This is a genomic window from Pedobacter lusitanus, from assembly GCF_040026395.1.
GTDB classification, from domain to species: domain Bacteria; phylum Bacteroidota; class Bacteroidia; order Sphingobacteriales; family Sphingobacteriaceae; genus Pedobacter; species Pedobacter lusitanus.
Genome location: NZ_CP157278.1, coordinates 4,094,671 through 4,210,013, shown reverse-complemented (window position 1 = coordinate 4,210,013; position 115,343 = coordinate 4,094,671). Strand labels below are relative to the sequence as shown.

General features: G+C 39.8%; 85 protein-coding genes, 6 tRNA genes, 2 pseudogenes and 1 riboswitch (1 of these 94 running past the window's edge). Of the genes and pseudogenes, 42 read left to right on the top strand and 51 right to left on the bottom strand.

Going from position 1 to position 115,343, the window contains the following annotated elements:
* Positions 1 to 36: 36 nt before the first annotated feature.
* The 4 genes from odhB to PL_RS18015 all read right to left on the bottom strand — a co-directional run bounded on the left by odhB (position 37) and on the right by PL_RS18015 (position 6,334).
* Positions 37 to 1,266, bottom strand: a complete 1,230-nt coding sequence (odhB, locus tag PL_RS18030) for a 2-oxoglutarate dehydrogenase complex dihydrolipoyllysine-residue succinyltransferase (RefSeq protein WP_041882795.1) — start codon at positions 1,264 to 1,266, stop codon at positions 37 to 39.
* Positions 1,267 to 1,286: 20 nt separating this feature from the next.
* A complete protein-coding gene (locus tag PL_RS18025; protein ID WP_041882794.1) occupies positions 1,287 to 4,082 on the bottom strand; it encodes a 2-oxoglutarate dehydrogenase E1 component in 2,796 nt (931 codons plus the stop codon).
* A gap of 54 nt (positions 4,083 to 4,136) precedes the next feature.
* Positions 4,137 to 5,015 (bottom strand): MerR family transcriptional regulator, encoded by an 879-nt coding sequence (locus PL_RS18020; protein ID WP_041882793.1) that lies wholly within the window; start codon positions 5,013 to 5,015, stop codon positions 4,137 to 4,139.
* Positions 5,016 to 5,086: 71 nt separating this feature from the next.
* The gene (locus tag PL_RS18015; protein ID WP_041882792.1) at positions 5,087 to 6,334 is read right to left on the bottom strand and encodes a DASH family cryptochrome; all 1,248 of its coding nucleotides are present in this window, start codon (positions 6,332 to 6,334) and stop codon (positions 5,087 to 5,089) included.
* Positions 6,335 to 6,497: 163 nt separating this feature from the next.
* On the opposite strand from PL_RS18015, the gene PL_RS18010 reads away from it, so the two are divergent.
* Together PL_RS18010 and PL_RS18005 are read left to right on the top strand one after the other, a co-directional pair.
* Entirely contained in the window at positions 6,498 to 7,406 is a 909-nt protein-coding gene (locus tag PL_RS18010; RefSeq protein ID WP_041882791.1) for a TIGR01777 family oxidoreductase, read from the top strand.
* Positions 7,403 to 8,707 carry a cryptochrome/photolyase family protein gene (locus tag PL_RS18005; RefSeq protein ID WP_041882790.1) on the top strand — a complete coding sequence of 435 codons (1,305 nt, stop codon included), beginning with the start codon at positions 7,403 to 7,405 and terminating at the stop codon, positions 8,705 to 8,707. Before PL_RS18010 ends, PL_RS18005 begins: the two co-directional genes overlap by 4 nt.
* 58 nt (positions 8,708 to 8,765) lie before the next feature.
* Here the strand turns inward: PL_RS18005 and PL_RS18000 are convergent, their stop codons facing one another.
* The 8 genes from PL_RS18000 to PL_RS17965 form a co-directional block, all read right to left on the bottom strand.
* Complete coding sequence (locus tag PL_RS18000) at positions 8,766 to 9,680, bottom strand: FKBP-type peptidyl-prolyl cis-trans isomerase (protein ID WP_052496341.1); 915 nt, start codon at positions 9,678 to 9,680, stop codon at positions 8,766 to 8,768.
* Positions 9,681 to 9,682: 2 nt separating this feature from the next.
* A complete protein-coding gene (locus PL_RS17995) occupies positions 9,683 to 10,237 on the bottom strand; it encodes an FKBP-type peptidyl-prolyl cis-trans isomerase (protein ID WP_052496340.1) in 555 nt (184 codons plus the stop codon).
* A gap of 120 nt (positions 10,238 to 10,357) precedes the next feature.
* Positions 10,358 to 12,148 (bottom strand): acyl-CoA dehydrogenase family protein, encoded by a 1,791-nt coding sequence (locus tag PL_RS17990; protein ID WP_041882789.1) that lies wholly within the window; start codon positions 12,146 to 12,148, stop codon positions 10,358 to 10,360.
* An 80-nt stretch (positions 12,149 to 12,228) separates the two neighbouring features.
* Positions 12,229 to 13,407, bottom strand: a complete 1,179-nt coding sequence (locus tag PL_RS17985; RefSeq protein WP_041882787.1) for an acetyl-CoA C-acyltransferase — start codon at positions 13,405 to 13,407, stop codon at positions 12,229 to 12,231.
* Positions 13,408 to 13,489: 82 nt separating this feature from the next.
* Entirely contained in the window at positions 13,490 to 15,895 is a 2,406-nt protein-coding gene (locus tag PL_RS17980) for a 3-hydroxyacyl-CoA dehydrogenase/enoyl-CoA hydratase family protein (protein ID WP_200890748.1), read from the bottom strand.
* Complete coding sequence (locus tag PL_RS17975; RefSeq protein WP_041882783.1) at positions 15,876 to 16,334, bottom strand: MarR family winged helix-turn-helix transcriptional regulator; 459 nt, start codon at positions 16,332 to 16,334, stop codon at positions 15,876 to 15,878. Before PL_RS17975 ends, PL_RS17980 begins: the two co-directional genes overlap by 20 nt.
* Positions 16,335 to 16,541: 207 nt before the next feature.
* Positions 16,542 to 17,873 carry an OmpA family protein gene (locus PL_RS17970; protein ID WP_041882782.1) on the bottom strand — a complete coding sequence of 444 codons (1,332 nt, stop codon included), beginning with the start codon at positions 17,871 to 17,873 and terminating at the stop codon, positions 16,542 to 16,544.
* A 257-nt stretch (positions 17,874 to 18,130) separates the two neighbouring features.
* Positions 18,131 to 19,912: an AMP-dependent synthetase/ligase gene (locus tag PL_RS17965; protein ID WP_041882834.1), complete on the bottom strand. Its 1,782-nt coding sequence runs from the start codon at positions 19,910 to 19,912 to the stop codon at positions 18,131 to 18,133.
* A 444-nt stretch (positions 19,913 to 20,356) separates the two neighbouring features.
* Between PL_RS17965 and PL_RS17960 the strand changes: the two genes are divergently transcribed.
* Positions 20,357 to 20,836 carry a hypothetical protein gene (locus PL_RS17960; protein ID WP_041882781.1) on the top strand — a complete coding sequence of 160 codons (480 nt, stop codon included), beginning with the start codon at positions 20,357 to 20,359 and terminating at the stop codon, positions 20,834 to 20,836.
* A gap of 80 nt (positions 20,837 to 20,916) precedes the next feature.
* On the opposite strand, the gene PL_RS17955 is transcribed toward PL_RS17960, so the two are convergent.
* Complete coding sequence (locus tag PL_RS17955) at positions 20,917 to 22,707, bottom strand: M61 family metallopeptidase (RefSeq protein WP_041880496.1); 1,791 nt, start codon at positions 22,705 to 22,707, stop codon at positions 20,917 to 20,919.
* Between the two features lie 200 nt (positions 22,708 to 22,907).
* Between PL_RS17955 and PL_RS17950 the strand changes: the two genes are divergently transcribed.
* From PL_RS17950 to PL_RS17935, 4 genes are read left to right on the top strand one after another with little or no spacing between them, the layout of a single operon-like run.
* Entirely contained in the window at positions 22,908 to 23,996 is a 1,089-nt protein-coding gene (locus tag PL_RS17950; protein ID WP_041880494.1) for an efflux RND transporter periplasmic adaptor subunit, read from the top strand.
* Between the two features lie 13 nt (positions 23,997 to 24,009).
* Positions 24,010 to 27,123: an efflux RND transporter permease subunit gene (locus PL_RS17945; RefSeq protein ID WP_348620036.1), complete on the top strand. Its 3,114-nt coding sequence runs from the start codon at positions 24,010 to 24,012 to the stop codon at positions 27,121 to 27,123.
* Positions 27,124 to 27,137: 14 nt separating this feature from the next.
* The gene (locus PL_RS17940; protein ID WP_082035874.1) at positions 27,138 to 28,451 is read left to right on the top strand and encodes a TolC family protein; all 1,314 of its coding nucleotides are present in this window, start codon (positions 27,138 to 27,140) and stop codon (positions 28,449 to 28,451) included.
* Between the two features lie 17 nt (positions 28,452 to 28,468).
* Positions 28,469 to 29,320 (top strand): N-acetylglucosamine kinase, encoded by an 852-nt coding sequence (locus tag PL_RS17935; RefSeq protein ID WP_041880492.1) that lies wholly within the window; start codon positions 28,469 to 28,471, stop codon positions 29,318 to 29,320.
* On the opposite strand, the gene PL_RS17930 is transcribed toward PL_RS17935, so the two are convergent.
* Together PL_RS17930 and PL_RS17925 are read right to left on the bottom strand one after the other, a co-directional pair.
* On the bottom strand, positions 29,317 to 29,730 hold the full coding sequence (locus PL_RS17930; protein ID WP_041880489.1) for a GNAT family N-acetyltransferase: 414 nt from the start codon (positions 29,728 to 29,730) through the stop codon (positions 29,317 to 29,319). The genes PL_RS17935 and PL_RS17930 overlap by 4 nt on opposite strands.
* Positions 29,731 to 29,739: 9 nt before the next feature.
* Positions 29,740 to 30,210: a hypothetical protein gene (locus PL_RS17925; protein ID WP_041880487.1), complete on the bottom strand. Its 471-nt coding sequence runs from the start codon at positions 30,208 to 30,210 to the stop codon at positions 29,740 to 29,742.
* 65 nt (positions 30,211 to 30,275) lie between these two features.
* Here PL_RS17925 and PL_RS17920 point away from each other — a divergent pair, with 65 nt between their 5' ends.
* A complete protein-coding gene (locus PL_RS17920) occupies positions 30,276 to 32,348 on the top strand; it encodes a S8 family serine peptidase (protein WP_082035872.1) in 2,073 nt (690 codons plus the stop codon).
* A gap of 12 nt (positions 32,349 to 32,360) precedes the next feature.
* On the opposite strand, the gene PL_RS17915 is transcribed toward PL_RS17920, so the two are convergent.
* From PL_RS17915 to PL_RS17905, 3 genes are all read right to left on the bottom strand, one after another.
* Positions 32,361 to 32,864, bottom strand: coding sequence for a GAF domain-containing protein (locus PL_RS17915; RefSeq protein WP_041880486.1), 504 nt, complete (start codon positions 32,862 to 32,864; stop codon positions 32,361 to 32,363).
* Between the two features lie 127 nt (positions 32,865 to 32,991).
* Complete coding sequence (locus tag PL_RS17910; protein ID WP_041880483.1) at positions 32,992 to 34,152, bottom strand: iron-containing alcohol dehydrogenase; 1,161 nt, start codon at positions 34,150 to 34,152, stop codon at positions 32,992 to 32,994.
* 9 nt (positions 34,153 to 34,161) lie between these two features.
* Positions 34,162 to 34,350, bottom strand: a complete 189-nt coding sequence (locus PL_RS17905; RefSeq protein WP_041880481.1) for a hypothetical protein — start codon at positions 34,348 to 34,350, stop codon at positions 34,162 to 34,164.
* A gap of 88 nt (positions 34,351 to 34,438) precedes the next feature.
* Between PL_RS17905 and PL_RS17900 the strand changes: the two genes are divergently transcribed.
* Positions 34,439 to 34,807, top strand: coding sequence for a response regulator (locus PL_RS17900; RefSeq protein ID WP_160292085.1), 369 nt, complete (start codon positions 34,439 to 34,441; stop codon positions 34,805 to 34,807).
* Positions 34,808 to 34,833: 26 nt separating this feature from the next.
* Here PL_RS17900 and PL_RS17895 read toward each other — a convergent pair whose 3' ends face one another.
* Genes PL_RS17895 through PL_RS17885 form a run of 3 tightly spaced genes read right to left on the bottom strand, consistent with a single transcriptional unit; the run spans position 34,834 to position 48,842 of the window.
* The gene (locus tag PL_RS17895) at positions 34,834 to 36,837 is read right to left on the bottom strand and encodes an OmpA family protein (protein WP_041880479.1); all 2,004 of its coding nucleotides are present in this window, start codon (positions 36,835 to 36,837) and stop codon (positions 34,834 to 34,836) included.
* Between the two features lie 9 nt (positions 36,838 to 36,846).
* Positions 36,847 to 37,842, bottom strand: coding sequence for a PorP/SprF family type IX secretion system membrane protein (locus PL_RS17890; protein ID WP_041880477.1), 996 nt, complete (start codon positions 37,840 to 37,842; stop codon positions 36,847 to 36,849).
* A gap of 29 nt (positions 37,843 to 37,871) precedes the next feature.
* Entirely contained in the window at positions 37,872 to 48,842 is a 10,971-nt protein-coding gene (locus PL_RS17885; RefSeq protein ID WP_041880475.1) for a putative Ig domain-containing protein, read from the bottom strand.
* Positions 48,843 to 49,176: 334 nt separating this feature from the next.
* Between PL_RS17885 and PL_RS17880 the strand changes: the two genes are divergently transcribed.
* Complete coding sequence (locus PL_RS17880) at positions 49,177 to 51,687, top strand: hypothetical protein (protein ID WP_041880473.1); 2,511 nt, start codon at positions 49,177 to 49,179, stop codon at positions 51,685 to 51,687.
* Between the two features lie 67 nt (positions 51,688 to 51,754).
* Here the strand turns inward: PL_RS17880 and PL_RS17875 are convergent, their stop codons facing one another.
* The 5 genes from PL_RS17875 to PL_RS17855 all read right to left on the bottom strand — a co-directional run bounded on the left by PL_RS17875 (position 51,755) and on the right by PL_RS17855 (position 56,457).
* Positions 51,755 to 53,362 (bottom strand): S8 family peptidase, encoded by a 1,608-nt coding sequence (locus PL_RS17875; RefSeq protein WP_041880471.1) that lies wholly within the window; start codon positions 53,360 to 53,362, stop codon positions 51,755 to 51,757.
* Between the two features lie 184 nt (positions 53,363 to 53,546).
* A complete protein-coding gene (cobA, locus tag PL_RS17870; protein WP_041880470.1) occupies positions 53,547 to 54,341 on the bottom strand; it encodes a uroporphyrinogen-III C-methyltransferase in 795 nt (264 codons plus the stop codon).
* A gap of 87 nt (positions 54,342 to 54,428) precedes the next feature.
* A complete protein-coding gene (locus PL_RS17865) occupies positions 54,429 to 54,866 on the bottom strand; it encodes an RrF2 family transcriptional regulator (protein ID WP_041880468.1) in 438 nt (145 codons plus the stop codon).
* A 50-nt stretch (positions 54,867 to 54,916) separates the two neighbouring features.
* Positions 54,917 to 56,143, bottom strand: a complete 1,227-nt coding sequence (locus tag PL_RS17860; protein WP_041880503.1) for a sterol desaturase family protein — start codon at positions 56,141 to 56,143, stop codon at positions 54,917 to 54,919.
* 68 nt (positions 56,144 to 56,211) lie between these two features.
* Positions 56,212 to 56,457, bottom strand: a complete 246-nt coding sequence (locus PL_RS17855; RefSeq protein WP_041880467.1) for a hypothetical protein — start codon at positions 56,455 to 56,457, stop codon at positions 56,212 to 56,214.
* A gap of 233 nt (positions 56,458 to 56,690) precedes the next feature.
* On the opposite strand from PL_RS17855, the gene PL_RS17850 reads away from it, so the two are divergent.
* Both PL_RS17850 and PL_RS17845 read left to right on the top strand, forming a co-directional pair.
* Complete coding sequence (locus PL_RS17850; RefSeq protein WP_041880465.1) at positions 56,691 to 57,128, top strand: hypothetical protein; 438 nt, start codon at positions 56,691 to 56,693, stop codon at positions 57,126 to 57,128.
* Between the two features lie 91 nt (positions 57,129 to 57,219).
* On the top strand, positions 57,220 to 58,548 hold the full coding sequence (locus PL_RS17845; RefSeq protein ID WP_041880463.1) for a sigma-54-dependent transcriptional regulator: 1,329 nt from the start codon (positions 57,220 to 57,222) through the stop codon (positions 58,546 to 58,548).
* Between the two features lies 1 nt (position 58,549).
* Here PL_RS17845 and PL_RS17840 read toward each other — a convergent pair whose 3' ends face one another.
* The 6 genes from PL_RS17840 to PL_RS17815 all read right to left on the bottom strand — a co-directional run bounded on the left by PL_RS17840 (position 58,550) and on the right by PL_RS17815 (position 64,147).
* Complete coding sequence (locus PL_RS17840) at positions 58,550 to 61,063, bottom strand: hybrid sensor histidine kinase/response regulator (RefSeq protein ID WP_041880461.1); 2,514 nt, start codon at positions 61,061 to 61,063, stop codon at positions 58,550 to 58,552.
* 51 nt (positions 61,064 to 61,114) lie between these two features.
* Positions 61,115 to 61,714: an alpha-ketoglutarate-dependent dioxygenase AlkB family protein gene (locus PL_RS17835; protein WP_041880459.1), complete on the bottom strand. Its 600-nt coding sequence runs from the start codon at positions 61,712 to 61,714 to the stop codon at positions 61,115 to 61,117.
* Entirely contained in the window at positions 61,684 to 61,938 is a 255-nt protein-coding gene (locus PL_RS17830; protein ID WP_041880502.1) for an Ada metal-binding domain-containing protein, read from the bottom strand. The genes PL_RS17835 and PL_RS17830 overlap by 31 nt, the downstream gene beginning before the upstream one ends.
* Before the next feature lie 5 nt (positions 61,939 to 61,943).
* Positions 61,944 to 62,657 carry a 2OG-Fe(II) oxygenase gene (locus PL_RS17825; protein WP_041880457.1) on the bottom strand — a complete coding sequence of 238 codons (714 nt, stop codon included), beginning with the start codon at positions 62,655 to 62,657 and terminating at the stop codon, positions 61,944 to 61,946.
* A gap of 3 nt (positions 62,658 to 62,660) precedes the next feature.
* On the bottom strand, positions 62,661 to 63,509 hold the full coding sequence (locus PL_RS17820; RefSeq protein WP_348620030.1) for a bifunctional helix-turn-helix domain-containing protein/methylated-DNA--[protein]-cysteine S-methyltransferase: 849 nt from the start codon (positions 63,507 to 63,509) through the stop codon (positions 62,661 to 62,663).
* A gap of 80 nt (positions 63,510 to 63,589) precedes the next feature.
* Positions 63,590 to 64,147 carry a hypothetical protein gene (locus PL_RS17815; protein ID WP_041880456.1) on the bottom strand — a complete coding sequence of 186 codons (558 nt, stop codon included), beginning with the start codon at positions 64,145 to 64,147 and terminating at the stop codon, positions 63,590 to 63,592.
* 95 nt (positions 64,148 to 64,242) lie between these two features.
* Between PL_RS17815 and PL_RS17810 the strand changes: the two genes are divergently transcribed.
* The gene (locus PL_RS17810; RefSeq protein WP_348620028.1) at positions 64,243 to 64,593 is read left to right on the top strand and encodes a TfoX/Sxy family protein; all 351 of its coding nucleotides are present in this window, start codon (positions 64,243 to 64,245) and stop codon (positions 64,591 to 64,593) included.
* A gap of 3 nt (positions 64,594 to 64,596) precedes the next feature.
* Here the strand turns inward: PL_RS17810 and PL_RS17805 are convergent, their stop codons facing one another.
* Positions 64,597 to 65,121, bottom strand: coding sequence for a DinB family protein (locus tag PL_RS17805; RefSeq protein WP_235324487.1), 525 nt, complete (start codon positions 65,119 to 65,121; stop codon positions 64,597 to 64,599).
* Between the two features lie 154 nt (positions 65,122 to 65,275).
* Here PL_RS17805 and PL_RS17800 point away from each other — a divergent pair, with 154 nt between their 5' ends.
* The 6 genes from PL_RS17800 (at position 65,276) to PL_RS17775 (ending at position 70,610) form a co-directional block, all read left to right on the top strand.
* Positions 65,276 to 65,728 (top strand): DoxX family protein, encoded by a 453-nt coding sequence (locus PL_RS17800; protein WP_041880455.1) that lies wholly within the window; start codon positions 65,276 to 65,278, stop codon positions 65,726 to 65,728.
* Between the two features lie 282 nt (positions 65,729 to 66,010).
* The gene (locus PL_RS17795) at positions 66,011 to 66,217 is read left to right on the top strand and encodes a hypothetical protein (RefSeq protein ID WP_041880453.1); all 207 of its coding nucleotides are present in this window, start codon (positions 66,011 to 66,013) and stop codon (positions 66,215 to 66,217) included.
* Between the two features lie 77 nt (positions 66,218 to 66,294).
* Positions 66,295 to 67,467, top strand: coding sequence for an HlyD family secretion protein (locus PL_RS17790; RefSeq protein ID WP_348620024.1), 1,173 nt, complete (start codon positions 66,295 to 66,297; stop codon positions 67,465 to 67,467).
* On the top strand, positions 67,464 to 69,617 hold the full coding sequence (locus PL_RS17785) for a peptidase domain-containing ABC transporter (RefSeq protein ID WP_041880449.1): 2,154 nt from the start codon (positions 67,464 to 67,466) through the stop codon (positions 69,615 to 69,617). The genes PL_RS17790 and PL_RS17785 overlap by 4 nt, the downstream gene beginning before the upstream one ends.
* A 459-nt stretch (positions 69,618 to 70,076) precedes the next feature.
* The gene (locus PL_RS17780) at positions 70,077 to 70,238 is read left to right on the top strand and encodes a hypothetical protein (protein ID WP_235324484.1); all 162 of its coding nucleotides are present in this window, start codon (positions 70,077 to 70,079) and stop codon (positions 70,236 to 70,238) included.
* A gap of 186 nt (positions 70,239 to 70,424) precedes the next feature.
* Positions 70,425 to 70,610: a hypothetical protein gene (locus tag PL_RS17775; protein ID WP_082035873.1), complete on the top strand. Its 186-nt coding sequence runs from the start codon at positions 70,425 to 70,427 to the stop codon at positions 70,608 to 70,610.
* A gap of 50 nt (positions 70,611 to 70,660) precedes the next feature.
* Here PL_RS17775 and PL_RS17770 read toward each other — a convergent pair whose 3' ends face one another.
* The gene (locus PL_RS17770) at positions 70,661 to 71,497 is read right to left on the bottom strand and encodes an AraC family transcriptional regulator (protein ID WP_041880444.1); all 837 of its coding nucleotides are present in this window, start codon (positions 71,495 to 71,497) and stop codon (positions 70,661 to 70,663) included.
* 92 nt (positions 71,498 to 71,589) lie between these two features.
* Here PL_RS17770 and PL_RS17765 point away from each other — a divergent pair, with 92 nt between their 5' ends.
* The 3 genes from PL_RS17765 (at position 71,590) to PL_RS17755 (ending at position 75,554) form a co-directional block, all read left to right on the top strand.
* Positions 71,590 to 72,525: an NADP-dependent oxidoreductase gene (locus tag PL_RS17765; RefSeq protein WP_041880443.1), complete on the top strand. Its 936-nt coding sequence runs from the start codon at positions 71,590 to 71,592 to the stop codon at positions 72,523 to 72,525.
* A gap of 277 nt (positions 72,526 to 72,802) precedes the next feature.
* Positions 72,803 to 73,237: a DUF417 family protein gene (locus tag PL_RS17760; RefSeq protein ID WP_041886490.1), complete on the top strand. Its 435-nt coding sequence runs from the start codon at positions 72,803 to 72,805 to the stop codon at positions 73,235 to 73,237.
* 112 nt (positions 73,238 to 73,349) lie between these two features.
* Positions 73,350 to 75,554 (top strand): alpha-galactosidase, encoded by a 2,205-nt coding sequence (locus tag PL_RS17755; protein ID WP_041886489.1) that lies wholly within the window; start codon positions 73,350 to 73,352, stop codon positions 75,552 to 75,554.
* 7 nt (positions 75,555 to 75,561) lie between these two features.
* Here the strand turns inward: PL_RS17755 and PL_RS17750 are convergent, their stop codons facing one another.
* Entirely contained in the window at positions 75,562 to 76,842 is a 1,281-nt protein-coding gene (locus PL_RS17750; RefSeq protein ID WP_041886486.1) for an acetyl-CoA C-acetyltransferase, read from the bottom strand.
* Positions 76,843 to 76,872: 30 nt separating this feature from the next.
* On the bottom strand, positions 76,873 to 77,928 hold the full coding sequence (locus tag PL_RS17745; protein WP_041886485.1) for an alpha-L-fucosidase: 1,056 nt from the start codon (positions 77,926 to 77,928) through the stop codon (positions 76,873 to 76,875).
* A gap of 561 nt (positions 77,929 to 78,489) precedes the next feature.
* Here PL_RS17745 and PL_RS17740 point away from each other — a divergent pair.
* On the top strand, positions 78,490 to 80,004 hold the full coding sequence (locus PL_RS17740) for a hypothetical protein (protein WP_041886484.1): 1,515 nt from the start codon (positions 78,490 to 78,492) through the stop codon (positions 80,002 to 80,004).
* 99 nt (positions 80,005 to 80,103) lie between these two features.
* On the opposite strand, the gene PL_RS17735 is transcribed toward PL_RS17740, so the two are convergent.
* The 3 genes from PL_RS17735 to PL_RS17725 all read right to left on the bottom strand — a co-directional run bounded on the left by PL_RS17735 (position 80,104) and on the right by PL_RS17725 (position 82,933).
* Positions 80,104 to 81,078, bottom strand: coding sequence for a hypothetical protein (locus PL_RS17735; RefSeq protein WP_041886482.1), 975 nt, complete (start codon positions 81,076 to 81,078; stop codon positions 80,104 to 80,106).
* Positions 81,079 to 81,255: 177 nt separating this feature from the next.
* Entirely contained in the window at positions 81,256 to 82,359 is a 1,104-nt protein-coding gene (locus PL_RS17730) for an AAA family ATPase (protein ID WP_041886478.1), read from the bottom strand.
* Positions 82,346 to 82,933 (bottom strand): RNA ligase family protein, encoded by a 588-nt coding sequence (locus tag PL_RS17725; protein ID WP_235324685.1) that lies wholly within the window; start codon positions 82,931 to 82,933, stop codon positions 82,346 to 82,348. The genes PL_RS17730 and PL_RS17725 overlap by 14 nt, the downstream gene beginning before the upstream one ends.
* A gap of 574 nt (positions 82,934 to 83,507) precedes the next feature.
* Between PL_RS17725 and PL_RS17720 the strand changes: the two genes are divergently transcribed.
* The 9 genes and pseudogenes from PL_RS17720 (at position 83,508) to PL_RS17680 (ending at position 97,027) form a co-directional block, all read left to right on the top strand.
* Positions 83,508 to 84,302, top strand: coding sequence for a Fic family protein (locus tag PL_RS17720; protein WP_235324682.1), 795 nt, complete (start codon positions 83,508 to 83,510; stop codon positions 84,300 to 84,302).
* 782 nt (positions 84,303 to 85,084) lie between these two features.
* Complete coding sequence (locus PL_RS17715; protein WP_052496596.1) at positions 85,085 to 85,891, top strand: type IV toxin-antitoxin system AbiEi family antitoxin domain-containing protein; 807 nt, start codon at positions 85,085 to 85,087, stop codon at positions 85,889 to 85,891.
* Positions 85,888 to 86,670 (top strand): annotated as a pseudogene (locus PL_RS17710) (nucleotidyl transferase AbiEii/AbiGii toxin family protein). Before PL_RS17715 ends, PL_RS17710 begins: the two are co-directional and overlap by 4 nt.
* A 71-nt stretch (positions 86,671 to 86,741) precedes the next feature.
* Positions 86,742 to 89,201 (top strand): type I restriction-modification system subunit M, encoded by a 2,460-nt coding sequence (locus PL_RS17705; RefSeq protein ID WP_348620014.1) that lies wholly within the window; start codon positions 86,742 to 86,744, stop codon positions 89,199 to 89,201.
* Positions 89,195 to 90,403, top strand: coding sequence for a restriction endonuclease subunit S (locus tag PL_RS17700; protein WP_041886476.1), 1,209 nt, complete (start codon positions 89,195 to 89,197; stop codon positions 90,401 to 90,403). The genes PL_RS17705 and PL_RS17700 overlap by 7 nt, the downstream gene beginning before the upstream one ends.
* 17 nt (positions 90,404 to 90,420) lie before the next feature.
* Positions 90,421 to 92,376: a DUF262 domain-containing protein gene (locus PL_RS17695; protein ID WP_041886473.1), complete on the top strand. Its 1,956-nt coding sequence runs from the start codon at positions 90,421 to 90,423 to the stop codon at positions 92,374 to 92,376.
* Positions 92,377 to 92,790: a hypothetical protein gene (locus PL_RS17690; protein ID WP_041886471.1), complete on the top strand. Its 414-nt coding sequence runs from the start codon at positions 92,377 to 92,379 to the stop codon at positions 92,788 to 92,790. It abuts the gene before it with no gap.
* Positions 92,787 to 96,311 (top strand): type I restriction endonuclease subunit R, encoded by a 3,525-nt coding sequence (locus PL_RS17685; protein WP_348620012.1) that lies wholly within the window; start codon positions 92,787 to 92,789, stop codon positions 96,309 to 96,311. The genes PL_RS17690 and PL_RS17685 overlap by 4 nt, the downstream gene beginning before the upstream one ends.
* Positions 96,311 to 97,027 (top strand): M48 family metallopeptidase, encoded by a 717-nt coding sequence (locus PL_RS17680; protein ID WP_348620010.1) that lies wholly within the window; start codon positions 96,311 to 96,313, stop codon positions 97,025 to 97,027. The genes PL_RS17685 and PL_RS17680 overlap by 1 nt, the downstream gene beginning before the upstream one ends.
* A gap of 304 nt (positions 97,028 to 97,331) precedes the next feature.
* On the opposite strand, the pseudogene PL_RS17675 reads toward PL_RS17680, so the two are convergent.
* Positions 97,332 to 97,571: pseudogene (locus tag PL_RS17675) on the bottom strand (tyrosine-type recombinase/integrase); the annotation flags it as partial.
* 63 nt (positions 97,572 to 97,634) lie between these two features.
* On the opposite strand from PL_RS17675, the gene PL_RS17670 reads away from it, so the two are divergent.
* Together PL_RS17670 and PL_RS17665 are read left to right on the top strand one after the other, a co-directional pair.
* A complete protein-coding gene (locus tag PL_RS17670; RefSeq protein WP_041886469.1) occupies positions 97,635 to 97,901 on the top strand; it encodes a transposase in 267 nt (88 codons plus the stop codon).
* Positions 97,902 to 97,921: 20 nt separating this feature from the next.
* Positions 97,922 to 98,752 (top strand): IS3 family transposase, encoded by an 831-nt coding sequence (locus tag PL_RS17665; protein WP_348620008.1) that lies wholly within the window; start codon positions 97,922 to 97,924, stop codon positions 98,750 to 98,752.
* A gap of 38 nt (positions 98,753 to 98,790) precedes the next feature.
* Here the strand turns inward: PL_RS17665 and PL_RS17660 are convergent, their stop codons facing one another.
* The 7 genes from PL_RS17660 to PL_RS17630 all read right to left on the bottom strand — a co-directional run bounded on the left by PL_RS17660 (position 98,791) and on the right by PL_RS17630 (position 100,705).
* Entirely contained in the window at positions 98,791 to 99,798 is a 1,008-nt protein-coding gene (locus tag PL_RS17660; protein WP_052496669.1) for a site-specific integrase, read from the bottom strand.
* 264 nt (positions 99,799 to 100,062) lie between these two features.
* Positions 100,063 to 100,134 (bottom strand) — tRNA-Glu (locus tag PL_RS17655).
* Positions 100,135 to 100,169: 35 nt separating this feature from the next.
* Positions 100,170 to 100,246, bottom strand: a tRNA-Met gene (locus tag PL_RS17650).
* Positions 100,247 to 100,289: 43 nt separating this feature from the next.
* Positions 100,290 to 100,361, bottom strand: a tRNA-Glu gene (locus PL_RS17645).
* Between the two features lie 35 nt (positions 100,362 to 100,396).
* Positions 100,397 to 100,473 (bottom strand) — tRNA-Met (locus PL_RS17640).
* Positions 100,474 to 100,519: 46 nt separating this feature from the next.
* Positions 100,520 to 100,591: transfer RNA gene (locus PL_RS17635), tRNA-Glu, on the bottom strand.
* 37 nt (positions 100,592 to 100,628) lie between these two features.
* Positions 100,629 to 100,705, bottom strand: a tRNA-Met gene (locus tag PL_RS17630).
* A 110-nt stretch (positions 100,706 to 100,815) separates the two neighbouring features.
* Here PL_RS17630 and era point away from each other — a divergent pair.
* Positions 100,816 to 101,694 (top strand): GTPase Era, encoded by an 879-nt coding sequence (era, locus tag PL_RS17625; RefSeq protein WP_041879870.1) that lies wholly within the window; start codon positions 100,816 to 100,818, stop codon positions 101,692 to 101,694.
* 46 nt (positions 101,695 to 101,740) lie between these two features.
* On the top strand, positions 101,741 to 103,042 hold the full coding sequence (der, locus tag PL_RS17620; protein WP_041879769.1) for a ribosome biogenesis GTPase Der: 1,302 nt from the start codon (positions 101,741 to 101,743) through the stop codon (positions 103,040 to 103,042).
* Positions 103,043 to 103,102: 60 nt separating this feature from the next.
* On the opposite strand, the gene PL_RS17615 is transcribed toward der, so the two are convergent.
* Positions 103,103 to 104,710, bottom strand: a complete 1,608-nt coding sequence (locus PL_RS17615; RefSeq protein WP_041879773.1) for a S41 family peptidase — start codon at positions 104,708 to 104,710, stop codon at positions 103,103 to 103,105.
* A gap of 192 nt (positions 104,711 to 104,902) precedes the next feature.
* On the opposite strand from PL_RS17615, the gene murQ reads away from it, so the two are divergent.
* The 6 genes from murQ to PL_RS17585 all read left to right on the top strand — a co-directional run bounded on the left by murQ (position 104,903) and on the right by PL_RS17585 (position 112,677).
* Positions 104,903 to 105,709 (top strand): N-acetylmuramic acid 6-phosphate etherase, encoded by an 807-nt coding sequence (murQ, locus tag PL_RS17610; protein WP_041879873.1) that lies wholly within the window; start codon positions 104,903 to 104,905, stop codon positions 105,707 to 105,709.
* Positions 105,710 to 105,716: 7 nt separating this feature from the next.
* A complete protein-coding gene (locus PL_RS17605; protein ID WP_041879776.1) occupies positions 105,717 to 106,286 on the top strand; it encodes a hypothetical protein in 570 nt (189 codons plus the stop codon).
* A 50-nt stretch (positions 106,287 to 106,336) separates the two neighbouring features.
* A complete protein-coding gene (locus tag PL_RS17600) occupies positions 106,337 to 107,086 on the top strand; it encodes a Bax inhibitor-1/YccA family protein (protein ID WP_041879779.1) in 750 nt (249 codons plus the stop codon).
* Between the two features lie 229 nt (positions 107,087 to 107,315).
* Positions 107,316 to 107,425: riboswitch (SAM riboswitch) on the top strand.
* 108 nt (positions 107,426 to 107,533) lie between these two features.
* Positions 107,534 to 111,193, top strand: a complete 3,660-nt coding sequence (gene metH / locus PL_RS17595; RefSeq protein ID WP_041879782.1) for a methionine synthase — start codon at positions 107,534 to 107,536, stop codon at positions 111,191 to 111,193.
* 18 nt (positions 111,194 to 111,211) lie between these two features.
* Positions 111,212 to 112,165 (top strand): methylenetetrahydrofolate reductase [NAD(P)H], encoded by a 954-nt coding sequence (gene metF, locus PL_RS17590; RefSeq protein WP_041879784.1) that lies wholly within the window; start codon positions 111,212 to 111,214, stop codon positions 112,163 to 112,165.
* A gap of 74 nt (positions 112,166 to 112,239) precedes the next feature.
* The gene (locus tag PL_RS17585; protein WP_041879788.1) at positions 112,240 to 112,677 is read left to right on the top strand and encodes an META domain-containing protein; all 438 of its coding nucleotides are present in this window, start codon (positions 112,240 to 112,242) and stop codon (positions 112,675 to 112,677) included.
* A gap of 40 nt (positions 112,678 to 112,717) precedes the next feature.
* Here PL_RS17585 and thrC read toward each other — a convergent pair whose 3' ends face one another.
* The 3 genes in view from thrC to thrA are tightly spaced (at most 11 nt apart) and all read right to left on the bottom strand, a layout consistent with a single transcriptional unit that may run on beyond the window.
* The gene (gene thrC / locus PL_RS17580) at positions 112,718 to 114,034 is read right to left on the bottom strand and encodes a threonine synthase (protein WP_041879791.1); all 1,317 of its coding nucleotides are present in this window, start codon (positions 114,032 to 114,034) and stop codon (positions 112,718 to 112,720) included.
* Between the two features lie 11 nt (positions 114,035 to 114,045).
* Positions 114,046 to 114,981: a homoserine kinase gene (locus PL_RS17575; protein WP_041879793.1), complete on the bottom strand. Its 936-nt coding sequence runs from the start codon at positions 114,979 to 114,981 to the stop codon at positions 114,046 to 114,048.
* Positions 114,978 to 115,343, bottom strand: partial view of a bifunctional aspartate kinase/homoserine dehydrogenase I gene (gene thrA, locus PL_RS17570; RefSeq protein WP_041879796.1) — the 3' end only. The gene runs 2,082 nt beyond the window's last position; only the last 366 of its 2,448 coding nucleotides appear in the window; its start codon lies beyond the right edge, outside the window — the gene reads right to left on this strand; the stop codon is at positions 114,978 to 114,980. Before thrA ends, PL_RS17575 begins: the two co-directional genes overlap by 4 nt.

Here is a 115,343-nt window from a genome sequence, read left to right as displayed (position 1 = left end):
ATGAAATAGCAGGTTTTTAATATTTAAACGATCAGTCTATACGCCTAATAACAAACGTGCAGGATCTTCCAGCAATTGTTTTACTCTTACCAGGAAGCCAACTGACTCTCTTCCATCAATGATTCTGTGATCATAAGATAAAGCAAGATACATCATCGGACGAACAACAACTTCACCCTTTTCTGCAATCGGACGCTCAATGATGTTGTGCATTCCAAGAATAGCAGACTGAGGTGCATTGATAATCGGAGTAGACATCATTGAACCAAATACACCACCATTAGTGATTGTAAATGTTCCACCAGTCATTTCTTCGATAGTCAATTTGCTGTCACGTGCTTTGGTAGCCAGCTCAATTACAGATTTTTCAATCTGTGCCAGTGACATACTTTCTGCATTTCTGATAATCGGAACTACCAGTCCTTTAGGAGCAGAAACTGCGATAGAAATATCTACAAAATCATTATAAACAACTGATTCACCATCAATACGTGCATTTACAGCAGGGAAATCTTTCATTGCCTCACAAACAGCTTTTGAAAAGAAGCTCATGAAACCTAATCCAACACCATATTTTTCTTTAAACTGGTCTTTGTATTTTCCACGTAAATCCATGATCGGTTTCATGTTCACTTCATTAAAAGTAGTTAACATGGCCGTTTCATTTTTCACTGCAACCAAACGTTTAGCTACAGTTTTACGCAATGGAGACATTTTCTCTTTGCGCTCATTTCTTGATCCCGCAACCGGTGCAGCTACAGCTGCAGCTTTTTCAGGAGCTTTAGCCGCTGGTGCTGCTGCTTTTTCTGCTTTAATAGCATCTTCTTTAGTGATTCTGCCATCAACACCCGAGCCTTTAACAGCACTGGCATCAACACCTTTTTCTGCAAGAATTTTACCTGCTGCCGGCGAAGGAGTGCCCGTTGCATAACTCTCGCCATTTCTTTCTGCTACCGGAGCAGCTGACTGAGCGTTATTAACAACCGCTTTTTCTTCTGCAGCTGGTGCTGCTGCTTTCGCAGGAGCAGCTCCACTGGTTTCGATCGTACATACTACAGCACCAATAGCCAGAGTATCGCCTTCAGCCGCCACTGTTTTCAAAGTTCCGGCTTGCTCAGCAGTTAATTCAAAAGTTGCCTTATCAGACTCTAATTCGGCGATTACTTCATCCATTTCTACGGCATCACCATCATTCTTCACCCAACGGGATAAAACAACTTCGGTAATTGATTCGCCTACTGGCGGAACTTTTATTTCTAGACTCATAATTGATGTATTATATTTTTCTAATCTACGTTATATGCTTTACTCACTGATTTCTTAGCAATTTTCTGGTCAACCTCAGTTACAGGAGCTGCAAAAGATCTGGCCAGGATATTCGCCTGTTCATCTGCATGCTGTTTTGCATAACCGGTCGCAGTACTGCTGCTCTCTTTTCTTGAGATTAACTCAATATCACTGAATATTGTTTTTCTTGTTTTGCGTAATAAATAAGGCCATGCTCCCATGTTCTCTGGTTCTTCCTGAACCCAGATAGCTTCTTTCGCATTTTTATAGCCTTTATAAACCGTTTCCATTTGTTGTAATGGTGTAGGGTATAACTGCTCAACACGAACAATTGCCACATTTTTAACCTGATCTTTCTGTTGTTTCTCTAATAATTCGTAGTAAATTTTACCACTGCAGAACAATACTCTGTCTACTTCATTAGGTTTAACATTTGCATCATTGATTACTTCCTGGAATTTACCTTCAGTAAACTCTTCCAGTTTAGATACACATGAAGGATGACGCAATAAGCTTTTAGGTGTAAAAACAATCAGCGGCTTTCTGAAATCGCGTTTAAACTGACGGCGAATTGCATGGAAGAAGTTAGCTGGTGTAGTACAGTTGGTTACCTGCATGTTATAATCAGCACATAACTCCATAAAACGCTCAATTCTTGCAGAAGAGTGCTCCGGGCCCTGTCCTTCATAACCATGAGGTAATAACATCACCAGTCCGTTTTCACGCTGCCATTTGGTTTCCGCACTTGCGATATACTGATCCACAACAATCTGCGCACCATTAAAGAAATCACCAAATTGTGCTTCCCAGATAGTCAGTGCATTAGGATTTGCCATAGCATAACCATACTCAAAACCCAGCACCCCATATTCAGATAAATGCGAATTGTAGATATCAAATGGAGCCTGCTGATCAGAAAGGTTACTTAGCGGGATATATTCTTCTTCAGAATCTTCTAAAGTTAAAACAGCATGACGGTGTGAGAACGTACCACGTTCAACATCCTGTCCGCTTAAACGGACTCTTTTACCTTCTGTAAGTAAAGTAGCATAAGCTAACTGCTCACCCATTGCCCAGTCAAAAATATGAGTAGAGGTTGCCATTTTATTACGTTCAGCAAAAAGTTTTTCAATTTTTTTGAAGAACTTTTTGTCTTTTGGTAAAGTGCTTATTCTTTTTGCAATTTCTAATAAAGTAGTCTTTTTAACAGAAGTATCCGGAGAAGTAACAAAATCTTCAGCACTTGCAATTCTCATGTCTGACCATGCACCTGCAAATTTCACTCCCTGATAAGTAGAAGTTACTTCTTTAGCTTCATTTAATCTCTCCTGTAAGATACCACGGAATTCAACTTCCAGTTCTTTTGCCAGGCTTGCTTCCATTTTACCTTCACCAATCAGTTGTTTGATATAGATATCTCTTGGATTAGCATGCTGCTCGATACTTTTGTATAATAAAGGCTGCGTAAATTTAGGTTCATCCGACTCGTTATGTCCAAATCTGCGGTAACACAGAATATCGATGAACACATCATTTTTATATCTCTGACGGTATTCCATGGCCAGGTTTATAGCATAAACCAGCGCCTCTGCATCATCTCCATTTACATGGAAAACAGGTGAAAGCGTAACTTTAGCGATATCAGTACAGTAAGTACTTGTACGTCCGTCTTTATAGTTTGTAGTAAAACCAATCTGGTTATTAATCACCAGGTGAATAGTACCACCTGTTTTATATCCATCCAGACCAGCCATCTGAATAACCTCATAAACGATTCCCTGTCCGGCAACAGAAGCATCACCGTGGATCAGGATTGGTGCAATACGCGAATTATCACCATCGTATTTAAAATCAATCTTAGAACGGGTCATTCCTTCAACCACACCATTAACTGTCTCCAGGTGAGATGGGTTAGGACATAAACTCAGGTGAACATTTTTACCATCATTTGTAGTCACATCAGTAGAATAACCAAGGTGGTATTTTACATCACCTCCAAATGGAGAGTCAGCACTATAACCTTTACCTTCAAATTCGGCAAAAATATCTTTGTAGGTTTTTTGCATGATATTGGCAAGAACATTTAAACGCCCTCTGTGTGCCATACCAATTACAAATTCTTCGATACCCATAGCTGAACCTTTTTCGATCACTGAATCCAGTGCCGGAATCAGCGCCTCTGCTCCTTCTAATGAAAATCTCTTCTGACCCAGAAATTTAGTTCCCAAAAAGTTCTCAAAGCTTACAGCTTCGTTTAATTTTTTAAGAATTCTTCTTTTCTCCTCAATTGAAAAATTAGGCGTGTTCTGCACACTTTCCATTTTATTCTCAATCCAGCTTAAAACCTCAGGTGTGCGCACGAATTTATATTCGGCACCAATAGACCTGCAGTAGGTCTTTTTCAGGAAGTTTACAATATCACTAAGTTTTGCCGCACCGATCCCAAGTTCTACACCTGAATTAAAAACAGTGTCCAGATCGGTCTGATTTAAACCGAAGTTTTCGATATCCAGCGTTGGTAAATGGTGACGTCTTTCTCTAACCGGGTTTGTTTGTGTAAACAAGTGACCCCTCTGGCGATAGCCATTGATCAGATTTAAGACATTCACTTCTTTTAAAAAATGTTCGGGAGTTGCTTCACTGGCTGTGCCGGCATCTGCTCCTCTTCCAAAATCAAACCCTTCAAAAAACTTCTGCCAGCCGAATTCAACCGCATTAGGATCTTCTTTATAAGCTTGATAAATAGAATCGATGTATTCGGCGTTTGCGCCGTTGAGATAAGATAAATTATCCATTGTCTAAGAATTGGTATAAGTATGGCAAAATTAGGATTTTACCTTTAAAAACAGCTATAAATCATCAAGAAATTCTACGATTTCACAAACCTTTTTCAATGGTGTCAGCCGATCGTCAAGAAGTATGTCAAATTCAGAGATTAAACTACCCGCAACCAGCAAAGGCACATCCATATGGTCCAGTACTTTAGTTAATATTTTATTGATATCTTTTCCCAGATTCAGGGAAGTCAATACAATAAAAGCATAATCAGGCTGATAATGTAAAATCACTTTTTTAAGATCGCTATATGGAATTTCCTGTCCAAGATACAACGTATCCATGCCGCATCGTTTTAGCAGATAACGTGCAAAAAGCAGACCAGTCTCATGCATCTCGGCTTCCGGGAGGAAAAGCAGAAACCTTTTCGGATCTTTTCTGTCGGGTTTGGGTACCCGGTCAATCTCCACAATCATTCTGTCTCTGATCAGATTTGAAGCAAAATGTTCCTGCGAAGGATCAATCGCCCCTGTCTGCCATAACATCCCGACTTTCTTCATAAACGGAAAAAGGACCAGATCCATTGTCTTGATCAGCCCCATTTCTTCGATACAGCCCGACAAAATCTCTGCAAATGCGATTTCATCGTATTTCAACGTTGCATCAGAAAGGCGAAGTACCTGTACAGTATCATTTTTGAAATCAGATTGCAACTGTATCACCAGATCATTAATCTGTGTTTTGCTCATCCTGGCAATCCGGCTTATTTTATATCCTTTTTCATTAAGGGTAACAATATTCAGCAGATGCTTTAAATCCTCCTCCTCATAATACCTGATGTTGGTAGGAGTTCTTTTTGGAGGAACCAGGTTATATCTGGCCTCCCATGCCCTGATCGTATGTGCTTTAATACCTATTAGGCCTTCTATGTCACTGATGGAGAATCTTTTCACGTAAAGTGAGAACAATTGTTAAACAAAAAAAGTTTTAAATATTTTTTTTGTTCAGGTATTCCTCCTTCTGATCAGAGATTCTGCACTTCAATATCCAGTATTTTGATCTGTTTATCCAGATCAAATGCATTTTTCGAGCGTGGATCTTTTCCGCCTCCGGCCACATAGGCCCAGTTTCCCCAGTTACTTGCAGGTGAATAATCAATCAGCTTCTGTTCAAAATATTCCGCGCCGTCTACCCAGTTTAATTTTAAAATATAGATCAGATAAGTAGCCACCAGCAGACGTCCCGCATGGGTAACAAAACCCGTATTATTAAGTTCGGTCATATGCTGATCCACAATCGGATTTCCTGTTTTCCCATCTTTCCAGTGTTGTAAATCCAGCAGGTATTCTTCCGTTTTAGGAACTTCTGTAAACTCTACGATATCCCTGAAGTAATTAACGCTATGTTTTTTAAACATGAACCGGAAGAAATCTCTCCACAGCAAACCTAATATCAGCTGCGTAAAATGACTGTTTGATCCGAATTTCTGTTCTGCTTCTTTTACCGCCCAGTATACTTTTCTTGGAGACAAAGAGCCTACAGCCAGCCATGGAGAAAGTTTGGAAGAAAAGCTATGCTGAGCAGCGTGTGCTTTACTGCTGCGATTATAAATCTCAGATCCGGCAGCAAATAATTCCTGCAAATGTTTTATGCCCTCTTCTTCTCCGCCCATCGGGACAGATGAAAAAGCACCTGAACACACCGGTAATTCGCCCCACTGCTCTGCCTCCACGAAATTAATCTGTTCAGGAGCAGGAAAACAATCTTTCACTATTGCATCTCTTTCTGTCTTTTTCTTAAACTGAGAAAAAACATCAGGAATATCCTTGATTGGAAATGGTAAGTCTTCTTTATTATAAAGCGTGTGCCCAATAAAATGTTTCAGATTGATTCTCAGTTTCCATAACAGGTCTTCTACATTAGAAGAAACAGTGGTTTCCTCAGTTGCTACTTCTCTGTGATGGTAAACTTCTGCAATCTCATATTGTTCTGCCAGTGCAGGAATATGATCCTCGGGTGTTCCGGAGATAATTAAAAGATTACCGCCCAGTTTTTTCAGTGATTCGCGCAGGGCGATTACACTTTCTGCTAAAAACTGAAATCTGTTATGTCTTTCTTTAGTATCTTCATCAGCTTCATATTCAAAGTGACGCGGATCAAAAAAGTAAACGGGCAGGATACTATCGGACTTACTGATTGCTTCTACTAACATTTCGTTGTCATGTAAGCGCAAATCATTTCTAAACCAGACGAGTATTTTCCGAGATTCCATTTATTTAGACTAAAGTTTTGTTGTAATCTCCAAAAATATACCATTTTTATCCTAACATCTAATACACAAGGTAATATTTACATAAGCGCAACAAAAGTTTAGCTTAAAATCGCATTTAAAGTCATATTTAAAAACAAAAACCATTCTCTACAGTTAACCCTAAATGAATCAGCATATTTTACTCACAGGCGCAACCGGCATGCTCGGCAGGGATTTAATCAAAACGCTTTTAAAAAGAGGTGATAAAATCTCCGTATTATCCAGAAGGCCGCAGCAGATTGACCAGGTTAAAGTCTTTTTATGGGATGTTTATAAGCAGGAAATTGATCCTGATTGTCTTGAAGGAGTAGATAGTATTATCCATCTTGCCGGAGAAAATATAGCTAAAGAAAAATGGTCTGACCAGCGTAAAAAGGAGATTATTGACAGCAGGGTTTTATCCACACAGCTTTTGTACAAAACCATAACCGAAAACAGCAATCAGGTTAAACATTTTATTTCAGCTGCTGCCGTAGGTTATTATGGTAGCCGTGGCGATGAAATACTGACCGAAGAAAGTAACCCGGGTAATAATTTCCTTGCAGATTGCTGTGTAAAATGGGAAAACGCCATAGATCAGGGCCGGGAACTGGGCTTAAGGATAGTAAAAATCAGAACCGGGGTGGTACTTGCAAAAGATGAAGGAGCGCTTGAAGCTATGGCCAAACCAATCCGTTTCTTTGCCGGTGCTCCTTTAGGTAAAGGCAAACAATGGATACCCTGGATCCATTATCAGGATATGACCCGAATCTATATTCATACCCTTGACAATGAAGCATTAACTGGCGCCTATAATGCCAGTGCACCATTTCCGGTCACCAATAAAGAGATGACCAAAGCTATTGCAAAACAGTTACATCGCCCGGTATGGCCATTTAGTGTCCCCGAAAAAGTACTGCAGCTGATTTTGGGAGAAATGAGTTCACTGGTAATGAACAGCACACACACCACCGCCCAAAAAATATTATCCAGTGGTTTTCTGTTCAGATACACGCATCTCGAAGAAGCTTTAGCCGATATTTACAGCGCATGAGGACAGAAATAAACATTTGCTGGTTAAGAAGAGATTTAAGGTTACAGGATCATGCCGCATTGTACCATGCATTAAAGACTGGAAAACCAGTTTTACTGTTGTTCATATTTGACCGTAACATCCTGGATGATTTAAATGATTCCAGCGATGCCAGGGTGAGTTTTATCTTTAACAGCTTAAAAGCCCTTGAAAAGGAACTACAGCAAAAAGGATCTTCAATTCTTATCCGGTATGGCACTCCTGAACAGGTCTGGCCTGAGCTTCTTAAAGCCTATCAGATAAAATCCGTTTATACCAACCATGATTATGAACCATATGGGATTGAACGTGATCAGGCATTGGCCGAATATCTTGGTTCGGAGTCTGTCTCGCTGCTAACCTATAAAGATCAGGTGATCTTTGAGAAAAACGAGATCGTTAAAACCGATGGAAAACCATATACAGTTTTCACCCCATATTTCCGTCAATGGAGAATGAAGCTGAATGACTTTTATCTTAAATCTTATCCGGTAGAGAAATATTATGGAAATTTTTATCAGACCAGTCCATTTACTTTTCCTGATTTGGCAGAACTGGGTTTTAAAGCATCCGCACTACATTTTCCGGCCGCCGATTTTGAAGATAAACTAGCTGCTTATGAAGAGCGAAGGGATTTTCCGGCAGATGATGCCACCACCCATCTGGGCATTCATTTAAGATTTGGAACTGTCAGTATCAGAGCTGCTGCTGCAAAAGCACTGGAGCATGGCGCAGAAAAATGGTTATCAGAACTGGCCTGGAGAGATTTCTATATGATGATCCTGTTTCATTTTCCGCACATCACAACAAAATCATTTAAACCCGCATACGATAACATCCGCTGGTTAAATAAAGAGGATGACTTTGAAGCCTGGAAGAATGGTAAAACCGGTTATCCTATTGTTGATGCGGGAATGAACCAGCTGAATCAAACAGGATATATGCATAACAGGGTCAGGATGATTGCCGGGAGTTTTCTAACCAAACATCTGTTAATTGACTGGCGCTGGGGTGAAGCTTATTTTGCAGAAAAACTGCTTGATTATGAACTGGCAAGCAATGTAGGCGGCTGGCAATGGGCATGCGGCTGTGGAAATGATGCAGCTCCCTATTTCAGGGTATTTAACCCCGAACTGCAGGCCAGGAAATTTGATCCGGAAAATAAGTATATCTATCAATGGGCACCTGAGTATAAAGAAGGAAAACCTGTTCAGCCTATTGTTGAACATGCTTTTGCCAGAGAAAGAATTCTGAAAGTGTTTAAAGAGGCATTGCGGGAATAAAAAAGGGGTCTTCTAAATGAATTTAGAAGACCCCTTTTTTGTCTGAATACTATGATTCTTAATTGTTAACTACATTAACAATCTCAATGTCAAAATCAAGTGTAGCATTCGCAGGAACTGAACCAAATCCAGCCAAACCATAGGCCTGATCTGAAGGGATAAGCAAACGTATTTTGCCACCTTTGGTTAATTTACCAGGAATTACATTTTTCCAGCCCTGAATCAGTGTGCTTAATGTGGTTACATATGTACCCGCAACATTGGAGTCAAACACAGTCCCATCCAGATATCTGCCGGTATAGTTGATAGTCAGGGTAGAATTCAAAGTAATTGCATCCGTACCAGTTCCCGGAGCTGAGATACTAAAATAAGTCCTGGTACGATCCTTAGTCATCGTCAAGCTATTCTTTTTAATAAATTCATTGATCAAACGGTCATCAAGCACAGCTTGTGATTTTTCCGGAAAAGTAGTAATATTCAGATCAATGTTTTCATTTGAAGCGATGTTGGCAATTCCATTTTTACCATAAGCCAGATAAGAAGGAAGCAAAATTCTCGCAGAACCTCCTGGCTTAAGCTGTAATACAACATCACGTATTGCCGGAACTGATATTGCTCCATAAACAGTGTTACTGGCAACCAGACCGTTCATATAACCACCAAGTGTAGCACGGTTTGCCTGCAATGGCGATGCCCAGTAAAGTGTACCATTTTCCAGCCCTTTCACAGAAACGTTATATAAAACCGTATCACTTGTTACATAATTTGCAGTACCAGTTCCCTGGGTCAGAATCTGATAAAAATAACCCGACTTTAACGGATCTTCAGTAACAGTCAGTTTATTTGCTGTTATATAATCCTGTATTTTTTTACCGTCTACAACCTGTATAGATTCGTAATCCTTTTTACATGAACTAAAAAGAACAGTTAGGCCGATCAAGGCAAAAGTAAATTGTGAAAACTTTTTAAGCATTACTAATTTTGAGTTTGTGGGGTTTTTATTTTAAATTTTCCTACTCTGAAAAATTGAATATTGAAATCCAATATTGAATTTGCCGGTAGAAAAACAGGCATATTATTATTTCCTGGCATTGCACTGACTACTCTGTTCTGATAAGCCATTGTTGAAGGGACAATCAATCTGATCTTTCCTCCGGGATTAACCAAAGGAATTCCCTTTCTCCAGCCTTCAATCGTAGTACCAAAAATAATTTTGGATGCTATGGTATCTATCAGGTTCTGTGTGGAATCATATAGTACAGTATTATCCAGCAATAACCGGCCAACATAATGAATCACTACAGTATCCAGAGAATCAATTTTCAGGGTACCATCCTGCCCCTTGATAATCTGGTAATATAATCCATCCTTCGTGTTTTTTGCCGGAATATTATTTTTCGCTATAAAGCCTTTAATCAAATTATCATCTATTGCTGCCTGGGTAGCTCTGTCATACGCAGGGTCTGTTTTACAGGCTGCCAGAGAGCAAGCCCCTGCAATAAACAATAATATAACTTTGCTTTTTAACATATTGCACAAAAATAGTCTTTTATTAGGGATGGAACAATATTTAACCAATTTTAACAAATACCACAAAAAAAGGCCGGATCATCATACACGACCCGGCCTTTTATCTGATAACTATATCTTTTAAAAACAATATTTATTTTCAGCAATCAGCTGCTGAGCAACTTTCTGACGAACATCCTTCACATTAAATGCTTCCATTTTAGTAAATCTTTTCAGTCCTACCAGCATCATACGCTGCTCATCACCTTCTGCAAAAGCCCATAAAGCTTCTTTTCCAGCTTTCTGTAAAGCATCAACAGCCTCTACAAAATAAATACGCATCATATTTAACTGTCCTTCACAAGCTTCAGCGCCTCTTAAACTAACCAGTTTTTCAGTTCTCAGCATCACCGATTCAGCTACATAAACGTAACTGGCCATATCAGCGATATTCATCAGAATTTCCTGTTCTTTAGAAAGACTTAACATTAATTTCTGAACCGCTGCACCAGCCACCATTAAAGTTGCTTTTTTCAGGTTCTTAATGATTTTCTTCTCTGCTGCGAAAAGTGTATCATCTTCTTCACCAAAATCAGGAATAGACATCAGCTCGGCAGCTACAGCTGTAGCCGGAGTCATCAGATCCAATTCACCTTTCATAGCTCTTTTCAACATCATATCAACAGTTAATAACCTGTTGATTTCGTTTGTACCTTCAAAAATCCTGTTGATCCTTGCATCACGGTAAGCTCTGTCCATTGGTGCATCAGCCGAGAAGCCCATTCCACCATAGATCTGAACACCTTCGTCCACCACATAATCCAATGCTTCAGAACCCCATACTTTCAGTATCGCGCATTCCACAGCAAACTGCTCTGTAGATTTTAATTTCGCCTTACTTTTATCCATGCCACCTGCTACCAGAGCATCGTATGCATCATCAATATTCTGACCCGCACGATAGTTAGCAGATTCTACCGCATAAACTTTTGTTGCCATTTCGGCCAGTTTATAGCGGATAGCACCATATTTTGATATCGGACGTTCAAACTGAATACGCTCATTAGAATAGTTAACCGCAGTATTGATCACAGCTTTTGAAGCACCAACTGCCGCAGCTGCCAGTTTAATCCTGCCGATGTTTAAGATATTTACAGCAATCTTAAATCCGTTTTCACGCTCAGAAAGCATGTTTTCCACAGGAACTTCACAATCGTTGAAAAACACCTGACGGGTCGAAGAACCTTTGATTCCCATTTTATGTTCTTCAGGGTTCATGGTAACACCACCAAATGCACGCTCCACAATAAATGCAGTCAGATTTTTATCATCATCGATCTTTGCAAATACGATGAAGATATCTGCGAAACCACCATTGGTGATCCACATTTTCTGCCCGTTAATCACATAATGTTTACCGTCTGCAGATAACTTTGCTTTGGTTTTTCCCGAATTAGCATCAGATCCTGAGTTAGGCTCTGTTAAGCAATAAGCTGCTTTCCATTCACCTGATCCCAGTTTAGGTATATATTTAGCTTTCTGCTCTTCATTTCCATAATACAGGATAGGTAAAGTACCGATACCTGTATGTGCAGAAATAGCTACTGCAAATGAATGTCCTGCGCCAATTACATCAGCAACGAGCATAGAAGTATTAAAGTTCTTACCAAAACCACCATACTCTTCAGGGATGGAAACTCCAAGAAGTCCCAGTTCACCTGCTTTGGTAACCAGCGAAGGCATCAAACCTTCTTCCAGTTTATCAATACGGTCCAGGTTAGGATACACTTCTGCAGTTAAAAAGTCTCTGCAGGTTTGTGCTATCATTTGCTGTTCTTCATCAAATTCTTCAGGAATAAATACATCCTGGTATGTGGTTTCCTTTATCAAAAACTCGCCACCTTTTACTTTTGTTTTGTCTGTAGTTTCCATATTTTTTGTAGCTGATCCCTACCGGGAATTCCCGGAGATTTCATTTTTAAATTTTATAATCAAGTGCTGTTAACTCAGCACTAAAGAAGTTCAAAAACACCGGCAGCCCCTTGTCCGCTACCCACACACATCGTTACCATTCCGTATTTACCGTTTCTGCGTTTCAGCTCATTGAACAATTGTACAGAGAGTTTTGCCCCGGTACATCCCAGCGGATGACCTAAAGCAATAGCGCCACCGTTAACATTCACGATATCCTGATTAATTCCCAGAGCTCTTACCACTGCCAGAGACTGAGAAGCAAAAGCTTCATTCAGTTCAATCAGATCCATTTGTTCCAGTGTCAGACCAGCTTTCTTTAATGCCAGTGGAATTGCCTCAATCGGGCCGACACCCATAATTCTTGGCGGTACACCTACCACACCATAACTTACCAGGCGGGCAATCGGCTCTACCCCTAATTCTTTCAGTTTACTTTCAGATACCACCAGAACAAAGGCAGCACCATCAGACGTCTGAGAAGAGTTTCCTGCAGTAACACTTCCGTCAGCTGCAAAAACGGGTTTAAGTTTAGCTAGTTTATCCAGCGTAGTATCTGCACGCGGACCTTCATCAGTATCCACCACATAACTTCTGGTCTTCTTTTTCATCTGACCATCCAGATAATTTTCAGTAACCGTGATCGGTGCTACTCCTGCTTTTAAATGACCATTTTTAATCGCTTCCACTGCTTTCATATTAGATCTGAAAGCAAACTCATCCTGATCTTCCCTGCTCACCTTATATTCACTGGCTACCGCTTCGGCAGTAAGCCCCATCCCCCAGTACCAGTCCGGGTTCTTTTTAGCTACTTCAAAATTAGGTACTACTTTCCATCCGCCAAAAGGCATTCCTGACATCACCTCTACCCCACCGGCGATAATACAGTCTGCCATTCCGCTTTTAATTTTTGCTACCGCAGTAGCAATAGTATCCAGCCCGGATGCGCAATACCTGTTTACAGTAACACCTGGAACTTTCACCGTATCCAAGCCCATCAGGGAGATCATACGGCCTATATTTAATCCCTGCTCTGCCTCTGGTGTTGCATTCCCAACAATCACATCATCTATTTGTTCTTTATCCAGATTAGGTACCGAGGCCACCAACTGTTTGATTACTTCAGCAGCCAGATCATCGGCCCTGGTAAAACGAAATACGCCACGTGGTGCTTTGCCCACTGCTGTACGTAAACCTGCTATGATATATGCTTCTTGCATTTTTTAATCTAGTTAAGAAAAGTCCTGCCGAAAAAATTCTTTGGTTCTTTCCTGTTAAACATTATATTTTTAAATCCTCTGGTTAGTTACGAAGTGGTTTACCCTTAGTGACAATACTCTGAATCCTCTCCAATGTTTTTCGTTCACCGCAAAGCGATAAGAAAGCTTCTCTCTCTAAATCCAGCAGATATTGTTCAGTTACCTCTGTAGGAGAAGATAAATCTCCGCCACACATCACATAACCCAATTTTTCTGAGATTTTTTTATCATGTTCAGAAATATAATGACCGGAATACATTGTATTTGCTCCTGCATAAACAATTCCCAGTCCCTGTTTACCCAATACCCGGATATCAGTTCTTCTGACAGGTTGTGTATAACCAGCATCTGCCAGCTCAATTGCTTTAGCTTTTGCATCAGCAATCAGCCTGCTTCTGTTCATTGAAACCGAGAATTTATCTTTTTGTAAATAACCTAATTCAAATGCTTCCAGTGCAGAAGTTGAAACCTTTGCCATTCCTATAGTCAGGAAACGATCCTTTAATACATTCTGAACAATCTGATCATCTTTGTATTCATCAGAAGCACGCAAAGCAAATTCTTTTGTTCCGCCACCACCAGGAATCACACCGACACCAAATTCTACCAGCCCCATATAGGTCTCTGCATTCAGCTGTACATGATCTGCATGTAAACTGAATTCACAGCCACCACCCAGTGTCAGGTTATGAGGAGCCACAACAACCGGAATAGAAGAGTATCTGATTCGCATAGACGTATTCTGGAAAGCTCTGATAGCCATATTCAATTCATCCCACTCCTGCTCTACAGCCATCATGAAAATCATACCTACATTGGCACCTGCCGAGAAGTTAGCCCCGTCATTACCGATAACTACCCCTCTGTAATCTTTTTCTGCCAGGTCTATTGCTTTATTGATAGCCTGAAGGGTATCGCCCCCTATCGTATTCATTTTTGAATGGAACTCTACATTCAGAATTCCGTCACCTAAATCCAGAATGGAAGCACCGGAGTTTTTCCATATCGTTTTAGTCGTCCGTATATTATCCAGGACAATGAACGAATCAGCCCCAGGTAATGCTTTATAACTTTTAGAAGGGATATCGTAATATTTTTTAACACCGTCTTCTACTTTGTAAAAAGAAGTATGACCAGCAGCCAGCATTTCATGAACCCAGGCAGCAGCCTCATGTCCATATTTTTTCATGCCTTCAAGCGACTCAGTAACACCTACAGCATCCCAGACTTCAAACGGACCTAAGTCCCATCCAAATCCGGCACGTAAAGCGTCATCTATTCTGTACAACTCGTCTGCAATTTCCGGAATTCTGTCAGATACATATTCAAACAGACCAAAGAAAGAATGTCTGAATACTTCTCCAGCCTTATCTTTACCGGCAGCAAAAACTTTCATTCTGTCTCTGACATTTTCAATAGGTTTTGTCAGGTCCAGTGTTGCAGATTTAACTTTTTGCTGCGTGCGATACTCCATTGTTTTCAGATCAAGCGCTAAAATTTCTGTTTTACCGTCAGCAGTTTTTGTCTTTTTATAAAAACCCTGTTTCGTTTTATCGCCCAGCCATTTATTCTCTTCCATTTTGACTACATAGTCAGGAAGCTTAAACAGCTCGTGTGCTTTATCATCAGGACAGTTATCATACAATCCTTTTGATACTTTGATCATCGTATCTAAACCTACCACATCAGAAGTACGGAAAGTAGCAGATTTTGGTCTGCCTAAAGCAGGACCGGTAAATTTATCTACCTCTTCAACTGTCAGATCCAATTTGTCTACCAGATGCAGTAAAGCCATCATAGAATATACACCTACCCTGTTAGCGATGAACGCCGGAGTATCCTTACATAAAACCGTTGTTTTACCCAGAAACTTATCTCCGTAATGCATTAAGAAATCTACCAGTTCAGGTTTGGTATCAGGAGTTGGAATGATTTCCAGTAAACGCAGATAACGCGGCGGATTAAAAAAGTGCGTTCCGCAGAAATTTGCTTTGAAATCCTCACTTCTGCCTTCAGTCATCAGGTGAATAGGAATACCTGAAGTATTTGAAGTAACCAAAGTACCTGCCTTGCGGAATTGCTCCACCTGCTCAAATACCTTTTTCTTAATATCAAGATTTTCAACTACAACCTCAATAATCCAGTCTACACCGGCAATTTTTGCCATGTCGGCATCAAAATTACCTGTTGTAATTTTGTTGACTACTTTTTTGGTATAAACCGGAGAAGGATTAGTCTTAATGGCATTCTGCAAAGCTGCATTGACAATACGGTTCTGAACCGCCGGATTATCCAGCGTCAACCCTTTTGCTGTTTCCTCAGGGCTGAGTTCTTTCGGTGCGATGTCTAACAACAATACTTCTACACCAATATTCGCAAAGTGACAAGCAATGCGTGAGCCCATGATACCGGAGCCTAATACCGCTACTTTATTTATCTTTTTGTTCATCATTTCCTGTAGTTACTGTATATGCTAAAGTGAGTTTATTTAATTTCTGTAAGCTTTGTACCAGGCTGGCTTTTTCTGAGACAGCCAAATGATCATTCAGGTATTCATTGAAAGAACGGACAACACTTTTTGCCACCTGCCGCTTCTCTCTGCCGAAGTCAGTCAGAAAGACTTTTACGGATCTTTTATCGCCGGAAGAAGCCTCCCTGTATATTAACCCTGATTCTTCCATATTGTTTAGCATTCTCGACAAACTGGTGGCCTTAACCCCGAGCAATCCCGCAAGCTGTGAGACTGCTGTACCATCTTTATCAATATTAATCAGCACATAACCAATAGCTTGTGTGATTCCAAAGCCTGATGCGATCTGATTATAGGTGTTGGACATGTTCTGCCAAACCACTTTCAATAAATAATCTATTGTTTCCTGTTGTTTCATTAATTACTATGCTTGCATAACAAAGCTAAAGAATAAAAATCAAGTATCCAAGAAACCATTATGATTTTTCAGATCCCCTAAAGAAATGAATATCAAAACCATGATAGCCTCATATCCGCTAAAAAACAATTACATACTGATAAAAAAAAGAGCACAAAAAAAGCCGCCAGGTTTGACCCTGGCGGCTTCCGAAATATTGGTTTCAGACTAGTATAAAGTAAATTCTACTCTTCTGTTTTTCTGACGACCAGCTGCATTTTTGTTAGATGCAATTGGTTGGTTTTGACCGTAACCAGTAGCTTCGATACGAGATGCATTAGCACCTTGAGAAACTAAATAAGCTTTAACTGATTCAGCTCTGTCTTTAGATAATTTCATGTTAGAAGCAGCTCTACCAGTATTATCTGTGTGACCAGCTAATTTAAGGCTAAAGTTTTTAGTTACTAATAAGTTAGCAACACGGTTCAATGAAGTATAAGATTTAGCTCTGATAGTAGATTTACCTAAATCAAATTCAAGATCTTTAATCGCTTGTTTAACAACTTTACGATCAGCATCAGTGATAATTACTTTTTCAGTTACAACAGGAGTTGGAGCAACTAATGGACATCCAGCACCATCAACAACAGTTCCTGATGGAGTGTTAGGACATTTATCCAATTTATCAGCAACACCGTCACCGTCAGTATCTTTTAAAAGATCGCTCATTTCAGTTCTTAATTTAGCGTTTTCAGATTTTTGAGCATCTAAATCGCTTCTTAAAGAGTTAGCAATGTTTTTAGCCTGAACAGCTTCGTCATAAGTAGCAGCAACCGGATTGTGGAAAGCTAATTGTTTTCCTTTTCCTAATGCAAACTCTAAACCAGCGTGAGCGTAAGAGAATTTGTCATTGTTGTTCTGACGGTAAGTACCATCAACGTTATCACCATCAACAAAGTAGATAGACCATCCTAAGTTAAAGTTAACTTTTTCAGAAACTTTAAATCTAGCACCTAATCCTACAGGGATAACTAATTCTTTAACATTTTTTGGATATTCAGAAGTTACACCACCAACAGTAACTTTTGGTTTGTAACCAGCTAAACCAGCACCACCTGTTACAAATAACTGTAATGCATCTTGTTTTCTGAACATATCAATGTTGAACATGTTTACTTCAGCACTTAAAGTAGCTGCATAGTTCAATTCTGTTTCAAAAGCAGTAGTTCCGCCTACAATAGCAGGACCTTTACCATCATTGAATGATTTAGAGTTATCACCTTTCAGTTTACCTCTGATTCCGTCTAATTTCAAAGAGAAATATGGAGTGAATTGTTTTTTGATGTAAAGACCATATCCTAAACTAGAACTGTTCTTAGAGAAATCGTTTTTTCCACCTAGCGGAGAAGTTGGAGTTAAAACACCAGCGTTAACACCGATAGACCAAGTACTGAACTGTTGTGCAGCATTAGTTGCTGGTTGCTCCTGCGCCTGTGCAGCACCACCAATGAAAAGGGCAGCTAAAGCTACCGGCAGACTTTTAAATAATTTTTGTTTCATAATATGAGTTTAATAAAAAAAAATAGTTCTGGTATTTTTTTTTGATACTTAAGCAATATCTATACCAAATTAGTTTACAAGGCCCTGAGCACTTTAGAGACAGGTTTTTCTTCATAAACTGTATGTTTAATGAAGCAAAATCTGCCGTTTTAAGTGAACAGAAAGCCCAATAATGGCGCCAAGGTATGGATTATAAAGAAACCAGACAAATAATTTTCAACCTTAAAGATCATATATTACTATTTATCTACAATTATTTAATTTTTTTCTGGTTTATAGTCTTCTGCATCTTTATACATTTTCTCTATCAGATCTTTATTTTTCTCCAGAATAATTTTTCTTTTTAAACTTAACTTAGGAGTGAATTCACCTCCTTCTATACTCCATGTTTTAGTTAATAACACAAACCGTTTAACCTGCTCCCACTTTCCAAACTCCTTAGAACCGTTTGCAATCTCCTGATTATATTTTTCAAGCACCTGAGGATGCTGAACCATTTCTTCATTGGTCGTATAATTAATCCCTTTTTTAGCACACCAGGATTTCAATGCTTCAAAATTCGGAACGATCAGTGCTGATGGAAATTTGCGATTTTCGCCAAGTACCATAATATGATCAATCAGTACAGATTCTTTATATTTATTTTCCAGCATCTGCGGTGCAACATATTTACCGCCTGCAGTTTTGAAAATTTCTTTTTTACGATCGGTAATCTTCAGGAACCTTCCGTTCACCAGTTCACCAATGTCCTCTGTATGAAACCAGCCGTCCTTATCGATAGCCTCAGCAGTCAGGTCTTCTCTCTTATAATAGCCTTTCATTACATTATGACCCCTGGTAAGTACTTCTCCATCTTCCGCAATCTTAACCTCTACTCCATCTATAACAGGTCCGACAGTACCGAACATTGCATTTTCAAAATGATTAACAGTAATTACCGGCGAAGTCTCTGTTAACCCGTATCCTTCAAAAACAGGCATTCCGGCAGCCCAGAAAATACGTGCCAGACGTGGATTCAGTGCAGCACCTCCGGAAACAATAACTACGATATTTCCACCCAGTGCTTCCTGCCATTTCTTAAAGACCAGTTTTCTTGCAATACCCAGTTTCAGTTTATAAAACCAGCCACTGTTCATATCGAATTGTTCGGCAAGGGCCACAGACCAGAAGAAAATACCTCTTTTAATTCCGGTAAGCGCTTTCCCTTTTTCCATAATCTTATCATACACTTTTTCCAGCAGTCTCGGCACTGTAGAAAAAGCATTAGGTTTGACAGACTGAATATCGGCAACAATGGTGTCCATACTTTCCGCATAGTATACAGAAACTCCCATATACAGATACAAGTACACAATCATTCGCTCAAAAATATGAGATAAAGGCAAAAAGCTGAGTCCCTTTTCCAGCCCCGGTGGCACAACTACCGCAGAGTTGATAAAGTTCTGGACAAGATTACTGTGTTTAAGCATTACGCCTTTCGGAGTTCCGGTGGTACCAGAAGTATAAATCAGGGTCAGTACATCATCCGCAGTTACTGCTGCACGATAAGTCTCCAGATCTATACCTTCACTTTTCTCTCCTGATTCAACCAGCTTTGTCCAGTTATCTGCCCCGGCAACTTCATTAAAAGTGTAAATTTTCAGTTCCGGATTAACTTCTGCACAAATCGGTTTTACCTTCTGAAACAAAGTCTCATCTTCAACAAAAAACACACTTACTCCGGCATTTTCTAAAATAAACTTAATATCATGTTCAGCCAGCGTAGGATACAAAGGCACGTGATAACCACCAAACTGGTTTACGGCAAAGTCCGCGATATTCCATTCGGGTCTGTTATGAGACATGACGGCTATCCTGTCGCCCTTTACCAAACCCAGCTGAAGCAGTCCTTTGCTCAGGTTGTCAGCAGTATCAGAAAATTGCCGGGTGCTATATTTTTTCCATACTCCATTAACCTTTCCACTAATAAATTCGTCTTTTGGAAATTTCTCTAAATTGTATTTCAGTAAATCAAATACTCTTGTTACAGTTACAGGCATAATCTTGATTTTGTCTTTTAAATGTTTTGTACAGATGAACCTGGTCAGGTTCAAAGAACGAAATTAGTTCCGGATTACTTTGTTATTCCCAAATCTAACAAATTAATTATTGTAATAAAACCAATTTTAATTTTGGTCTGTTTTATTCACACAGTTAACGGAAACGCGGAAATCCATCATCTACTTTTTCATTTTATCCCGAATAACATTGAATAATGAGGACTACGTCAGACCTCTGTATCTATCCAGCTCACCTCTGCCGCAGGTCCACAGCGAGTCCACGTATTTCCACAAAAAGGTGGACTCAACGTGGACTCACTGTGGACTCATGGTGGACTCATACCATTGTCTGCCCTATCTTTTTAGCATTAAATTTCATTCAGATGACACAGCGGCATAATAATTGCTCAGGTCATTTTCACATTTAAACTTTATACAAATCATATGAAAAAAGTATTTACAATACTTTGCCTTACTGTAATCGCAACATTTGCGATCCAATCTTCTTCAAAAGCTCAGAGCTACAAAAATGCCATTGGTGGTCGTTTTGGTGCTGCAAACGGAGTAACTTTTAAAACATCTCTGGGTGAAAACAAAATGCTTGACCTTATTGCCAACTTCAGGTCTAACAATAATTACAACTATTTCCGTGTAACTGCCTTATATGAAGTTTATAAACCTATCAGTGGTGCACGCGGACTGAACTGGTATTATGGTGGTGGTGGTAGTATTGGTACTGTAAAATACAAACCATACAACTCAAGCGATCTTTATCTTTCTCTGGATGGTGTTCTAGGTCTGGACTATAAATTTGCTGATGCACCTATCAACCTTTCCCTTGACTGGAAACCAGCTATACAGTTAGCTCCTGATACTGATTTTGATGCTTCAGGTGTAGGCTTGTCTCTGCGTTTCACTTTCTAGAAACCGGATTCCGGACTGAAATCAAAAAAGGCCCTGAAGATTAATCTTCAGGGCCTTTTTTGATGCTTGTACTTATAATTTTATATTCCTGTCCATGCTTTAAGCACAGCCTTCTCTACTGCTGTTCCTGCCGGATCTACGGAGGAAACAAGTTCAACATTCGGGCTGGCCTTCAGCTTAACGCTGATCTCTTTATCCAGACCATCTCTTCTGATTTGAAAACGAACTGCATCACCAATTTTCTTTTGCTGCATTACAGGCATTTTCTCTACAGCAGGCTGCGCATAAGCACCTTCCACACCTATCAGTTCATCGTCAACGTTTAGTCCGTCAACCCAGGCAGCCGAATTACGGGAAACTGCAGAGATCAGTAAATGACCTTCAGTTACTTTTGTCGCAATCCCCAGGTAAGCTTCTTTCTGTCCCTCGTCTTTAACCTTTATTCCGGCATAGCCTAAATACTTTTCATATTCTACCGGCTCAGTACCATTCACATATTTCGCCCAGAAACCAGTAAAACTGATCCCGCTGATTTTCTCTACCATAGTCTTGAATTCAGCATCAGTATAGCCCCGGCCTTTAATCTTGCACTGCTCATACATTGCCTTCATTACCTGATCAAGACTTGATTTACCCTGAGTTGCATGGGCAATTTCAAGATCCATCAGCATGCCTACAATTTCTCCTTTACTGTAATAAGAAATACTGCTGTTTTTGGAGTTTTCATCAGGACGGTAATATTTGATCCAGGCATCAAAGCTTGACATCGCAGCCGACTGCACATAACCACCTCTGGTGTTTATCACATCAGACATTGATTTGGTTAAGGTTTCTATAAACTCTTCTTTACTGATCAGCCCGGCGCGCAGCATTAATTTATTCTCATAGTATGCTGTAAATCCTTCAGCAATCCATAAATCAGTGGTATAGTTCTCGTTTTCATAATCAAACGGACCTAAAGCTACCGGGCGCAATCTTTTTACATTCCATAAATGATGATATTCATGTGCTACCAGACCCAAAAATCCTTTATATCCTTTTTCTGTCGCATAGGCATCTCTTGAGGCACCCAGTACGGTAGAGTTCAGATGCTCCAGTCCACCGCCACCTCTTTGAAAATTATGGACAATAAAAGTATAGTGTTTGTTCGGGTTCTCTCCATAAATCGCTGTCGCCTGTTCTATAACCTTAGCCATATCTGTTTTCAGACGCTCTGCATTATAGTTTCCGCCACCATACATGGCTACTTCATGTTTAACACCCGCAGCAGTGAATTCAAATACATCCTGATTACCTACCTCTATCGGGCTATCAAACAAAATATCATAATTTTTTGCTGTATAGGTAAATTGACGGCCAGCCACAGGCTCCAGTCCGGTAGACACTTTATACCAGCCTTCAAAAGGGATCACCTTAACTGTACTTGGCAAAGCAAGCTGATTGTCAGGATACATAAAAATCCCGGTTGGAGATAAAAACGCATGACTGGCATCTATAAAAGAAGTACGTACCGATACTTCAAAGGCATATACACTGTAATTGATATCAACGGAATTTGAACTACCGGTATAAACTCTCCAGGTATTTTTCTTTAATTTTTCTGTTTTAAGTGTTTTTTTGCCGGATGTTGCCGTAAAACCTTCTACATTTCTGGAAAACTCCCTGATCAGATAAGATCCTGGTGCCCATACAGGCATTTTAACATCAATATATTCTTTTTTCAGTCCGTCGACATGCATTTTAACATCAGCATAGTGCGCTTGTGGTTCTTTAAAACTGACCTCGTAATTAACTGCGGTCTGTGCTTGAGCGGCCAGGGCGGGTGCCAGAAAAATCAATAACCCTAATCCAATTTGTTTTGTTAGTTTCATATAGTTTTTTATTGGCGATGAAACCTGCAGAAAACTTATGCAGGTTTCATCGCCATATCTGATTCTTTTGACGCAAATTTAAAATATATAGCCTTTGTTATGGGTTTAAATAAGAAATTAGCTGTAACATACTTAATACAAGTATGGCCAGCGCACATATTTAAATATTTTTGTATAATCAGTCGCTCCAAAACCCCATTATGAAACTCAAATACGTTATTTACTCCCTTATTTTTGCTGGGATAGTTTACCTCATTTATCACAGGATATCCGTCAACAAAAAACTGGAGAACTCCGGAATGGGCCCAGGTGCAAAAGGTTCCGGATCTGCCAAAGGTGGCAAATCACAAAATATGCTGGTCAACGGTGTAGTGATACAGGCAACTTCTTTCGCCAATAAACTGGATATTACCGGAACTATAGAAGCCAATGAATCAGTTGCGCTGCAAAGTGAGGTTTCGGGCTTAATTACCGGAATCTACTTTAAAGAAGGAAGTAATGTAACTAAGGGAAGTCTGCTGGTCAAAATTAACGATCGTGACATTCAGGCACAACTACAGGAAGCACTGACTAAACAAAACCTGTCCGCAACGAATGAAAACCGGGCAAAACAGCTGCTGCAAAAAGGCGCCATCAGTCAGGAAGAATATGATACTGCACTGGCCGACTTAAAGTCCCTGAAAGCACAGGCACAATTAATCAGGGCACAACTGGCTAAAACTTCCATTATTGCACCCTTCAGTGGAAAAATAGGTCTGCGTTCAATTTCTGCGGGTGAATATATTACGCCTACAAAAATCATAGCCAACCTGCTCAGTACTGATCCGGTAAAAGTAAGTTTCTCGGTACCTGAAAAATACATGTCCCAGATTAAAGTGAATTCGACTATCACCTTTCGCACCGATGGTTCGGCACAAATTTATACAGGAAAGGTTTTTGCCCTGGAACCCGGCATCAACTCGCAGACCAGAACCCTGCAGGTAAAAGCACTGGCACCAAATAAAAACAATGAATTACGTCCCGGCTCTTTTGCTAAAGTTTCGCTTACCCTGGATAAGATTGATAATGCTATACTTATCCCCAACCAGGCTATTATCCCGGTATTAAGAGGTAAAACAGTATTTATCAGCCAGAATGGTAAAGCAAAACAGGTAGATGTACAATCCGGCACGCGTACTGATGAGAATATACTGATCACCTCCGGACTAAAAATCGGTGATACTGTTTTAACAACAGGAGCCCTTTCCTTAAAAGATGATGCCCCCGTCAAAGTAACAGTAGTCAAATAAAAATCCTACCGAAATGAGTATATCCACCACGAGTATAAAAAGACCCGTTCTGGCAATTGTAATGAACCTGATGATCCTGCTTTTCGGTGTTATCGGGTACAATTTTCTGGGTGTAAGGGAGTTTCCCAATATTGACCCAACGGTAGTTTCAGTGCGTACCTCCTATCCTGGTGCAAACTCAGATATTATTGAATCCCAGATTACCGAACCACTGGAAAAATCCATCAACGGGATAGACGGTATCAGAAACATGTCTTCTTCCAGTAACCAGGGAAGCAGTACGATTACCATAGAATTCAACCTGGGTAAAAATATTGAGGAAGCTGCCAATGATGTTCGGGATAAAGTATCACAGGCGGCCCGTAACTTACCTAAAGATATTGACGGAAATCCTGTAGTGAGCAAGGCAGATGCCAATTCGGATGCGATCATCACCATGACGATCCAGAGTGATCAGAGAAATCAGCTGGAATTGAGTGACTATGCAGAAAATGTAATTGCCGAACGTATACAAACCATACCGGGCGTCAGCAGTGTGCAGATTCAGGGACAGAAAAAATATGCCATGAGGCTTCGGATTGATCCGAATAAACTGGCTGCTTTAGGGCTGACTTCGCAGGATATTGTCACTGCGCTTGACAATGAGAATGTAGAACTGCCTTCCGGTAAAATCACTGGTGCCAGTACTGAACTGACTGTCAAAACGCTGGGTAAATTAACCAATGAAAAACAGTTCAATGATCTGATCATTAAAAATGACGGCAACAATGTTATTCAGCTGAAGGATGTAGGTTATGCAGAACTTGGCCCTGAAAATGAAGAAACTATTTTAAGGGAGTCCGGCAAACCCATGGTTGCTGTAGCTCTGATTCCGCAGCCAGGAGCAAATTACCTGGACATTTCAACAGAATTTGAGAAGAGATTTGCCAGACTGAAGAATGATATTCCCAAAGATATCAAGCTGAATGTTTCCCTGGATAATACCAGGTTTATCAAGAATTCAGTCACAGAGGTTGCGGAAACCATTATTCTTTCCCTGGTACTGGTTATCCTGATCATTTACCTGTTTTTCAGGGATTGGGCAATTGCCATCAGACCATTAATTGATATACCGGTATCGCTGGTTTTCACTTTCTTTATCATGTACATTTTTGGCTTCTCGATCAATGTATTGAGTTTACTGGCTATTGTACTGGCTACAGGACTTGTTGTAGATGACGGGATTGTCGTGACCGAAAATATTTTCAAAAAAGTAGAGGAAGGATATTCTCCTTTCGAGGCTGCGATTAAAGGTTCCAACGAGATCTTCTTTGCCGTTATTTCCATTTCAGTTACGCTTGCTGCTGTGTTTCTTCCGGTTGTATTTCTCCAGGGATTTGTGGGCAGACTATTCCGGGAATTCGGGATTGTAATTGGTGCAGCCGTGCTGATATCGGCTTTTGTATCCCTGACACTGACACCGATGTTAAATGCCTATCTGATGAAAAAGACAGGCCATAAAAAGTCAAGGTTTTATGAATGGTCTGAGCCCTACTTTGTTAAATTGAATGATAATTATGCCGAAAACCTGAATAAATTTCTGAACAAAAGATGGCTTGCAGTTCCAATTATAATCGCCTGTATCGGCCTGATCATGTTGTTCTGGAAAATTCTGCCTAAAGAAACTGCTCCTTATGATGACAGAAGTGCGATCAATATGAGTATCACTACTCCCGAGGGCTCATCTTACGATTATACGGATAAGTTCATTATGAAGATCGCCAAAATGGTTGAAGACTCTATTCCGGAAAAGAACGTAAATATTACTATTACCTCTCCGAGTTTCGGTGGAAGTGGTGCTGTAAACAGTGGTTTTGTCAGAATGGGACTTACAGATCCCGGACTGCGCGGTCGTTCTCAGGAAGAAATCGCTAACCAGCTGACCCGGATTACCCGAAAATATACTGAGGGAAAAGTACTGGTAACCCAGCAACCGACAATCTCGGTAGGTCGTCGTGGAGGTTTGCCAATCAGCTATATCATCCAGGCGCAGAATTTTGATAAACTGAGAGAAAAGGTTCCTCAGTTTATGGATGAAGTAAGTAAAGACCCGACATTCACCGTTTCTGATGTCAACCTGAAATTCAACAAGCCGGAAATCAACCTGACGATAGACAGGGATAAAGCCAGGAACCTGGGTGTATCAGTTTCGGCCATTGCCCAGACTTTACAGCTTGGGCTCAGTGGGCAGCGTTTTTCTTATTTCTTTATGAATGGAAAACAGTACCAGGTAATTGGTCAGTTTGACCGCGGAAACCGAAAAGATCCTTTGGATCTGAGTTCTGTATATGTACGTAATGATAAGGGTGAGCTTATCCAGATTGACAATCTGGTAACTGCAAAAGAAGAAAGCAGCCCTCCGCAGCTGTACAGAAATAATCGTTTTACGGCAGCCACGGTTTCTGCAGGTCTGGCTCCGGGGAAAAGTATAGGGGATGGAATTGCAGCCATGGATAAAATCAGGGATAAAGTTTTAGATGAAACCTTTTCCACTGACCTTAGTGGTGAATCACGTGATTTCCAGGAAAGTTCTTCCAATACGATGTTTGCTTTCGGACTGGCCTTATTGCTGGTATACCTGATTCTGTCAGCGCAGTTTGAAAGTTTCAAAGATCCGGTTATCATTATCATGACTGTACCTATGGCGGTAGCGGGAGCCTTTCTTTCTTTATGGTTGTTTGGACAGAGCTGGAATATATTCAGCCAGATCGGTACAATTATGCTGATCGGACTGGTTACAAAAAATGGTATTCTGATTGTGGAATTTGCCAATCAGCTTAAAGAAAGCGGTAAAAGTGTACACGATGCAATCAGAGAGGCTTCAGTTTCCCGTTTAAGACCGATTTTAATGACCAGTCTGGCTATTGCAATCGGGGCCTTACCTATTGCCATGGCATTGGGTGCAGCGGCAAAAAGCCGTATGGGTATGGGGGTTGTCATTGTGGGTGGAACTACATTTTCACTGGTGCTTACCCTGTTTGTTATTCCATCAATCTATTCTTACTGGTCTAAAGAGCACAAAACAAATACAGATTTACAAGAGTCATTAAAAGCAGCACTGGCTGAAGAAAAAAATCCTTCGGCTTAAAATATTATATACAAATGAATAAGTTTCTCTTTTATTTCCTGGCCTTCCTGATCAGCTGCTGCACACAAAGTGTCATCGCACAGGACACCCTTAGCCTGGAGGAAGCGATAAGTACGGCATTAAAGAACAATTATGATATCAGATTGGTCAATAATGAAGTGCAGATTGCTAAAAATAACCTCAATGCAGGAAATGCAGGTATGCTGCCAGGCCTTGCAGGTACATTCAGCAATGGAGGCAGCAGACAAAATACGGTACAGAGCCCGGCAACCGGACCGGAGAAAAAAGCATCGGGTGTACGCAGTACCAATCTGAATTACGGAGTGGCTCTGGACTGGACTATTTTTGACGGATTCCAGATGTTCGCCAATTATGACAAACTAAAGGAATTACAAAAACAAGGTGAGGTAAATGCTAAACTAACTATTCTGAATACCATCTCTGATGTCGTCTCTGCTTACTATGCAATAGTCAGACAACAGCAACTGGTGCTGGCCACAGACAGTGCGCTGAAAATTTCCAGATTAAGGGTGACTATTGCTGACAACAAATTAAAAATAGGACGTGGTTCCAAACTGGATGTACTGACTGCAAAGGTAGATTACAACACGGACACGACTTTATTTTTGCAGCAGAAAAACATATTAAACACGTCCCGGATTACACTGAACCAGTTAATGGCAGGAGACCTGAACAGGGTATTCGCCGTCAATGAAAAACTGAATATTGAAAATAACCTGAAACTGGCCGATCTGGAACTGTCAACTGAACGCCTGAATCCTTCGCTGCAAAATGCTTTCATCAATAAAAAGATTGCTGCATTAAACCTGAAACAGATTAAAGGACAACGTTATCCTACGGTAGCCGTAAATAGTGGTTATGAATTTTCAAGGAGTACAAGTCCTACGGGTTTCAACCAGAAATTCAGAGCCAACGGGCTCACTTACGGACTTACGGCAAGTCTGAATATTTTCAATGGCTTTTTACAAAGACAAAATGAGCGCAATGCAAAAGTACAGCTCAACTCTTCGGAGCTCAATCTGGACAAGACCAAACAAGATGTCAGTGCATTGCTGAATACCACTTACCAGAATTATCTGACCAATCTGGATCTGTTAAGAGTTGAAACGGGTAATGTGGACCTGGCTAAACAGAATCTTGATATTACTTTTGAAAAATACCGTCTTGGCAGTATCAGTCCGCTGGAATTGCGCGAGGCACAAAGAAATTCTATAAATGCCATTATTCGCTTCCTGGATGCACAATTTCAGGCTAAACTAACAGAAATTAATTTAAAAGAGATTAGTGGTACTTTAAATGTTCAATAAGATGATTACTTTCGTTTATGATATTAGTAGCAGATAGCGGGTCTTCAAAGACAGACTGGCTTGGATATAAAGATGGTAAAACAATCAGTTTTAGCACGCAGGGCATCAACCCTTATTTTTTAAATGCGCAGGATATATTCAAAATATTCTCCAAAATGAAAATGACTGAAGAGTTTGCCGCGGATGTCAGGGAAATTTATTTTTATGGATCAGGTTGTTCTACTCCTGATAAACATGAGGTAATTTCCAATGGCTTATCCCTGTATTTCACCAAAGCTTTTATCAGTGTGGAGAATGACTTAATCGGTTGTGCATATGCTACCTGCGGTGATCAGAAAGGTTTGATCTGCATTCTTGGTACAGGCTCTAATGTTTCTTATTTTGACGGCGTTTCTACTTATGACAGCAATTATGGTTTAGGCTATATCCTGGGAGACGAAGGTTCGGGTACTACTTTTGGAAAAAAGATTGTCACTTCTTATCTGTATAAACAGATGCCTGAAGATTTACGTCTGCTTTTTGCCCGGGAGTTTAATACCGACAGGGAAACTATCATTACCAATGTTTATCAAAAACCATTTCCTAATACTTACCTGGCTGGTTTCAGCAAGTTTATGTATCCGAACAGGGAACATCCTTTTATCAACCAGTTACTGATTGATGGTTTCCAGGAGTTCATTGACGTGAATATTAAAAGCTTCAAGGATTACAAAGTGCTGGATTGCCATTTTGTAGGGTCAGTTGCCTATTATTATCAGGATATACTGAAACAGGTCTGCGAATTGAACGGACTGAAACTGGGAAGAATTATGCAGAAACCAATTGAGGGGATCTATAATTATATTCTGAAAAAAGAAGGGATTCTCTAAGGGATTATTGTTTTTTGCATTGTGATATAACCGAGGCCTTCTTTAATGAATTTCCGGTCTGTTTCAATCATTCCAAATCTTTTATAAAATGCAGCCTTATCTGAGCGGGCATTACACCAGATCGTGGTAACGTTATAACGCAGGGCTGCAGCCATCAGATGGTTCAGCAGTTTGGTTCCATAACCTCTTCCCTGCGCAGCATTAGCTGTTGCGAACTTTCTGAACTGGGCCTGCTGACCGTTAATAAAAAGGGAGACTACCGACATCAGCTGATCATCTTCGAAAAGACCAAAATGTGTTCCGTCTTCATCCTCTGCTAATTTCACATAGTCAATAGTCTGGTCAGGCCACATCACATGGTGCCGCAAATCCCAGGTCTGCGAAGCATTGATTTCTCTGATCGTAACCATAAAACCGGATTAGAAAGCGGCTTTATGATTAACAACAATATCAGATACCGTTACTTTACCAGGAAAAACCTCTACAGGATTTAACTCTCCTTTCCCATTAGATAAGCTGGCGAAAAACTGACCATCTTCTTCAAGGGTAAATACCGAGTATTTTCCCGGAGATAGTTTACATTGAAAGAAACCTCTGGCATCGGTTTTAACCTTGGCCACCAATGGCTGATGAATGGCTTTATACAATGGTCCATCTCCTTCTGCCTGTGCAGCTGTAGTGACTGCATAGATATAAACCGTCCGCCTGCCATCTTTACCTTTACGGCTATCCGGCTTTTGATCAGGCCCCGGCATAAAATTCCCTTCCTGTACTGTTACCTTTCCTTTGATCCCCTCAGAGATAGGCTTAGGCTGTCCCGGAGTTCTGGAAGCACACGAAAAAGCAAATAAAGTGACTACTGAACAAAAAATAGCTAAATAAAATTTCATCTGTATAAGTATTAAAGTTAAATTTGGTTACTCCAAAAGGCAATTCATGCAATTCTTTGTGCATTATGATTAATTCTCTCAATTTACGAAAGTGTGGCCTATTATCCATACTCTTCTGCACAAGTATAGCATTTTCTTCTGTGTATGCACAGGAAACTATCAGGCAAAATACGACCAATGCAACCTTCTTAAAAAGTAATAGTATAGCTCTTGCTAACAGTGCTCAAAGACAAAGAGTCAGTGCTTTTTCAATGGCAGCGAGAAAAGGCTGGGTTATTTCCAGAAAAGACCGGTCGGGAACAGTTATGAGACTGCAGAGACTCGATGATTCAGGCTTGCCGGTATACTATGCAACGACCAACAATATTATTGCAGCAGCCACGACAAGAACCAATAAATTATATAATGGCGGCGGTCTGGGTTTATCACTCAGTGGCAGTACCATTCCGGCTGGAAAAATAGCCATATGGGATGGAGACGGGGTTTTAACCACGCATACAGAATTTGCCGGAGGAAGGGTTGAAATCAAAGATCAGACTATTACCACATCAGAACATTCCACTCACGTAGCAGGAACAATGATTGCTGCTGGTGTAAATCCTGTGGCCAGAGGGATGGCTTTTGCCCTGCCAAAACTTTATTCTTTTGATTTCGATAATGATACGCCCGAAATGTCTGAAAATGCAGCGGGATTATTAATTTCCAATCACTCTTATGGGGTGGTAGCCGGATGGTCACTCAATACGGATGTCAATCCTCAGCGCTGGGAATTCTATGCTTCTCCGGGGGCAACAGAAGATTATAAATTTGGCTATTACGATTCGCAGTCTGCCGATTGGGACAAAATCTGTTACAATGCACCTTACTATCTTCCGGTAAAATCAGCCGGGAATAACAGATCTTCCAACGGGCCTCCTGTTGGCGGAGCTTATTATAGATTTAATGCAGATAAAGTAATGGCTGATGCCGGTAAACGTCCGGCAGGTCTGAGCAATAACGATCAGTATGATAATATTGCGACTTACGGAACTGCCAAAAATATTCTGACAGTGGGCGCTATAAACCCACTGGGAGACGGCCCCTACACACCGGATCGTATTCAGATCGCTACATTCAGTAGCTGGGGACCAACCGACGATGGCAGGATTAAACCCGATTTAGTAGCAGATGGCGTAAGAGTAACTTCTACCAGTAATGCCGGTGATGACCGGTATGCAACACTTTCAGGAACCTCCATGGCCACCCCTAATGTCAGCGGATCTTTAATCCTGCTGCAGGAGCTTTACAGCCGCCAGAATAATGCTAATTATATGCGCTCTGCAACTTTAAAAGCCCTGGCGATTGGTACCGCAGCCGAGGCAGGATCTGCGCCGGGGCCCGATTATACTTATGGATGGGGAGTATTAAATACGGAAGCTGCTGCGCAGGCCATACTTGATAATCACCTGAAAAGCAAAATCACAGAAAATATACTCACCCAGGGAGAACAGCAATATATAGAGGTGAAAGCCAAAGGCGGGGTACCCCTGACCGGTACTATTTGCTGGACTGATCCCGAAGCAACTGCAATCAGCACGCTGGATGCATTAAATAATACGACTCCGAGGTTAATGAATGACCTTGATTTAAGAGCTGTACAGGAATCAACAACGTTTTTCCCATGGGTCCTTAATCCGGCCAATCCCTCAGCTCCTGCGCTCAAAGGAGACAATACCAGGGATAATGTTGAGCAGGCCAGAATTGATGATCCTGTGGCAGGAAAAGTGTACAGATTCAATATATCTCATAAAGGGACACTTAAACGGGGCGCACAGGCCTACTCCATTCTCCTGACCGGAATAGACGGAGATGCAAATTTCGAGTCCAATAAAGTTAATGAAGGTAATTTGAATATGGTGGTGTATCCTGTTCCGGCAAGAAATGAGATCAATATTAATTTTAACGTTAATGAAAAGAACAATGTCAGCATCGACGTCATTAATATATCCGGGCAGAAACTTTATACAGAGCGTAAGAATGATTTCACTGGTGTGTATTATACGCAGATAGATTTATCCCGTTATGCCAGTGGTTTATATTTTATGGTGGTCAAAATAGGACAGAATTCCTACACGAAAAAGTTCGTATGTACAAAATAACAGGATTATGGTTTAAGCTCTTTTCTCTATCTCAATCTGAATGAGCTGGGCAATCCACTCGAGCTTTTTCCTGTCCTGCGGAGTAAAAGTTCTGATTTTTTTATCGACTATACAGACTGCCCCGATATTAAAACCTTCGGCGGTAGTGATGGGTACGGCTGCATAAAACCGAAGTCCGAATTCGCCTACAACTAATGGATTTGACATCAGACATGGTTCTGCAAGGGCATCCTCAAACACGGTTACTTCACCTTTCAGAATAGCCAGTGAGCACAAACTTGTCCCTCTCTCTACTTCAGTTCCCCAATCTCCCTGCTGGTCTGCTTTAGTCCAGACGTGATCCTTATCTACAAAATTGATCATGGCAAGAGGAACCTTTAACATAGTCGCTGCAACAGCGGCCAGCTGATCAAAAATAGGCTCTGATTTGGTATATAGAATTTTATACTTTTTTAAGTTCTCTAGACGCTCCTCTTCATTCTGCGGAATTATATTCCTTCCAAAAGTATTCTCCAATTTGTTATTTATTATTTGTACCCGCTAACCTATACAATTACCATACCCTTTTAAAATTTTTACTCAAAAAAATCCAACACCAAACAGGAGTGAATTGTATTCCTGTTTGGTGTTGGACCGCTTCAGATTAATAGCTTAACTGAACAATTTTTCTCACGTCATCGGGCTTAATTGTTTTATGTTCACCTAAACCTAACCATCCTCTTTCTATAAACCGTGCTTCAATTTGTTCTGCAGTACCCTGATAATCATCAGTATACTTAGAAAGCTTTGTATCAATTCCTAAAGAATGGAAGAAAGATTCAGTGCGGATAATAGCCTGTTCTGCTTTTTGTTCAGGTGTTCCTTCCTTAATTCCCCAGATACGTTCCGCATATTGGGCAAGCTTTTCCTTTTTGGTTTCAAAGTTATACCGGTAATGCACTGGTACTATAATAGCCAGTGTACGGGCATGATCAATACCAAAATTTGCTGTCAGTTCATGACCAATTGCGTGAACAGACCAGTCAGTAGGTACTCCTTTCTGAATAAGCCCGTTTAAGGCCATGGTGCAGCACCACATAAAGTTTGCGGCGGCTTCATAATCTGCAGGATCTTTCTGTATCCGGGGCGCAATTTCGACCAGTGTCTGCATAATACTTTCCGCAAATCTATCTTGTAAAAATGCCTGTGCAGGATAAGTCATATATTGCTCCAGCACATGTGTAAATGCATCAGTAATCCCATTAGCGAGCTGACGCTGTGGTACGGATTTCACGACAAGCGGATCAAGTATTGAAAATTCAGGAAATAACCCGGGCCCGCCCATACCCAGTTTTTCCTGGGTTGCTGCACGTGTAATCACTGCACCGGAGTTCATTTCCGAACCAGTAGCAGGTAAAGTTAATACAGTTCCAAAAGGCATCCCTTTATCAGTTCTGATCTTATTTTTCAATATATCCCATGGTTCTTCGCCCTGATATAGTGCAGCCGCTGAAAGAAATTTGGTACCATCTATAACTGATCCGCCGCCAACTGCGAGCAGGTAAGTTATATGATTGGATTTTATAACATTCAGTGCCCGTAATAATACTTCATATTCCGGATTGGCAGGAATACCGCCAAATACTGTCACATCAAATCCCGTAAGGGCAGACATCACCTGATCATAAATGCCATTCGACTTTATACTCCCGCCACCATAAAGTAATAAAACTCTGGCATCTGCAGGGATTTCCTGTGCGATTTTCGCTATCTGACCTTTCCCGAAAATTATTTTTACCGGGTTCTTAAATTCAAAATTCAACATATGCTTATTTTAACGTTCTACCTCTTCAAAGCGTATAAACTGCCATTTTGCCTTAGCATCTTTTTCAAAAAAGACTTTATAATTGTTATTTGGAGGTAAGGTAAAATGAAAGGACAATGTTGTCTCCTGACCATTTTTTGGTATAAAACTGGGAAGTAAGGTATTAGCGATTGCTTCAATTTGTTCTTTCGGTTGCATGTGTCTCTGATTAGTAACAAAACAAAAGTATCAATTCTTTCTGCCAATCATGGCACCCTGTTTGTTCAGCATGTTTTTTTTAAATACTATGAATAGAATACTTGTTGTTGAAGATGATCCCGATTTACTGGAAATCGTTCAGACAATTCTGGAAGAAAATAATTATAAGGTTTTCCCGCTAATGACAGGGAGACCCATATTTAAGATCATAGATGAGTTTAATCCTGATCTTATACTGCTGGATGTAAAACTCGATGGTATGGATGGCAGAGCAATTTTCAAAGAGATCCGCACAAGACCGGATACTGCACATTTACCGGTTATCCTCACTTCGGGTGGCTTTTCTGAAGACTATATGCGGAGAGAGAATTTAGCTGCTGATGCTTACCTGGAAAAGCCATTTGAGATGACGGCTATGCTAAAGCAACTGGAGATGTTATTATTAAAGCCTGCTTAAGCTGAGCGCTTAAGCAGGCTTTATATTTATTTTTTGGTGACTTTAAATTCTGTTCTTCTGTTCAGCTGACGACCCTGCGGGTTATCTTTTCCGTTAGGGAGCTGATTTGGTGCTATAGGTTTACTGAATCCATAGCCTTTACTGGTCATTCTGCTTGCAGAGATTCCTTTGCCAACCAGATAGTCAACACATGATTTTGCTCTTCTGTCTGATAATTTGTAGTTATATGGGGCTGTACCTATATTATCGGTATGGGCACTAAGCTCAATTTCCATCGTCTCATTATCAACCAGAATTTTATACAGTTTGTCCAGAATAACTTCTGATACCGGATTAAGCTGATAACTGTTAAAGTCATACAGAATATTTTCCAGTACAATAGGCTTGTTAATGATAAACGGTTCAAGACATAATTTTGGATTCAGGAGTGTATCCAGTTTAGCCAGTTCATCGTAGTTATAAGTCAGCACCTTTTTGAAATAATTCTCTTTCTCAGCACTTAATCTGAGCTGACGATTAGAGTTGATTCTGAATCTGTACTTTCCATCTTCACCTGTTGTCACCTTCATTTCCTGTGTGGAATCACTCAGTACAATTAAAGCTCCTTCCAATGGCAGATTAGTTTTACAGTCCAGTAATGTTCCTTCAATGCTCATGAAATCTTTTTTAACATGGAAGATCTCCAGACAACATACAGACTCTCTGTCAGAACTGATATAACCTTCGCTGTCTTCACTATCGGATGGGGTAAAATAAACATCATCTTTAGAAGAGTTGAATGGGTATCCAACATTTCTGGGTTCGGTCCAGGTACCAAAATCACCTGTACTTTCATAAAAATCCAGTCCGCCCATACCTACTCTGCCATCACTGCTGAAGAGTAGTTTTTTAGTCTGATCATTATAATACGGAGCTTCATCATTTTCTTTGGAATTGATCACATTGCCCATGTTTGAGGCTTCACTTAAAGTTCCGTCACTCCGAAGTTTACAGTACCAGAGATCCAGTTTCCCCAATCCTCCTGGTCTGTCTGAAGAGAAAATCAGATATTTACCGTCTTTGGTTACAAATGGCTGCATAGAATTGAAGCCTTCAATATTGACTTCAGTACCCAGCAGTTTTGGTGCAGACCAGACATCTCCGTTCCCTCTGGAAACATTGACCTGGTATATCTTTTTATTCCCCGAACCATTCCATATGGTCATATACATGACTCTGCCGTTCGGGCTAAATGCCGGTGCGGCAAATTCTTTACCTTTTTCTGGTGTACCTACTTTTTTAACTGTTGTAGATGTTCTCTGCGGATTTCCAGAAGCTGAATAAATTGCGTTCACAAAAGGGTTTTCTGACTTAACCACCTTGGTCTTCATTTTACTGTCCCGCACAGTTTGCGTTTTATTGCCTACAACAACTGGTCTTGAAGAAGTAAAGTAAAAGTTATTATTCAATAATAGTGGTGCATAGTTAGAACCCTGGTCATTAATCTGATTAAGTAGTTTGCTAAATTTGTATAAACGCGGATAACGCATTTCATACAAGGCAAAATTACAGGAGGCAATTTCTAATTTTGCTTTCTCTGTATATTCATCAGTGGTTTTATACTTCGAAATGAATTCTTTAAAAGAGATAATTGCATCATTAAATTTCTGATTTGAACGCTGACTTTCTCCGTAATAGAATAGGCTTAATGCGTATTTGGGATCAGTGAAATTTCTGGAAACAGCATACCAGGCTTCTGCACCTCTGTAGTCCTTATACAAACGAAGTGAATTAGCGAGCTGATAAACACAGTATTCGTATTCTGCACGTTTAGGACTTTCCTTTTTCATTTTAACTTCAAAGGCATAGGGCACGACAAATCCGGTAGTATCAGTTGATATATTCAATGCTTTTTTATAGTATTCAGCAGCTGCATAATAGTCCTTGTTCTGGAAATATACATCAGCAACTCTTTTATTATTTGTTATGTACTGCGCCTGTGCTCCTGTACTCAGTAAACAGATCAAAAGCAATAGTCTGAGAGGTTTCATAAATTATAGTTATAATCGTGGACAAAAGAAGTTAGGACCTGAAATGCCCTTGCGGCTGGTGAAGGATATGGACAATTCAAGTCCACCCTTACTGCCCGTTGCGCGGTTAAGTCCGGAAGTATTAAAGTCATAACTTACCCCGAAGGTCATATTCTTCAAATGCAGTCCAAAGAAGGCTATTGCAGCATCGTCAAAACGATAATTTGAACCAAACATCAGATCTGCTTCAGGATTGACATAAAACTGTCCATAAGCTCCTATTGACGTTTCGTGTGCATTTCCCTGTTTCATATAAAGTCCGTTGGGCGTAATGTCCAGAACCTCGTTTACTTTAACACGGGCACCACCATGTGCAGTAAAGCGGATTGGTATTCTGACATCATTCCCCAGAAAACGATCAATCGGTCTTGTCAGGTGATTTGCAGCCACCCCACCAAATACGTTAACACGTTTATCTCCGCTTCCATCGAAATACATAACCCCTGCGTTTACATCCGGAACAAGTGTATTGCTGGAAGTAAAATTCTCATTGAAAGGCAGATTCGGATCGTATCCGCTTCCGGGGTTAAACTGGTTACCCAGTGTTACTTTAGAAGGATCAAAACTTTTGTTCAGTATACCTGCCTGCAAACCAAAGTTGATCATATTCAACCCTGCTCTGCCGAAACGAATCCTGTACGCTGCCGATGCAAGTGCATTCAGATAATTATAACTGATATCACCGGCATTCTGGTTCAGGATCATCCCTCCAAAAGCAAGGTTTTTAGTAGGCGCCATATCAAATGAGGCGCCTGCTGTAAGATATGAGTGGGAGACTGATCCCCATTGTTGTTTGGCATTTACTGATACTCTGTAATCTCCATCGATTACACCCGTTAAACCAGGGTTAAGCCACAGTGGATTGGCATAGTATTGTGAAAAATGAGGATCGATTTGCGCACTAACCCTCGAAGCTCCCGTAATGCACAACAAGCCCAAGACGATGATTTTTGATAGTTTCTTCATGTTATTTATATTTCAGGTTAATGTGTCTCTTATCTTAATATGCTAATTGTTCCTTTTCTCTTAACTGTAGAGCCGTCTGTCATTACCAGTTCCACGTAGTAGACATAAACACCATTTGGCTGTATCTGTCCTCTGTATGAGCCATCCCATCCTACCTGCTGCTGCAGAGATTCGAAGATGAATTGTCCCCACTGGTTATAGATCTGCATTTTCACTTTTGCAATTCCACTTCCAAATACATAGAAGACGTCATTTTTACCATCTCCATTTGGCGTAAACGTATTCGGGATAAAGACATCATTAGGGATTAGTCCGTCTGTTGCTGTACCCGTAACACTACCTGCAGCACTGGTCTGACAGGTTGAGCTTCCTTTAGCTCTAACCATCAGCTTAACTGTTGTATTTGCCTGCAGACCTGAGATCAGGTGCGTAGTACCTGCAGCTCCTGAACTTGGGTTACCCCATGTCGTTCCGCCATCTGTTGATATTTCATAAGCTGTTGCTCCTGTAACATCATTCCAGCCGAATGTAATACTGCTCAGCGTGCTTGATTTCACAGTGACTACTGGTGTGGCAAGTGAAGCTGCTACAGTTACATTTACCGGAATTCTACCACTTGTAGCTGTTCCGGAAATGGCTTCTACATAGAAGATCGTTGTCGCGGTTAAGGTTGGAGTCTGGAAGGCCGGACCTGTGAACAGAATCGCTCCGCCTGTCGCCGTACCGTACCAGTTATAAGTAACTCCTGCAAGTACATTGGTTACAGTTAAGGTAACCGGACTGCCTCCGCAGCTCAATGCATCTCCTACAGCTGATGCCGGTACGGTAACTACAATGGTGTAAGTATTGGTAGCTGTTAGTCCGTTGCCATCAGTTACAGTAACTGTCACTGTGAAGGTTCCTCCCAATGTCGGCGTTCCTGAGATTGTTCTGGTTGCCGGATCAAAAGTTAATCCCGGAGGCAGGTTTGTAGCTACATAGGTAAATGGCGCTGTTCCTCCAATTACTGCCGGCAATGTCTGAGGTACGTATACGGTACCTACCTGTCCGTTTGGTAAAGTCGCAGCTGGCAATGTCATTTGACTACCACTGCCTACTGCAAGTGTAAAGGTCGCTGTTGCATTACAGCCTTTGCTGTCAGTGGCAATCACAGAGAAGGTATAGTTTCCAACTGCTGCCGGTGTTCCTGTAAGCTGTCCTGCCGGAGATAAGGTTAAACCTGCTGGGATTGTACTTCCTGAGGCCACACTGTAAGTATATCCAGGTGTTCCGCCTGTTGCAGAACCAATCTGTGCAGAATACGTAGTCGTGGTAGAAGCACCCGCTAATGTAGCTCCGTTGAAGACCAGAGCCGGATTTACGGTCAGGGCAACAACTTTAGCAGTAGCTGATGAACTTTCACAGGTATTAGGTCCCTGTACAGTTACATAATAAGTAGTATTTGCTGTAAGTACCGGAGTATTAAATACTGCGCCGGTAAATGCCAGGCTTGTAAGTGCTGCATCAGTATACCATTTGAATACAGGACTTACTACTGTAGCACTGTTGGCTGTTAAGGTAGCAGATGATCCTCCGCACACTACCGAAGGTATACCGGAAACGCTTACATCTGCAGAAGTAGCTGGTGTTCCAATATTGACACGAACTGCTACTCTGCTGCTGGTTGTTCCTGCAAATCCTTCAACATAATAGGTTGTGCCTGCAGTAATCGCAGGGGTCTGGAAGCTGGTTCCTGTAAAGATTGGTGCTCCGCCTGTGGCATTTGCATACCAGTTATAGGTAACTCCTGTTATTGGATTTGAAACTGTTAAGGTCACACGTGATCCACCACAGCTTGATCCGTCAGCAACTACCGGAGCTGGTACGGTAACCGTAATCGGATAGTTACCTGTAGCGGTTGTACCATTTGCATCGGTTACGGTAACTACGACGGTAAAGGTTCCGCCCTGAGTTGGCACTCCTGAAATTTCCCTGGTTGCAGGATTAAAGGTCAGTCCCGGAGGCACACCCGCCGCGGTATAGGTATAAGGTGCTGTTCCGCCAACTACTGCTGGTAAAGTTTGTACCGGATAGGTAGTACCTACCTGTCCGTCAGGTAAAGTAGCTGGTGGCAGTGACATCACTGCTGATGTACCAATATTTAAAGTAAACTGGGCTGTAGCGCTGCAACCTTTACTATCTGCAGCGGTTACTGAGAAAGTATAGTTACCTGCTGCTGTTGGCGTTCCGCTAATCAGCCCTGAAGCTGATAGTGATAATCCTGCTGGCAGAGTGCTTCCTGCAGCCAGTGTATAAGTATAAGGAGCTGTTCCGCCTGTAGCTGAATTAAGCTGTACACTGTAAGGGCTGATTGTAGACCCGTTAGTTAACGCTCCTCCTGCAAAATTCACCTGAGGGTTTACGTTCAGTGCAACCACTTTTGCTGTAGCAGAAGAACTTTCGCAGGTACCTGGTCCTTGTACGGTTACGTAATAAGTAATATTTGCTGTAAGTACTGGTGTGGTAAAGACTGCACCTGTATAAACGCGGTTTGTTAAAGCAGCATCTGTGTACCAGTTAAATGTAGGGTTAGTTATTGTTGTACTGTTTGCAGTAAGCGTAGCTGTTGATCCTCCGCATACTACAGCTGGTATACCTGTTACACTTACATCTGCAGCAGAAGCCGGAGATTTTAAGCTGACATTTACAGCAACTCTGGTACTTGTCGTTCCTGCAAGTCCTTCCACATAATAAACTGTATTTGCTGTTATTGCCGGTGTCTGGAATACTGTTCCGGTAAACACTGGTGTTCCTCCGGATGCTGCAGTATACCAGTTATAGGTTACTCCTGTTACCGGATTAGACACTGTTAGTGTAGCACTGGTTCCACCGCAGTTTGAGCCATCTGCGACAACAGGTGCCGGCACAATCACTTTAAGCTGATAGTTAGCTGATGCAGTATTATTATTTGCATCAGTTACTGTCATGGCAACTGTAAAGGTACCACCTATTGTCGGTGTTCCGGAAATGTTCCTTGTTGCAGGATCAAAAGTCAGACCTGCTGGTAAACCTGTTGCTGCATAAGTATAAGGTGCAGTTCCGCCAATCGCAGCCGGCAGCGTTTGTACCGGGTACATTGTACCTACCTGCCCATCCGGCAGCGTCGCTGCTGGCAATGATAATACTGAGGTAGTACCAATATTTAAGGTGAACATTCCTATTGCAGTACATCCTTTACTGTCTGTAGCATTAATTGAGAAGGTATAATTTCCTGCTGCTGTTGGCGTTCCGCTAATCAGACCTGCAGAAGATAATGATAAGCCTGCAGGCAGAGTACTACCCAGAGCCACTGTATAAGTGTAAGGTGCAGTTCCACCAGTAGCAGGGTTAATCTGCACGCTATATGGATTAATAGTTGATCCTGCACTTAATGCAGTTCCTGTAAAATTCAATTGAGGATTTACAGTCAGGACAACCACGCTTGCAGTACCTTTTACATTAGGACATTTATTAAGGCCGCTTACAGTTACATAGTAAGTAGTTGTTGCTGTTAATACTGGTGTATTAAATTTATCACCTGTGAACACAGCATTGGTTAACGCGGCATCTGTATACCAGGTAAATACCGGATTGATCACAGTCAGACTACTTGCAGTCAGACTTGTACCTGATCCGGCACAAACAACTACTGGTATACCATTTATACTAATATCTGAAGCATCTGCCGGTGGATTAATAGTCAGTGTAACAACCTTCGCATCAGCTGCCGGATTAGGACATTTGTCACTTCCCTGAACTGTCACGTAGTAAAGTGTAGTAACTGTTGACCCAGGAGTAGTAAATACAGGACCGTTATTGACAACAAGTGTTAATGCTGCATCCTTGTACCAGGTAAATACCGGGTTGCTTACTGTAGTTGTACTGGCTGTCAAAGTAACCGGTGTTCCGCCACAAAGACTTGCCGGGATACCACTCACTGTAATATCAGCTGATGATGCAGGCGGATTTACAGTTAAAGTAACCACTTTAGCTGTTCCAGCTGTATTCTGACATCTGTTATCTGCTTTTACCGTTACATAATAACTGGTAGTAGCAGTCACTGAGGCTATATTAAAAGTTGGGCCGGTAAACACTGCATTGGTCAGCGCTGCATCAGTATACCAGGTAAACACCGGGTTAGTCAGCGTGCTGTTTGCAGTTAATACTGCACTTGTTCCTGCGCAGAAAGGATTTCCTGCACCAGAAACTGTAATATCACCTGCAGTTGCAGGAGGATTAATTGTAATTGATATTTTAGTTCTTGCCTGTGTACTTACACAAGAGTTACCATTTACAGCCTCCACATAATAGTCTGTAGTGCCTACAGCTAAATTAGCCGGAGTGGTAAGGCTATTTGTATTTGAGGCCAGCAGGTTACCGCCGGTAAGTGCATCGTACCAGTTATAGCTGACACCTGCAACCGGATTCACGCTTAACGTAACCGGAGTATTCAGACAGGTGCTTGCCGGATTTCCAGTAGCTGGTACCGCAGCCGGAGCAGAGCCATTAACTGTTACAACAACCTGTGTTTTAACCGGGCTGGCACAACCATTACGGTTTGCTGTTACCAGATAAGTATAAGTTCCGGCTACTAAATTAGCAGGAGTTGAGAATGTAGGTGTGTTGGTAGCTATGATCGTATTTGGATCTGCCGCATTATACCAGTTATAAGTAAGTCCGGCAGCCGGATTGCTGACAGCAAGCGTAGCTGAAGTTCCTTCACATGCTGAAACATTTGCAGAGGCTACTGCTGGAGAAGCTATGATACGCTGAGCGTAATTCAGGTTGATAGAATTAAGCAGACTTAACAGGCCTGTAGAAAGTTTTAGTTCTACGGCATCAAACGTCTTGGTCGGTGTAAACTGAACCATTGCATCCTTATTACCGGTTAACAGATTTAAGTTAATAGCCGGATCTGTCAGCAATTTGGTATCTCCGTTGCTTACACCATTATTATAAGTAGTCACACTGATATTGTTTGCAACACCAAGTGTAAGTAATGCACCAGTTTGAGTCAGACTTAGTTTAACCTGATCTCCGAGTACTGAAACTCCTGTGAATCCTACAGTCTGACTAACATTTGCATTCAGTAATCCAATCGGAATAAATAGTGAAGAGCTTGTGCTGATATCATCATCAATTGCAAAACCAGGGTTAGCTACACTTGGTAATATACCTATGCCTCCAGCTGTATGTGTTTCTGTAACTGCGCCTTCGCAAGGAACAGATCCTGGATTTGAAGGGAAGTTATTTACAGTTACAACTACTGATGCGGTACCCGAAACACAGGTTCCCAATGCACCTTCTGCAGTTACATAGAAAGTAGTCGTTGCATTTAACGGACTGGTAAGGAATGTTCCGTTTGCACCGTTAGTTAGAGTAGATAGTTCAGGTGTACCCGGAACGGTAGCCGGATCGGCACCATACCAGTGATAGGTTAAACCTGTAGTTGATGAGTTGGCAACAAGAGATGCTTTTTCACCTTTGTTAACTGTTACAGCTGGTGGAGTAAGCACTGGTGGAGTAAGTGAACCAACAACAATCGCAACTGTTGCCTGTGCAGAAACAACCCCACATGCATTTACTGCTTCAACTGCATAAGTTACATTAGCAGTAACAACATCGTTTAATGTCGGCCCTGTCTGACCAGGAACCAGTACGCCTGCTTTGTACCATTTGTAAGTTACTCCAGCCTGAGGGCTTTGTACTTTTAAGGCAACAGCAGAACCAACACAGGTATTCTCTGTTGGAGAAAGTAACTGTGGTACTAAAGGAGCTGGTGTCACAGTAACGTTGATCTGTGTTCTTGAACTTCCGCATCCTCCTCTTGAAGCTTCCACAAAGAATTTAGTATCAGCAGTAATTGCTGGTGTGGTAAAGGCAGGTCCGTCATTACCTAAGTAAACTCCGTTAGCGTCGTACCATTTATAAATTATACCTGGCAATGGAGCAGGTACAGATAAAGATGCAGTAGCATTCAAACATGCTGTTACATTAGCAGAAGCAACTACAGGAGCTGTAGCAGTCCTTTTTGCATAGTTGAAGTTTATGGCAGTTAATGCGCCCAAAAGACCTGAGTTCAATTTAACTTCTACTCCATCAAACTGAGCTGCCGGAATAAAAGTAAGCAGAGCCTGAGAACCGCCACCTAATAGTTTAAGATCAATCAGTGGATTGTTAACAGCGATGCCGTCATTATTGCTCACTGTACCTTTATAGGTAGTGACAGTTACACTTGGTAAAAGCGAAAGTGATAACAGCTGACCTGGTGAAGTTAACAGGACACGAACGGTGTCACCTACATTTGATAAACCAGCAAAATTAGCTTGCTGAAATACATTTGAACCTACTCCTACTGGTATAGACAATGTCGATGCTGTCAGCTGATCTCCATCGATAGCCAGTGCCGGATTATCCACTCTGGCTAATATAGAAATCAATCCGCCTACACCATGTGTTTCACTGACTGGTCCTTCGCAACCCACCGGTATTGGTGTTCCTGCAGGATTAACAGTAATCGTTTGTGAAACTCTCACAGATGAAGCACAACCTGTAACTGTAGAAACTGCATCAAGATAATAAGTTGTAGTGGCAGTAAGTGGTGGCGTTACATAATTAGCTCCGGTAAATACAGGTGTAACTGCATTTTGTGAAGTATACCAGTTAAAAGTAACATTGGTTTCAGTTGATGTACCTGTAAGGGTAACACTCTGTCCCTGGTTAACTGTTGTAGCAGAAGCTGTGATTTGTGGTGTAACCGGACGTGCATTAACAACTATGTTTGCTGCCGTACGGGTAGCTGACACACAGCTGCCGTTTGATGCTTCTAAATAATAAGTTGTGTTAACAGTAATTGCTGGGGTAGTAAAAACTGTACCGGTAAATACTGGAGTACCACCGGTAGCTGCAGTATACCAGTTGTAGGTAATTCCTGCTATCGGACTATCAACAGATAATGTCGCAGGTGAACCTGAACAAACTGGAGCTACTGTTGCCAGTGCTGGTGTAGCCAGTGCCGTTGTCACTGTTACAGTAACAGGAACACGTGTTGGGTTCGCACAACCATTTTTACTTACCTGCAGGTAATAAATTGTAGTGGCTGTAAGTGCCGGAGTAGTAAAAGTATTATTGGTAGATAAAATAGTTCCGCCTGTTGCAGCGCTATACCACGCAATTGTAGTCCCGGCAACCGGTGTTACTTTTAATGTAGCAGTTGATCCGGAACAGATAGTCTGATTTCCTGCATCAAAAACAGGATTCGGGGCGACAACATTTGCACCATAGATATTAACATTGGTTAAGGCAGTAAGTAAAGCATTCACTTTAACTTCTACTCTATCATATACACCACCTGCTGCAACAGTGGCAGTAAACCTGTTTCCTCCTAATAACCTCAGATTAATCAGTGATCCGCTTAACGGATAGCTGCTAACTACTGTAGTGCCATTCATCACACTCACTGTTATACCACCAAGAGCAGTTAAATCCAGTAAACCATTAGGTGTTTCCAGATCAACACTGATACTATCAGTTGCCACTCCGGAATTTTGGAAGATTAAACGCTGATACCCGGTAGTTCCAATACCTACTGGCAGAGAAATACGTGTAAAGTTAGTCAGATCGGCATCTGTAGAATTACCCGGGTTAATAATTTGACAGGCTACACATAACAGTCCGCCGGTAATACCGCTTTCCTGTTTTGTTGCTGCATAACAGTTAGGATTAACTGCCCCGTTAATTACAGTAACCACAACCGGAACTCTGGTTGGGCTTGAACAGCCCGAACTATTAGTTGTTCCGGCATAATAAGTTGCATTGGCATTCAGTACTGGTGTAGTAAAGCTTCCGCCTGATGCTAATTCTATTCCACCAGCTGCTGCTGCATACCATTTGATTGTTGAACCAGAAGCCGCAGTAGCCTGAAGCGTTGCAGTTTGTCCTGCACTGATGGTTACATTATTAATCACTACTGTCGGCAGATCTGGTGTAGCATTCACAGTAACTGTTACTGGAATACGTGCACTGACTGCTGTTCCCGAAACCGCTTCTACATAATAAGTAGTGTTTACGGTTAAGGCCGGTGTTGTAAAAGTTGTACCGGATCCCAGAAGTGTATTTCCTGTAGAAGTATAAAAATTATAAGTCACATTAGCCTGACTGTTATCAACTGTCAGTGTTGCTGTATTACCGCTACAAATTGTAACTCCCGCAACTGAAGGAGCATCAACAGTAATGTTAAGGGCGTAATCCGTACTTGTACTGTTACCTGCGTTATCAGTAACTTTCATAGTCACTGTATAATTACCACCGGATGTCGGAGTCCCTGAAATTACTCTGGTTGCAGGATTAAAGCTTAATCCCGCTGGCAGACCAGTAGCTGTATAAGTATATGGAGCAGTACCACCGGTTACTGCAGGTAAAGCTGGTGAAGTATATGATGTCCCTACTTTTCCATTAGCCAGAGTGGCTGCCGGTAAAGTAAGCGCACCTGCTACCTTAATAGTATAAGGTACAGTGATGGTTCCATTTCCACTGTCAGTTACTTTCACTGAAAGTGTGAACGTACCGGATTGTGTAGGTGTTCCTGAAATCGTTCTGGCTATAGGATCAAATGTCAGTCCCGGAGGCAGATTACTTGCAACATAAGTATAAGGGCCTGTACCACCAGTTGCTGCCGGAAGTGTTTGAGTTGGATAAACTACATTCACAGCTCCGTCAGGCAGGGTAACATTACCCATGGCCAAAGCATCCTTAACCACAATGGTATAGTTTAATGAAGTAGTATTTCCTTCATTATCACTTACCGTAACAGGGAAAGTAAATGTTCCTGTTTGTGTTGGTGTACCTGTGATTGCCCTGGTAACAGGATCAAAACTTAATCCCGGAGGCAGGTTGGTTGCAGAATAAGTATTAACCCCGCTTCCTCCTGTTGCCGCTGGAATAATCTGTGTTGGATATGGAACTCCTGTAGTACCATCTGATAAAGCAGAAGCAGTTAATACCAGTGGACTTCTGACAATAATAGTGAAGTTGGTCGTTACTGTGTTTCCATCTGCATCAGTAATGGTTACCGGGAAAGTATAAGTTCCGGCCGTAGTAGGCGTCCCCGTCAGCAATCCGGTTGTCGGATTGAGCGTGACCCCGGGAGGCAGATTGGTTGCTGAATAAGTATATGGCGTACTGCCACCAGTAGGTGCCGGCAGTTGCGTAGAAGGATAAACCTTATTAACTGTACCATTTGGCAAAGTTGCAGTTGGCAGAGTTAAGGTTGCTGTGATAGTTAAAGTATGAACCGCAGTGGTTGTACAACCCGAAGCATCTGTAGCGACCACGCTAAATGTTCCTGCAGCAGAAGTCGCTGTAGGTGTACCACTGATCAGACCGGCAGAGCTCAGCGTTAAACCAGCCGGCAAAGTACTTCCTGCAGCTAATGCATAAGTATAGGGCGGTGTTCCGCTAGTCGCTGCATTCAGTTGTTTACTGTATACTTTACCCACAGAGCCATTGCTCAATGGTGTAGCAGTAAACAGTAAGGTTGGTTTAACTGTAACCACCACACTATCCATATCAGATTCTGCAATACAACCTGTTTGCTGGGCAGCTACATAATATGTATAAACACCAGCAGTCAGTCCGGCTTCAGAAAGCGTATTATTGGTCACACCGGTTACAGCTGTCTTAGTACCATTAGCCCCTATCTTTTTATAAAAATTATAAGTATAGGTTGCATTAGGATTTTGTGGAGTTAAAGTCAATGTACTGCCGCCGCATAAAATCTGCGCATTACCAGTCACACCGGTAAATAATGGTTTAGGCACAGTTCGCTGTCCCTCGTTAATATTAAGACCTCCGGCAAGAATATTTCCTCCGATGGCCAGACCATTATCCAGTGAAACTTTGATCCGGTCAAATGGTGCACCAGGAGTAAAAAATACAGGAAAAGGTCTGTTATTGGAAAATAAACCAAGCAGATCAAGATTAATCAGATTACTTAGTGATAAAGGAGTTCCGATTGCAGTACTTCCGTTGAATGCCTGTACGGTAATTGTTTTCAAAACATTCACACTTAGTAAAGAACCTCCTTGTGATAAAACAACTTTAGCGACATCAGTAGATGAAGACAATCCGTTAAGATAAATAGTCTGCGAAACAGATGAGCCTAAAGTTACCAGTCCTGCCTGTAACTGTGAAAATGTAGTTAAGTTACCATCAATTGCATTCTGTGGATTTGTAACTAAACTGGTCAGCGAAACGTTCAGACCTGTTGCAGCAACACTCGTAAATATTGCTGATCCACAATTATCAGCACTATAATTAAATGCCGGATAAATATTCATATTCATCGAACCACCGAGGCTGATTGAAAGTGCATTATTTCTAACTCTTAATCGTACCCTTAATGAATTATAGGTAACTGACGGAGTAATTGCAAAATAAGTTTTCCCTGCTGCATCAGTCACAACAGTAGCAGAAACATTTGCTGTAGGTATTAAAGTACCATCATTCGAAGCAGTTGCGCCGGTATAAGCGTCAATCTGTACTATTCTTTTAGAGAATAATCCGGTCAGGTCGCCCAAAAGGCCAACAAGATCAAGATTTACCCCTCCGCTGGTCGGTTGATCAAAACGAATATATGTTGTCTTTCCTGCAACAAGAGGCGCACCATACTTAAGCTGTATATACGCTTCTCCCTCATAGCCAAGTAATCCGAGCACACTGACATTGTTGGCATTCAGCGTTGCCGGAGCTCCTGGCGGATTTAAAATTGCATTATTAGGATTATCAATCGATGCTGCATTACCAGGATTGGCATTCGGGACATCCGATCCAATATTATAGCTGGCAATACCCGTTGAAGGAGTTACCAGTGCGTAATTTTTTGTTTGCGCATACGATCGTGTATTAAATAGCGTTATAGCTAGAATACTAACGAGAAGACAGAGAAATTTTTTTAACATTCGGGGAGTAGACGTACATTTCATACCGGCAGTTTTAGAGGTTAACTTTAATACTTACGACAATTTTAAGTAAAGGGAGCTTCTAAACTTGCGTTCAAATCATTCATTTAAGTCACAGTAAATGAATGAGCCATTCCGTTCATTTTGTTCAATTTTTATTTTCTAAATCAGTTTTTTTTTGCCATGCGCTTTTAAACGCACTCTAAAAGCATTTATCCGTTTTCAGCAGAATTTCTGGCTTTTTTTATTTAAAACCTTTCTGTTCATTTATCACGTATATGTGTATATTCGGTTACTATTGGTGTCTAGCTAGCTTTTTTACCTAAAATCGAATAATACAATAGAAAAAAACGGATCTATGGAATACAGTCACCGGCTGAACGAACTTAAAAGCTTGATTCTCTTAAAATGTGGTATTCGATTCATTACACCTGCTGATTGTAAGAGAATATCAATTGAGATTAGTAAGCATCTTAACAAGAACGTTAGTGAAACAACTATTAAAAGATTATTTGGTTTCGCTGTTGTTAAACATAAATTTTCTACGTTTACCCTTACTACTCTTGCTGAATATGTTGACATTGCAACGATTGATGTAAATGATTTACCACAACCAATTGGTCATACAGATGAATGGAAGCTTCTTAAGGATAAAGCTGATAAGATAACTCAGTTCACATTAAAAACGATAAGGAACAGATCCGGCATTCCTTATGATATTACTATCAGCAGAAAATTTGCAGAGTATGATTTTGATGAATTCTATGCTGGAGATTATATTTTCACCAGTATAATCTCACAACCCGGTTATGGAAAAACAATTCTGCTCAGTCATCTGGCTGAGGATTTGTTTTATAAGCAGGATGCCGCTTATAAAGACTCTACTATCTTGTTTGTTCAGGCTTATAACTTCTTCAATAAGGAGCATGCTGATCTTAACATGGAAGACCAGCTAAAACTTCAATTGCAGATAGACCCCCAGGAGAATACGCTTGAATACATTAATAATATACAGGCAGCACATGGTGGTAAATTCATCATTATGCTGGATGGATTTGCAGAACTCATCCTGAAAAAAGAAGATAAGAACCGGCTGTTTGATAATATCATCAACCTGATTTGTTCATTGGAGGATTTCAAGAACATCAAGCTGATCATGAGTCTGCGTTCAACCGCGTGGATGAGATTTTATGAACGCATCCGTCACTCTTCTTTTTTAAAATCAAAATGGTTCCCGGGGAATTATTTTAATCTTCATGAGTTATCTAATGTGCCTCCGCTTACTGAGAAAGAAGTGGATGTTATCATTTCCAAAATCAATTATCTGGATAACAAAGAAATTAATCCGAGACTAAAGGCTCAGCTAAAATTCCCACTTCACATACAGCTATATTATCAGTTAAAAGAAGAGGATCCTGATTTTAACTATTATACGAATATTACTTTTTATGAGCTTGTTTCCCGTTTCATCCAGGAAAAAATTTACCGCTCAAATTATTATACCGAAAAAATACTCTTTCTGAAAAAGATAATTCAGCTTACGGAGTATGGAAAACAGAACAATGCAGTAGAAAAAGACAGCCTTCTTTCAGAACTTTCCGCTTTTAGAAATGCGTATATGGAACTGCTGGCAGATGGTATTTTAATGGAAGAGAAACGTACAGAGAATGCGCATCCAAAAGAATATGTGCGTTTCTTACATCCGCATATGTTTGAGTATTTTCTATTCGTTGAAATACTGGAGAAATTCCATCTTCAGGTGAATATGGATTTCTTCACTTATATCAATACTGAATACGAGTCCAATCAGGTACGTTTTCAATTACTCCAGTGGACTACCCGATTCCTGATCAAAACCGGGAACTTCCATGAACTGAAATCAGTTTTCAAACTTAATCTCAATAGTTTTGAAACCAATTATCTGATTCTGTTTATGGCAGAAGAGATTAAATACAGATCGAAATTCAATCCTGACATCATCAGGGTACTGGATGAGAACCAGTTTCATGAGATTATTATTTCAAAACTGATCAATTTCGACTTTATAGATTCCTGTTATAAAGAGGCTGTTGCTGCCCTGATTGATATCGCGAATAACGATGATCATTTACTCGTCTATAATTCGATATTAGGCGTCCTTGAGGTTATCAAACTGGATAAGGCAGCTATCAAGGCCAGAATAAAAAATATAAGCACGCTGAATGCCACAGAATGGATGGTTAATCCGGTTGAAGCACTGGAGATAATTTATGCCAGGATCAATGCAGAACAGCCTGCGGAAAAGAACCTGCTGGGCAATATTGAAAGTCTGAAAAATGGGGGTAATCCATTTGGAATTAAACCCGAGCATCATATGGATCCCAGGCAAGGCATTTCCTACCTCCTGATTCTGTACGTCAATATATTTACTGGTGATGCTGCTTCGGGGCATGAAGTAATTTCCAATATCGTTAAACTTCACCCAAGAGAATTTGCAAAGAGAACGACCTTCACTATTTATATTCTTGCCGTATATGGGATGTACAGTTCCAGAAGTATTCCAGGAAAAAAGACAGATCAGATAGAAAGTATTATAGTTTATCTGTCAAACAGAAACTGTACAAACTTCGCCAAGTATCAGGAGGTTATTCTTCTGATGTTCCAGGCGCAGCAATATTACAACAGAAAAGAATATGAGATTGCAATACATCATACCAAAGAGTGCCTGTTATTATTCAGAAGAAATAATGTGTTGCTTAATGCCATGTTTATGTTCAACCTGCTCATCAACATTTATACAGATCTGAAAGAATATGATCTGGTCAATGAATATAAATATGAAAAACTCTGTTTACTGGATGAACACCAGGTTTCAAGACAGCTTTTTTAAATAAACAAAAAACGGGGCGGCCTCAGATAGAGACAGCCCCGTTTTTTATTCAGATCTGATAAGTTTCTTATTTATAATCAGCAGCTAGTTTTAATGCATTATAAGCATTAACAATTCCGCCGGTAACACAAAGATCTGCGAAAGGTACAGATTTCGGTGCTTCACCATCTCCTGCTTCCACATCAACATTGTGATCAACTTTTACAACTGATTTCAGAATGATATCTTTAACCTGCACAGCAGTTAATTTCGGATAATATTCTCTGATCAGTGCAGCAACACCAGCAACTACCGGAGCGGCCATACTTGTTCCGTTATAAGCTTCATATTTAGATCCCGGTACTGTAGAATAGATTTTAACACCTGGCGCAAACACATCCACTGTTGTTTTACCATAGTTAGAAAAATCTGCTTTCAAAGTTTTATCGTTCACTGATCCCGAAGCACCTACTACAATATAAGAGCTGGCTTCTCCGCCATCTTCATATCTGCGGTTTGGAAAGCTCTTCTCCACATCCAGATTCTTATTATCATTTCCAGCTGCCTGAATTAAAAGGACATCTTTTGAAATCGCATATTTAACGGCTTCATCAACGGCCTTTTTATCCCATGAATAAGCTTTACCAAAACTCATATTCAATACCTTTGCACCATTGGCCACAGCATAACGAATAGCATTGGCAACATCCTTATCACGCTCATCACCATCAGGCACACTTCTAACACCCATAATCTGAACATTATCAGCTACACCTTTAATACCAATAGTATTGGTACGGTCAGCAGCAATAATTCCAGATACGTGTGTTCCATGACTTGCATCAGGACCTGTTACATCATTATTTCCATAATTTCTTTGTTTGCTGTCTGCATAATTATCTCCTACAAACTCAGCTCTGGGGTCGAAATCCAGATTTAGATTATAAGCCAGCTGATCCTGATAATGTTCCAGACCTTTAACGATCTGCGCTTTATAAAAAGCATCAAATGTTGAATTCTGTAATTGAGAAACCATAATGTTTTTCAAACGGCCTTCCATATCCGACGCAGGAGTATAGTTTTGAAAATCCGCTAAGGTTGGGTTTTCCTTACCCATTTTTTTTACCAGCGCATCCAATACTTCTTTTAATCCGCTAATGTTGGCAACGGCATTTTTTGCTTCATTGGTTTGTTTATCAAAATCTGCCTGTTCTTTCTGATATTCTTCAAAAGCAGGTAAATCAGCAGGTTTAACTGTTTCGGCAGTTACGCCTGTAAATCTCGCTTTATCTCTGCGTAATACACGGGTAAGTTCCAATGCTTCATGGCTTACCGATCCTTTTGCCGAACCGATGAAATTCCATCCGTTTACATCATCGATGTATCCATTTTTATCATCATCTTTTCCATTCCCTGCTACTTCTTTTTTGTTTACCCAGATAACTCTTAAAAGATCCTCGTGTTTGACATCAACTCCACCATCCAGTACACCAACAATAACAGGAGTAGACTTTTTACCTTTCAGTAACTCAGTATATGCTTTCTCTGTACTAACTCCAAAGACAGAGTCCGTTTTAAAATCCAGATTGTGCCAGTTATCTTTCTGAGTTTGCGCAAATGAGCTGAAACCCAAACCCGTTATAAACACGGCACTGAATATTCCCCGCAATACAACTTTATTTTTCAATGTATTCATATGTGTTGATTAAATTAAACTCTTAACGTTAATAATGATAAATAGTTATCCGGAAACCCGGTTTAGTATAGATTTTAAACTGCCTCTGAATTCAAAGGTAATAGTTTACCTATGATTACAAATGAAAAAGCCAGGTATTTCTCCTGGCTTTTTATTATAAACTAATATGATTTAAATTATACTATTAATACTCTTCCGACAAAATATGATAGAAATCCCGGATACGGGCAAATGCAGGATGTAAGGAAACGACATCTCCAAAAACCAGCAGTGCCGGTGAAGATACTTTATTGTCTTCAACCAGTTCGGCGATTGTCTCTACCACTCCTACTATAGTTTTCTCATCAGGAGCAGATCCATTTTCAATTACCGCAACCGGTAATCTTTCTTTACCCTCGGCGATAAAGATAGCAGCGATCTCTCTGATCCGCTCTATTCCCATTAACACAACAACGGTAGCTTTCGATCTGGCTGCTCCCTGTAAATCTGAAGAAATTTCTCCTTTAGAGTTTACTCCGGAAAGAACCCAGAAACTTTCACTCATATTCCCGTAAATCATAGGGATTTTCTGCAGGCCGGGAACACCGGTCGCACTTGAAATACCAGGTACAATTTCAGTCTTTATACTATATGATTCGGCAAAATTGACTTCTTCAAAGCCTTTGGCAAATACAAAAGGATCACCGCTTTTAAGTCTGACTACATGACCGTAATTCAGTGCATAATCAATCATTAATTTATTGACCGCATCCTGCGAAAACGATTCTCCGTCAAACTGACCTCCCACAAAAATCTTTATGGCGTGTTCAGGGGCGTGATTAAGCAATGCACCATTGACTAAAGCGTCATATAAAACGACATCAGCAGTATTGAGTGCCTTAACACCTTTTAAACTTATTAAATCAGGATCTCCGGGGCCGGCTCCAACTAATGTAATACGAGGTTCCTGAATATTGTTTTTTATTTTATTTAAAATCATAACCGGCTATTTTAAAGGTTTATATATCTGCTGATGAACAAATATAATAAAGTCTATTCAAATAGTCGTCTTTATTTTATAATAATTTTAAAAAAGTAATTCACCACTGTTTTCACGGGCAATCACATCAGCAACAGAAGTCTTGGAAAGCACTTCTAAAGTCGCATCCCTGACGTCAATAAATGTTTTTCTGATCCCGCAGGTTTTCTCATCATGACACTCATCACATTTACGGTAGAACTTCAGACTTGCACAAGGAACCATAGCAATAGGCCCGTCTGTTATCCTCAGAATATCCACGAGATAAATATCCGCAGCATTCTTGTTCAGACTATAGCCACCACCTGCCCCTTTTTTACTGTACAGATAACCTGCATTACGCAAATCTAATAAGATCTGTTCCAGAAATTTCCTGGGTATCATCTCCTGTTCTGCCAATCTTACGATCTGCATTGGAGGATTCTCAACGTTCTTGCCTAAAGCCACCAGTGCTTTAATGGCATATTTTGTTTTCTTAGACAACATATTAAATACAAAGCTAAGAAAAGATTTAGGTATTGATAAATGTGACAGATTTAATATAAAGTTTCGTCCCGCAGCACATAACGATAATATAACTTGCTGATCTGAAAAAAGCGCTCCATCATGATCATAGCCACTGCAGGCAAAACAATCCATTCAAAAATAGCTGCTTTCCAGAAAATATAACTTAACAGGATAACCAATCTGATACACTCCAGTTCATAAATATACCGGCGTTGCTCTATCAATGCACCGCAGTTAATCAGTGTTAAAAGTATAATCACAGTCATAAACAATTTATCAGCAATTCCTAGAACGGGGAACCAGGCGGTAAATCCGGTCAGCATTAAAATAGAGAAAATCACCTGTCCATTCAGGTAATTTCTGAACTTAAACTGGTGATTATCCTTCCTCGCTGGCATCAGGAACTTCTTTTCCAGTGCAGGGCGGATATCCTGATCCAGTAAAGCCGGACTTCCAAAAATAATACGGCATTTCTGTTTAATCCCTTTTACCCGGCGGCAGGCTTCAGCTAATTCCAGATAATAATGAAAATGCTGCCATAAAAAACTATAACTCTTTAAAGGATGAGTCAATCCATAGTTGGGTTTCTCTTCTTCCACCTGAAAAGTACCAAAAAGTTTATCCCAGAAAGTAAATACATCACCATAATTCTTATCCAGATACTTTTCATCACTGGCATGATGGATACCATGTAAGGATGGTGTAATCAGAATATGCTCCAGCCAGCCCAGTTTCCCAACCAGCTGCGTATGCGTAAAAAACGAATAAGCACCATGAACCAGTAATATGGTAAATACCATAACCGGATGAAAGCCAATTAACGGCAGTACAGCATAAAAAACATTACGTATTATAGCCTGGAGTGTGGTAATTCTGGCCGATACAGTGAGATTAAACTCCTCGCTCTGATGATGGACAATATGTGCTGCCCATAAAAAATTGATCTCATGACCTAAACGGTGATACCAGTACCATAACAGGTCTGTCGCCAGCATCAGAATAATCCAGATCCACCAGGTATTTGGAATACGCAGGAGTGCATAATTGGTGTATATCCAGTCAAAAACCTGATAAAAAGCTGTAGTAACAAATAAGTTAATTAATCGCTCTGCTATTCCTATACTGACATTAGCTACCGAGCTTTCATGCTTAAAATAATCTTCTTTCTTTTTCCTTTTAGCCAGTTTATATTCTAAAAGCAAAAAGATAAAGAATACAGGTATAATGAAAGCAAGGTAGTTTATGGGTAACTTCATATCAGACATTTTTGAATTAATCTTTCAAAAATACCTATTTTAAATAAAGACTACTAATTTAATAGTCTTTATTTAATAAAGTCTTCAAAGAAGTTATCTGGTGCCTGTTCAAGGATAGAACCATCATTTTTAATAGTTGCCAGCAGTGCTACCAGTTTCTTTTCCAGCCGTTCATATTCAGCCCGGTGCTGTTCAGCTTTGTCGGCAGAGAAGTCATCGTCATCAACTGATGATGAAATCTTAGCCTGTAAATAAAGATTATAGGTTTCGGCAGTCTTATTTGCCAGCGTATTCAGCATTTCTTTATAAGTCATAGCTCTATTGTTTGATTTTCACAGCAGATAACGTTTGCCAGAGAGAATTGTTCTGATAAAATTGCTGTGTTATAGGGGCAGACTGTGGAGAAAGTCATCACCGATTTTTTTACTTAAAAACCATAAACAACTATTAACAAGAGAATTAGCTATTTTCTGGCACGCTGGCACCATTTTGAAACATAGCTAAACAGAATTAGTTAATTAGAATCTTAAAATTTAAATAAACAATTATGAGAAATTTCATTTTATCAGCAGCAGTATTAGCAATCGCAGGAGTATCAACAGTTAAAGCAAATGAAATTAAAAGCCCAATTGCAATTCAACAGGACAGTGCAGCATATACAGTAGCCTTAGACAGTGCAGTAAATACAGTTAAACAGGATAGTGCAGCTTACACTGTTGCATTAGATAGTAACACTAACACTTTAAAACAAGATAGTGCTGCTAATGTAAAAAAACAAGACGAAGGAAAAGTGCCGGTGAAACTGGAAGAATTACCAGAGCCAGTAAAAGCAACTTTAAAAGCAGATGCTTATAAAGAATGGACAGCAACTGCAGCCTTTTTAATTACCAATGCAGATAAATCAACTTACTATCAGGTTGACGTTAAAAAAGACGACAAAGTAGCCTTCTTAAAAGTTGGTGCTGATGGTGTTGTACAACAATAATCAATACACACAATAAAATATAATAATATAAAAGCCGGAAGTTCTCCGGCTTTTGTATTTTTGCTTATATATCAAAGCGAAGCGGATACCTATGGCGAAAATACTTATTATTGAAGATGATCTAACTTTCTCACAGTTGTTAGAAGGCTTTCTTAAAAAGCACGGTCACGAACCTTATATAGTTCATGATGTCAAGAGTACTTTCAAAATCATTGCACAACATAATTTCGAACTATTTTTAATTGATTACCGTCTTCCTGACGGTACTGGCCTGGATGTTCTTGCCCATCTGCGTGAGCAGGGATTAAACTATCCAGTAGTCATCATGACCAGTTTTAATGATGTACGTACAGCAGTAAAATCCATTCAGCTTGGCGCAATAGATTATATAACCAAACCCGTTAACCCGGATGAACTGCTGATGATTATCAGAGGTTCCCTGGAAAAAAAAGAAGAACATAATCAAACTGACTCAGTTGAACACCAGGATTTCATCAAAGGAAAAAGCACTACTGCAGACAAATTATATGCCCATATAGATCTGGTTGCCCCAACAGATATGTCAGTAATTATACAGGGAGAAAGCGGAACCGGTAAAGAATATGCTGCCCGGACCCTGCATACCCAGAGTAAGCGAAATACCAAACCTTTTGTTGCCATTGACTGCGGGGCTCTTTCCAAGGACCTGGCGGCCAGCGAATTGTTTGGTCATGCTAAAGGAGCCTTTACTGGCGCTGTCAATGACAAAAAAGGACAGTTTGAAGCAGCTGAAGGCGGGACATTATTTCTCGATGAAGTAGGAAACCTGAGTTACGAAGTACAGGTAAAACTCTTAAGAGCATTACAGGAAAGAATTATTCAGCCTTTGGGCAGTACGAAAAAGATTCCTGTCAATGTGCGTATTATCACAGCTACCAATGACGATTTGCTGACCAGCATTCAGAATGGCGAATTCCGCGAAGATCTCTATCACCGTTTAAATGAGTTTAAAATACTTTTACCCGCTTTAAGAGAACGCGGTAAAGATCTTGAACTGTTTATTGATCATTTCATTAAACTTTCCAATGCTGAACTTGACAGAAACGTACAAAAACTTTCAGCTCCTGTCAGGGAGTTACTTTTGCAATATGACTGGCCGGGTAATTTAAGAGAATTAAAAAATGTGATTAAAAGAATGGTCCTGCTTACCCCTACCGATACAGCAGGAATAGAATCCTTACCTGATGAAATGATACTGGCCATTAAGCAAACACCTAAACCTGGAGGATCAGATCTTAAAGCCATTAATGAGAGTAATGAAAAAAGCCTTATTCTGGAAACGCTGATTAAGGTAAAATACAATAAATCAAAAGCAGCAAAACTCCTCAATATTGACAGAAAAACGCTTTACAGTAAAATGGAGCGTTATGAGATTGAATAGATCAGGCTATCTTCTGATCTACAAGCTGCATCAGTAAACCCAGTTTTTTGATTAAAACACCCAGTTCTTTCTGCTGATCTTTATCGATCTCCTGTGTTTCGGAGAGATCGATTTCCATTGTTCTGAATTCAGCTGCCAGTTGTCCTGAACCCATCTGTGCAGTTCTGCCAGCTATCCGGTGAACAATTAATCTGGCCAGAGGCTGATCCTTTGCAATTATACTATTTTGCAGTTCGGCCATATCAGACTCACAGTCATCTTTAAATCTGTTCAGAATTTTCAATAATAACTCCTGATCGCCAAAGGTCATCTTTTCTACTACTGTGGTATCCAGTCCGACACCCGAAAAATCTTCCGCCTCATGATCTTCCTGTTCATCACCAGACTGATCTGTGCTGAAAACAGCCAGTAAATCACTTTCTCTGAAAGGTTTCATAATCAACCCGTCAAAGCCCTGCTGAAGCACTGATTCCAGCTCTTCAGGAAGAACCTGCGCAGTCATGGCATATATTTTAACATCAGCAGGAATTTTGGCCTTCATCAGTCTGCAAAGCTCTGCCCCCGAGATTTCCGGCATCCGCATATCCATCAGGATGTATTTCACTTCGGGGTCCCAGTCTGCAGCCAGCAAATCCGCAGGCGAATTAAAACATAAATGATTAATCTGCTTTTTAGTGAAGATAATCTGGCATAAATCAAGTATCAGCTGATCATCATCAACTACCCATACCTTATCCTTAACATATTTTTGTTGCTTAAGTTGGGGAACATAACTTTCTTCCGCTGCCTCAGCAGCAATTTTAAAGGTCAGGTATACCGTAAAAATACTGCCTTCAGCAGGTTTACTTTTCACATAAATACGTCCGTCCTGATTCTCAACCAGCGATTTGATAATAGTCAGCCCCAATCCTGCACCTGCCTTATTAATAACTTCCTTATCCGGTGAGTCAATCTGTTCAAATTCATTAAAAATCCTGTTGCTTTCTTCTTCTGTCAAACCAATCCCCGTGTCTTTTACCATGAAAGTAAAATGCAGATTATCTGATTGCCGCTTATAAAAAACCCTTAACAGCACTTCACCACTCTGTGTAAATTTAACCGCATTACTCAGCAGATTATATAGAATCTGTTTCAGGCGGAAAGCATCCCCTTCTACAAAATCAACCCCATGCAGCTCAATATCCGTAAGCATTTTAAGATTTTTCTGCTCTGCCTGAGGTTTCATGATCGTAATTACCTCTTCTAAAAGCTCCCGTGTATTAAATGGCTTTTGCTGAAAAGTAAATTTTCCGGATATAATCCGGTTATAATCCAGAATCTCATTTACAATCTGGAGTAAATGTTCAGAAGAATGATAAATCGCATCAATATCTTTGGGTTTAGGATGTTCCTGATCCCTGATAATCTCAGCATAGCCGATGATAGATTGCAAAGGTGTTCTGATCTCATGGCTCATATTGGACAGAAATCGCTGTTTGGCCATCCCATGATATTCAGCCTCATCTCTTGCCTCTTCCAGTTCCTTTCTGTAAAGATTACTTTTGGTAATATCTGTCAGAATCAGATACAGCAGCACCACAGTTAACAGGAAAAAGCCAATCATAATAAAGCTTATTCTTGTTATTCCGGTATTAACCACTGCTTTTGCTTCAACCCCATTCTGCTCAATCTGTGTCACCACTTCACTTTCCACTTTTCTCAGAATATCAAGCATCTGGCGGATAAGCACTTCATTGGCATTAGCCAGCGTAGCTTCCCTGTTTAGAAAACGCGCACTTTTGAGTTGCTGTTCCTTTGCAATAGTCCGCAATGATTTTTCCAGTCCTTTGGCAATAATGGTCTCCCCTGCCAGCGCAATGGTGTCCCTTTTTACCTTTTCTTCATTGGTAACCTGATAAGACTTGTCCTCTTCTTCCTTTTTTTTACTGAATAAGCGACTGAAAAATCCTTTCCGCTGTTTGGACTCATCTACAGGAAATATGGTTACCGTAGAAGTTTTCTTCTCTGTGGTAACGATCGTACTATCCTGTTGCTGAGGCCCTTTATTAACCATTTCATTCAGTTTCTGAACTTCCTGGGTAAATGACTTATTATTAACCAGTCCCTCCCTGACTTTAAGATAATTGACAAACTGTTTGTCTCTTTGTACCAGCAGCTTTTCTATTGACTTTATTCTGCTCAGCTGAACAGAATCCGAAGCATACATATCCCCCAGAGAATCAAGCATTAGCCTGAGTTGTCCGGATTGCTTAAAGAAATTGCTGTAATTACCAGGTGAATTCAGCGCCAGATTCCTTTGCTGCTGATCCAGGCTGGCAACCTTTCTGGAAACCATATTCACCAGACGCAGTTTGGCATTGGGGGTTGAAATGGTGTCTACCGTATCCAGCATTTCATCAAATGCAATTTTACTTACTCCCCAGGCTAAAAAAAGCGCAAAAAAGGCAAGTACGAAACCCGTTATAATTTTGCCTTTCGCATCACTCAAAAAACTTTTCCTGGAAACATCTGTCATTCGCTGGTTTTAATAATATCCTGCAAAGATAACAATGATCAAAAGAATTTGTTATACGATCGTTCTGAAAGTCAGGTTTATTCTCGGTCTGGTGACTTTGGCAGTCTTTGGCAAACGATGTAACCAATGGGTTTGCGTAGCCCCTTTCATAACCAGCAGGCTGCCATTTTCAAGCACTAATGATAAGGACTGTTTAGCAGTCTTATGTTTAAAAGCAAATTTGCGTTCAGCACCAAAACTCAGAGAAGCAATCGTAGTATTTTTGCCGAGCGATTTTTCATCATCACTGTGCCAGGCCATACCTTCATCCCCGTCATGGTACAAATTAAGCAGACAGGAATTAAACCTGGTTCCGCTGAGCTCTTCTACCAGTTGTTTGAGTACAAGCAGATCCGCTGTCCATAAAAGTGCCTGTTTGGTTACATTGGAATAAGTATAGGCATATTCAGCATCCCCATACCAGGCAACTTTCCTCTTGGTAATGATATGTTTGCCAAAGATAACAGCCTCATCATTCTTCCAGCTAATATCTTCACTTAAACGCTGCAGGTAATAGTTGAGCCTGTCAGCAGCAATGATCTTCCCGTAATAGAGAACCTCTCCATCATAGGGTAATAAATTCAACGGTTCTCCTCTACTGAATAAATCCATTCTTTATATAAATTTCTCTGACAATTTGCACAAGGGCGGAAGCCATTTTCCAGCGCTTCTTTTTCATCAGCAAAAAAGACTCTGTTTACTCTGTTCATCCTTTTTCCGCTTTTGCAATTAAGCCGTCCATAGATTTTCAGTTTTTTATTCCCGCCCAGCGTGATCATACCCTTTTTAATCAGCGCTCTCACCTGCTCATCGCTGATTGCTGCATGTTTAATCATCGCAATTAAGTTAATGCATCATGAAATATAACACCTACCGCATAACGCTCTCCCTGATGTACCTCACTGACTCCATGTTTCATTTTCATCTGGTAGTATCCTTTACTCCCTTTTGACGGTCTGAAGTTCGTAGTAAACAGCAACATAGAACCTTTACGCGGTTTTAGCACAATAGCCTTTGACTGTGCCCGGGGATTTTGCTGGGTCAATACAAATTCACCCCCCTCATAATCCCTGCCAGGTTCATTTAAAAACAACACCAGCTGAATAGGAAAGTAAAGATCTCCATAAAGATCCTGATGCAAGGTGTTAAATCCGCCCTGACCATATTTCAAAATAAGAACCGTAGCTTTTGTTTGCTGCTGTTCAGCACAAAGCGATAAAAATTCTTCATGCACCAGAGGATATTGTTTTCCGATCTGCAGCACTCTCATCCAGGTATTGGCTATAGGTGCAAGATGGCTGTATACTGCTGTTCTGATAGTCTGAATCAATGCTGGCAGCGGATAATTGAAATATTTATACTCTCCGATACCAAAACGGTATCTCTCCATAACCACTGTTTTACGATAACTATCCGGATGCTGATAACCACTGATCAGTTCTGCACAGTCCTTTTCAGTCAGCATATTTTCAATAATTGCGTAACCCCGCTCGTGCATATCCTCTGTTACCCTTTGCCAGTCGGCAGAACTGATTTTTTCTTCTATTGTATTCATATCCTATGCCTCGTTATCTGTCATTGCCGCTTCCCACCCAATTATAGCCGTTTTACGGGTAGTTCCCCAGTGGTAACCACCCAATAGTCCAGTTGACTGAATAATACGGTGACAGGGGATTAAAAAGGCAACCGGATTTGCACCTATTGCAGTCCCTACAGCTCTTGAAGCAGCTGGCCTGCCTATGCTTTTGGCAATAGTACCATAAGTGGTCAGTTGGCCCGCCGGAATTTTCAATAAAGTCTCCCATACTTTCAGCTGAAAATCAGTTCCCTTTAAATGCAGTTTAATCTCACCGATCTTATCCCAGTCATGCGTAAAAATATAAAGTGCACGTTGCTGGGTCACATCGGCGATCTGCTGATAAGCTGCATTGGGAAATTTAGCTTTCAATAGCTCCAGTTCTACAGCTGCCTGGTCAGCAAAAGCGATATGACAAATTCCTTTGGTTGTTGAGGCAACAAGGATATTGCCGAAAGGAGTCTCGGCGAAGCTGTAATTAATGACCAGGTTCTCTCCCCCGTTTTTGTATTCGCCCGGCGTCATTCCTTCTATATTAACAAACAAATCATGTAATCTGCCTGTTCCGGAAAGCCCCGTTTCAAAAGCTGTTTCAAAAAGTGTCGCCTGATTTTCTTTCAGCATTTTTTTAGCATGCTCAACAGTCAGATACTGCAGAAATTTTTTAGGACTTACTCCCGCCCATTCAGTGAATAACCGCTGAAAATGAAAAGGACTCAGATTTATTTTTTCAGCTATTTCTTCCAGCCCTGGCTGTGTTTTGAAATTGCCGTTGATATAACCGATTGCTTCTGCAATGCGGCTAAAATTAGTTTCTTCCTGTGCTTTCATCACTCCAATAATTTATTTGACTACACAAAAATAGAGACGACCAGAAACTTTACCTACCCGAAACTTGCTCAGTTTTAAAATTACTTACTACCACCGGTAAGCTCTTCAAATTCTTTCATATAAAGTTCATAAGCAGCAATATAGGTCAGATCATGATGAACAGGATCTGAAATAAACTGTTTAAAATCATCAATATCATTTTGTGTAAATCCTATTTGCACAAAAAAGGGTTTAGCCAAGTCAAATTCTGCCGGATTCACCCGGGTATTCCCCAGATTTTTATATAAGTGCAGAGATGCCAGAAATAAGCGGTAATGCGGTGTAGATTTAAATTCCTGCATGAAATTAATCATCGTGCGGTAAGTTGCCGGTTTTCCATCTTCCATTGCCGTATGCAGAATTGTCCAGAGTACAGATCGCTTCAGCATAATCGTATCTATGGTTCCATATCCGCCGCAATGTTTTAAGATCTCCACATCTCTCAAAAATAAGGAATCAGTTTGTACAGCCTGATGTTTTGCAAAATAAGGCTCCTGATCAAGCACCTGATTACAATCAATCTTAGTTTGCCCGGAAACGGTACTTTTTACACCAGCAAACCAAAAAATCAATAGTGTAAAAAAAATATATTTCTTCATAAAAAACAGCCTGTAAAATGCTGACAAGTTAGTGAATTCCTGACATCTGCATCGTTAGTTTGATTATATTTATATCATAATTTCAATTAAATGCTATGGCTTATAATGAATTATTGGTTAACCGTGTCCGGGAATATTTAGCTGATCTGCCCGGCGTCGAGGAGAAAAAAATGTTTCAGGGAGTATGTTTTATGGTCGATGAAAAAATGTGCATTTGCATAGGCAAACAAGATCTTTTATGCCGTATCGGAGCACAGCAGGCCGAACTGGAACTCGAGAAAGATAACTGCCGGCAAATGATTAATCATGGCAGGGTGATGAAGGATTTTGTCTATATCGAAGAAGAAAAAGTAAATACACCAAAAGCACTTGAATACTGGATTGGGCTTTCCCTGCAATATAACAAAGAAGCCAAATCCAGTAAAAAGAAGAAAAAACAAGAATAAAATCTAGTCTCTGTTCCAGAATGCAGGTGGTTCAATCCCCAGAGCACGCAAATAAACATAACCCTGCGCCCGGTGATGGATTTCATTATCGATCCAGTAAAGAATAATATCGGTACTGTATCCTTCATACTCACCAAATGCTTTGACGACTTCATGAAAACGTTCATGAGGAATCTGCAGCCAGAGTGCATTGAGTTCTGCTGTGACCTGATCCCATAAAAGCAGTAATTCTGCTTTGGTTTTTGCTGCCGAATTTCCTGCCCGGTAATCCAGTTCGGCAGTCGGTGTCCAGTTTCCGGTCACTATACCGCGGATACCTATGCCCGAAAGTCCCAGTATTTCTTTTACCATATCAGCAAAAGGGCGCATTCCGCCAATAGAATAATTAAACAACTGATCTTCCGGAAATGCTTCAATGAGTCTTCTGGTTACCCGGCGGTGGCCCTGCCAGTGATTAAGTAAAGCATCCTGAGTGATAATTCCGTTGGTGATCACGTTGGTGTCCTGTAGCATTACAATCTTTTCCATTTCTGTTTTTTTTAATGATTACAGCACAAAGGAACTCATGGCGGCTGACAGCCTTATGTCAGCAGGAAAAATTAATATTATTTATTGGCATGAACATGATTTATGAGGAATAGGCTATAAATTAAGCAGACAATAATCTAAGAAAATCAACACCATGAAACCACTCCTAGTTTTACTTCTCACATTTGCTGCTGCATTATTGATTATCCGGCTGCTAACTGGTTATAATGACCCCGCCCTGTCCGGAAAAATTGCACTCTCCGTCATGCTTATTTTTACCGGTTCAGCTCACTTTTTCTTTACAGACGGCATGACCATGATGGTTCCGGATTTTATTCCCCGCAAAAAAGAACTTGTTTATCTGACCGGTATAATTGAAATCCTTGCCGCAGCAGGTCTGCTGATTCCCTCTCTAAGTATCCTGACAGCCTGGTTACTGATTCTGTTTTTCGTCTTGCTTTTACCAGCCAATATCAATGCCGCCCGGAAACAGATAAACTATCAGAAAGGTACTGCAAATGGAAGTGGTCTGAAGTATCTCTGGTTCAGAGTTCCTTTGCAGATTTTCTTTATCCTGTGGACTTACTGCTGGGCCATTTCCTGCTAAATATTATCCGTTATGAAATAAAGCACAACGAAGTCATCATCTCAGAATAATGAATGAATTGAACAACAGTTCATTCATAGCCCCTTTCAATTCCAAAAAGGCCATTTATTAGTCCAAAAACCCACTCTGGTTCATAAGAATTAAGTTCAGCCCACTTTTCATTATTTATCCCCGCAATGTTTTTAACTTCTTATTATTTATTTTCGGTTCAGCGTTTGACCAAAGAGGCGTATCCCGAAAAGCCTTCAATGAGTAGGGACCTATTTGTAACTATCTATAACGATGAAAAAATTAGAGTTAAAAGACCTGGGTGTTCAGGAAATGAACACAACAGAAATGCTAAACACAGAGGGCGGCAGTTTAGTTGGCGGTTTAGTAGATTTTCTTAATGGATTATTTGGAGGGATAAACACCTTATTAACCAATGTTGTTAACACACTGAATAAGGTATTATCACCACTGATTAACATAGGCATAGGTCCTCTTTAAAAAATTAGAATTTAACATTCTTATGAATAACCGTTATGCCAGAATTTAGCATAACGGTTATTTTATATCCTGCCAACATGTCTCTATCTACTTACTCAAGTGAAACAATATCAAGTAATTCCATAGTTTACCGATCAAAAATCGGTAAGCAGAGTCAGCTTATATATATCATTACCGTATTGGCAATCCTGGTAACATTCGCAGCGTTACCTTTTATCAAAACCCCGATCAGTGTAAAAAGCTCAGGACTCTTACAGTCTTCCATGGAGAAAACTGAATTAACAATTCCGGTTAACGGACGGATTATTCAGCTTGACCTGAAAGACAATAAAAAACTGAAACAGGGAGATATTCTATTGGTTATTGACGCTTCTGCGCCAAAAAAACAAGATGCTCTGGTACAAACCCGGCAAGGTCAGATCAGCGAATTTTTGCAGGATCTTAACAAATTACTGGTATATATTCAATGGAACGGCTATAACTATCCTCATCCTAAAACCGGTCAGTATACGGCCGCGTGGCAGGAATTTGCACAGGAATCAGAAGGAGCAAGAATTGCAAAAGAACAGACAGAAGCTACTTTTAACAGATACAGTAAGCTGTACCAGAGTAAAGTGGTTACTGAATCTGAATACGAGAAGTATAAATTTGAGAAAGAACAGGCAGCATCAGCCTACATGATGGTGAGCACCAAGTATAAAACCAGGTGGCAGACAGAAGCCAACCAGTTCCGGAATGAACTGCGTCAGCTTTCCAGCCAGCAGGTAGATTTAAATGAACAGAAAAAACAATATACCTTAAGAGCTCCCATCAGCGGATCAATACAGAATCTCGCCGGTATCCAGAAAGGAGCTTATGTATTTGCTAATCAGAAAATCGGAGAAATATCTCCAGATACAAATATTACAGCATTTTGCTATATCAAACCAGCAGACATAGGACTGATCAGAAAAGGCCAGGAAGTTCGCTTCCAGGTAGACGCCTTTAATTATAACCAGTGGGGATTAGCTACAGGTAAAGTACTCGATATATCAGATGATATTATCATTATAAACAATAATCAGCCGGTATTTAAGGTCAGATGTAACCTGACTCAAAATTACCTGGTACTGAAAAATGGCTATAAAGGGTATTTAAAAAAAGGTATGAATTTCACTGCACGTTTTACCGTAACTGAACGTAGTCTGTATCAGTTGCTGTATGATAAAGTGGATGACTGGGTAAATCCTAATGTAAGCGATAAAGTATGAGCACCAAAGTAAAACAAAGAGATATTACGGATTGTGGTGCAGCTTGTTTAGCGTCCATTGCTTCTCATTATAAACTGGATCTTTCCGTTGCCCGTATCAGGCAGCTTGCCGGTACAGATAAAAAAGGTACAACCGTTTTAGGGATGGTTGAAGCCGGCAGAAAACTGGGATTTGAAGCCGCGGGTGTAAAAGGCACATTTGACAGCTTATTTAAAATCCCAAAACCTGCTGTAGCCCACCTGATTATTGATAATATTTTGCAGCATTATGTGGTTATTTATAAGGTAACCAGCAAATTCATTGAAGTGATGGACCCCGCAGACGGGCATATGCACAAAAAAACTCATGATGAATTTAAAAAGGAATGGACAGGTGCACTGGTCTTGCTGCTTCCTGCCGACGAGTTTCAGACAGGTAACGAAAAAATATCCGTACAAACCCGTTTCTGGAGTTTGATCAGACCACACAAAGGTATTCTTGTTCAGGCATTACTAGGCGCTATAGTCTATACAGTATTAGGACTTTCCACTTCCGTTTTTGTACAGAAACTGATAGATTTTGTACTGGTTGACGGTAACCGGAATCTGCTTAATTTAATGAGTACAGCTATGATTATAATTCTGGCTGTTCAGTTATTCATAGGAACTGCGAAAACTATATTTACACTGAAAACCGGGCAAATGATAGATAGCCAGTTAATTTTAGGCTATTACAAACACCTGTTAAAATTACCACAGCAGTTTTTTGATACCATGCGTGTGGGTGAAATTATATCAAGAATCAATGATGCTGTAAAGATCAGGGCCTTTCTAAACGACGTCAGTATTAACTTTCTGGTTAATATCTTCATCGTATTTTTCTCCTTTATCATGATGTTTACCTATTACTGGAAACTTGCATTAATCATGCTCACAGTGATTCCGTTATATTCACTCATCTATTTTATCACCAATAAGCTGAATAAAAAAGCTCAGAGAAAGCTGATGGAAGATTCTGCAGAACTGGAATCCCAGCTGGTAGAAAGTCTGAATTCGGTAGGTACGATCAAACGTTTTGGGCTGGAATCCCACGCCAATGAAAAAACAGAAGTCCGTTTTATCAATCTTTTACAGACTGGCTATAAATCTAATATAAACTCTGTTTTCTCTGGTACATCATCAGAACTAATATCCAGATTACTAACAATTGTACTGCTTTGGGTAGGTGCAGGATATGTGCTGGACGGTAATATCACCCCTGGTGAACTGCTTTCATTCTATACGCTGATTGGTTATTTCACCGGTCCCGTGACTTCTCTGATCGGAATGAATAAAACCGTACAGGATGCGGTTATTGCAGCAGACAGGTTATTTGAAATTATGGATCTGGAACGTGAAAATGATGAGAATCAGATTGATCTTACGCCAGATAAAATAGGAGATATACATTTTGAAAACGTTTCTTTCCGTTATGGAACCAGGATTAACGTTTTTGAAGACTTAAACCTGACCATTCCCAAAGGAAAATTTACCGCTATTGTTGGCGAAAGCGGTTCAGGCAAATCGACCTTAATGTCCATTCTGCAGAACATCTATCCTATTCAGGAGGGCAATGTGCGTATTGGCAGTTATGACTTAAAATATATCCGGAATGCTTCGCTCCGGCAGGCAGTAGCGGTTGTGCCTCAGAAAATCGACTTATTTGCCGGTAACGTTATAGAAAATATTGCCGTAGGCGATTACGAACCGGATATGCAGAAAATCATTGAGATCTCCACACAGCTCGGGATCATTGATTTCATAGAAACCCTGCCAAGAGGGTTTCAAACTTATCTGGGTGAAAACGGCACTACCCTTTCAGGCGGACAAAGACAGCGTATTGCTATTGCAAGAGCCCTGTACCGTGACCCGGAAATTCTTATTCTGGATGAAGCCACCTCTTCACTCGATTCAGCTTCAGAACAATATGTTCAGAAAATGATCGATCTTTTAAAAGCAAATCAAAAAACGGTAATCGTTATTGCGCACCGGTTAAGTACTTTAAATAACGCTGACAAAATTATTGTGCTGGACAAAGGAGTCGTTGTTGAACAGGGTACCCATCATGAACTGATATACAGTCCTGACTCCACTTATGCCAATTTATGGAAACTTCAGTTACCGCAGATGTAATATGATTTTCCACTCAGCTTCTCTCTTCTCCTGACAGGGATAAAATATCCCTGCTTCAGAGAAAAACAATCCCTGTACGAATCAGTAAATCAGCACATTCCTTTCAGAATATGTAAATATTCATCCGTTGAATTAACTGTTCACCTGTTCATTCGGGCACTGCATTAAATGAACGAATTGAATAACCCCTGACTAATGACAGTCACATCACCCAAAAAGCCCGTTTTTCTATATAAAAACCAAGTATTCAGACCACTACGAAACAAAAACACACTAAACCGTCACTTTTTGCGTTTCATCGCTTTATCTAAATATCGTTACTTTCGTTATAGTGTTTGGCCAACCTAGGCGTTTCCTGAAAAGCCTTTAACGAGTAAGGAATTTATTTTATAATAATCCCCCATTATGAAAAATTTAGAATTAAAAAACCTTGGTGTTCAAGAGTTGAACGCAAATGAAATGTCAACAATCGAAGGCGGTGGTTTAATTGGTAACATTTTTGGCGTAATTGGCGCTGTTGCTACTACTGTAGGTGGAGTTGTTAATACCGTAGGTACAGTTGTAGGTAATACTGTTAAATTCGGTCTTACTCAGCTTTTCACTATTCTGGGCTCACTTTAGTATTAAAGATAAATAATTACCCGTTATTCTGTAACCCCGGAATAACGGTAATTCTGCCTGTTTAAAGCAACCTGATACCCAATTAAACAAACCCCATTAGAAAATATCATGTGCTCAGAACCCAAACCGAAAGGAATAAATGATTAGCATATGATGGATTCGTCACAATTAAAAACAATTATTCCGATGAAAAATCTAGAATTAAAAAATCTTGGTGTTCAGGAAATGAACACAACAGAAATGTCAAAAATTGAAGGAGGAGGTGTAATCGGTGATTTATTTAAAGAACTTACAGGGATAGCTACTAACCTTGTGAAAAACACGATTTCATTTATAGGAACTCAGTTAGGCATTATTTTCGGCTCTTTGTAAAATCCAATAAATAAATTAACGCCGCCGTTATGCTGATTTCAGCATAACGGTCATTTAAAAGTTTTCCTGTATTGTCCCGGGCTAAGTCCCTTTTGCTTTCTGAAGAACTTATTCAGATGGCTTTCATCAGTAAAGCCCAGTTCATCAGCAATCTCATTGATACGCATATCACTATGCTGTAATCTGTTCATGATAAATTTAGTCCTGTAATTCATCGTATACTGCTGCATGGTCTCATTCATATGCTTTTTGAAATAGCGTCCCAGATACGTCTCAGAAATACCAAAATGTTTACTCACCATTTCTGTCCTTATTTTATCGGGATGGTAAATATTATTCTGGATATACTCCAGAATTCCCAGTGCCTTTTCTTCTGTACATTCATTCACCTGCTCCGGCAGATATTTGGCAATATTCCTGGCTACCACCACAATCAGCGTATTAACCAGTTGCTGTACCAGTTCCTTATTATATAAATCCCGGTTTACATATTCACGGATTACCGCTTCTACCATAGGACGTACCAGTCTTTTATCAGACTGATTTTTCAGAATACAGCCCGGCTGATGATTCGCATTTTGCAGAATAAATTCCAGGCGCTGCAAATCAGCACTGCTGATCCCTTTTGAACGGATATAAATATCATTAAAACGCAGAAAGAAGAATTGTGAAGCAGTGGCCATATTCAGCGAATGGCAATCATCAGGTGTGATCAGAAACATATGATCCGGATGATAGTCAAACCTATGCTGATTAATACACTGTTCGCCCGTACCGGACAACACATAAATTAACTCAAAAAAGCTATTTGTATGTGGCCAGATAGCCCCCTTTTCCAGCGTTTCAAAGCTAACGGAGTATGGTTCATAAAGATTTTCTTTCTTCATGCGGCAAATATACCGAAATAAGGAAAATTTATACCGTAAAATCACCAGAAAATAAGTACAATTTTGCGTTACAAATTTAAAAAGAGAAAAAAATGAACGCAATAATTCTAACAGAGGCCGGCGATGTAAATAAACTGGCATACACCACACTACCTGTCCCTGAGATTACTGAAGATGAAGTACTTATACAAGTTAAAGCTATCAGTATTAATCCCGTAGACACAAAAGTCAGAAAAGGAAATGGATTATATCCTAAATTAGCAGAACAGCCACCAATTATCCTGGGCTGGGATGTTTCGGGTGTAGTTACAGCATCCAAATCGTCAAAGTTTAAAACCGGGGATGAAGTTTTTGGAATGGTCAATTTCCCGGGTCATGGAAAAGCTTATGCCGAATATGTGGCAGCACCCGCTTCTCACCTTGCTTTAAAACCAAAAAACATTTCTCATGAGGAAGCTGCAGCAGCCACTCTTGCAGCATTAACTGCATGGCAGGCACTGGTTAGCCATGCAAAAATCAAAGCTGCAGATAAAGTGCTGATCCATGCTGCTGCAGGTGGCGTAGGTCATTTTGCCGTACAGATAGCCAGACATATCGGATCTTATGTGATCGGAACATCATCCGCAAAGAATAAAGACTTTATAATGGAGTTAGGTGCAGATGAGCACATTGATTATACCAGCCAGCCCCTCCACGAGGCTACAGGCGCTATTGACTTTGTACTGGACGCCATTGGTGGCGACAACATAGATCGCTCATTAGAGGTCATTAAAACGGGCGGTACAATCATTAGTATTCCTTCAGGTTTCAGAGAAGAAGTGACAGCCAAGGCGACGGCAAAAGGCATCAATGGTTATTTCATTATGGTAGAGTCTAACGGAACAGATCTGCAGCAAATAGCTGATTTACTCGAAAAAGGAATTATCAAAGCACATGTATCTGAAACCTATCCGTTTGAACGAATGAAAGAAGCACATTCAGCCATAGAATCCGGAAGAACTGTTGGAAAAATAGTAGTTACTATTTAACTGGCTATTGGAGAGGTAACAGTTTCAGGGTTATAACGGGTGACTCAGAGATGCAGGTTGGTATAGGGTTGGTATACCCCAGGGGTATACCAACCCTATACCAACTCCGAACACAAACATTCCTTAAACACCTCTCCTTTAACTCTTCCCATACCTGCTCTATTTTATATTCTTAACAGCGATGGTCATCTGAGACCCTTTGACCATCATTATTAATATTTCCTTTATTTTTTTTAAATCCATTGTAAGGTTTGAGCCCACCTCACGACAAAGGGGTATGAAAACAAATAAATCAGGATACGCAACAGGCGTAATCGCAACTATCATTGTGTTAATATGGATTGGCCTATTAAAATTTACCCCATCAGAAGCAAAAGCTATTAAACCTCTGGTAGAGAACAGCTGGTTAATGAGCTGGCTTTACAAAATTGTCTCTGTACAGGCGGCTTCTATAATGATAGGCATCTTTGAAATTGTCACTGCTGTATTGCTGATCTTTTCTTTCCGAAGTGCAAAAGCCGGAAAAATTGCAGGCCTGCTAACCATAATTATATTCTCTTCTACTCTGAGTTTTTTAATCAGTACCCCGGGGATATGGAAACTGATGGATGGTGTTCCGGTAACAGATTTTTTCATTGTAAAAGACCTGGCATTTTTAGCAGTCGGAATTGCAGTATTCAATGAATCACAACCTGAAAAAAAAATAATTTAATACACATTCAATCAAATAGATATAGCTAAATCATTTTTATTTCCCCCGAAAAATAAAGCGTATTTTTTTCTTAATTTATCTCTCTATATTAGTCAGATAACCACATTTAAACATGAGAAAAATATTAGCAATTTTATTGTTATTTCAGACCAGTTACCTTTTTGCACAAGATAAAATAACCACACTGCCAGTATGGAAAAAAACAGAAGAACCAGTTAAAAAACAAGACTGGCTCATCAACAGTTCCGAAAAAAAAGCACAATTATACCGCAGCGCAAACAATAAAGACATTATTTTCTCTAACGGACTGGTAAAAAGGTCTTTCCGTTTGCAGCCAAATCTGGCCTGCATTGATTTCAGCAATCTAAGTAACGATCAGCAGTTAATCAGAGCGGTTAGTCCGGAAGCCAATTTAACCATTGATGGTCAGATATACGCTATTGGCGGATTACGCGGTCAAAAACAAAAAGCATATCTGCTGAGCAGCTGGCTGGATGAATTAACTGCCGGCAATACTGACTTCCGGTATAAATCCTGGAAGATCAGTCCTGTTGAGCCTCATGTTAACTGGAAGCCCGCTGTAAACGAATGGGCTTCCAATAAAAAACAACCTGCGGGGAAAATGCTCACCTTCTCTTTTGAATCGGCTTTGCCGGCACTGAAAGGTATCAGGGTGAATATAAATTATGAATTATATGATGGCATTCCGCTGATGTGTAAATGGCTGAGCGTCGAAAATAAAAGCAGGGGAACCATTAAACTAAACAAAGTTATCAATGAGGTTATAGCAGCACATGAAGAAGAGTCCACAGTAGACGGAAATCCACTTGAGATGAAAAGACCTCACGGAATTTATATAGAGAGTAATTATGCCTTCAATAACTCTATGAATGCCCGTTTGTCGGATCAAACCACACACTGGAATACAGATTCAACATATACCTCACAGGTTAATTACGGTTATAAAACGCCCTGTCTGCTGGAAGTTTACCCTCCGATTGGTCCGGGTATTGAACTGAAACCGGGAGCTGAATTTAAGTCTATCAGGACAAATGAACTGCTGCTTGATAGTTATGACAGAGACAGAAATGGTCTGGCACAGCGCATGATGTACCGTAAGATTGCGCCATGGTCAACAGAAAACCCAATCTTTATGCATCTGGTCTCTGTTAAATCTGAAGTGGTTAAAAAAGCTATTGATCAGTGTGCAGAGACCGGATATGAGGCTATTATCCTGAGTTTTGGAAGTGGCCTGGATATGGAAGATCTGTCTGCTGAAAATATAGCCGGGATTAAAAAACTGGTTGACTATGCCCACAGTAAAGGTATTCTGATGGGTGGATATTCGTTATTTTCCAGCAGACGCATCAATGATGATGAAGATGTCATTGATCCTAAAACCGGAAAAGCAGATGTACATGCACAATTTTCTTCTGCACCCTGCCTGGGCTCAAACTGGGGTCTGGCTTATCTGGGTAAAATCAAACAATTTATCAAAAAAACCGGGATGGATATATTTGAGAATGACGGCCCTTATCCGGGTGATCTCTGCGCTTCAACCAAACATCCCGGTCATCAGGGTTTAGATGATTCTCAATGGGCACAAATGGAGCTGCAGAAAGGATTATATCGCTGGTGTAATGAGAACGGCGTTTATGTCAATGCGCCAGACTGGTATTTTCTGGATGGAACTAATAAAATAGCTCTGGGATACAGAGAAGTGAACTTTAGTCTGCCAAGAGAACAACAGGTTATCTTAAACCGCCAGAATATTTATGACGGCACCTGGGAAAAAACACCTTCCATGAGCTGGGGTTTTGTTCCTTTAACCCAATATCATGGAGGAGGAGCAGCAGCCACTTTAGAACCGCTGACAGATCACAGAGATTCCTATGAACAACTCATGATGCAATATTACGGTGCTGGTATACAGGCCTGTTACCGTGGCCCCAGACTATATGATACAGAAGAAACAAAAGCACTGGTGATCCGGGTAGTCAACTGGTATAAAAAGTATCGAACTATTCTGAACTCAGACATCATACATCTGCGCAGACCTGACGGCAGGGATTGGGATGGCATTCTGCATGTTAATCCGGATAATAAAGAAAAAGGCCTCGCCATGTTGTTCAATCCTTCAGCTGAGGCCGTGACACAAAAAATTACCCTGCCTCTTTATTATACAGGTCTTACTGTTCAGGCTGATATAAGAGAAAAAGAAGGAAAAAGCAAGTCATATAAACTGGACAACAACCATAATGTCATTTATGAAGTAACCATACCGGCCAACAGTTATACCTGGCTGGTTATCGAATAACTGACGTTTATCTTTCTAAAATTACTGTAGCACCCATACCGCCCGCTGCACATACAGAAAGAAAACCTCTGCCACTACCTTTTTCGGCTAATAATTTAGCCAGTGTGGCCAGGACACGTCCGCCGGTAGCAGCAAATGGGTGCCCGGTGGCGATGCTGCTTCCGTTTACATTTAATTTATTTGCATCAATTTTGCCGAAAGCTTCACTGAATCCGAATTCTCGGATTAATTCAGGACTTTCCCATATTTTAAGAATAGCCAGTACCTGTGCAGCAAAAGCTTCATGGATTTCATAAAAATCAAAATCCTGTAAAGTCAGCTCTGCTTTTTTCAGCATATCAGCCGCTGCGTAAACCGGCGCTAACAACAGGTTTTGCTTTTGCTTCAGATATTCAATACCAGTAACTTCTGCAAAAGTGATATAAGCCAGAACCGGCAATCCACGCTCGGCAGCCCATTCTTCGCTGGCCAGCAAAAGACAGGATGCCCCATCAGTAAGGGGAGAGGAATTACCTGCGGTAAGCGATCCATCCTGTTTATCAAAGGCAGGTTTTAATTTTGCCAGTTTTTCCAGGCTGGTATCTCTGCGCATATTGTTATCCAGGGCTAAACCCAGATAAGGACTTAGCATATCATCAAAAAAGCCACGGTCGTAGGCCAGAGCTAGTTTTTGATGGCTTTTTAAAGCAAACAGATCCTGCTCTTCTCTTGAAATATGATAGTATTTAGCAGTCAGTTCCGTATGTTCCCCCATAGATAAGCCTGTACCGGGTTCCATATTCATTGGCGCAACCGGAGTAAAATCCTTAAATCTGATTTTAGAAAACTCGGTTAATCTTTGTCCGAATGTTTTTGCCCGGCGCGCTGCCAGCAGTATTTTACGCAGTTTTTCTCCTAATACCAGCGGCGCATCACTGGCAGAATCAACCCCGCCGGCTATACCCGCATCAATCTGACCCAGCGCAATTTTATTGGCAATGTAAATTGCCGTTTCTATACCTGTATTACATGCCTGCTGAAGATCACATGCCGGCGTTCGCTGATCAAGCGAAGAATCCATCACACATTCCCTGGTTAAATTCAGCTGGGTACTGTGTTTAATCACGGCACCACCGGCGACCTCTCCTATCAGCTGCCCCTGTAAATGATACCTTTCGATCAAACCATTCAGTGCAGCAGTAAACATATCCTTGTTACTCGCCTGAGTATAAAAAGTATTGTGACGTGCAAATGGAATGCGATTGTATCCCACTATCGCGACTTTCCTTGATTGATGATTTCCCAGCATATCCTGATTTCGGGTTATTGAATAATAAATTTACTGATTATCATTCTGCAATCGTTTTTTTATTGCTGTTAATATTTCAATATCCTTTTGTCTGATCTTACCATCTCTGCCCGGCGGAGTATTCAGAATCAGGATATTATCCTGGGCGGTTGCTCTTTTATAATCTGCAACCAGTTGAGTAATTGATTTGAACACGGTATCTTTTGTATTATAAAACCATTTCTCACTGATACATACAGTAGACTCCCAGGGCATGTAATATTGTTTCCCTTCATGAGTAAATATTTTAGGGTCAGGACTGGCCGGCAAATAAGGGTCTCCGAGTCTGAAATCACCCGGGAAATAACGTATCGGATAACCTTCTTTCTGCTGCTCTGGTAAAACCAGATGCTGATCAGAATTTCCCGGAGCACCAATTGACCAGTTAATACCGATCTGACACTGCGGTTCTCTAACCTTAATTGCCTGATAAATATCCTGAACCGGCCATCTGGAATTCTGCTTTTCCCATCCGCCGTCAAACCAGAACTCAACTATTCTGGTCTTATTCTGCTGAGCAATATCAATCAGCTCATTAAGCTGTCCCAGCATAAATTTATTATAAGCCTGGTCTGAAGCTGCATTTTTAGTGTCCGGATTCTGATGTCTGTCCCATAATGAATAGTAGATCCCCAAACCAATATTATACTTGTTACATGCTTTTGCAACGGCTTCTATAACATTGGTCTTGTTTCCGGAGTTAGCCACATCATACTCCGTATATTTGCTATCCCATAAACAAAAGCCATCGTGATGCTTGGTGACCAGTATCACATACTTCATCCCTGCATCTTTCGCTGTTTTAACCCATTGTTCTGCATCAATAGCTGTCGGTTGATAGGAAGATGCCGGTAAACTGCCATCAGACCATTCTACATCGTTAAATGTATTAATGCTGAAGTGTATGAACATGCCGTATTTGCGTTTTATCTGTTCCAGCTGATATTTACCAGGTTTTAAAGATGCAACTGGCATCAGGGCCTGTTCCTGTGCAGATAACGTGCCCGATAAAATACTGGCAAGAATGATCAATACTATTTTTTTCATAGGTATATAATTGTTTTTTAATGGAGATGAAGCTATCATGTACTACCTGGTTTCTGTTCATTCCGGTTTATACACCGCTGCACATGATGGTTTCATTGGTCTGATTTTGTGTGTTATACGTGGTAGAAAGATGCCTTAAAAATTTCTTAAAACAAAGCGACATTTTAAATTGCAGGAAAAGAGCTGATCATGATCTTCAAAAAGATCTTTTATGATCTCCCGGAAGATCGAAAAATACAGTTTACTGATGTCAGGAAACTCATCGTGGCGAAAAAGCAATAATATTTCCAATAGAAAGACCTTTAACAATCACAAGAGAACATTCCTTTTATTTATAAAGCAACAAAACAACAAACACCAGCATAAATAACTGATAATAAGACATGTTAAACAATTAAATTATTAAGTGTATCTGGCACAATAAGGCATTTATATTATCTCATAAAGAAAAATAGATTCCAAATAAATAACAAAATCAAATTTATCTCGAAATTGTTACAATTAAACTTGCGATTATTATTTGCAATGTTATTTTTGATATTAACTTAAAAACCTAACCCTATGAAACAACATTTATCAACAGATGACAAAAATTTGTCATCTGGAAAGAAATTGTACAATTTCTTCAAAAAGAGCACTGCTGCCGGTTTATTTCTATTAACCGCTTTTTCTTCCTGTAAGAAATCAGAGAATGAAATTCCGCAATCCGGTAATCAGTCATTAAGTAATTCGAAAATTACTCAGGTTAACCTGGAACGTAATGCCAACCCGAGCCTGAGTAAACCAATTACCATTGGCTACTATCCCAGCTGGACTGAAGGATGGCTGAATGAGGATGGCAAAAGTGCTTTTACAACATTACCAACTGCGGTAACTCACGTATTTTTTGCTTTTGCGAAACCTAACCTGAAATACATAAAAGGCTCTTATGACATCTCTACAGCTAATACCGGGTTAGAATGTTATCAGGCAACGCAAGGAGGGCTGATGTTAAAACGTGCAGTTGGAATCCTGAAACAACGTGGTATTACAGTGATTTTATCTTTAGGCGGCGAAACCTACTGGAGGGCCCAGGAAAACTTCAACGATATTAACTACCAGCAGATCAAAGATCTGGTAGATGATATTGGCTTTGGAGGTATTGACTGGGACTTTGAGCCCAACGGCAGCTTCAGCGAATCAGGAAATGCAGCCAATGTAGCCTATCTGACCAGATTCATTACCGAATCCAGAAAACTAATGCCAAAATCTGCAGGATACATTATCGCGACAGCCCCGGTAGGATCAGGAGCAATGGGTGGATTAAACAATGATGACGCTGCCTCTCCATTTGCCTACAGCAAACGCAACACAGTAACCGGAGAATCAGACAGTTACCTGTACAGCGCTACCGATGGCACAAAAAGCATTAGCTTATTTGGCTTCAGTTCAACTGGTGCTATGATACCGGTAATCAAAGCTGCCGGGGATAAGCTGGATATTATTGCTTATCAGGCTTATAATATAGGTGCAGCGCCTAACCGTAAACTCATGTACGATTCTTATGCTTATTATGCTAACATTTATGGCTTCCAGCTGGCACATGGTACGCATGTACCAAACGAACCATGGGGACCATATTTTGAGCATACTCCTCAGTTCGAAGCTGATTTGGCAAAATATATTCATGATGGGGGTACACAAAGCAGAGCTGGTAAGAATGATGGTATTATGATCTGGAACCTGAATCTGTTATCTGCTAAAGGAACCAATTATACTGGTGTAACTTATCTGAATGTAGCTAAAAAAGTATTAAACGGACAAACTACGACTGCAGCTTTGGCAAACGCTTTTGATTACAAAAACGAGATACCGGTTATTCCTACCGATCCAACCAATCCGACTAACCCGACCAATCCAGGTACCGGAGGTTGTGGAATAGCTGCTTATAATGCAGCGATACCTTATCCGACAACTGGTACAAAAGTTTTTTACAATAAGAAAATATACAAGAATAAGTGGTATGTGAATCCAAACGAATTACCTGAAGCCAACCAATGGGGCCCATGGGAGTTTGTGGAGAACTGCGCTAGTTAATATAAATAACAACTAACCCACCTATTCAGGTGGGTTAGTTGTTATTTATATTGTTCAGCTTATATTTTGAAAAATCTTAACTCCAAAACCTTAAGGAGGTTAGTTTGGTGAGTATGGATTACCAAAATTGTTAATTTCCAGTCCTAATACATAACCAGCTGTTCCATTTATTTGATGCTGCACCGCATTTTTATTAAAATTATAGACTTTCATAACAGTGGATCCATTAATATGCATTAATACATTGCCTTCTCGTAAGTAAAGCCTATTTGTAGTAATATCACGCCTGAAGTCACAATCCGGAGTCAGATCCTTGCCTCTTTTTACCTGTAAATAACTTTCATCGGGCAAATAAATACGTGAAATAAGACCATTTTGATTAAATATTCCATTATAAGTATCTTGGCTCTGAATATATCTTGCTTCGCCTTCAAGCATAAAAAACACTTTTTTGGAATCTAGCATATGTATAAACTGACCATTAAATGCCTCCTTTAATGGTTGTGGCCATTGATTAGGATTGGGATCCGGTTTTATTCTGTCAATGAGGTAAAAAGCAATTCTCTTATAAACAAAACCATATTTCCCATCCCCCAATTCATCTTTATTTCTGGTATAATAAAAAGAGTTTGAATTGGTCTTTTGTCTATAATATTCATAGACAGGAAAACTTCCATTATCAGTCGGACTGGCAGTTGGCCCCATCTCTTCTATTTTTTCGTTTGCATTGATATCCACTGCATTTTCAAGCGTAGAGAGAACGTAGATTCCTGTAGCCTTATTACGCCACATCGTAAGCTTTGGCCCACTCCCTCCGGTGTAACCTACAATATTTTGCCTGGTAAAAGACTGAAAATACGGTTGATTTGGAAGATTTTCTTTTGTGGAGAAATAATGCCTATCTATCAATGAACTATAAAAACAAAATACCGGATCAATTGCTTTTACAGCGGCGGGGTTAACTTTATTGGTATTAGTTAACAAATTTTTATCAGTCTTTGGGTCAAGATTATCTGACTTTGCACACCCTAAGAAGCAAATACTGATAAATAATAAAAATAATTTTCCTTTCATTATATTAATATTTAATTAGTTAAAGGGCAAATATACCATTAATTCACATAAGTGTGAATTAATGCGTCAAAATAAAAGGATATGAAAACCCAAAATCAGAGAGCAGGTAACGAAATGGAAATTAATGTAAATAATAACTAACCTACCTGAATAGCTGGGTTAGTTATTATTGGTATATCAGCTATAAAATACATGATGTGCCTCCCATAAGGCCGGAACTTCCAGTTTATGAATTAATCTATCTAAAACTGCATCAGGGACTCGTGCATCTCTGTTTCTGTTCTGAACATATAACTGCTGAAAGGGCACTTCAAGATAAACGATATTTACAGTCGCCTTATAGCTGACAAAAAGATCAATCAGCTGTCCTCTCATCTGCCGGGTAACATTGGTAGCATTCCATACAAATCCTTGTTTTTTACGCAAAAATATTCTTGCCTGCTCCTTTGCCTCCTGAATAACCTGTCCATTACCGCTTTTATCAGTAGGTCTGATACCTTTTTCATTTCTGATATGATCTAAAGAGATTACCGGCATATCGCTATAGTACTTTTTTATAAAAGTATCTTTCCCCGCCCCCGGTAAGCCACTCATTAAAATAACCTGAAATGAAGGTAATTCAAATGGAACATAATCAAGATAGGACGACTCATGAGATAAATAATACATTTTCGCTTCAGAATTAACGAAATTACGGGGAGAATCCCAGCAATCATATTCCCTGCAATAGGCTTCGAAACAGTCAATACGATATAACATTTCCTCCTGATCATTGCAAAGCCGGCCAAGCATATCAGCCCTGGCCAGCAGTACCAGCCATTGCAGATTAACCTCCATACTCACTTTGATCAGAGACTTAAGCGGATCTGGTTTTTCAAATATCCATAATGGCAGTCCATGATACCGTACAAGTCCCGCAATCTGTTCCCTGATTTCCAGGGAGGGGGCAGATTCGTGCTGATATAATATCTGTCTTGCAGTCATCGCTCCTTTACGGGCATGTCCGGGAGAAGCTATACGCCCATCCTCTTCAATGTTTGTAGTACTGTATTTTTCTACATCGTGCAGCAATGCCGCAGCCCATAAGATCTCCTGTTCCTGAACATTCAGCTTTTTAAAAGCGTCTTCCTGAATTAAAGCATTCAATACCATCTGCGTATGTACGGCAACATCTCCTTCTGCATGATAAAAAGCATCCTGAGGTACTTCTTTCATTCTCGCTACCCAATCAAATTTACTCTCCAGCTTAGCCCATTCTTTATTTTGACTAATAGTCCACATAACTGCCTCCTTCATTTAAACGGGCACGTTTCCAGTTGCGGGTCCAGTGCTGATCTGTTTTAACGTGTCCTTTTCTTACATATTTAAATACATTATTACTGAAATCAGTGCAGTCATATCCATCTGCATTCCGGGTTACAATACCTTCCATGGTTACCGGTAAATCCGTCAGGGCATCATAGGGAGCCAGAGTCCCCGGTCCGGATACAATAGATAAAACTTCCTTTTCAAATAAGTCTTGTTTTTCAGGTGTTTGAAAAACAGCAATTTCCGGCACCACTGGTAAATCCAGTATCGCTGCATAGAATTTAGTTTCTTCCCAGCTTAGCCAACGGTTATCCTGACGGATTCCAAACACGTAAAAATGGCTCTCCAGATTTTTATAGGCTATAGAATGAATAGCGTAAAGATTTTCCAGAAAAATTTCCAGTGATCCAAGATCTTTTTTGACCAGTTGCCAGAATTGTCTCAGACTTGCAGTCCATGGAGATACTGCAGGCGCCGCATGAGACCTGGCAAATACACCGTATTTTGATAAGCAGTTATTTTCACCGTCGAGCTTTTCCGTATGTATAAGTTTGGGTATTTTTTGAAGTTGTTCCCAATAGTCTGCATTATCCTGTCATCACTGGTTGTTCCAGGAGAAAACGGATAATGATATGTACGCCCATATTTTTGAGAAATAGACATATTATTATAATTAAATTAAAAGAAATAGAGTATTATTCTCCCCTGAAAAGGGAAGACCATTTGGCATTAATATGTATTATGGGATTACATGGCTCAAAGGATATACTGTTTCGATAATCTGTTGCAAAGCTAATAAAAGCTTTTATAATAAAGAATTCCCCGTATGGTCATACTGTTGGACTGGTCCGGTCAGAGGCTTTTAAGCAAATCATATGGCATAAAAAAAGGAAATGACCTTTAACGATCATTTCCTTATGTAGGTCGAGCTGCAATATGTCGAACTTTTATGAGCATTGCGAATGCTATGGCCAATTTTGAAAAGACGATAAATAGTAAAGCTGATTGACAGTATAGGAAGAAGAAACAATAGAAATTAAATACGGCAATGCGGAGAAAAGCAGTCTTTATATCCGCATGTTTTGCGGATAATAACTTTGAAAATGCGGAGAATATAAAATATGTATATCTATCAAAGACTGGGCTGGCCTCAGTTCACATGGGATGACAGTAAAATAACACCATTATTGACCAATGCACGCCATAATCAGGGGCGTATGCTTAGCAAGATGGAAGCTCTTGGTTTTGGCCTTCGTGAAGAAGCGAGTCTGCAAACACTGACTCAGGATGTAGTCAAAACAAGCGAGATCGAAGTAGAGGTACTTGATGTAGACCAGGTACGGTCTTCCATCGCACATAGATTGGGTATGGAGATTGCGGGACTGATTGCCTCGGATAGGCATGTGGATGGTGTTGTCGAAATGATGCTTGATACTACCCAACGATGTAATGCGCTGTTAAGCGATGATCGCTTATTTGAGTGGCACAGTTCTCTTTTCCCGACAGGACGAAGTGGTATGCATAAAATTGTTGTCGGTAATTGGCGCAACAATAGTAAGGCTGACCCTATGCAGGTTGTCTCTGGGGCAATGGGACGGAAAATCGTCCATTTTCAAGCACCGGATTCTGAAATAATAGCGCAAGAGATGGCAGGCTTTATTGAATGGTTTAATTCAAGCAATAATATTGACCCTGTATTAAAAGCCGGAATCGCACATTTATGGTTTGTGACTCTTCACCCATTCGATGATGGTAACGGTCTTATTGCCCGTGCAATTGCAGATATGCAATTAACCTTAGCTGACCATACAGCTCAACGGTTTTACAGCATGTCCGCTCAAATACGCCTGGAGCGCAAGAGGTACTATGATGTTTTGGAGCAGACTCAGAAAGGGACGTTGGATATCACCGAATGACTGAGCTGGTTCCTTAACTGCTATGAACGTGCCTTCTCAAACACAGACGAGACGACAGGAAAAGTACTGCGTAAGGCAAAGTTTTGGGAAAGCCCCCAACTGCTATCCATCAATGAGCGGCAACGCCTCATGCTGAATAAATTACTTGAAGGATTTGAAGGCAAACTGACCTCCTCCAAATGGGCGAAGATTGCCAAATGCTCACAGGACACGGCTACCCGTGACATACAGAACCTAGTTGAACGGGGTGTAATGCTGAAAGAAAAAGGCGGAGGACGCAGCACTAGCTATCTTTTGAACATCTGAGAGGTTAAATCAATTACATGCTTAACAACGAAAAAATTCTTTGCACTCCACAATAGTTGGCACAGACCCTTTTTTAATGATTGTCGAACACGATTTGACTTAGTTGTAACAGTTTGGGCCATAGATTCTTATTGGCATAAAAAAAGGAAACAACCTGTATATGTTGTTTCCTTCAGTAGCCCGTAGGGGAATCGAACATTGCCCGTAACCCACTGTCTACCAACCACTTTATTTCTAAATTAAACCCTGCGCCACGAATGACGCAAATGCCAATTTAGCTGCTAATAAGAACCTTTTTGCATTATCTAAGCTATTGCCTGCTCAAAATCTTCACATCTTGTTTAAGAACTTTTGCATTTCCATGTCAACACAAAGATAAGAAATTGAATAAATAATTAGTAATTACCTGAATAATTTTTAAGTTTACATCTGCAAAAAGGGATATACAGCATCCCTTTAATCAAACAAAAACTTAAATGATAGGCCAATACGGTTATCTAGAGGATTTTATAAACGAACTACGTTCTAATGGAAGGTACGCCTTTTCATTGCCAGAAGTACGAAGTCGATTTGAACAATCTGATGAAGCGATCAAGAAAGCGCTACAACGTCTTAAAAAGAAGAAGGAAATTGCCTTAGTTAGAAATGAATTCTATGTAATAATTACACCGGAGTACAGGAGTAAAGGAATACTTCCTCCCTCCTTATTTATTTCAGAATTGATGAAATTTTTAGAGAGAGATTATTATGTAGGTCTGTTAAATGCAGCTACCTATTATGGTGCCGCACATCAGCAACCACAATCTTTTTCTGTAATCACAATGAAGCCGAGTTTAAGGAATGTTAATAGCGATACCTTAAAAATAAACTTCTATATAAAAAAGGAATGGGAGAAAATGGATGTAGTCCAAAAGAAAGTTGATACAGGGTATATAAACGTATCATCACCAGAATTGACCGCATTGGACTTGGTAAATTATTTTGATCAGGCAGGTGGCCTTAATAGAGTAGCAACAGTGTTAGAAGAACTCTGTGAGAGCATAGATGCTAATAAAATGCTTGATTTAGCAAAACGATATTCTCCTATAACTGCAGTTCAGCGTTTAGGTTTTTTACTTGAGGATATTTTGAATAGGCGAGACTTAAGTGACCCCATAAAAGACTACTTAAAAACTGTGAATTATTTCCCGGTTTTATTAAGACCACAAAAGGAAAAGCCTGAGATGATAACTGGTAATGATTGGAAAGTTGTGCAAAATATAGAAATAGAAACTGATTTATGATTCCTCAAGCATATATAACTGCATGGCGTAAAAAAGCTCCCTGGCAGGAAGATTTTCAGGTAGAACAAGACCTGGTAATTGAGCGGGCATTAATGGCAATCTACAGTGATCAGTATTTAAAAGAAAGATTGGCTTTTCGGGGAGGGACCGCTTTACACAAATTGTATCTGTCACCAGCTGCAAGGTATTCTGAAGATATAGATTTAGTACAAATTACAGCAGAACCATTCGGACCAATTATGGATAAGCTTCGTGAGGTATTATCTTTTTTGGGTGATAAACCAATACGAAAACAGAAACAACATAATAACACAATGGTATATCGCTTTGACTCTGAAGGGGGGATACCACTAAGATTGAAAGTCGAAGTGAATTGTCGGGAACATCATACCATTTACGGTATCCAGGACGTAAAGTACGCCATGGAATCCGAATAGTACACTGGAGAGGTTTTAATACCATCTTATCAGTTGGCAGAGTTATTAGGCACCAAGATGCGTGCCCTCTACCAGAGAAGAAAAGGAAGAGACTTATTTGATATGTGGTTTGCTCTGAAACAAGGCAATGTTGATCCAAATGCAATTATTGAAGCATGGAACTTTTACATGAAGGAAGAAGACAATAGTGTAACACAGAAAGAATTTCTGGAAAACATGGAAAAGAAAATATTAGATCAGGATTTCTTAGGAGATATGGTTGGTCTATTAAGACCTGGTTTATCTTATAAGATTACTGAGGCTTATGAAGATGTAAAAATAAAGTTGCTGGAAAAAATATAAAGCAGTGTAAGCTAAAAAAACAAGATCAATCTCACTTATATATCTATTAGTAGATATAAAATAAATTATAAATGGCAATCAAAAAATCTGAATTATACAGTTCCCTTTGGGCAAGTTGTGATGAACTTAGAGGAAGCATGGATGCAAGCCAATACAAAGATTATGTATTGGTATTGTTGTTTATGAAATATGTTTCTGACAAGAAAGACCCCCTGGTTGAATTGAAAGAAGGAACAACTTTCTACGATATGCTTAAATATCGTGGCAAAGACGATATAGGAAATAAAATCAATATTGTAATTGGTGAGTTTGCAAAAAATAATGGGTTGACTGGTATTATTACAGAAGCAGATTTTAATGATGACGCAAAACTGGGAAGCGGCAAAGACAAGATTGATTTACTAACTAATCTCTTAAATATTTTCAATAAGCCAGAACTTGACTTTAGCAAGAACAGAGCAGAAGGTGACGATTTATTGGGTGATGCTTACGAATATTTAATGCGGCACTTTGCAACCGAAAGCGGAAAAAGCAAAGGGCAATTTTACACACCTTCCGAAGTTTCAAGAATTATGGCAAAGGTGATAGGCATTAGCAAATCTACCAGCCAATCACAATCTTTATACGACCCTACAAGTGGGTCAGGTTCTTTGTTGCTTAAAGCAGCGGACGAAGCACCTCATGGCATTACTATTTACGGCCAAGAGTTTGACAATGCTACAAGGGCATTGGCAGTAATGAATATGTGGCTACATAATTTTGCAGATGCTGAAATCATTCAGGCAAATACAATGTCATCAGAAGCCAAACAGCAATTTACGAATGACAGTACTGGAGAGTTAAAACAATTTGATTATGCAGTCGCAAATCCACCATTCAGTTATAAAAAATGGATGAATGGCTTAGACCCGAAGAATGACATTTACAAACGCTTTGAGGGCTACGATGCCATACCACCAAAAAAGAATGGTGATTTTGCTTTTTTACTGCACCTGATTAAATCGCTTAAATCAAAAGGAAAGGCATGTATTGTTTTGCCTTTAGGTATTTTGTTTCGTGGCAATGCAGAGGCAGACATTCGCAAAAAAATAGTTCAAAAAGGCTACATCAAAAGTATAATTGGCTTGCCACCCAACTTGTTTTATGGAACCGGCATTGCCGCCAGTTTAATAATGATTGACAAAGAAGATGCTGATAAGAGAGAAAGCATTTTTATAATAGATGCCAGTAAAGGCTTTATGAAAGACGGCAACAAAAATCGACTTCGTGAGCAAGACATTCATAAAATTGTGGACACTTTCATCAATGGCATTGAAACACCGAAATATTCAAGGATTATTCCTATTTCTGAAATTGCCGACCCTAAAAACGATTACAACTTAAATATTCCACGATACATTGATAGCCAGGAAGCAGAAGACATACAGGATATTGAAGCACATTTATTAGGCGGTATCCCAAAAAGAGATATTGAGGCATTGGATAACTACTGGAAAGTATATCCTAAAATGAAAAGCCATTTATACAAAGCCATTGATAAGCGACCAAACTTTTACCAACTCAATATTGCCAACGAAGAAATTAAGAGCACCATTTTCAACCACCCTGAATTTACTGTATTTGGCAAGCAGATGAATGAGGTATTTACCAATTGGGAAAACGAAACCATCACCTACTGCAAAGCATTAGATAAGGGTTTGCGGCCTAAGCAGGAAATACACAAAATTTCAGAGAATTTGTTGAAGCATTACAACAACAAACAACTGACCGATAAATACGCCATGTATCAACACATAATGGACTATTGGGCTGCAACCATGCAAGATGATTTGTACGAACTTGCAGCCGATGGATGGAAAGCAGGTAATGAAGTAAAACGAATAGAAAAGAAAATCAAAAAAGGCGATAAAGAAATAGTAAAACAAGTGGCAGGTATTGAAGGCTTGGAAGGCAGATTGATACCACCAACATTGATGATACAGGAATATTTTGCCAAAGAACAAAAAGTCATTGATGATTTGGGAACACAAGCTGAAACCCTATTGGCTAAGATGGAAGAATTAAGAGACGAACAAGGTGGTGAAGATGGCTTGCTTACTAATGCAATGGACGATAAAGGAAAGATAAGTAAAACAAATTTAGCCAAAGCCATAAAGGATGTAGGCAAACGCAATGATGATAATGCAGAGGAATTTGATATGCTGGCTGCCTATAAAAAACTAATGGACGATGAAGCTGCATTGCAAACAAAAATTAAAACCGCTAAAGCTGCATTGGAAAAATTAGTAATTGCCCAATATCCAAAATTGAGTATTGATGAAATAAAAAAAGTGTTGATTGAAAAGAAATGGATGTTTGACATGGAGCAAAAAATAAATAATGAAATGGACAACATCAGCCACAGATTAACCCAACGCATTATGGAATTGGCAGACCGTTACGAAACACCAATGCCACAATTAAACAAAGATGTTGCAGCCCTCTCGACCAAAGTAGATAATCATTTAAAACAAATGAATTACAAATGGTAGAAGGATATAAAAATACAGATGCTGGAATTATTCCGATTGATTGGAATTCACCCGTACTTTCAGAAATATCAGATTTTGAGAATGGCAAAGCCCATGAACAGTTTATTGATGATAAAGGCGATTTCATTGTAGTCAATTCAAAGTTTATTTCTCAAGATGGAAGAGTGGCAAAATATTCCAAAGCAAATCTAAGCCCCTTGGCAAAAGGTGATATAGCTATTGTAATGAGTGACATTCCTAATGGTAAAGCATTAGCAAAATGTTTTTCAGTAGATAAAGAAAATCGCTACACATTAAATCAGCGTATAGGTTGCATAAAACCATTTGAACAAATTGATAACGACTATTTGTTTTACAAGCTGAATAGAGACAAATACTTTTTAGCGTTTGATAGCGGTTCGGGGCAAACCAATTTAAAGAAGAGTGAAATATTAGCTTGTCCTGTTGCATTACCTCCAACTAAAGTCGAGCAAACAGCAATAGCAACAGCCATTAAAGATGTGGACAAACTCATTAACCAATTAGAGAGACTGCTTACAAAAAAGCGAAATATCAAAACAGGTGCAATGCAGGAGTTGCTAAAACCGCAACCAGATTGGAAAGAAAATACTTTGGGAGAAACTGCAACGCTGAAAGCAAGAATTGGTTGGCAAGGTTTAACTACTGCTGAATACAGAAAACAAGGTAAATATTTTCTAATTACTGGAACAGAATTCAAAAATGGATTTATTGATTGGGGCAGTTGTTTTTATGTTGATCAAGAAAGATACAAGCAGGATAAAAATATTCAGGTTAAAGTGCATGACGTTTTAGTTACAAAAGACGGAACAATAGGAAAGATTGCTTTAATTAAGTCGGTCCCAAAGCCAGCAACATTGAATAGTGGTGTGTTTGTTATCAGACCAATTGCTAATTCATTTCATCCAGAGTTTTTCTACTATCTATTGTTATCGGAAATCTTTTCAATATTCCTTTCACAATTAAGTGCAGGTTCAACTATTAATCACTTGTATCAGAAAGACTTTGTAACATTCAAATATTTTATACCAAAAACGATTGACGAGCAAAACCACATTGCTAAAATTCTTTCTGATATGGATAATGAAATTGAAGAGTTAGATGTGCAATTGACGAAATATAAAAGGATGAAACTGGGCATAATGCAAAGTTTGTTAACTGGAAAAATTCGCTTAAAAAAATAAAATAATAAACCATACAAATGGCAAGACTAATAGAAGTAGAAGAAAGAGACATCAATTATATTTTTGGCAAACCAAAGCCATATAGCTTAGATGTGTACCAAAGAGACTACCGCTGGAGTGATGAAAAGGAATACAAAATTGTAACCCAGCTATTGATTGATATTGAACTAAGGTTTGAGAATAATATCAAATTCAATAAACGCAACCAGTCGGCAGAGCTTCCAAATATTCTAAAAGATGTTGAGGAAAACTTCAAACCCTATTTCCTCAATACCATTATGCTCAATGAGCAAAGTGGTAACATTTATATTGTAGATGGCCAACAGCGTTTAACCACTATTTTATTGCTACTTATTAAACTTTATCACCTGGGCATTGATAAAGGAGCAGCAGTATTAAACGTAAAGAAATTTATTGGCGAAAAAATATACGAGGAAGATATGGCAAGTGTAAAGCACTTCAAAATATCAAACCCAGATAGAAACACTATCATCCGCAAAATATTTGAATTAGAGACAATCAACGATACCGACATTACTAACATAACACAGCTCAACCTAAGAGATAACTACACCATCATTTCCAAATACTTTGATAGCTACTTTTTTGATAAGAACAATGTTTTTAATGCCGATAAATACAACTACTACGTTTACAATTTGCTTCAAAAAGTGCTGATTATTGAGCAGGTAATTAAGCATAAGGAAGATGTGGCAATGATCTTTGAAACAGCCAACGACCGAGGTAAAGAATTAGAGCCACACGAAGTATTGAAAGGTATGTTGTTAGGCGTTTTAGATACCAGTGTAAAGGAGGAATGCAATACCATTTGGAACGAAGGTTTAAAAACCTTTTTCAGTATTGATGAAAACTATAAAAATGTAGATGATTTTTTCAGAACATACTTTAGGGCTAAGTATGCCGATACGGCTTTTCAATATCAACAATTCGCAAACAAATACCACCGCAACCTTTTGAGTAATGATAAAATCATAAAGGATTTAGACCGAAGCAATCCTGCTAAAATTGAGAAGTTTATTAAAAACGATTTTGTTTATTTCTATAAGCTGTATTTAGAAGTATCGGCACATGCCAAAGAAGGTACTAACATTTATATTTCATCAAACTATGCCAACGAACAGGGGCAACAATTTCTTTTAATATTATCAGCGTTAACTTTAAAAGACACGGAACATAATGCTAAAATAAATTTAGTAGCACAAAAGTTTGACCAGCTATTTACCATTTCAAGTTTAATTGGTGCAGGTGATAACAACGACAGGCAGAAATTATTTTACGAGTTAAACAAGTCTATTCGCAATAAACGCCTTGCAGAGATTAATGATGCTTTTGATAATATCACTATTCCATATTTTAATGAACATGGTTTTCCTATAGTAGTGTTTAATGACATTTTCCAGTACAAATACTTTGAGAAAGCAAAAATTGAAGGTCGTTTTTCAAAATACGTTTTATCAAGGGTTGACAGATATTTAGCCGATTTACTAAACGAACAGTCATTTTCAAAACAAGAAAGTTTGCATTTTATTACTCATAGTGGCAACAGACCAACTCATGGTTTTCATATTGAACACATGTTTTCTAACAATGAGAAAATAATGGAACAGTTTACGGATGCCGGTGGAGAGTTTGACGAGAAATTATTTATTGATGAAAGAAATAGATTAGGTGCAGTTATATTGATGAAGGGTAACGAAAACATAAGAACAAGCAATTGGGTATATAAGAAAAAATTAAAGTCCTATCAAAACAGCGGTTTTATCTGGAATAGAATTTTGACAAATTCAATTAATCCAGCTTCCTTAAATAATTGCACCGATGAAATAAAGCAATATTTCAAAGTATATGAACCAGACGAAGAAGGACTTTTGATTAGGGATGCAATAAGTGAAAGACAGGAATTACTTTTTAGAATAATTACAAAAATTTATTCCAACGAAATTACAGCATAAATGGCAAGTATTGACACCACATATTTTGAAAACTTAGCAGCCACCGGCATCACTTGTCCGCATGAAGATGCTTTTGTGCCTGATGGTTCAAAAACGTATTTTCGAGTGCTTAAATCTAGTGTGATTAATTCTGAATGTTTTTTGCCAACAGCAATAAAAACAGATAAGCCATTGCCCGATGAATTTGATGATTGCATTGGTAAATCAGTTTCTATTTACGATAGTTTGGAAGGAATGATAAATGGCTTTTTCAAACTGCCACATAACAGAGGGAAGAAAAAACATATTGGGATCTTACAACTGAAATCAAATGATGGAATGTTGAAACAAACATTTAGGAAAAGTCATCATTCATGGTGGCGTTCACAGGCATTTGATATTGCCACGGTAGCCATTAAAGAAATTGAATTATGAAATTAGCTTACATTAAAATTTTGTATTACTACGAAGTGCCTACAGTTATATTCTGTCAGGACGATAGACAAAATAATTTCATATTCATTTTGATGAATGACGAAACCTACGAATACATTGGCAAAAAAGTAAACGTTGAGGACGTATGTCTTTTTTTGGAAGGGAAAATGGACTTGAAACCCATTTACGAAAACAGGGATACCAATTTATATACAGGGAAATATAAGAAGAATGAATTTTACGCAACACTTTATCAAGGACAATACAGTGAAGATTTATTACCTGCCGATGGCTTGATGTTGATTGGTGTAGAAAATGAGTTAGCAGCTTCACTGAAAAAAGAAATAATAAACAGAATGATGAATGGCTCTTCTAAATCAAATGTGGGAAAGCTGGAAAGGGAAACACAAAACCGTGTTATAAACCTTATGCAAAAAGAGTTGAACTACCGCTATCTTGGAAATTGGGAAGAACGAGATAACAATAGCAATGTAGAAGAAGAAATTTTATCAACTTGGTTACTCAACAAAAAGCAATACAATCAGAACCTTGTTACCAAAGCCATTTTTGAATTTACAAAAGTTACTAACGACCAAAGCAAATCATTGTATGATGTAAACAAAGAAGTGTATAGTATGCTTCGCTATGGTGTAACTGTGCAGCCCGAAATAGGACAGAACAAACAAACAATTTGGTTGATTGATTGGGAAAACCCTTTGGAAAATGATTTTGCTATAGCTGAAGAAGTAACCATAAAAGGCATTCATAAAAAACGACCAGATATTGTATTGTATGTAAATGGCATTGCATTAGGCATATTAGAATTAAAGCGAAGTACAGTTTCCATTGCAGAGGGCATCAGGCAAAATTTAGACAATCAAAAGCACATTTTCATTAAGCAATTTTTTAGCACAGTACAGTATGTGATGGCTGGGAACGATATAGAAGGACTTGCCTATGGTGCAATTGAAACCAAAGAGAAATACTTTTTGAAATGGAAAGAAGTTAGCGAGGACAGCAATAAAGACCATCCTTATTTGTTAGAGCTTACAAAGCCTATTCGTAGCAGAGCAGCTAAGTACAATTATCCATTGGATAAAAACGTAGTGGAGTTATTGCACAAAGAACGTTTCATTGAGTTGTTACATGATTTTATTGTATTTGACAGAGGTATAAAAAAACATACCCGACCCAATCAGTACTTTGGAATAAAGGCAGCACAGGATTTTGTAAAAAGAAAAGAAGGTGGCATTATTTGGCATACACAAGGCAGCGGTAAGAGTTTAACAATGGTGTGGCTCACCAAATGGATTAGAGAGTTTAACGATAACGCAAGGGTGCTAATCATTACCGACCGTGAGGAATTAGACGAACAAATAGAAAAGGTTTATAAAGGTGTTCAGGAAGATATTTACAGAACCACAAGTGGTAAGGATTTATTAAGCAAACTGAATGATACTTCACCCTGGTTGATTTGTTCACTCATCCATAAGTTCGGAGGGAAAGAAAATGCAGATGAACAAGACATCGAAAAGTTTTTACAAGACTTAAAAAATAGTATTCCGACTGACTACAAAGCCAAAGGCGATATTTATGTGTTTGTGGATGAGTGCCACAGAACACAATCGGGCAAACTGCATAACGCAATGAAGCAATTTATCCCCAATGCCTTATTCATAGGTTTTACAGGAACACCTTTATTAAAAAGCGACAAAACAACCAGTCAGGAAATATTTGGCAGATACATTCATACATACAAATTCAATGAAGCTGTTTATGATAAAGTGGTATTGGATTTACGTTACGAAGCACGAGATATAGAACAAAACATTTCATCACCTGATAAAATAGACGAATGGTTTGAATTAAAAACGAGAGGGCTAACAGACTTTGCAAAAGCAGAATTAAAGCAACGCTGGGGAACACTTAAAAAAGTGTTCAGTTCCAAATCACGGTTAGAAAAAATTGTGTTGGACATAGTGATGGATATGGAGAAGAAAGAAAGGTTGCAAAACGGGAGAGGCAATGCAATGTTAGTCTCAGACAGCATTTACAATGCTTGTAGATATTTTGAATTGTTTCAAAATGCAGGTTTGAAAAATGCAGCCATTGTAACATCATTTGTTCCCAATTCTGCTGATATAAAAGGCGAAGGAGATAACTACACAGAAAAATTACAGCGGTTTGATATTTACAGAAAGATGCTAGCAAGTTATTTCAATGAAGATCCAGACACAGCAATAAATAAGGTTGAGCAGTTTGAAACAGAAGTAAAGAAAAAGTTTGTAGAAGAACCGGCACAAATGAAATTGCTGATTGTTGTAAACAAATTGCTTACAGGTTTTGATGCACCAAGTGCAACTTATTTATACATTGACAAAAAACTAAGAGACCATAATTTATTTCAGGCAGTATGTAGGGTTAACCGTTTAGATGGTGATGATAAAGATTATGGTTACATCATTGATTACATGGACTTGTTCAAGAGTTTAGAACAGGCATTTAATGACTATACAAAAGAGGCATTTAGCGGCTATGAGAAAGATGATATTGAAGGCTTATTAAAGGATCGATTGCAAAAAGGCAAAGAACGTTTAGATGAAGCCTTAGAAACAATTAAAGCGTTGTGTGAAGCTGTAGAACCACCAAAAGACACATTAACCCATATTCGCTATTTCTGTGGTAAAAATACCGAAAACCCCGATGAACTTAAAGATACTGAACCAAGACGGGTAGCCTTATACAAATTGACCATTGCACTCATTAGGGCTTATGCCAATATAGCCGATGAAATGAAAGAAGCAGGTTACACCGAAAAAGAAATAGAACAAATAAAAGCCGACATCAAACATTTTGAAAATGTGCGTAAGGAAATTCAGTTAGCCAGTGGCGACTATATTGATTTGAAGCAATACGAGCCAGCTATGAGGCATTTAATTGACAGCTACATAGGAGCAGATGAAAGTAGGATGCTTGCCAATTTTGACGACATGAGTTTGGTAGAATTATTGGTTGAAAAAGGGCAAGAAGCACTTAAAGATTTACCAAAAAGCATAAGAGATAATCCTGATGCAATGGCAGAAGCTATTGAAAACAATTTGCGTAAGGTAATCATTGAAGAAAGTCCGGCTAACCCAATGTATTATGAGAAAATGAGTGTTTTATTGGATGAACTGATAAAGTTGCGTAAAGAAGCCACATTAGAATATGAAAAATACTTGAATGAGATTATTGCCCTTTCTGGCAAAGTTAAAAAGCCAAATACAACATCGGATTACCCTACATCAATAAACACAAATGCAAAAAGGGCTTTGTTTGATAACCTGGGGCGAAATGAAGCAATGGCAGTAAAATTGGATAACAAAATATTGACAACAAAAAAAGACGGATGGAGAGATAATATTCAGAAATCAAAGGCAGTTAGAAATGCCATTACAGAGGTTCTGAAATCTTATTCAATAACAGACGACAACGAAATACACAGAATTTTTGACCTTGTAAAAAACCAACGAGAATATTAATGGAGCATATTACAATCAGCAATATTAAAATTGATGTAGTTCGTAAAGACATAAAGAACATACATCTTGCCGTTTATCCACCAACAGGTAGGGTTCGTATTGCTGCACCATTAAAAGTAAATGAAGATGCAATTAGATTATTTGCAGTTGCAAAATTAAGTTGGATAAAAAGAAATCAAAGAAAGTTTGAAGGTCAGCAAAGAATTTCACAGCGAGAATACAAACAGAGAGAAAGCCATTATTTTCAGGGAAGACGATATTTATTAAACATCACAGAAACTGAAGGAGTGCCAAAGGTTATTTTAAAAAGTAAAAAATATATCGAACTGTTCGTAAGACCAGAAACGTCAGTTGAGAAAAGGCATGAAATAATGACCGAATGGTATCGGGTTCAATTGAAAAAAGAAATCCCTGTAATCATAGAAAAGTGGGAGGATATTTTAAAGGTCAAAGTATCAGATTGGCAAGTAAAACAGATGAAAACTAAATGGGGTTCATGCAACATCGAGAAAAAGAAAATTTGGGTAAACCTTGAATTGGCAAAGAAACCTGAACATTGTTTGGAATACATCATTGTTCACGAAATGGTCCATCTTTTAGAAAGGCATCATAATGAAAGATTTTTTTACTACATGGATGCATATTTACCAACTTGGAGACAATTAAAAGCGGCATTGAATAAACTACCTGTTAGTCATGCAGATTGGAATTACTAGAGCTAGTTATCCTATGTCGAACGCGCAGTTTTGAGCAGCCAACGTTACAATCTTAGCAAAATATTTCCTCAGCACATCTGCCAATGGCTCCGACGAATAGTTCAGCAAATTTAATATCCCTGTTAGCTCAGCAGGAATATTTCAAGTGATTGTATCTATAGTTCTATCAAATCTTGTTTTCGAGAGTTATAAATTGACGATTAATATCAAAAAGCAGTTAACATCAATAGATTGCATAAAATTACGCAATCTATTGATTCTTCAATCTAGCAAATATCTTATTTATTTAAGAACCGTTGTGAGGTTAACCAATCTTGGTTCTCAGTAGCTGCATATCATTACTAATTTTTCCATCCAGTATCTTCGCGTAATGCTGGGTTTGCTGCAAAGATTTATGCCCAAGCATTTCTGACACAGTTTCAATCGGCACTCCGTTGTTTAAGGTTATCGTGGTGGCAAAGGTATGTCGGGCCAAATGGAAAGTTAGGTTCTTTGCAATCCCACAGATATCGGCTATCTCCTTCAGATAGGCATTCGTCTTTTTGTAACCCCTCCTAAAAATCGGACTGTATAAAAGGCGAAAATTCGTAACTTTAAAAACAGGAAGATGAAAAAGTCAGTAATTAGTGAAAGCCAGATCGTGGCAGCAATCAAGGAACAAGAGTCGGGTAAAAAGGTGGCAGATATCTGCCGTGATTTGGGGATACACCAAGCCACATTTTATAACTGGAAGAAAAAGTATTCTGGAATGTATAATCAGGAGCTACGCCGTTTGAAGGAATTAGAGGAAGAAAACCGCAGACTTAAGCATATGTATGCTGAATTGGCCTTGGATAATAAGATTCTGAAAGACGTTCTTTCAAAAAAGTTTTAAAGCCCTGCCAGCGTAAAAACATGGTTGCCTATGTGGTGGAATACCATCAGATTAGCATCAGCAGGGCTTGTCGTGTAGCTTCTCTACCAAAATCCATGTATTACTATAAATCTAGAAAGGATGACTCAGAAACGATTACAAAGCTTCAGGAATTGGCTGGATCTTATCCAACCGAAGGTCAAGATTTATATTATGGGCGAATTAGAACGGAGGGATATAAATGGAATTATAAGCGTGTGAGACGGGTGTATCTACTTCTGGGGCTAAATCAGAGAAGAAAAGCGCGCAAACGTTTACCGAAGCGTGTGAAAAATCCGCTGGCGCGTCCGTTAGCCCCGCTGGAGATGTGGTCTATCGACTTTATGAGTGACGTGCTTACCAATGGGCGGAAATTCAGAACGCTAAATGTAATAGATGATTATAACCGGGAGGCTATTGCCATTGAAGTTGCCCATTCGATGCCTGCCATGCGGGTAACAGAACTATTAGAACGAATAATTCAAGAGCAAGGAAAGCCAAAAAGCATCAGGACTGACAATGGTCCGGAATTTATAAGCAAGGAATTTAATACCTGGTGCAAAGGGAATAATATTAAAATCCAATATACTCAGCCTGGTAGGCCGATGCAGAATGGATATATAGAACGTTTTAACAGAAGCTTCAGGGAAAGCTTTCTTAATGCATATTTATTTGAAGATATAATGCAAGTACAAATATTAGCTGAAGAATGGGTAAAGGATTACAATTCTAAGAGACCACATGAAGCATTAGATGGTAAAACGCCGTTAGAATATAGAGCACAATGGAGCCTCAGCATGGAGTCAGCCCCTGCGGAGCTGACTCCATGCTGAGGGATGAAAAATAATATATAAATTTGAATTCTCGCCTCCTAAGCCGGTTCGAAAAAAGAGAGGGTTACATTTTGATTGGTCAAAACAGGTAGAAAATTGTCTCCCGAAATGCATCTGGCGTGACCCTTATACTTTTCCATGATCGCTAGGGGGATTGGTAATAAAGGCAACCTGGATAAAGTTCCGGTCTTTTGTCTTCGTATCATGATCCACGGAATTCCATCTATGCCATTGATGATATGCTCCTGCTTTAGATTGTTTACGTCAACATAGGCCAGACCGGTGTAGCAGCAGAATACAAAGATGTCTTTTACGATATTTAACCGCTCTATCGTAAACTCTTTCGATATAATCGCTTGCAGCTCTTCCTTTGTTAATGCGGTTCTTATCACATCGTCTTTTGTCGTTTTAAATTCAGCGAATGGGTTGTTTTTCAGCCATCCCTTTCTTACCACCTCCGCTATGATACCTCTCAAGTTACCTACATATTTGGCGACCGAGTTGTTGCCGCAGTGCCTGAAAGACCTCAGCCAGAAAGCAAAATCTGATATGAATTCATAGTCCATCTCGTGGATATTGATGTCTGGAAAGTTATATTTCCATTTGATAAAATCTTTTGCATGGTTGCGGATCGTTTTGTAACGCTTCCGTGTGGCCAGGCTATATCCTTTCCCAATAAGAGCGTGTATCCTTTTTTGATGTGAAATGATCAATTGGACCAGCATCCTGTTCTCACTGTTGCCAATGATATAGTTTTTTAAGGATTGGGCTGTTATCTTTCTTTCTGTTTCAAGCAGGTTTAATTTTGCCTGGTAGATTTTGGCAGAAAGTGTCTCGATGTATGCGTTCAGATTTTTAGCATCTTCTTTCGTGCCTATGGCCTTTCCCTGAGATTGATCCCACCGGTCCATGGGCCAGCGTCTTTTGATCGATAGTTCTCTGGCTTCACCATTTACAGTAATTCTTAGATAGACATACCTGTAGTCGTTTTTCTTTGTTTTGGATTGTTTTAAAAAATAGAACAATCCGAAGGTTTTTTCCAACATGGTTTGTGGGTTTAGTTAAACAATGCTGGAAAATAGGAAGAGAAAGTCTGGTTAGATGTAGCGTCTTTTTTTGAAAGAAAAAACGCTTAAAAAGACGCTAGTAAATTTTGGGTGTTTTTGAAAGATTTAATTAAGCTATAGCAGAAATGTAGCGATTTTAGTATTAAAATGCGGTTTAAAAGTACATTTTAGGCCTTTAAAAACAGGTTCGAATTCCCTTAAAACAAAAATAACTTGCTGATTATCAGCAAGTTATTTTTCCAGTAGCCCGTAGGGGAATCGAACCCCTGTTTCCAGAATGAAAATCTGGCGTCCTCACCCCTAGACGAACGGGCCATTTGAAGCGACCACCTTTACAGGTTTGCTTCTCCTGGGTAGCGGGGACCAGACTCGAACTGATGACCTTCGGGTTATGAGCCCGACGAGCTACCAACTGCTCCACCCCGCACTATGTTTTAATTAAAAACGCTAGTATAAAACTAGCGTTTTAGTAGCCCGTAGGGGAATCGAACCCCTATTTCCAGAATGAAAATCTGGCGTCCTAACCGGTAGACGAACGGGCCATTTGAAGCGACCACCTTTACAGGTTTGCTTCTCCTGGGTAGCGGGGACCAGACTCGAACTGATGACCTTCGGGTTATGAGCCCGACGAGCTACCAACTGCTCCACCCCGCACTATGTTTTAATTAAAAACGCTAGCGTGCAACTAGCGTTTTTTTTGTAGCCCGTAGGGGAATCGAACCCCTATTTCCAGAATGAAAATCTGGCGTCCTAACCGGTAGACGAACGGGCCATTTGAAACGACTCACCTTTGCAGGTTATGTTTCTCCTGGGTAGCGGGGACCAGACTCGAACTGATGACCTTCGGGTTATGAGCCCGACGAGCTACCAACTGCTCCACCCCGCACTATTTATCAAGTTAAAACGCTAAAAGATTTAATCTTCCTTTGTTTTAAATTGGTCTGCAAAGATATATTTCGTTTCTTTGCAATGCAAATTTATTTTAAAAAAAATTCAATGTCGCATAAAGCAGGTTTTGTAAGCATAATAGGAAAGCCAAATGTTGGTAAATCCACGTTAATGAATGCCCTGGTGGGGGAGAAGCTATCGATCATCACGCCGAAGGCTCAAACTACCCGTCACCGTATTCTGGGAATTGTCAATGAAGAAAATTCACAAATCGTTTTTTCGGACACACCGGGGATCATAAAACCACGCTACGGACTGCAGGATTCAATGATGAATTTTGTCAAAGGTGCATTAAGTGATGCAGATTTAATTTTATTCGTTACAGACATCAATGAAGAGCATGATGAAAACGATGTTCTGGAGAAAATAATCAATACTACTATTCCCATGATTGTACTGATTAACAAAATTGACGGGGCAACACAGGAACAGGTAGATGAGAAACAAGCCTACTGGCAGGAACTGTTAAAACCTAAATATATTTACGCAATCTCTGCACTGCATAAGTACAATTTGGAAGGGATCATGGAAAGAGTACTGGAATATCTTCCGGAGCATCCACCCTATTATGATAAAGAAGATCTTACAGATAAAACACAGCGTTTCTTTGTCTCTGAAATTATCAGAGAAAAAATCTTCACCAATTATCAGAAAGAAATCCCTTACAGTACAGAAGTCGTGATTACCTCTTTTAAAGAAGAAGAAAAAATTACCAGGATCAGTGCTGAGATTATTGTTGAACGTGATTCTCAGAAAAACATCCTGATTGGTAAAGGCGGATCTATGCTGAAAAAGGTTGGTACTGAAGCACGTAAGGATATTGAGAAGTTTTTAGATCAGAAAGTCTTCCTTGAAACCTTCGTAAAGGTACTTCCAGACTGGCGTAGTAAAAAGAACTATTTAAAAAGTTTCGGGTACGAAAATTAAACCTACCTTTGCAACCCCTTAATAATTAATACAATTCACAAAACACATGAGTAACATTATCGCAATCGTCGGAAGACCAAACGTAGGCAAATCTACCCTTTTTAATCGCTTAACTGAAAGTCGTAAAGCAATTGTTGATGATTTCAGTGGTGTAACACGCGATCGTCATTATGGCGTTGCTGAATGGACACACAAACAATTTACTGTAATTGACACAGGAGGTTATGTAGCAAATTCTGAAGATCTATTTGAAGCGGCAATCCGCGAACAGGTAGTTATCGCAATCGAAGAAGCTTCCGTTATCCTGTTTATGGTTGACGTAATCACTGGAATTACAGATTTAGATGATGAAATAGCACAGCTATTACGCCGCAGTAAAAAACCGGTTTTCATTGTCGTAAATAAAGTAGACAATACTTCATTAGAAAATGATGCAGCTGTATTCTACGGATTCGGCCTGGGAGATATTTATTCAATTTCTTCTATGACGGGTTCAGGTACAGGTGATTTACTGGATGACGTGATCTCACATTTTGAAGATGACGTAGTAGAAGAAAATGCTTTACCAAAACTGACTATAGTCGGCAGACCAAATGTGGGTAAATCTTCCCTGATCAATGCCTTAATGGGCCAGGATAGAAATATTGTTACCCCAATTGCAGGTACAACACGTGACTCCATCCATATTCACTACAATCAGTTCGGACATGAATTTATGTTCATCGACACCGCAGGGCTTCGTAAAAAAACAAAAGTAAAAGAGAACATCGAGTTTTATTCAGTTATGCGTACTATTAAAGCCCTTGAAGAGGCTGACGTAGTATTGTTAATGATAGATGCTGTTGATGGTTTAGAGTCTCAGGACGTGAATATTTTCCACTTAGCGGAGAAAAACAAAAAAGGTATCGTGATCCTGGTTAACAAATGGGATCTGGTAGAGAAAGATCATAAAACCATGAAAGCTTTCGAAGAGCAGATCCGTACAAAATTACAACCATTCACAGATGTACCAATTGTATTTACTTCGGTATTGAGCAAACAACGTATTTTCAAAGCAATCGAAGTTGCTCTGGAAACATTCCAGAACAGAGGAAAGAAAATTCCTACTTCTAAACTGAATGACGTCATGCTGCCAATCATCGAAAAATATCCGCCGCCGGCATTAAAAGGAAAGTACATTAAAGTAAAATATGTGACGCAGATCAATGCAACTTCACCAATGTTTGCTTTCTTCTGTAATCTTCCACAGTACATCAAAGAACCGTATAAACGTTTCATTGAGAATAAATTACGTGAAAACTTCGACTTTAGCGGAGTACCAATCCAGATTTATTTCAGACAGAAATAGTTCTGAAGACATAAAAAAAGCGGTATTAGAAATACCGCTTTTTTTATGTCTGTAATTTATTTATTGCATGCTGGAAAGTGCCTGCTTAACCATACTGTCATTTAAGTTTAAAGCCTTATAATAACCAGCCTCACCTAAATGGTACTTACAAAGTAAAGCCTTTAAATCGCCATATATAATTGGTTTTGCAGCAGCAAGCTGTTTAGGATCTATCACAATATTTTTGGTCTGTATATAACGGACAAAATCTTTATAATCTGTATCACTTATACTGAAAGCGGCCAGGTTCTGCTCCAGATAAGCTGCATTATAGCGGTTAGCCAAAACATCAAATACGTAATCAAACATTACTTTTTTGGTTAAGAGCAGGCTATAAAATTTATTCATCCCTGTGGTATCCATTTTTACATAGATATCCGGTTCTATACCACCTCCTGCAAAAACTTTCTTACCTGAACCGGTTGTAAACGCAACATTTCTTCTTAAGCTATCTTTTGAGGCAACTGGTTTATCTGTAAGCTCACCATCGTTAAAACGATCATCTATTTCATTCTGATAAGCGATATATCCTTTTTTATAGGATTTCTGGATACTGCGTCCCAATGGAGTATAATATCTTGCAATAGTAAGATTCAGCGCTGAACCATCCCCGAAAGGAAATTGTTCCTGTACCAGCCCTTTTCCAAAAGAACGGCGTCCGATAATAACTCCCCTGTCCAGATCCTGAACCGCACCTGCCAGTATTTCACTTGCAGAAGCTGTATTCTCATTAATGAGCACAGCCAGTTTACCATTTTCAAACTCTCCGCCTCCGGTAGCGATATAGTCAGTTCGTGGTTCATGTTTACCCTCGGTATATACAATCAGTTTATTTTCAGGAAGAATCTGATTAGCAAGACCTGTAGCCGCAGTCAGGTACCCTCCCCCATTGTCCCGCAGGTCAAGCACAAGTTTTTTCATCCCTGCAGCTTTCAGGTTTTTTACTGATTCTATAAAATCTTTATCTGTATTTGCCCCGAATTCACTGATCCGGATATATCCTGCATCAGCATTGATCATGTAGGCAGCATCGATACTGCTTACGCTCACACGGCCCCGCTTAATTGTCAGTGAAACAGGATGCCCTGTACCTGAATGTAAAACGACCAGTTGTACCGGCGTACCCCTTTTCCCTTTAATTTTACCAATCATTTTATCTTTCGGGAGATGTTTACCACTCACAAACAGACTGTCAATCTTTAAAATTTTGTCACCCAGCTTCAGTCCGGCCTGTGCAGCCGGGCCATCTTTGATCACATTAGTCACCAGGAGTGTATCATTCAGAATATAATATTCGATTCCGATACCTTCAAAATTGCCTTCCAGCATATCGTTCTGGGCAGTGGCTTTAACAGGAGGCAAATAAACACTATGCGGATCAAGCTGATGTAATAAGCTGTCAATTTCCAGATGACTTAAAGTATCTGCATTGATTTCATCCACATAATTTCTATTGATCAGATTGATAATTTCATCAACCTTATTTGAATTTTTATCAGCAAACTGAACATTTCGCTGAAAGGTGAAACCCTGGTCCTTTAAAAACTTGTAGCCCAGAAACATACCACCTATTAATGTTACAGAATAAGTGATCGCTATAAGCAGGTTTTTACGGGTAGTTGGTTTCATGAAAAAGCAGTTGTACAAAGTTATGAAATTACCTTGTCAATTAAGTAATTAACCTCATTAGAATTGCAATTGTTTCATATTTAATTTTAATCCTCATTTGTTCATAAATTTTCCCGTCTGAAATGCACCTAATTGTATTCATATTTCCCCGTTAAAAAGAAATTGACGATTTTTATCAAAAAACAAAATGATATGATACGCATCACTGAACAAGAATCAAAGTACAATCATATTGACCAGATGGAAGTGCTTGATATTCTGAGAAGTATAAACAACGAAGATAAAACGGTTCCGCTTGCAGTTGAAAAATCCATCCCTCAGATTGAAAAACTGGCAACGGCCGTTGCTGAACGCATGAAAAACGGCGGCAGATTATTTTATATCGGTGCAGGTACAAGCGGCAGATTAGGTGTGGTTGATGCTTCGGAATGTCCGCCTACATTCGGCGTATCTTTTGATGAAGTTGTAGGGATCATTGCCGGTGGAGATAAAGCCATCAGAAGGGCGGTGGAAAATGCAGAAGATGACGACGTTCAGGCCTGGATAGATTTACAGGAATACCATATAAATGATAAAGACAGCCTGGTTGGTCTGGCAGCATCCGGCACCACCCCTTATGTAGTTGGCGGATTAAAAAAAGCAAAGGAAAACGGGGTACTTACAGGCTGTATCATCTGTAATGAAGGTGGTCCGGTAGCAGAGGCCAGTGATTTTCCGGTTGAAGTTGTTGTCGGACCAGAGTTTTTAACCGGATCTACCCGGATGAAATCAGGAACAGCCCAAAAACTGGTTCTCAATATGCTGAGTACGACAGTGATGATCAGACTGGGTAAAGTCAAAGGTAATAGAATGGTAGATATGCAGTTAACTAACCATAAACTGGTTGACCGGGGAACACAGATGGTTATGAACGAACTTCATATCGATTATAAAAAAGCAGAAGAGCTGCTTATTCGTTACGGAAGTGTAAGAAAGGCTGTTGAAGCCGCTACTAAATAAAAATATTATGCACGAAATAGAACCTTTTTACCGCTGGCGCGATGATTATATTGCTGCCGAGGATCCCAAATCACCCTTTTACAATACAGAATATTCAGAGTTTTATTTCGACAAACAGTTATATAACTTTCTTATTCACCCGCAATGGGATGATTTTGGCTCGAATACACTTTATATTAAAGTCCTGTTCGTCGATTATGATCATCACTATGCTATTATTGAGTTTATCGGGGAGTGGAATGATGCTATAGGAAACGATATTATGCTGTTAAAACGGGAGATACTGGAACTGATGATAGATGAGGGCATTAATAAATTTATACTGATCGGAGAAAACATCCTCAATTTCCATGCTTCAGAAGACAGTTATTACGAAGAATGGTTTCAGGATGTGGAAGATGGATGGATCACAGGTCTGAATTTTAATCCTCATGTGATAGAAGAATTCAGAAGCAGCAACATTGATTATTACATCAATTTCGGCGGGGAACTTGACGATTTGGCATGGAGAACAATCAAACCGCTTCAGATTTTCCATAAAGTTGAAGAAATTCTGACAAAAAGACTAGGGGCATAGCTTTTGCTGATACAAATAGATTCGTATATTTAATTAAATTTTAAAATAACATGGATAACAATAATAATAATTGGTCACAACAGTCAGTTTTTGTGGAAAACCAATCTGGAACTGTTGCAAAGAAATTCTTTGCCAACGTGTTTTTATGGATGTTCGTAGCACTGGGTATCTCTACATTTGCCGCAGTTTACATGGCTAACACACCTGAAATGTTCAGCTACCTGATTAACCAGGAAACTGGCAAAATGTCTATTATAGGTTATGCTGTAATGTTTGCACCGCTTGGGCTGGTACTTTTAATGAGTGCTGGATTAAGCAGATTATCATTTGGAGCACTGGTTGGGGTATTTATTCTTTATTCCCTGCTTACTGGTGTTAGTTTAAGTTTCATTTTACTGGCTTACACGACGACTTCGGTAGTAGCTTGTTTTGCAGCTGCAGCAGGAATATTTGGTCTGATGGCTATATTGGGTTATACAACCAACACTGATTTAAGTAAATTCGGGTCCATCCTGATGGTTGGTGTAATCGGTCTGGTTATTGCCAGCGTAGTGAATATGTTCCTGAAAAGTTCAGGCTTTGACTATATCATGAGCTTCTTTGGTGTGGCAATCTTTACTGCATTAACTGCTTATGATGTTCAGAAATTAAAACGTATCGGTGCCGGTATAGAAGAAAACGGTGGTACTATGGCTGTTGATGATACTAAGAAATTAGCAATCATGGGTGCTTTATCCCTATACCTTGACTTCCTGAATATCTTTATCTTCCTGCTGAGAATATTCGGCGGAAGAAAATAAACAGCATATTTTATTCAGAAAGGCTGACAGAATCATAACTGTCAGCCTTTTTTTTGAGCTTATTTTTCTTTTCAGCAATCTCATTCTTCAAATTCCTACTCCCTGCTTATACGACAGCCCCACAGAACATTGTTCCGGGCAGCTGATATATTTGCTTGACTTTTGCAATTTTATATGCTTTAAACTCTATTTTCTTGGAAATCATTTTTCTTTGTTGCATTTTTGTATCCGCTTATAAAGAAAGATGGAGGGATTAGACCCGACGAAGTCTTAGCAACCTGTGCTTACAAGGTGCTACATTCTACTCGAACAGTTTCGGCCGTTCCTGAAAGATAAGTTAATTCGATCCGATACCGGATTTCTGATTAGGCCATATTATATAAAATTTCCCGTATTAAACTATTAAAGAGCTTTATACGGACAAATGGCTACCCATCAACACAGAGAATGAGCATAAGAGAAGAGCTTGGAAAACGAATACTAATCATTGATGGTGCTATGGGCACCATGATCCAGCGCTATGTCCTGACGGAAGAGGATTTCAGAGGAGAGCGTTTTAAGGATCATCCATGTGATGTGAAAGGTAATAACGACCTGCTGAATATTACACGTCCGGATATTATCAAGGCTATACACACAGAATACCTCAAAGCAGGTACAGACATTATTGAGACCAACACTTTTAGTACGCAGCGGATCTCCCTTGCGGATTACAAGATGGAAGAGCTGGATTATGAGATGAGCTTTGAAGGGGCTAAAATTGCCAAAGAAGCAGTAAATGAGTTCATGGCAGCCAATCCTGACCGCAGCTGTTTTGTAGCAGGAGCCGTGGGACCTACCAACCGTACTTTATCCATTTCACCTGATGTAAATGACCCGGGATTCAGGGCTTTAACTTTTGACGAACTCGTTGACGCCTATTATGAACAGGTCAGAGGTCTGGTGGACGGAGGTTCTGACTTACTGTTAATTGAGACTATTTTTGATACGCTGAATGCTAAAGCAGCCATTTTTGCTATCAAAAGATATGAGGAAGTCATTGACCGGAAAATTGAAATCATGATTTCCGGAACGATTACCGATGCTTCGGGCAGAACTTTATCCGGACAAACGGTAGAGGCATTCCTGAATTCTATCATTCATGCCAACCCGCTAAGTATTGGCTTCAACTGTGCCCTTGGTGCAAAAGACATGAGACCTCACATTGAGGAACTGTCTTCCAAGGCACCCTGTTATGTATCTGCTTATCCAAATGCAGGATTACCAAACGAATTTGGAGCCTATGATGAAATGCCAAATGAAACAGCTTCAATGGTTGGAGATTTTATTCAGCATGGTTTTGTCAATATTGTGGGTGGTTGTTGTGGCACTACGCCAGAGCATATCGCAGCTATTGCTGCAAAAGCTAAAAACGTTACTCCCAGAGCAATCCCAGAAATACCACGTTATCTGCGCCTGAGCGGATTAGAACCCGTAACCATCACACCCGACAGCATGTTTGTCAACATTGGTGAAAGAACCAATATCACGGGCTCCCCGAAATTCTCCAAATTAATTTTAAGTGGTGATTATGAAGCCGCACTGACCGTTGCCAGACAACAGGTAGAGGGTGGTGCCCAGGTTATTGACGTGAACATGGACGAGGGGATGCTTGACTCTGAAGCAGCAATGACTAAATTCCTTAATCTGATTGCTTCAGAACCGGATATTTCCAAACTGCCAATCATGGTCGATTCTTCTAAATGGAGTGTCATTGAAAATGGTCTCAAATGTCTGCAGGGTAAAGGTATTGTGAACTCCATCTCGCTGAAAGAAGGAGAAGATAAATTCCGTGAAAGTGCACGTAAGATTATGAATTACGGTGCAGCTGTAGTGGTGATGGCTTTTGACGAAAATGGACAGGCTGATAATTTTGAACGCAGAAAAGAAATCTGTAAACGTTCTTATGATATATTAGTTGACGAAATTGGCTTCCCGGCCGAAGACATCATCTTTGATCCAAACATCTTAACAGTAGCGACCGGACTGGAAGAACATAATAATTATGCGGTTGACTTTATCAATGCAGCACGCTGGATCAAAGAAAATCTTCCATACGCGAAAGTAAGTGGCGGGGTATCCAATATATCTTTCTCTTTCAGAGGGAATAATACAGTACGTGAAGCAATGCACTCTGCCTTTCTTTTCCATGCCATTAAAGCTGGTCTGGATATGGGTATTGTGAATGCAGGTATGCTGGAAGTTTATGAGGCTATTCCTGCCGATTTACTGGAACGGGTGGAAGACGTACTGCTAAACCGCCGGGAAGACGCAACGGAACGCCTGGTAGATTTTGCTGAAACTGTAAAAACCAAAGGGAAAGAACTGGTTAAGGATGAGGAGTGGAGAAAAGAATCTGTAGAATCCCGCCTCTCCCACTCTCTGGTCAAAGGAATCATAGAATATCTTGATGCCGATGTAGAGGAAGCCAGACAAAAATACGACAGACCCATTCAGGTAATTGAAGGTCCGCTGATGGACGGAATGAATATCGTAGGGGATTTATTCGGAGCAGGAAAGATGTTCCTTCCACAGGTAGTAAAATCAGCCAGGGTAATGAAAAAAGCTGTAGCCTACCTGCTTCCCTTTATCGAACAGGAGAAACTGGATAATCCTGATGGTAACCAGAGTTCCTCGGCCGGAAGGATATTACTGGCCACCGTAAAAGGTGATGTTCATGATATTGGTAAAAATATTGTAGGGGTGGTTCTAGCCTGTAATAACTTTGAAATCGTTGATCTTGGGGTGATGGTTCCTGCTCAGGAAATCATTAAAAAAGCAAAGGAAATCAAAGCAGACATTATTGGTCTGAGCGGATTAATCACTCCTTCGCTGGATGAAATGGTTCACTTTGCCAAAGAAATGGAACGTGAAGGATTCAATGTACCGCTGCTAATCGGAGGAGCAACGACTTCAAGAATTCACGCCGCTGTAAAAATAGCGCCTAATTATTCCGGCCCGGCAATCCATGTACTGGATGCATCCAGAAGTGTGACTGTATGCAGTACGCTGATGAATGAAGATACCCGGGATGCGTATATTGATACCATCCGACAGGAATATGATAAAGCGCGTGAAGCGCATTTAAATAAGCGTAATGACAAACGATTTAAATCAATAGCGGAAGCAAGAACAGATAAATTCACTATTGATCCTGCCCTGGTTGCTCCGGCACCTAAATTTACAGGAACAAAAACGTTTGAAGATTTTCCGCTGGAAACTCTTGTCCCCTATATTGACTGGACTCCTTTTTTCCATACCTGGGAATTGAGAGGCAGTTACCCTAAGATATTCAGTGACAAATCAGTTGGTGATGAGGCAAAAAAATTATACGATGACGCCCTGGTTTTACTGCAGAAAATTGTTGATGAAAAATTACTTAAAGCTAAAGCTGTCATTGGTTTCTGGCCGGCACATGCTCAGGGAGACGATATCATTTTAGATGTAGATGGTAAACCTGTAACTATTCACACGCTGCGTCAGCAGGCAGAGAAAGTTGCCGGAGAACCTTATTATGCTCTGTCTGACTTTGTAGCGTCAAAAGAAGATAGTGTTCAGGACTATTTTGGTGGTTTCGCTGTCACAACAGGTATAGGCTGCGATGAAATGGTAGCTGAGTTTGAAGCCAACTACGATGATTACAACAGTATTATGGCCAAAGCACTGGCAGACAGACTTGCCGAAGCATTTGCTGAACATCTGCATGAACTGGTTCGTAAGGATTACTGGGGTTATGCTCAGGATGAACAGCTGACCAACGAGGACCTGATCAAAGAAGAATATGCAGGAATCCGTCCGGCACCAGGTTATCCAGCCTGTCCGGATCATACGGAAAAAGAAACCCTTTTTGATTTACTGGGAGCAGAACAAAAAATCGGGCTCAGACTGACAGAAAGTTTTGCGATGTACCCTACCGCAGCAGTAAGCGGTTTTTATTTCTCACATCCTCAATCAAGATATTTCGGCCTGGGAAAAATAACCAAAGATCAGGTGGAAGAATATGCAGTCAGAAAAAACATGTCTCTTGAAGATACAGAAAGATGGCTTAGCCCGAATTTAGCTTATTAACCTCACAACAAAACATAAATGAAGATCACCAACCACATAGACAACGCCAGAGGTAAAACCCTGTTCTCTTTTGAACTTCTGCCACCGGTTAAAGGAAAAAGCATTACTGATATTTATGACGCAATAGATCCCTTAATGGAGTTTAATCCTCCTTTTATTGATGTGACTTACCATAGAGAAGACTATATCTATAAACAGCATGACAATGGTCTGCTGGAAAAAGTCTCTTATCGTAAACGCCCGGGAACTGTAGCGATCTGTGCTGCTATCATGAACAAATATAAAGTAGATGCTGTTCCTCATTTGATTTGCGGAGGTTTTACCAAAGAGGAGACCGAAAATGCACTGATAGATCTTCAGTTTTTAGGTATCGACAATGTGCTTGTTTTACGGGGAGATGCAAGACATGCTGATTCAACCTTTATTCCTACTCCCGGCGGACATGCTTATGCAACCGATCTGTTAGGCCAGGTCAATGACATGAATAACGGGAAGTATTTATTTGAAGATCACTCGGCCTTCCAGACAGACTTCTGTATTGGTGTTGCGGGTTATCCGGAGAAACATTTTGAAGCGCCGAATCTTAAAACCGACTTTAAATACTTAAAGCAAAAAGTAGATATGGGTGCAGAATTTATCGTGACTCAGATGTTCTTCGACAATGCCAAATACTGTGATTTTGTTGCCCAATGCAGAGCAAATGGGATAAATGTCCCCATAATTCCCGGACTCAAACCGATCACTTCTTCAAAACAATTAATCAGTTTGCCAAAAATATTTCACATTGATTTACCCGAAGATCTGACAGAAGCAGTACAGGAATGTAAAAATGAAAAGGATGTAAAAGAGGTTGGAATAGAATGGATGATACAGCAGTGCAAAGAGTTAATAAAATTCGGAGCTCCGGTACTTCATTTTTACACGATGAGTAATCCGGAACCTACCAAAAGAATTGCCCGCGCAGTTTTCTAATTTACCTGTCAGATTCTGCCCGGGGAAAATCTTTGGCAGATTCTTTGTATATTTCGTTCTCTACAAAGAACGATATGAGAAGGACGATATTGATGGTACTTACGGTTATGGGCACTTTAACGTCCTGTAATGCCTTAAAGAATACAGTAGAAGCAAGTTCAGACTTATCTAAACTTGGAGGAACCTGGGAACTGAGTTATATCTCAGGACCGAGAATCGCTTTTAATGGTTTGTATCCAGGCAGGAAACCTACAATGGTTTTTGATCTTACAGATAAAAAAGTAAATGGCAATAGCAGTTGTAATTCTTTTTCCGGAAAACTAAATGCTGACGATACGTCTATTAACTTTAATCAGCCTATGGCAGTTACAAAAATGGCCTGTCCTGGTGAAGGAGAAGCCGTTTTTTTTGAAACACTGAAAAAAGTGAATAAATACACGATTAAGGGAGATACCATTTTGAATTTTATGATGGGCGATATTGCCATTATGCGATTCAAAAAAATTAAATAAGCCTGCTGAATTTTAAACAGGCTTATTCAGTAAATATTCATTAATCCTGGTTTGTTTTCAGTAAAAATGTCTTGAAAGCATTGAAATCAGCTTGCATTGCCGTAGCAATTTTCTCTTTCTTTTTCAATTCACTGACCTGTTCAGGAATGCTGATCTTTGCTGCAAGTTCTGCATCAAATATATCAGGGAACTTACAGGGATGCGCTGTAGATAAGAAAACAAAGGTGTCTCCAGCAGATGGATTGTTTTGCTGATATTCCTGAATGCCCAGCCAGGCGATAGCCGTATGCGGGCAAGCCACATAACCGTATTGCTGATCAATAGCTGCTATTGCCTCAACGGTCTGTTCATCTGAATAACGGTAGCTCTTCACCATTTTCTGCACATTTTCCCGCTGCTCATTGAATAATGCCATAATTCTTACCCAGTTGCTCGGTGCACCTACATCCATTGCATTGGCATAGGTTTGGACTGAAGGTCTTGTTTCATAGATACCGGTTTCCAAAAAACGGGGAACAGTATCATTCACATTGGTGGAAGCTATAAACTGCTTTACCGGCAAGCCCATTTTATAAGCTAATAAACCTGCAGCAATATTTCCAAAATTACCACTGGGTACAGAAAAAACCACTTCTCTTTTTCCCACCCTGAATAACTGGGCCAGTGTATTAAAATAATAGAAAGTTTGCGGAATCAGCCTTGCAATATTAATTGAATTGGCCGAAGTCAACCTCATCTGTGCATTGAGTTCATCATCGGCAAATGCCTGTTTAACCAGATGCTGGCAATCATCAAAAGTACCGTCAATTTCAATTGCACGGATATTGTGACCGTTACTGCACAACTGTAACTCCTGAATTTCACTAACCTTTCCTTTTGGATATAAGATGGTCACCCTGGTATTAGGTACGCCAAGAAAACCAAGGGCTACCGCACCTCCCGTATCCCCGGAAGTTGCCACCAGTACATCCAGCAAAGCTTCGCCGTCTTTCAGGAAGTAAGCCATAATCCGGCTCATAAATCTTGCGCCGAAATCTTTAAAAGCTAATGAAGGTCCATGAAATAACTCAAGGACATAAGTCTGTTCGTTTAACTGATGCAGAGGTGCTTCGAAATTTATAGCATCTTCAATAATTGCTTTTAAATCATTTTCAGGAATATCATCATGCAGTAATGCAGAAGCTACTTTATAAGCAATTTCCGGCAGTGTATACTGATCCAGATGCTGAAGAAATTCCTGATCAAGCACAGGAATTTCAACTGGCATATATAAGCCTTTATCCTGTGGCATACTATTGAAAACAGCTGTTTGAAAATCTATGCGCAGGTCGTGGTTATTAGTACTGTATAATTTCATGTTTGCGTTTTTTAATCCAGTACAACCGGGCCTTTTTTATTGACCGGTGATACAAATGAAAGACTGTTAATCTGAATAGATTCCAATTGTTTTTGCAGTGCACGGGTAATTAAATGTGCCGTATCCTGATCTTTGGTCAGGGCAAAAACTGAAGGTCCTGAACCGGAAATCCCGAAACTTACTGCGCCCATTTCCATTGCAATACTCCTCATTTTATAAAAATCAGGAATCAGGATTGACCTGGTCGGCTCAACCAGTACATCTACCATACTGCGGCCAATCAAATCGTAATCACTGGTAAACAGACCTGTCACCAGGCCTGCAACATTTCCCCATTGCTTTACCGCATCCTTCAGTAAAACTTTAGAACGGATCATCTGTCTTGCGTCTTTGGTCGGTACATCAACTTCCGGATAAACAATGGCTGCACACATGTCCTGCGGAAAAGGCAGACTGATTACATCAAGAGGTTCATAACTTCTTACCAGTACAAAACCGCCCATTAAAGCAGGTGCAACATTATCTGCATGGCCGTAACCACATGCCAGCTCCTCGCCTTTCATTGCGAAAGGAACGAGTTCCTGATTAGTCAGCTGATTATCAAACAATGTATTTATAGCGAACAAACCTGCCACTGTACTTGCCGAACTTGAACCTAAACCACTCCCGATAGGCATCTTTTTATGCAATTCAATATCAATTCCAATATCGGTACGGCCAATATGTTTCAGGTAATCCTGCACGCTGGCACTTACTGTATTTTTAGCCGGGTTAAGAGGCAGTCTGCCATCATCACCCGTGATTTTTGAAATGATCACCCCTGGTTTATCTGTAACCCGCATGATCACTTCATCACCGGGTGCATTTACAGCAAAACCTAAAACATCAAATCCGCAAACTACATTTGCTACTGTTGCCGGAGCAAAAACCTTTACTGTATTCTTCATTTTTTACCCACGTTTATAATATCTGCAAATACGCCCGCAGCGGTTACTTCGGCACCCGCGCCAGGCCCTTTAACTACCAGAGGACGCGCTTTATACCTGTCTGTAGTAAAGGAAATAATATTGTCGCTGCCCGAAAGCATATAAAAAGGATGTGTATCATCTACCATTTGCAGATTGATAGTTACTTTTCCATTTTCCAGTTTCCCGATATATCTCAATACCTTATGCTCAGCAGCTGCCCGGGTTTTTAAGTCCTCAAAATAAGCTGCATTATTTTTAAGCTCCTGATAGAAATCGGCTACACTGTCAGCGGCCATACAAGCTGGCGGCAGCATACTTTCCAGAGCTACATCTGCTTCTTC

Coding starts and splice junctions, on each gene's coding strand:
- odhB (WP_041882795.1), bottom strand. CDS start 1,266: ATGAGTCTAGAAATAAAAGTTCCGCCAGTAGGCGAATCAATTACCGAA.
- PL_RS18025 (WP_041882794.1), bottom strand. CDS start 4,082: ATGGATAATTTATCTTATCTCAACGGCGCAAACGCCGAATACATCGAT.
- PL_RS18015 (WP_041882792.1), bottom strand. CDS start 6,334: ATGGAATCTCGGAAAATACTCGTCTGGTTTAGAAATGATTTGCGCTTA.
- PL_RS18010 (WP_041882791.1), top strand. CDS start 6,498: ATGAATCAGCATATTTTACTCACAGGCGCAACCGGCATGCTCGGCAGG.
- PL_RS18005 (WP_041882790.1), top strand. CDS start 7,403: ATGAGGACAGAAATAAACATTTGCTGGTTAAGAAGAGATTTAAGGTTA.
- PL_RS18000 (WP_052496341.1), bottom strand. CDS start 9,680: ATGCTTAAAAAGTTTTCACAATTTACTTTTGCCTTGATCGGCCTAACT.
- PL_RS17995 (WP_052496340.1), bottom strand. CDS start 10,237: ATGTTAAAAAGCAAAGTTATATTATTGTTTATTGCAGGGGCTTGCTCT.
- PL_RS17990 (WP_041882789.1), bottom strand. CDS start 12,148: ATGGAAACTACAGACAAAACAAAAGTAAAAGGTGGCGAGTTTTTGATA.
- PL_RS17985 (WP_041882787.1), bottom strand. CDS start 13,407: ATGCAAGAAGCATATATCATAGCAGGTTTACGTACAGCAGTGGGCAAA.
- PL_RS17980 (WP_200890748.1), bottom strand. CDS start 15,895: ATGAACAAAAAGATAAATAAAGTAGCGGTATTAGGCTCCGGTATCATG.
- PL_RS17975 (WP_041882783.1), bottom strand. CDS start 16,334: ATGAAACAACAGGAAACAATAGATTATTTATTGAAAGTGGTTTGGCAG.
- PL_RS17970 (WP_041882782.1), bottom strand. CDS start 17,873: ATGAAACAAAAATTATTTAAAAGTCTGCCGGTAGCTTTAGCTGCCCTT.
- PL_RS17965 (WP_041882834.1), bottom strand. CDS start 19,912: ATGCCTGTAACTGTAACAAGAGTATTTGATTTACTGAAATACAATTTA.
- PL_RS17960 (WP_041882781.1), top strand. CDS start 20,357: ATGAAAAAAGTATTTACAATACTTTGCCTTACTGTAATCGCAACATTT.
- PL_RS17955 (WP_041880496.1), bottom strand. CDS start 22,707: ATGAAACTAACAAAACAAATTGGATTAGGGTTATTGATTTTTCTGGCA.
- PL_RS17950 (WP_041880494.1), top strand. CDS start 22,908: ATGAAACTCAAATACGTTATTTACTCCCTTATTTTTGCTGGGATAGTT.
- PL_RS17945 (WP_348620036.1), top strand. CDS start 24,010: ATGAGTATATCCACCACGAGTATAAAAAGACCCGTTCTGGCAATTGTA.
- PL_RS17940 (WP_082035874.1), top strand. CDS start 27,138: ATGAATAAGTTTCTCTTTTATTTCCTGGCCTTCCTGATCAGCTGCTGC.
- PL_RS17935 (WP_041880492.1), top strand. CDS start 28,469: ATGATATTAGTAGCAGATAGCGGGTCTTCAAAGACAGACTGGCTTGGA.
- PL_RS17930 (WP_041880489.1), bottom strand. CDS start 29,730: ATGGTTACGATCAGAGAAATCAATGCTTCGCAGACCTGGGATTTGCGG.
- PL_RS17925 (WP_041880487.1), bottom strand. CDS start 30,210: ATGAAATTTTATTTAGCTATTTTTTGTTCAGTAGTCACTTTATTTGCT.
- PL_RS17920 (WP_082035872.1), top strand. CDS start 30,276: ATGATTAATTCTCTCAATTTACGAAAGTGTGGCCTATTATCCATACTC.
- PL_RS17910 (WP_041880483.1), bottom strand. CDS start 34,152: ATGTTGAATTTTGAATTTAAGAACCCGGTAAAAATAATTTTCGGGAAA.
- PL_RS17905 (WP_041880481.1), bottom strand. CDS start 34,350: ATGCAACCGAAAGAACAAATTGAAGCAATCGCTAATACCTTACTTCCC.
- PL_RS17900 (WP_160292085.1), top strand. CDS start 34,439: ATGAATAGAATACTTGTTGTTGAAGATGATCCCGATTTACTGGAAATC.
- PL_RS17895 (WP_041880479.1), bottom strand. CDS start 36,837: ATGAAACCTCTCAGACTATTGCTTTTGATCTGTTTACTGAGTACAGGA.
- PL_RS17890 (WP_041880477.1), bottom strand. CDS start 37,842: ATGAAGAAACTATCAAAAATCATCGTCTTGGGCTTGTTGTGCATTACG.
- PL_RS17885 (WP_041880475.1), bottom strand. CDS start 48,842: ATGAAATGTACGTCTACTCCCCGAATGTTAAAAAAATTTCTCTGTCTT.
- PL_RS17880 (WP_041880473.1), top strand. CDS start 49,177: ATGGAATACAGTCACCGGCTGAACGAACTTAAAAGCTTGATTCTCTTA.
- PL_RS17875 (WP_041880471.1), bottom strand. CDS start 53,362: ATGAATACATTGAAAAATAAAGTTGTATTGCGGGGAATATTCAGTGCC.
- cobA (WP_041880470.1), bottom strand. CDS start 54,341: ATGATTTTAAATAAAATAAAAAACAATATTCAGGAACCTCGTATTACA.
- PL_RS17865 (WP_041880468.1), bottom strand. CDS start 54,866: ATGTTGTCTAAGAAAACAAAATATGCCATTAAAGCACTGGTGGCTTTA.
- PL_RS17860 (WP_041880503.1), bottom strand. CDS start 56,143: ATGAAGTTACCCATAAACTACCTTGCTTTCATTATACCTGTATTCTTT.
- PL_RS17855 (WP_041880467.1), bottom strand. CDS start 56,457: ATGACTTATAAAGAAATGCTGAATACGCTGGCAAATAAGACTGCCGAA.
- PL_RS17850 (WP_041880465.1), top strand. CDS start 56,691: ATGAGAAATTTCATTTTATCAGCAGCAGTATTAGCAATCGCAGGAGTA.
- PL_RS17845 (WP_041880463.1), top strand. CDS start 57,220: ATGGCGAAAATACTTATTATTGAAGATGATCTAACTTTCTCACAGTTG.
- PL_RS17840 (WP_041880461.1), bottom strand. CDS start 61,063: ATGACAGATGTTTCCAGGAAAAGTTTTTTGAGTGATGCGAAAGGCAAA.
- PL_RS17835 (WP_041880459.1), bottom strand. CDS start 61,714: ATGGATTTATTCAGTAGAGGAGAACCGTTGAATTTATTACCCTATGAT.
- PL_RS17830 (WP_041880502.1), bottom strand. CDS start 61,938: ATGATTAAACATGCAGCAATCAGCGATGAGCAGGTGAGAGCGCTGATT.
- PL_RS17825 (WP_041880457.1), bottom strand. CDS start 62,657: ATGAATACAATAGAAGAAAAAATCAGTTCTGCCGACTGGCAAAGGGTA.
- PL_RS17820 (WP_348620030.1), bottom strand. CDS start 63,509: ATGAAAGCACAGGAAGAAACTAATTTTAGCCGCATTGCAGAAGCAATC.
- PL_RS17815 (WP_041880456.1), bottom strand. CDS start 64,147: ATGAAGAAATATATTTTTTTTACACTATTGATTTTTTGGTTTGCTGGT.
- PL_RS17810 (WP_348620028.1), top strand. CDS start 64,243: ATGGCTTATAATGAATTATTGGTTAACCGTGTCCGGGAATATTTAGCT.
- PL_RS17805 (WP_235324487.1), bottom strand. CDS start 65,121: ATGGAAAAGATTGTAATGCTACAGGACACCAACGTGATCACCAACGGA.
- PL_RS17800 (WP_041880455.1), top strand. CDS start 65,276: ATGAAACCACTCCTAGTTTTACTTCTCACATTTGCTGCTGCATTATTG.
- PL_RS17795 (WP_041880453.1), top strand. CDS start 66,011: ATGAAAAAATTAGAGTTAAAAGACCTGGGTGTTCAGGAAATGAACACA.
- PL_RS17790 (WP_348620024.1), top strand. CDS start 66,295: ATGTCTCTATCTACTTACTCAAGTGAAACAATATCAAGTAATTCCATA.
- PL_RS17785 (WP_041880449.1), top strand. CDS start 67,464: ATGAGCACCAAAGTAAAACAAAGAGATATTACGGATTGTGGTGCAGCT.
- PL_RS17780 (WP_235324484.1), top strand. CDS start 70,077: ATGTCAACAATCGAAGGCGGTGGTTTAATTGGTAACATTTTTGGCGTA.
- PL_RS17775 (WP_082035873.1), top strand. CDS start 70,425: ATGAAAAATCTAGAATTAAAAAATCTTGGTGTTCAGGAAATGAACACA.
- PL_RS17770 (WP_041880444.1), bottom strand. CDS start 71,497: ATGAAGAAAGAAAATCTTTATGAACCATACTCCGTTAGCTTTGAAACG.
- PL_RS17765 (WP_041880443.1), top strand. CDS start 71,590: ATGAACGCAATAATTCTAACAGAGGCCGGCGATGTAAATAAACTGGCA.
- PL_RS17760 (WP_041886490.1), top strand. CDS start 72,803: ATGAAAACAAATAAATCAGGATACGCAACAGGCGTAATCGCAACTATC.
- PL_RS17755 (WP_041886489.1), top strand. CDS start 73,350: ATGAGAAAAATATTAGCAATTTTATTGTTATTTCAGACCAGTTACCTT.
- PL_RS17750 (WP_041886486.1), bottom strand. CDS start 76,842: ATGCTGGGAAATCATCAATCAAGGAAAGTCGCGATAGTGGGATACAAT.
- PL_RS17745 (WP_041886485.1), bottom strand. CDS start 77,928: ATGAAAAAAATAGTATTGATCATTCTTGCCAGTATTTTATCGGGCACG.
- PL_RS17740 (WP_041886484.1), top strand. CDS start 78,490: ATGAAACAACATTTATCAACAGATGACAAAAATTTGTCATCTGGAAAG.
- PL_RS17735 (WP_041886482.1), bottom strand. CDS start 81,078: ATGAAAGGAAAATTATTTTTATTATTTATCAGTATTTGCTTCTTAGGG.
- PL_RS17730 (WP_041886478.1), bottom strand. CDS start 82,359: ATGTGGACTATTAGTCAAAATAAAGAATGGGCTAAGCTGGAGAGTAAA.
- PL_RS17720 (WP_235324682.1), top strand. CDS start 83,508: ATGTATATCTATCAAAGACTGGGCTGGCCTCAGTTCACATGGGATGAC.
- PL_RS17715 (WP_052496596.1), top strand. CDS start 85,085: ATGATAGGCCAATACGGTTATCTAGAGGATTTTATAAACGAACTACGT.
- PL_RS17705 (WP_348620014.1), top strand. CDS start 86,742: ATGGCAATCAAAAAATCTGAATTATACAGTTCCCTTTGGGCAAGTTGT.
- PL_RS17700 (WP_041886476.1), top strand. CDS start 89,195: ATGGTAGAAGGATATAAAAATACAGATGCTGGAATTATTCCGATTGAT.
- PL_RS17695 (WP_041886473.1), top strand. CDS start 90,421: ATGGCAAGACTAATAGAAGTAGAAGAAAGAGACATCAATTATATTTTT.
- PL_RS17690 (WP_041886471.1), top strand. CDS start 92,377: ATGGCAAGTATTGACACCACATATTTTGAAAACTTAGCAGCCACCGGC.
- PL_RS17685 (WP_348620012.1), top strand. CDS start 92,787: ATGAAATTAGCTTACATTAAAATTTTGTATTACTACGAAGTGCCTACA.
- PL_RS17680 (WP_348620010.1), top strand. CDS start 96,311: ATGGAGCATATTACAATCAGCAATATTAAAATTGATGTAGTTCGTAAA.
- PL_RS17670 (WP_041886469.1), top strand. CDS start 97,635: ATGAAAAAGTCAGTAATTAGTGAAAGCCAGATCGTGGCAGCAATCAAG.
- PL_RS17665 (WP_348620008.1), top strand. CDS start 97,922: ATGGTTGCCTATGTGGTGGAATACCATCAGATTAGCATCAGCAGGGCT.
- PL_RS17660 (WP_052496669.1), bottom strand. CDS start 99,798: ATGTTGGAAAAAACCTTCGGATTGTTCTATTTTTTAAAACAATCCAAA.
- era (WP_041879870.1), top strand. CDS start 100,816: ATGTCGCATAAAGCAGGTTTTGTAAGCATAATAGGAAAGCCAAATGTT.
- der (WP_041879769.1), top strand. CDS start 101,741: ATGAGTAACATTATCGCAATCGTCGGAAGACCAAACGTAGGCAAATCT.
- PL_RS17615 (WP_041879773.1), bottom strand. CDS start 104,710: ATGAAACCAACTACCCGTAAAAACCTGCTTATAGCGATCACTTATTCT.
- murQ (WP_041879873.1), top strand. CDS start 104,903: ATGATACGCATCACTGAACAAGAATCAAAGTACAATCATATTGACCAG.
- PL_RS17605 (WP_041879776.1), top strand. CDS start 105,717: ATGCACGAAATAGAACCTTTTTACCGCTGGCGCGATGATTATATTGCT.
- PL_RS17600 (WP_041879779.1), top strand. CDS start 106,337: ATGGATAACAATAATAATAATTGGTCACAACAGTCAGTTTTTGTGGAA.
- metH (WP_041879782.1), top strand. CDS start 107,534: ATGAGCATAAGAGAAGAGCTTGGAAAACGAATACTAATCATTGATGGT.
- metF (WP_041879784.1), top strand. CDS start 111,212: ATGAAGATCACCAACCACATAGACAACGCCAGAGGTAAAACCCTGTTC.
- PL_RS17585 (WP_041879788.1), top strand. CDS start 112,240: ATGAGAAGGACGATATTGATGGTACTTACGGTTATGGGCACTTTAACG.
- thrC (WP_041879791.1), bottom strand. CDS start 114,034: ATGAAATTATACAGTACTAATAACCACGACCTGCGCATAGATTTTCAA.
- PL_RS17575 (WP_041879793.1), bottom strand. CDS start 114,981: ATGAAGAATACAGTAAAGGTTTTTGCTCCGGCAACAGTAGCAAATGTA.